General features: G+C 66.3%; 127 protein-coding genes and 1 pseudogene (2 of these 128 only partly in view). 80 read left to right on the forward strand and 48 right to left on the reverse strand.

The window, feature by feature from the left end:
• Positions 1-419 carry the 5' portion of a phage major tail tube protein gene (locus J2X65_RS17265; RefSeq protein ID WP_310203267.1) on the reverse strand. The gene continues 91 nt to the left of window position 1, outside the view, so the window shows 419 of its 510 coding nt (coding positions 1-419); it begins with the start codon at positions 417-419; its stop codon lies beyond the left edge, outside the window.
• A 32-nt stretch (positions 420-451) separates the two neighbouring features.
• Positions 452-2,149, reverse strand: coding sequence for a phage tail sheath subtilisin-like domain-containing protein (locus tag J2X65_RS17270; RefSeq protein WP_310203269.1), 1,698 nt, complete (start codon positions 2,147-2,149; stop codon positions 452-454).
• 209 nt (positions 2,150-2,358) lie between these two features.
• Between J2X65_RS17270 and J2X65_RS17275 the strand changes: the two genes are divergently transcribed.
• On the forward strand, positions 2,359-2,904 hold the full coding sequence (locus tag J2X65_RS17275; protein ID WP_310203271.1) for a CatB-related O-acetyltransferase: 546 nt from the start codon (positions 2,359-2,361) through the stop codon (positions 2,902-2,904).
• On the opposite strand, the gene J2X65_RS17280 is transcribed toward J2X65_RS17275, so the two are convergent.
• The 15 genes from J2X65_RS17280 to J2X65_RS17350 all read right to left on the reverse strand — a co-directional run bounded on the left by J2X65_RS17280 (position 2,892) and on the right by J2X65_RS17350 (position 16,079).
• Entirely contained in the window at positions 2,892-4,382 is a 1,491-nt protein-coding gene (locus J2X65_RS17280; protein ID WP_310203273.1) for a phage tail protein, read from the reverse strand. The genes J2X65_RS17275 and J2X65_RS17280 overlap by 13 nt on opposite strands.
• A gap of 12 nt (positions 4,383-4,394) precedes the next feature.
• Positions 4,395-5,057, reverse strand: coding sequence for a phage tail protein I (locus tag J2X65_RS17285; RefSeq protein WP_310203276.1), 663 nt, complete (start codon positions 5,055-5,057; stop codon positions 4,395-4,397).
• Complete coding sequence (locus J2X65_RS17290; protein ID WP_310203278.1) at positions 5,047-6,102, reverse strand: baseplate J/gp47 family protein; 1,056 nt, start codon at positions 6,100-6,102, stop codon at positions 5,047-5,049. The genes J2X65_RS17285 and J2X65_RS17290 overlap by 11 nt, the downstream gene beginning before the upstream one ends.
• Complete coding sequence (locus J2X65_RS17295; protein WP_310203280.1) at positions 6,099-6,524, reverse strand: baseplate assembly protein; 426 nt, start codon at positions 6,522-6,524, stop codon at positions 6,099-6,101. The genes J2X65_RS17290 and J2X65_RS17295 overlap by 4 nt, the downstream gene beginning before the upstream one ends.
• Positions 6,524-6,733: a hypothetical protein gene (locus J2X65_RS17300; RefSeq protein WP_310203281.1), complete on the reverse strand. Its 210-nt coding sequence runs from the start codon at positions 6,731-6,733 to the stop codon at positions 6,524-6,526. The genes J2X65_RS17295 and J2X65_RS17300 overlap by 1 nt, the downstream gene beginning before the upstream one ends.
• Before the next feature lie 12 nt (positions 6,734-6,745).
• A complete protein-coding gene (locus J2X65_RS17305; protein WP_310203282.1) occupies positions 6,746-7,315 on the reverse strand; it encodes a hypothetical protein in 570 nt (189 codons plus the stop codon).
• Entirely contained in the window at positions 7,312-8,076 is a 765-nt protein-coding gene (locus tag J2X65_RS17310) for a hypothetical protein (protein ID WP_310203283.1), read from the reverse strand. Before J2X65_RS17310 ends, J2X65_RS17305 begins: the two co-directional genes overlap by 4 nt.
• A complete protein-coding gene (locus tag J2X65_RS17315; protein WP_310203284.1) occupies positions 8,073-8,498 on the reverse strand; it encodes a hypothetical protein in 426 nt (141 codons plus the stop codon). The genes J2X65_RS17310 and J2X65_RS17315 overlap by 4 nt, the downstream gene beginning before the upstream one ends.
• Before the next feature lie 2 nt (positions 8,499-8,500).
• The gene (locus J2X65_RS17320; protein WP_310203285.1) at positions 8,501-8,830 is read right to left on the reverse strand and encodes a DUF2190 family protein; all 330 of its coding nucleotides are present in this window, start codon (positions 8,828-8,830) and stop codon (positions 8,501-8,503) included.
• Positions 8,831-8,907: 77 nt separating this feature from the next.
• Positions 8,908-11,112 (reverse strand): prohead protease/major capsid protein fusion protein, encoded by a 2,205-nt coding sequence (locus J2X65_RS17325; RefSeq protein ID WP_310203286.1) that lies wholly within the window; start codon positions 11,110-11,112, stop codon positions 8,908-8,910.
• On the reverse strand, positions 11,096-12,667 hold the full coding sequence (locus tag J2X65_RS17330; RefSeq protein ID WP_310203288.1) for a phage portal protein: 1,572 nt from the start codon (positions 12,665-12,667) through the stop codon (positions 11,096-11,098). Before J2X65_RS17330 ends, J2X65_RS17325 begins: the two co-directional genes overlap by 17 nt.
• A complete protein-coding gene (locus J2X65_RS17335) occupies positions 12,667-12,897 on the reverse strand; it encodes a phage head-tail joining protein (RefSeq protein WP_310203290.1) in 231 nt (76 codons plus the stop codon). The genes J2X65_RS17330 and J2X65_RS17335 overlap by 1 nt, the downstream gene beginning before the upstream one ends.
• Positions 12,897-14,975 carry a terminase gpA endonuclease subunit gene (locus J2X65_RS17340; protein ID WP_310203292.1) on the reverse strand — a complete coding sequence of 693 codons (2,079 nt, stop codon included), beginning with the start codon at positions 14,973-14,975 and terminating at the stop codon, positions 12,897-12,899. Before J2X65_RS17340 ends, J2X65_RS17335 begins: the two co-directional genes overlap by 1 nt.
• Positions 14,860-15,393 (reverse strand): hypothetical protein, encoded by a 534-nt coding sequence (locus tag J2X65_RS17345; protein ID WP_310203294.1) that lies wholly within the window; start codon positions 15,391-15,393, stop codon positions 14,860-14,862. The genes J2X65_RS17340 and J2X65_RS17345 overlap by 116 nt, the downstream gene beginning before the upstream one ends.
• Positions 15,393-16,079: a hypothetical protein gene (locus J2X65_RS17350; RefSeq protein WP_310203295.1), complete on the reverse strand. Its 687-nt coding sequence runs from the start codon at positions 16,077-16,079 to the stop codon at positions 15,393-15,395. Before J2X65_RS17350 ends, J2X65_RS17345 begins: the two co-directional genes overlap by 1 nt.
• A gap of 1,371 nt (positions 16,080-17,450) precedes the next feature.
• Here J2X65_RS17350 and J2X65_RS17355 point away from each other — a divergent pair.
• The 23 genes from J2X65_RS17355 (at position 17,451) to J2X65_RS17465 (ending at position 28,642) form a co-directional block, all read left to right on the forward strand.
• Positions 17,451-18,101 carry a hypothetical protein gene (locus J2X65_RS17355; protein WP_310203297.1) on the forward strand — a complete coding sequence of 217 codons (651 nt, stop codon included), beginning with the start codon at positions 17,451-17,453 and terminating at the stop codon, positions 18,099-18,101.
• A gap of 139 nt (positions 18,102-18,240) precedes the next feature.
• Complete coding sequence (locus J2X65_RS17360) at positions 18,241-18,600, forward strand: hypothetical protein (RefSeq protein ID WP_310203299.1); 360 nt, start codon at positions 18,241-18,243, stop codon at positions 18,598-18,600.
• Positions 18,597-18,821 carry a hypothetical protein gene (locus tag J2X65_RS17365; RefSeq protein WP_310203301.1) on the forward strand — a complete coding sequence of 75 codons (225 nt, stop codon included), beginning with the start codon at positions 18,597-18,599 and terminating at the stop codon, positions 18,819-18,821. Before J2X65_RS17360 ends, J2X65_RS17365 begins: the two co-directional genes overlap by 4 nt.
• A 352-nt stretch (positions 18,822-19,173) precedes the next feature.
• Positions 19,174-19,425: a hypothetical protein gene (locus J2X65_RS17370; RefSeq protein WP_310203302.1), complete on the forward strand. Its 252-nt coding sequence runs from the start codon at positions 19,174-19,176 to the stop codon at positions 19,423-19,425.
• Positions 19,426-19,436: 11 nt separating this feature from the next.
• Positions 19,437-19,667, forward strand: a complete 231-nt coding sequence (locus J2X65_RS17375; protein WP_310203304.1) for a hypothetical protein — start codon at positions 19,437-19,439, stop codon at positions 19,665-19,667.
• 89 nt (positions 19,668-19,756) lie between these two features.
• Entirely contained in the window at positions 19,757-19,948 is a 192-nt protein-coding gene (locus tag J2X65_RS17380; RefSeq protein WP_310203306.1) for a hypothetical protein, read from the forward strand.
• A complete protein-coding gene (locus tag J2X65_RS17385) occupies positions 19,945-20,229 on the forward strand; it encodes a hypothetical protein (RefSeq protein WP_310203308.1) in 285 nt (94 codons plus the stop codon). Before J2X65_RS17380 ends, J2X65_RS17385 begins: the two co-directional genes overlap by 4 nt.
• On the forward strand, positions 20,222-20,476 hold the full coding sequence (locus J2X65_RS17390; RefSeq protein WP_310203310.1) for a hypothetical protein: 255 nt from the start codon (positions 20,222-20,224) through the stop codon (positions 20,474-20,476). Before J2X65_RS17385 ends, J2X65_RS17390 begins: the two co-directional genes overlap by 8 nt.
• Positions 20,469-20,717, forward strand: coding sequence for a hypothetical protein (locus tag J2X65_RS17395; RefSeq protein WP_310203312.1), 249 nt, complete (start codon positions 20,469-20,471; stop codon positions 20,715-20,717). The genes J2X65_RS17390 and J2X65_RS17395 overlap by 8 nt, the downstream gene beginning before the upstream one ends.
• Positions 20,710-20,997, forward strand: coding sequence for a hypothetical protein (locus J2X65_RS17400; RefSeq protein ID WP_310203314.1), 288 nt, complete (start codon positions 20,710-20,712; stop codon positions 20,995-20,997). The genes J2X65_RS17395 and J2X65_RS17400 overlap by 8 nt, the downstream gene beginning before the upstream one ends.
• A complete protein-coding gene (locus J2X65_RS17405; protein WP_310203317.1) occupies positions 20,990-21,226 on the forward strand; it encodes a hypothetical protein in 237 nt (78 codons plus the stop codon). Before J2X65_RS17400 ends, J2X65_RS17405 begins: the two co-directional genes overlap by 8 nt.
• Complete coding sequence (locus J2X65_RS17410; RefSeq protein ID WP_310203320.1) at positions 21,219-21,827, forward strand: hypothetical protein; 609 nt, start codon at positions 21,219-21,221, stop codon at positions 21,825-21,827. The genes J2X65_RS17405 and J2X65_RS17410 overlap by 8 nt, the downstream gene beginning before the upstream one ends.
• Complete coding sequence (locus tag J2X65_RS17415) at positions 21,824-22,228, forward strand: hypothetical protein (protein ID WP_310203323.1); 405 nt, start codon at positions 21,824-21,826, stop codon at positions 22,226-22,228. Before J2X65_RS17410 ends, J2X65_RS17415 begins: the two co-directional genes overlap by 4 nt.
• A 348-nt stretch (positions 22,229-22,576) precedes the next feature.
• Positions 22,577-23,482, forward strand: a complete 906-nt coding sequence (locus J2X65_RS17420) for a hypothetical protein (protein ID WP_310203325.1) — start codon at positions 22,577-22,579, stop codon at positions 23,480-23,482.
• Positions 23,479-23,775 (forward strand): hypothetical protein, encoded by a 297-nt coding sequence (locus J2X65_RS17425; RefSeq protein WP_310203327.1) that lies wholly within the window; start codon positions 23,479-23,481, stop codon positions 23,773-23,775. Before J2X65_RS17420 ends, J2X65_RS17425 begins: the two co-directional genes overlap by 4 nt.
• A gap of 84 nt (positions 23,776-23,859) precedes the next feature.
• Positions 23,860-24,267 carry a hypothetical protein gene (locus J2X65_RS17430; protein WP_310203329.1) on the forward strand — a complete coding sequence of 136 codons (408 nt, stop codon included), beginning with the start codon at positions 23,860-23,862 and terminating at the stop codon, positions 24,265-24,267.
• A 56-nt stretch (positions 24,268-24,323) separates the two neighbouring features.
• Positions 24,324-25,325: an AAA family ATPase gene (locus tag J2X65_RS17435; RefSeq protein ID WP_310203331.1), complete on the forward strand. Its 1,002-nt coding sequence runs from the start codon at positions 24,324-24,326 to the stop codon at positions 25,323-25,325.
• A 3-nt stretch (positions 25,326-25,328) separates the two neighbouring features.
• Positions 25,329-25,718, forward strand: coding sequence for a hypothetical protein (locus J2X65_RS17440; protein ID WP_310203334.1), 390 nt, complete (start codon positions 25,329-25,331; stop codon positions 25,716-25,718).
• Entirely contained in the window at positions 25,711-26,031 is a 321-nt protein-coding gene (locus J2X65_RS17445) for a hypothetical protein (protein WP_310203336.1), read from the forward strand. The genes J2X65_RS17440 and J2X65_RS17445 overlap by 8 nt, the downstream gene beginning before the upstream one ends.
• Positions 26,031-26,405, forward strand: a complete 375-nt coding sequence (locus J2X65_RS17450) for a hypothetical protein (RefSeq protein WP_310203338.1) — start codon at positions 26,031-26,033, stop codon at positions 26,403-26,405. The genes J2X65_RS17445 and J2X65_RS17450 overlap by 1 nt, the downstream gene beginning before the upstream one ends.
• A 2-nt stretch (positions 26,406-26,407) precedes the next feature.
• Positions 26,408-26,752 (forward strand): hypothetical protein, encoded by a 345-nt coding sequence (locus J2X65_RS17455; protein ID WP_310203340.1) that lies wholly within the window; start codon positions 26,408-26,410, stop codon positions 26,750-26,752.
• Between the two features lie 316 nt (positions 26,753-27,068).
• Positions 27,069-27,488 (forward strand): hypothetical protein, encoded by a 420-nt coding sequence (locus J2X65_RS17460; protein WP_310203342.1) that lies wholly within the window; start codon positions 27,069-27,071, stop codon positions 27,486-27,488.
• Positions 27,485-28,642: a DUF2201 family putative metallopeptidase gene (locus J2X65_RS17465; RefSeq protein ID WP_310203344.1), complete on the forward strand. Its 1,158-nt coding sequence runs from the start codon at positions 27,485-27,487 to the stop codon at positions 28,640-28,642. Before J2X65_RS17460 ends, J2X65_RS17465 begins: the two co-directional genes overlap by 4 nt.
• Before the next feature lie 12 nt (positions 28,643-28,654).
• On the opposite strand, the gene J2X65_RS17470 is transcribed toward J2X65_RS17465, so the two are convergent.
• Entirely contained in the window at positions 28,655-29,374 is a 720-nt protein-coding gene (locus tag J2X65_RS17470; protein ID WP_310203346.1) for a hypothetical protein, read from the reverse strand.
• Between the two features lie 125 nt (positions 29,375-29,499).
• Between J2X65_RS17470 and J2X65_RS17475 the strand changes: the two genes are divergently transcribed.
• From J2X65_RS17475 to J2X65_RS17490, 4 genes are all read left to right on the forward strand, one after another.
• Positions 29,500-30,108: a hypothetical protein gene (locus tag J2X65_RS17475; RefSeq protein WP_310203348.1), complete on the forward strand. Its 609-nt coding sequence runs from the start codon at positions 29,500-29,502 to the stop codon at positions 30,106-30,108.
• Between the two features lie 2 nt (positions 30,109-30,110).
• Positions 30,111-30,401 (forward strand): hypothetical protein, encoded by a 291-nt coding sequence (locus tag J2X65_RS17480; RefSeq protein WP_310203350.1) that lies wholly within the window; start codon positions 30,111-30,113, stop codon positions 30,399-30,401.
• Between the two features lie 76 nt (positions 30,402-30,477).
• Entirely contained in the window at positions 30,478-30,891 is a 414-nt protein-coding gene (locus tag J2X65_RS17485) for a hypothetical protein (protein ID WP_310203352.1), read from the forward strand.
• On the forward strand, positions 30,884-31,141 hold the full coding sequence (locus J2X65_RS17490; RefSeq protein ID WP_310203354.1) for a hypothetical protein: 258 nt from the start codon (positions 30,884-30,886) through the stop codon (positions 31,139-31,141). Before J2X65_RS17485 ends, J2X65_RS17490 begins: the two co-directional genes overlap by 8 nt.
• Before the next feature lie 115 nt (positions 31,142-31,256).
• On the opposite strand, the gene J2X65_RS17495 is transcribed toward J2X65_RS17490, so the two are convergent.
• A complete protein-coding gene (locus J2X65_RS17495) occupies positions 31,257-32,450 on the reverse strand; it encodes a hypothetical protein (protein WP_310203356.1) in 1,194 nt (397 codons plus the stop codon).
• Between the two features lie 139 nt (positions 32,451-32,589).
• Positions 32,590-32,799 (reverse strand): hypothetical protein, encoded by a 210-nt coding sequence (locus J2X65_RS17500; protein WP_310203358.1) that lies wholly within the window; start codon positions 32,797-32,799, stop codon positions 32,590-32,592.
• 119 nt (positions 32,800-32,918) lie between these two features.
• Between J2X65_RS17500 and dnaN the strand changes: the two genes are divergently transcribed.
• The 3 genes from dnaN to J2X65_RS17515 all read left to right on the forward strand — a co-directional run bounded on the left by dnaN (position 32,919) and on the right by J2X65_RS17515 (position 36,110).
• Positions 32,919-34,013, forward strand: a complete 1,095-nt coding sequence (gene dnaN / locus J2X65_RS17505; protein WP_310203652.1) for a DNA polymerase III subunit beta — start codon at positions 32,919-32,921, stop codon at positions 34,011-34,013.
• A gap of 64 nt (positions 34,014-34,077) precedes the next feature.
• Complete coding sequence (locus J2X65_RS17510; RefSeq protein ID WP_310203360.1) at positions 34,078-35,637, forward strand: DUF4942 domain-containing protein; 1,560 nt, start codon at positions 34,078-34,080, stop codon at positions 35,635-35,637.
• On the forward strand, positions 35,634-36,110 hold the full coding sequence (locus J2X65_RS17515) for a hypothetical protein (protein ID WP_310203362.1): 477 nt from the start codon (positions 35,634-35,636) through the stop codon (positions 36,108-36,110). The genes J2X65_RS17510 and J2X65_RS17515 overlap by 4 nt, the downstream gene beginning before the upstream one ends.
• Here the strand turns inward: J2X65_RS17515 and J2X65_RS17520 are convergent.
• From J2X65_RS17520 to J2X65_RS17565, 10 genes are all read right to left on the reverse strand, one after another.
• Positions 36,088-36,843: a hypothetical protein gene (locus J2X65_RS17520; protein WP_310203364.1), complete on the reverse strand. Its 756-nt coding sequence runs from the start codon at positions 36,841-36,843 to the stop codon at positions 36,088-36,090. The genes J2X65_RS17515 and J2X65_RS17520 overlap by 23 nt on opposite strands.
• 1 nt (position 36,844) lies before the next feature.
• Entirely contained in the window at positions 36,845-37,108 is a 264-nt protein-coding gene (locus J2X65_RS17525) for a hypothetical protein (protein ID WP_310203366.1), read from the reverse strand.
• A gap of 22 nt (positions 37,109-37,130) precedes the next feature.
• Positions 37,131-37,442 carry a hypothetical protein gene (locus tag J2X65_RS17530; protein WP_310203369.1) on the reverse strand — a complete coding sequence of 104 codons (312 nt, stop codon included), beginning with the start codon at positions 37,440-37,442 and terminating at the stop codon, positions 37,131-37,133.
• A gap of 8 nt (positions 37,443-37,450) precedes the next feature.
• Complete coding sequence (locus tag J2X65_RS17535) at positions 37,451-38,845, reverse strand: DnaB-like helicase C-terminal domain-containing protein (RefSeq protein WP_310203371.1); 1,395 nt, start codon at positions 38,843-38,845, stop codon at positions 37,451-37,453.
• Complete coding sequence (locus J2X65_RS17540) at positions 38,811-39,917, reverse strand: toprim domain-containing protein (RefSeq protein WP_310203373.1); 1,107 nt, start codon at positions 39,915-39,917, stop codon at positions 38,811-38,813. The genes J2X65_RS17535 and J2X65_RS17540 overlap by 35 nt, the downstream gene beginning before the upstream one ends.
• Positions 39,917-40,297, reverse strand: coding sequence for a hypothetical protein (locus tag J2X65_RS17545; RefSeq protein WP_310203376.1), 381 nt, complete (start codon positions 40,295-40,297; stop codon positions 39,917-39,919). Before J2X65_RS17545 ends, J2X65_RS17540 begins: the two co-directional genes overlap by 1 nt.
• 47 nt (positions 40,298-40,344) lie before the next feature.
• On the reverse strand, positions 40,345-41,079 hold the full coding sequence (locus tag J2X65_RS17550; RefSeq protein WP_310203378.1) for an MT-A70 family methyltransferase: 735 nt from the start codon (positions 41,077-41,079) through the stop codon (positions 40,345-40,347).
• 13 nt (positions 41,080-41,092) lie between these two features.
• Positions 41,093-41,344: a hypothetical protein gene (locus J2X65_RS17555; RefSeq protein ID WP_310203379.1), complete on the reverse strand. Its 252-nt coding sequence runs from the start codon at positions 41,342-41,344 to the stop codon at positions 41,093-41,095.
• A gap of 68 nt (positions 41,345-41,412) precedes the next feature.
• Positions 41,413-41,913: a hypothetical protein gene (locus J2X65_RS17560; protein WP_310203381.1), complete on the reverse strand. Its 501-nt coding sequence runs from the start codon at positions 41,911-41,913 to the stop codon at positions 41,413-41,415.
• 19 nt (positions 41,914-41,932) lie between these two features.
• Complete coding sequence (locus tag J2X65_RS17565; protein ID WP_310203383.1) at positions 41,933-42,190, reverse strand: hypothetical protein; 258 nt, start codon at positions 42,188-42,190, stop codon at positions 41,933-41,935.
• Positions 42,191-42,663: 473 nt separating this feature from the next.
• Here J2X65_RS17565 and J2X65_RS17570 point away from each other — a divergent pair, with 473 nt between their 5' ends.
• The 23 genes and pseudogenes from J2X65_RS17570 (at position 42,664) to J2X65_RS17675 (ending at position 57,733) form a co-directional block, all read left to right on the forward strand.
• Positions 42,664-43,281: a LexA family transcriptional regulator gene (locus J2X65_RS17570; RefSeq protein WP_310203385.1), complete on the forward strand. Its 618-nt coding sequence runs from the start codon at positions 42,664-42,666 to the stop codon at positions 43,279-43,281.
• The gene (locus J2X65_RS17575) at positions 43,271-43,612 is read left to right on the forward strand and encodes a hypothetical protein (RefSeq protein ID WP_310203387.1); all 342 of its coding nucleotides are present in this window, start codon (positions 43,271-43,273) and stop codon (positions 43,610-43,612) included. The genes J2X65_RS17570 and J2X65_RS17575 overlap by 11 nt, the downstream gene beginning before the upstream one ends.
• Before the next feature lie 701 nt (positions 43,613-44,313).
• Positions 44,314-45,612: an AAA family ATPase gene (locus J2X65_RS17580; protein WP_310203389.1), complete on the forward strand. Its 1,299-nt coding sequence runs from the start codon at positions 44,314-44,316 to the stop codon at positions 45,610-45,612.
• The gene (locus tag J2X65_RS17585) at positions 45,609-46,706 is read left to right on the forward strand and encodes a hypothetical protein (RefSeq protein WP_310203391.1); all 1,098 of its coding nucleotides are present in this window, start codon (positions 45,609-45,611) and stop codon (positions 46,704-46,706) included. Before J2X65_RS17580 ends, J2X65_RS17585 begins: the two co-directional genes overlap by 4 nt.
• Positions 46,684-47,946, forward strand: a complete 1,263-nt coding sequence (locus J2X65_RS17590) for a recombinase RecT (RefSeq protein WP_310203393.1) — start codon at positions 46,684-46,686, stop codon at positions 47,944-47,946. Before J2X65_RS17585 ends, J2X65_RS17590 begins: the two co-directional genes overlap by 23 nt.
• 10 nt (positions 47,947-47,956) lie before the next feature.
• The gene (locus J2X65_RS17595; protein ID WP_310203395.1) at positions 47,957-48,682 is read left to right on the forward strand and encodes a hypothetical protein; all 726 of its coding nucleotides are present in this window, start codon (positions 47,957-47,959) and stop codon (positions 48,680-48,682) included.
• A 7-nt stretch (positions 48,683-48,689) separates the two neighbouring features.
• Positions 48,690-49,115 carry an HNH endonuclease signature motif containing protein gene (locus tag J2X65_RS17600; protein ID WP_310203397.1) on the forward strand — a complete coding sequence of 142 codons (426 nt, stop codon included), beginning with the start codon at positions 48,690-48,692 and terminating at the stop codon, positions 49,113-49,115.
• Positions 49,112-49,459: a hypothetical protein gene (locus J2X65_RS17605; RefSeq protein WP_310203399.1), complete on the forward strand. Its 348-nt coding sequence runs from the start codon at positions 49,112-49,114 to the stop codon at positions 49,457-49,459. Before J2X65_RS17600 ends, J2X65_RS17605 begins: the two co-directional genes overlap by 4 nt.
• Positions 49,459-49,974 (forward strand): hypothetical protein, encoded by a 516-nt coding sequence (locus J2X65_RS17610; protein WP_310203401.1) that lies wholly within the window; start codon positions 49,459-49,461, stop codon positions 49,972-49,974. Before J2X65_RS17605 ends, J2X65_RS17610 begins: the two co-directional genes overlap by 1 nt.
• Positions 49,971-50,372 (forward strand): hypothetical protein, encoded by a 402-nt coding sequence (locus tag J2X65_RS17615; protein WP_310203403.1) that lies wholly within the window; start codon positions 49,971-49,973, stop codon positions 50,370-50,372. The genes J2X65_RS17610 and J2X65_RS17615 overlap by 4 nt, the downstream gene beginning before the upstream one ends.
• On the forward strand, positions 50,372-50,836 hold the full coding sequence (locus tag J2X65_RS17620) for a hypothetical protein (RefSeq protein WP_310203405.1): 465 nt from the start codon (positions 50,372-50,374) through the stop codon (positions 50,834-50,836). The genes J2X65_RS17615 and J2X65_RS17620 overlap by 1 nt, the downstream gene beginning before the upstream one ends.
• The gene (locus J2X65_RS17625; protein WP_310203407.1) at positions 50,833-52,845 is read left to right on the forward strand and encodes a DNA cytosine methyltransferase; all 2,013 of its coding nucleotides are present in this window, start codon (positions 50,833-50,835) and stop codon (positions 52,843-52,845) included. Before J2X65_RS17620 ends, J2X65_RS17625 begins: the two co-directional genes overlap by 4 nt.
• Entirely contained in the window at positions 52,842-53,792 is a 951-nt protein-coding gene (locus J2X65_RS17630) for an AAA family ATPase (protein WP_310203409.1), read from the forward strand. The genes J2X65_RS17625 and J2X65_RS17630 overlap by 4 nt, the downstream gene beginning before the upstream one ends.
• A 9-nt stretch (positions 53,793-53,801) precedes the next feature.
• Positions 53,802-53,942: an ATP-binding domain-containing protein gene (locus tag J2X65_RS17635; protein ID WP_310203654.1), complete on the forward strand. Its 141-nt coding sequence runs from the start codon at positions 53,802-53,804 to the stop codon at positions 53,940-53,942.
• A 1-nt stretch (position 53,943) separates the two neighbouring features.
• Positions 53,944-54,186: a ribbon-helix-helix domain-containing protein gene (locus J2X65_RS17640; protein WP_310203411.1), complete on the forward strand. Its 243-nt coding sequence runs from the start codon at positions 53,944-53,946 to the stop codon at positions 54,184-54,186.
• Complete coding sequence (locus J2X65_RS17645) at positions 54,179-54,496, forward strand: hypothetical protein (protein ID WP_310203415.1); 318 nt, start codon at positions 54,179-54,181, stop codon at positions 54,494-54,496. The genes J2X65_RS17640 and J2X65_RS17645 overlap by 8 nt, the downstream gene beginning before the upstream one ends.
• Complete coding sequence (locus J2X65_RS17650) at positions 54,489-54,851, forward strand: hypothetical protein (RefSeq protein ID WP_310203418.1); 363 nt, start codon at positions 54,489-54,491, stop codon at positions 54,849-54,851. The genes J2X65_RS17645 and J2X65_RS17650 overlap by 8 nt, the downstream gene beginning before the upstream one ends.
• Positions 54,841-55,200, forward strand: a complete 360-nt coding sequence (locus tag J2X65_RS17655) for a hypothetical protein (RefSeq protein WP_310203421.1) — start codon at positions 54,841-54,843, stop codon at positions 55,198-55,200. Before J2X65_RS17650 ends, J2X65_RS17655 begins: the two co-directional genes overlap by 11 nt.
• Positions 55,193-55,798 carry a J domain-containing protein gene (locus J2X65_RS17660; RefSeq protein ID WP_310203423.1) on the forward strand — a complete coding sequence of 202 codons (606 nt, stop codon included), beginning with the start codon at positions 55,193-55,195 and terminating at the stop codon, positions 55,796-55,798. The genes J2X65_RS17655 and J2X65_RS17660 overlap by 8 nt, the downstream gene beginning before the upstream one ends.
• Positions 55,795-56,157 carry a hypothetical protein gene (locus J2X65_RS17665; RefSeq protein ID WP_310203426.1) on the forward strand — a complete coding sequence of 121 codons (363 nt, stop codon included), beginning with the start codon at positions 55,795-55,797 and terminating at the stop codon, positions 56,155-56,157. The genes J2X65_RS17660 and J2X65_RS17665 overlap by 4 nt, the downstream gene beginning before the upstream one ends.
• A 42-nt stretch (positions 56,158-56,199) precedes the next feature.
• On the forward strand, positions 56,200-56,544 hold the full coding sequence (locus J2X65_RS17670; RefSeq protein ID WP_310203428.1) for an HNH endonuclease: 345 nt from the start codon (positions 56,200-56,202) through the stop codon (positions 56,542-56,544).
• Positions 56,544-56,684 (forward strand): annotated as a pseudogene (locus J2X65_RS27000) (helix-turn-helix transcriptional regulator); the annotation flags it as partial. The gene J2X65_RS17670 and the pseudogene J2X65_RS27000, both read left to right, overlap by 1 nt.
• Before the next feature lie 14 nt (positions 56,685-56,698).
• Positions 56,699-57,733: a site-specific integrase gene (locus J2X65_RS17675; protein ID WP_310203431.1), complete on the forward strand. Its 1,035-nt coding sequence runs from the start codon at positions 56,699-56,701 to the stop codon at positions 57,731-57,733.
• Positions 57,734-58,243: 510 nt separating this feature from the next.
• On the opposite strand, the gene J2X65_RS17680 is transcribed toward J2X65_RS17675, so the two are convergent.
• From J2X65_RS17680 to J2X65_RS17700, 5 genes are all read right to left on the reverse strand, one after another.
• On the reverse strand, positions 58,244-58,618 hold the full coding sequence (locus tag J2X65_RS17680; protein WP_310203435.1) for a hypothetical protein: 375 nt from the start codon (positions 58,616-58,618) through the stop codon (positions 58,244-58,246).
• 18 nt (positions 58,619-58,636) lie between these two features.
• A complete protein-coding gene (locus J2X65_RS17685; RefSeq protein ID WP_310203437.1) occupies positions 58,637-59,326 on the reverse strand; it encodes a lysozyme in 690 nt (229 codons plus the stop codon).
• A 264-nt stretch (positions 59,327-59,590) separates the two neighbouring features.
• Positions 59,591-62,236 (reverse strand): right-handed parallel beta-helix repeat-containing protein, encoded by a 2,646-nt coding sequence (locus J2X65_RS17690; protein WP_310203442.1) that lies wholly within the window; start codon positions 62,234-62,236, stop codon positions 59,591-59,593.
• A 670-nt stretch (positions 62,237-62,906) separates the two neighbouring features.
• Entirely contained in the window at positions 62,907-63,560 is a 654-nt protein-coding gene (locus J2X65_RS17695; RefSeq protein ID WP_310203444.1) for a hypothetical protein, read from the reverse strand.
• 270 nt (positions 63,561-63,830) lie between these two features.
• Positions 63,831-64,295 carry a hypothetical protein gene (locus J2X65_RS17700; protein ID WP_310203446.1) on the reverse strand — a complete coding sequence of 155 codons (465 nt, stop codon included), beginning with the start codon at positions 64,293-64,295 and terminating at the stop codon, positions 63,831-63,833.
• A 107-nt stretch (positions 64,296-64,402) separates the two neighbouring features.
• Between J2X65_RS17700 and J2X65_RS17705 the strand changes: the two genes are divergently transcribed.
• Both J2X65_RS17705 and J2X65_RS17710 read left to right on the forward strand, forming a co-directional pair.
• A complete protein-coding gene (locus J2X65_RS17705) occupies positions 64,403-65,023 on the forward strand; it encodes a helix-turn-helix domain-containing protein (RefSeq protein WP_310203449.1) in 621 nt (206 codons plus the stop codon).
• Between the two features lie 132 nt (positions 65,024-65,155).
• Positions 65,156-65,863, forward strand: coding sequence for an SOS response-associated peptidase family protein (locus J2X65_RS17710; protein WP_310203452.1), 708 nt, complete (start codon positions 65,156-65,158; stop codon positions 65,861-65,863).
• Between the two features lie 70 nt (positions 65,864-65,933).
• Here the strand turns inward: J2X65_RS17710 and J2X65_RS17715 are convergent, their stop codons facing one another.
• The 3 genes from J2X65_RS17715 to J2X65_RS17725 form a co-directional block, all read right to left on the reverse strand.
• Positions 65,934-67,445, reverse strand: coding sequence for a tripartite tricarboxylate transporter permease (locus J2X65_RS17715; RefSeq protein WP_310203455.1), 1,512 nt, complete (start codon positions 67,443-67,445; stop codon positions 65,934-65,936).
• 12 nt (positions 67,446-67,457) lie between these two features.
• Complete coding sequence (locus J2X65_RS17720; RefSeq protein ID WP_310203459.1) at positions 67,458-67,943, reverse strand: tripartite tricarboxylate transporter TctB family protein; 486 nt, start codon at positions 67,941-67,943, stop codon at positions 67,458-67,460.
• Between the two features lie 175 nt (positions 67,944-68,118).
• Positions 68,119-69,087 carry a tripartite tricarboxylate transporter substrate binding protein gene (locus J2X65_RS17725; RefSeq protein ID WP_310203462.1) on the reverse strand — a complete coding sequence of 323 codons (969 nt, stop codon included), beginning with the start codon at positions 69,085-69,087 and terminating at the stop codon, positions 68,119-68,121.
• A gap of 371 nt (positions 69,088-69,458) precedes the next feature.
• Between J2X65_RS17725 and gor the strand changes: the two genes are divergently transcribed.
• The 3 genes from gor to J2X65_RS17740 all read left to right on the forward strand — a co-directional run bounded on the left by gor (position 69,459) and on the right by J2X65_RS17740 (position 74,462).
• Positions 69,459-70,862, forward strand: a complete 1,404-nt coding sequence (gor, locus tag J2X65_RS17730) for a glutathione-disulfide reductase (protein WP_310203465.1) — start codon at positions 69,459-69,461, stop codon at positions 70,860-70,862.
• A 153-nt stretch (positions 70,863-71,015) separates the two neighbouring features.
• Positions 71,016-72,401, forward strand: a complete 1,386-nt coding sequence (locus tag J2X65_RS17735) for a class II 3-deoxy-7-phosphoheptulonate synthase (RefSeq protein WP_310203467.1) — start codon at positions 71,016-71,018, stop codon at positions 72,399-72,401.
• Between the two features lie 450 nt (positions 72,402-72,851).
• A complete protein-coding gene (locus J2X65_RS17740; protein ID WP_310203470.1) occupies positions 72,852-74,462 on the forward strand; it encodes an FAD-dependent monooxygenase in 1,611 nt (536 codons plus the stop codon).
• A 12-nt stretch (positions 74,463-74,474) separates the two neighbouring features.
• Here the strand turns inward: J2X65_RS17740 and J2X65_RS17745 are convergent, their stop codons facing one another.
• Positions 74,475-75,479: a zinc-binding alcohol dehydrogenase family protein gene (locus J2X65_RS17745; protein ID WP_310203473.1), complete on the reverse strand. Its 1,005-nt coding sequence runs from the start codon at positions 75,477-75,479 to the stop codon at positions 74,475-74,477.
• Positions 75,480-75,646: 167 nt separating this feature from the next.
• On the opposite strand from J2X65_RS17745, the gene J2X65_RS17750 reads away from it, so the two are divergent.
• From J2X65_RS17750 to J2X65_RS17770, 5 genes are all read left to right on the forward strand, one after another.
• Positions 75,647-76,009: a helix-turn-helix domain-containing protein gene (locus J2X65_RS17750; protein WP_310203476.1), complete on the forward strand. Its 363-nt coding sequence runs from the start codon at positions 75,647-75,649 to the stop codon at positions 76,007-76,009.
• Between the two features lie 156 nt (positions 76,010-76,165).
• Complete coding sequence (locus J2X65_RS17755) at positions 76,166-77,554, forward strand: glycosyltransferase family 1 protein (protein WP_310203479.1); 1,389 nt, start codon at positions 76,166-76,168, stop codon at positions 77,552-77,554.
• A gap of 113 nt (positions 77,555-77,667) precedes the next feature.
• A complete protein-coding gene (locus J2X65_RS17760; RefSeq protein ID WP_310203482.1) occupies positions 77,668-79,341 on the forward strand; it encodes an NAD+ synthase in 1,674 nt (557 codons plus the stop codon).
• A 183-nt stretch (positions 79,342-79,524) separates the two neighbouring features.
• Positions 79,525-80,298, forward strand: coding sequence for a pentapeptide repeat-containing protein (locus J2X65_RS17765; RefSeq protein WP_310203657.1), 774 nt, complete (start codon positions 79,525-79,527; stop codon positions 80,296-80,298).
• Positions 80,299-80,348: 50 nt separating this feature from the next.
• Positions 80,349-81,710, forward strand: a complete 1,362-nt coding sequence (locus tag J2X65_RS17770) for a glutamate--tRNA ligase (protein ID WP_310203485.1) — start codon at positions 80,349-80,351, stop codon at positions 81,708-81,710.
• A 112-nt stretch (positions 81,711-81,822) separates the two neighbouring features.
• On the opposite strand, the gene J2X65_RS17775 is transcribed toward J2X65_RS17770, so the two are convergent.
• Positions 81,823-82,848, reverse strand: coding sequence for a DUF2865 domain-containing protein (locus J2X65_RS17775; RefSeq protein ID WP_310203488.1), 1,026 nt, complete (start codon positions 82,846-82,848; stop codon positions 81,823-81,825).
• Positions 82,849-83,113: 265 nt separating this feature from the next.
• Here J2X65_RS17775 and J2X65_RS17780 point away from each other — a divergent pair, with 265 nt between their 5' ends.
• Complete coding sequence (locus J2X65_RS17780; protein ID WP_404977745.1) at positions 83,114-83,644, forward strand: CreA family protein; 531 nt, start codon at positions 83,114-83,116, stop codon at positions 83,642-83,644.
• 81 nt (positions 83,645-83,725) lie between these two features.
• Here J2X65_RS17780 and J2X65_RS17785 read toward each other — a convergent pair whose 3' ends face one another.
• Positions 83,726-84,088 carry a hypothetical protein gene (locus J2X65_RS17785; RefSeq protein WP_310203494.1) on the reverse strand — a complete coding sequence of 121 codons (363 nt, stop codon included), beginning with the start codon at positions 84,086-84,088 and terminating at the stop codon, positions 83,726-83,728.
• A 253-nt stretch (positions 84,089-84,341) separates the two neighbouring features.
• Between J2X65_RS17785 and cysS the strand changes: the two genes are divergently transcribed.
• Together cysS and J2X65_RS17795 are read left to right on the forward strand one after the other, a co-directional pair.
• Entirely contained in the window at positions 84,342-85,751 is a 1,410-nt protein-coding gene (gene cysS, locus J2X65_RS17790; RefSeq protein ID WP_310203497.1) for a cysteine--tRNA ligase, read from the forward strand.
• Positions 85,748-86,260 (forward strand): GNAT family N-acetyltransferase, encoded by a 513-nt coding sequence (locus J2X65_RS17795; protein ID WP_310203499.1) that lies wholly within the window; start codon positions 85,748-85,750, stop codon positions 86,258-86,260. Before cysS ends, J2X65_RS17795 begins: the two co-directional genes overlap by 4 nt.
• A gap of 23 nt (positions 86,261-86,283) precedes the next feature.
• Here the strand turns inward: J2X65_RS17795 and J2X65_RS17800 are convergent, their stop codons facing one another.
• Complete coding sequence (locus J2X65_RS17800; protein ID WP_310203503.1) at positions 86,284-86,895, reverse strand: TIGR00730 family Rossman fold protein; 612 nt, start codon at positions 86,893-86,895, stop codon at positions 86,284-86,286.
• A gap of 125 nt (positions 86,896-87,020) precedes the next feature.
• Here J2X65_RS17800 and J2X65_RS17805 point away from each other — a divergent pair, with 125 nt between their 5' ends.
• From J2X65_RS17805 to pssA, 5 genes are all read left to right on the forward strand, one after another.
• The gene (locus J2X65_RS17805; RefSeq protein WP_310203507.1) at positions 87,021-87,527 is read left to right on the forward strand and encodes a peptide deformylase; all 507 of its coding nucleotides are present in this window, start codon (positions 87,021-87,023) and stop codon (positions 87,525-87,527) included.
• Between the two features lie 68 nt (positions 87,528-87,595).
• On the forward strand, positions 87,596-88,057 hold the full coding sequence (locus J2X65_RS17810) for a metalloregulator ArsR/SmtB family transcription factor (protein WP_310203510.1): 462 nt from the start codon (positions 87,596-87,598) through the stop codon (positions 88,055-88,057).
• 16 nt (positions 88,058-88,073) lie between these two features.
• Positions 88,074-89,993 carry an ABC transporter ATP-binding protein/permease gene (locus tag J2X65_RS17815; RefSeq protein WP_310203513.1) on the forward strand — a complete coding sequence of 640 codons (1,920 nt, stop codon included), beginning with the start codon at positions 88,074-88,076 and terminating at the stop codon, positions 89,991-89,993.
• A gap of 160 nt (positions 89,994-90,153) precedes the next feature.
• Entirely contained in the window at positions 90,154-90,849 is a 696-nt protein-coding gene (locus tag J2X65_RS17820) for a phosphatidylserine decarboxylase (RefSeq protein WP_310203516.1), read from the forward strand.
• Positions 90,850-90,905: 56 nt separating this feature from the next.
• Positions 90,906-91,790 carry a CDP-diacylglycerol--serine O-phosphatidyltransferase gene (gene pssA, locus J2X65_RS17825; protein ID WP_310203519.1) on the forward strand — a complete coding sequence of 295 codons (885 nt, stop codon included), beginning with the start codon at positions 90,906-90,908 and terminating at the stop codon, positions 91,788-91,790.
• Positions 91,791-91,850: 60 nt separating this feature from the next.
• On the opposite strand, the gene J2X65_RS17830 is transcribed toward pssA, so the two are convergent.
• Both J2X65_RS17830 and J2X65_RS17835 read right to left on the reverse strand, forming a co-directional pair.
• Complete coding sequence (locus J2X65_RS17830; RefSeq protein ID WP_310203522.1) at positions 91,851-92,114, reverse strand: transferase; 264 nt, start codon at positions 92,112-92,114, stop codon at positions 91,851-91,853.
• Positions 92,115-92,343: 229 nt separating this feature from the next.
• Positions 92,344-92,934 carry an AprI/Inh family metalloprotease inhibitor gene (locus J2X65_RS17835; protein WP_310203525.1) on the reverse strand — a complete coding sequence of 197 codons (591 nt, stop codon included), beginning with the start codon at positions 92,932-92,934 and terminating at the stop codon, positions 92,344-92,346.
• A gap of 263 nt (positions 92,935-93,197) precedes the next feature.
• Here J2X65_RS17835 and J2X65_RS17840 point away from each other — a divergent pair, with 263 nt between their 5' ends.
• Positions 93,198-93,971, forward strand: a complete 774-nt coding sequence (locus J2X65_RS17840; RefSeq protein WP_310203528.1) for an SDR family NAD(P)-dependent oxidoreductase — start codon at positions 93,198-93,200, stop codon at positions 93,969-93,971.
• A gap of 19 nt (positions 93,972-93,990) precedes the next feature.
• On the opposite strand, the gene J2X65_RS17845 is transcribed toward J2X65_RS17840, so the two are convergent.
• On the reverse strand, positions 93,991-94,860 hold the full coding sequence (locus tag J2X65_RS17845; protein ID WP_310203531.1) for a LysR substrate-binding domain-containing protein: 870 nt from the start codon (positions 94,858-94,860) through the stop codon (positions 93,991-93,993).
• Between the two features lie 193 nt (positions 94,861-95,053).
• Between J2X65_RS17845 and J2X65_RS17850 the strand changes: the two genes are divergently transcribed.
• Entirely contained in the window at positions 95,054-96,067 is a 1,014-nt protein-coding gene (locus J2X65_RS17850) for a DMT family transporter (protein ID WP_310203533.1), read from the forward strand.
• A gap of 105 nt (positions 96,068-96,172) precedes the next feature.
• Positions 96,173-96,511 (forward strand): rhodanese-like domain-containing protein, encoded by a 339-nt coding sequence (locus tag J2X65_RS17855; RefSeq protein ID WP_213359948.1) that lies wholly within the window; start codon positions 96,173-96,175, stop codon positions 96,509-96,511.
• A 124-nt stretch (positions 96,512-96,635) separates the two neighbouring features.
• Here J2X65_RS17855 and J2X65_RS17860 read toward each other — a convergent pair whose 3' ends face one another.
• Together J2X65_RS17860 and J2X65_RS17865 are read right to left on the reverse strand one after the other, a co-directional pair.
• The gene (locus J2X65_RS17860) at positions 96,636-98,015 is read right to left on the reverse strand and encodes a transaminase (RefSeq protein ID WP_310203536.1); all 1,380 of its coding nucleotides are present in this window, start codon (positions 98,013-98,015) and stop codon (positions 96,636-96,638) included.
• A 49-nt stretch (positions 98,016-98,064) separates the two neighbouring features.
• Positions 98,065-99,444 carry an aspartate aminotransferase family protein gene (locus J2X65_RS17865; protein ID WP_310203539.1) on the reverse strand — a complete coding sequence of 460 codons (1,380 nt, stop codon included), beginning with the start codon at positions 99,442-99,444 and terminating at the stop codon, positions 98,065-98,067.
• 177 nt (positions 99,445-99,621) lie between these two features.
• Between J2X65_RS17865 and J2X65_RS17870 the strand changes: the two genes are divergently transcribed.
• A complete protein-coding gene (locus tag J2X65_RS17870; RefSeq protein ID WP_310203542.1) occupies positions 99,622-101,046 on the forward strand; it encodes a glutamine synthetase family protein in 1,425 nt (474 codons plus the stop codon).
• A gap of 280 nt (positions 101,047-101,326) precedes the next feature.
• The gene (locus J2X65_RS17875; protein WP_310203545.1) at positions 101,327-102,436 is read left to right on the forward strand and encodes a polyamine ABC transporter substrate-binding protein; all 1,110 of its coding nucleotides are present in this window, start codon (positions 101,327-101,329) and stop codon (positions 102,434-102,436) included.
• Positions 102,437-102,538: 102 nt separating this feature from the next.
• Here the strand turns inward: J2X65_RS17875 and J2X65_RS17880 are convergent, their stop codons facing one another.
• A complete protein-coding gene (locus J2X65_RS17880; protein ID WP_310203549.1) occupies positions 102,539-103,921 on the reverse strand; it encodes a PLP-dependent aminotransferase family protein in 1,383 nt (460 codons plus the stop codon).
• Between the two features lie 360 nt (positions 103,922-104,281).
• Here J2X65_RS17880 and J2X65_RS17885 point away from each other — a divergent pair, with 360 nt between their 5' ends.
• The 3 genes from J2X65_RS17885 to J2X65_RS17895 form a co-directional block, all read left to right on the forward strand.
• On the forward strand, positions 104,282-104,764 hold the full coding sequence (locus J2X65_RS17885; RefSeq protein ID WP_213359964.1) for an MSMEG_0572/Sll0783 family nitrogen starvation response protein: 483 nt from the start codon (positions 104,282-104,284) through the stop codon (positions 104,762-104,764).
• Positions 104,765-104,825: 61 nt separating this feature from the next.
• The gene (locus tag J2X65_RS17890; protein WP_310203553.1) at positions 104,826-105,893 is read left to right on the forward strand and encodes a Nit6803 family nitrilase; all 1,068 of its coding nucleotides are present in this window, start codon (positions 104,826-104,828) and stop codon (positions 105,891-105,893) included.
• Positions 105,796-106,089 carry the beginning of an MSMEG_0568 family radical SAM protein gene (locus J2X65_RS17895; protein ID WP_404977744.1) on the forward strand. Its footprint extends 849 nt past the window's final position, so 294 of the gene's 1,143 nt are visible here — the first part of the coding sequence; its start codon is at positions 105,796-105,798; the stop codon falls past the right edge of the window. The genes J2X65_RS17890 and J2X65_RS17895 overlap by 98 nt, the downstream gene beginning before the upstream one ends.

The following is a 106,089-nucleotide window of genomic DNA, read 5'->3' on the forward strand; positions in this document are numbered from 1 at the left end:
TGAGCGTTGGCCTCGTAGCGGTAATACTTCACGCCGTTGATGACGAACTCGAGCCCCACCTTCTCGCCGCGCGACCAGGTATCCCGGCTGCTGCCGTTGATGTGGCCATCGGCGACGCAGACGTGCGAGACGATGGAACCGTCCGTCTCCTGCAGCACACCGCCGCGGAACGTGATGCGGCGGGTGGTGCCAGGAGCCATGGCCATGCGACCCATGATGTCGGGATTCAGGCCCGACATCTTGACCGTGATACTCAGCGCGCCGATCGCCGCCATCGGCAGCTCGACGGCGAGGTCCATGCCGCCGCCCCGATATTCCTGCGTCGTCGGGATCGGCAGCGGGAGCTCGACCGTCTCGGTGTCGATACCGAAGTCGAGGGTATCGATGTACATGGTGAAGCCCTGCAGAATATGGCGCATCGCGCGTGCCTCCTATGGGATTTGGGTGCAGGTCACGCGGCGGACAGGACCGTGCCGCCAATGCGGGCGATCTCGCGGATCGCGGCGGCAGACAGGGTGTCGTAATAGCCGGTGTTGCGATTGAAGACGAAGGTGATGTGCTCCATCGGCGCCGGCGCCTCGGAGTCGTAGTGGATGTAGAGGTGTCCCGCCGCCCAGGTGGCCGCGGTGTTCAGCGTCGGGTCCAGCCAGACCCGCCCGCCGAGCGTCGCTCCCAGCGCCTGCCACCGGCGCAGGCCGGCACTCACCGTCTCGCCGATGTCGACGAGGTTCTGCAGGCTGAAGGGCTTGTCGATGAACGGTTCGCAGGCGCGTTCGATCGAATCGATGATCGTGTCGTGCGCGCGGCGCACCGGCAGGAACAGCTTCAGGCTGTCCGAGGACGGGACCCGGTTGCCCCACAGCTTCAAGCCGCCACTCGGCGCCCGCACCACGCAGGCGATCGCGTTTCGATTGAGCAGCTGGGACTCGGCGGAAGGATCGCTGATCGAATGCTCGATCGGTCGGCCCGTGCCGATGATGCCTTCGATCACGTGGTTCGATGGCGAGACCCAGAACCCCTCGGTGTAGTCGACACGGGCGATCAGGCCGGCGACGCGCGCCGAGACCGGCTCCGGCACCACCTGCGCATCCTTGAAGACCTTCACCGTCGGGTCGACGATGTAGAGGCGGTCGGTGTCGTAGTCGGCACGGTCGGTAATCGCCGCCGCCGTGGTGGTGGAGGGGCCGTCCTTGATCACCACAGCGCGGAACTTTGCCGCCAGCGGCAGCATTTCGGCGATCACCGGGTTGGCGGCGGTGCCGAGCGTGGCGGTCGCGGTGGCCTGCGTGCCGCCCGCGGCCGGCGCGCCGATCACCACGGTCGGGGCGGCGGCGTAGCCGTAGCCATTCTTGGTGAGCACGATGCCGGTCAGGCGACCAGAGAGCACTGCGGTTGCCACAGCGCCGGTGCCCGCACCGCTGAAGCTGACGGCTGGCGGGTTGATGTAGCCGGACCCGGGGTTGGTGACCGTGATCCCGGTGACTGCGCCTGCCGCCACGGTAGCCGTCGCCGTCGCCTGCACGCCCCCGGTCGGCGGCGCCTCAATCACGACGGTCGGCGCCACCGTGTAGCCCGTGCCGCCGGCGCCCAGCGTGATCTTGATGCCCTTGGTAATCGTCGACACCGCCTCAGCGCCCGCGCCGCCGCCGCCACCGGTGAAGCTGATCGCCGGGGCCTCGGCATAATCGCTGCCGGCCGTGCCCACCGCGATAGAGGCGACGCCGTCGGTGGGGCGCTGCGAGGTGAAGCCGGGCGAGCAGAAGATTTTCGGCGTGAGGCCCTGCTCGTTCGGCGCACGCCGGAAAGCGTGCACGCCGGTATAGGCAGTCGAGCTTCCAAGGATGTTTTGGAAGGTCTGGTTCAGCGTCCCGCCGGCGGCGACGCGGACCACCAGGATGGTCTGAGACACGCGGGTGGCCTGGTCGAAAATGCCTTCGATGGCGTCCAGCAGGGTGCCGGACTCGCCGAGGCCCTCGACGGCACCGTTGGCGCCATAGACCGGCACCACGGTGTTGAGCGGCCAGAGCTCGCTGTTCGCATCGGGCGCCGTGCCGATGAGCGCGATGATGCCGGTATCGATGGTTTCGATCGGGCGCGGCCCAGTGGTGTTCTCGGTCGTCTCGAGACCGTGGAGAACCAGATCCGCCATGGGGGATTCCTCTTATGGCCCGGCTCGGCCTCTGCCGCGGCCAGGTGAAACCAAAAAAGCCGCCATGCGGCGGCCGGGGTTGGATTTTTGGAACTGAGTTCTGATAGGGCTTATGAGGCCACACGATCTGCAGGCGCTTCCAGCCGTCACAGAACCCGAAGATAGCCAGAACGAGCCTTTTCCCGTCACTGCGGAGATGTTGAAGTCACATGTTCACTTTTCCATTTGAGCAGCCCGAAGTTTATGTGGGCAAGAATTGCCACATAAACCCGCCGACTGTTTATTATTGGGGGGCTGGGAACAAGGTTTCCATTGGGAATTATTGTTCTATCGCCTCGGGAACAACGTTCATTCTTGGTGGAGAGCACCCAAAAGCGTCTTTATCGACGAATACTATTTTGCATCAGATTGAAAAGACCCCGCGGTGCAAGGGTGACATCACCATAGGTCATGATGTATGGCTCGGGACCAATGCAATTCTGCTGTCCGGCGTTGATATTGGAACCGGCGCTATAGTGGGAGCCGGAACAGTCGTTTCGAAAAACATCGAGCCGTATTCGGTCGTTGTTGGGAACCCAATGCGGATTATCCGCTATCGATTCTCGCCGCCAACTATTTCGCGCTTGCTGCATTCATCGTGGTGGGACATGGATCCCGACGCACTGAACGAAGTGCTCCGCAGGAGTTCATCTGTCGATGAATTTCTTGATCTTTTCGAGCGTGAACATAATCTTCGCGGAGGTCAGACGTACTGACCTCCGCTCTGAGAGCTACCCGCACCGTTGCCGGGCAGGTAGTTCGGGTCACCGCTCGAAGTATCGATGAGGGCATTCGTCGATACGAAGTACCTGATGCCAGTGGCGGCGCCCGAAAACGTGAAGTTGTTGATGAACATCCGGGAAATGCCAGTTGCCGAGGCGAAGTAGTCAGAGAAGGCCGGAGTTCCAGTGATGGTCACTGTCTTGGTCGAGCTGTCATGTTCGATCATGCCGCCATGTGCCAGAGATATATGGCGGCCAGCAGCGCCCGTGATGCGGTAGTTTCCGTCCACATAGACGGTGCCGTTCACACAGTTGATGTGTCGGTCGATGGAGGTCGAAAAATCGATATTCTCCATGTAGATCGTGCCGCCACCGTTCGCAACGATGCAGGCATTGTCCACGCCAGTGCCGGGATCGACCGCGGTCTTACCGACCTTGAAGCCGTTCACCTTATAGAAGGCGCCGTTCGCGGCCATGAACGACGCATAGGCGCCGGGAGCAACGACGCAGTTGGCGGGTGTGCTCGGGTTTCCCCTGATGATCACAGACCGGGCCATCGAGGCCCCTACGAACGGGCCATAGACGTGCGGGCCGCTCGTATAGGTGCCGTCCGCGACCTGAACCGTTGCGGTGAAGCCGTTCAGATCATAGCGAGAATGGAGCCTTGAAACCATTTCGGTGATGGTCGCAACGGCACTGCCAGGTGAAAGTCCGTCGTTGGCGTCATTTCCGGTCGACGCATTGACATAGAAGGTGGTGTCGGCGGTCAGGAGTGTTCGCCACGCCAGCAGCACATACGAGCCGTTGATGCGCATATAGATGCGCCCATCCGGCAAGCCGATGCCATGACCATCTCGGGGGGGCATGATTGCCCATCCGGCTGTCGTATACTGGGCAATCTTGCCGGCCTGCCCCGACCAGGCCCCGGTTGCGCCGGTCGGGATCAGGTAGGTTGAGCCGATTGGGGGAGAGCTCGGCGGGGAGGCAGTCGTCGTCGACACCACAGGAATCCAGGGCAAGGTCGTGAGCCGCTGGAGCGCGATCATCATTGAGGGGTCCACTACGATGGTCACATTCGCGAGGTCGCTGAACGCCACCTCGAGCCGGACCGTGCCTTCAACCGTCTGGCCTGAGGAGGGGATCGGCTTGTTGATAGGAGGATCGTAGTGCGCGATGGCGATTAGGTTGCCAGCGTCGTCGATCAGGCCTGCTTCCCTGATCGTGTAAGGCCCCTCGGCAGCCTCAAGAAACGCATCGAAGAAGGCCACATTCGAGGTGCCCACCACCGTGCCGCTGGCTGAAATCGTCTTGCGCGCCACCTCATGATAGAGCGCGGTCTCGCCGCCGGAGGGGACCGTTGCACCGTCGCCAATGGCGATATGCGTGATGTTCACCGTTGTGCCGGCGGCCAGGGCTGCGGCTTCTCTCGACCTGCCCATGTTGGTCAGGATCGCAAACGAGGTCTGGGGCATATTGAGCCTCTATCAGGGGGCGCGCGGGTGGGCCGTGGCAGACGTGAATGTGGCCGCCGTTGCCGCCATGCTTGTCGTGGCGCGCAGAACGGTGGCATCGAAGACGAACGGGTGTGCCACGGCGAGGAGTTGCGTGCGGGCATAGCCGCCGACGTAGAGCGGCCCGCGCGCGCCGAGGACCGCCCGCGTGGTGAACACCCGAGTTTTCGGTTTGGCCGACCGCACCGCGGTAATAGCCTGGCCCTGCAAAATGGGATCAAAGATCGGACTGCCGTCGTGGTAGTTGATCTCGACACGGAAGGTTCCGCGTCGCGCATCGTCTTCCCACCACTCGACCACGTTGGTATCGAGAGAAAACGCCGCCAAAGACCGCTTGACGGCGCCTAGGGTGCCTTTCAGCCGATGTACGATGGGGGAGGCGGCGATCACCGCCCGCTTCTGAGATTCCGACCAGCCGTCGGACCAAACGTCCACGGACACGGCTTGAGCAAGCCACGGCAGCAGCACCACCGGACACGTCGCCGGGTTCCAGATGGTCGCGATCACCCTCGGGTCGACCGTGGCCAGCCGTGCGAGTTCTGCAGTCAGGATCGCCTTCTCGAGCGGCGTTGCGTTTGCCGGCAGCATGGCATCGGCGATAGGTGCGACTGCGGCAATCTCAGTCTCAATCGTCATCCCAGGTGCCCTGCGTCTGGACGGCGGTCACCGTGACCGTTCCGACCTGTGCCGCACCCTTCGGGCCAGGCTCGATGTCGGTCGCCGGCTCAGTGATCACCACCGTCACGGTGTCGTCGATGGCGGCGCGTCCGCCGATCACCTCGCGCTGCACGGAAAGGCCGATGCGCCGGCGGGCCGCTGCATAGGTCTCGAGACGAGTCTTTGCCTCCGCCGCGATCGTCGCGGTGTCGGCACCCGGCGCGTAGTAGAGGATGACCGCGATGTCGTAGTCGGTGACGGTCGCCGCCTCGATGCGAACATTGTCGCCAAGCGGCCTGACATCTTCCGGCGTCACCGCCGCGAATACACGGTCCAGCAGCGGCTGGTCAGCATCGCCATAGGAGAGGGTTGGCAGCACCACCACCAGCGCCTCTGGCGCCAGCACCGGGTCACCCTCGTCGCGGCCGGCGAACGGGGTGGAACGCTTGCCGGCGGTATGTGCGTCGGCGTGCAGCGTATCGCTGTAGGTGGCCTCGTCCTCCTCGGAGTACACCACCGCGTCGGCGACGTCGCGCACACCATCGAGTTCCAGGGCGTGGAAGACATAGGCGCCTTCCGGCCCGGCCGTGCTGAACGCCTCATAGGCCAGCTTGATGCGCTCGCGGAAGACGGAGTCGAGCTCCACCCATTTGCCGAGCGTCGCATCCCACTGCGAATTGGGCGGCTGGTCGTCAGGGGCGTTGTCGTAGACAAGCCTCCCGATGCCGGCATTGGTGGCGCCGATATGATCGAGGTCACCGGTGAGCGCTGTGGCGAGCGACAGTGCCCGGATCGACTCGTTGACGCGCTGGCGGAACAGCGCTTCCTGGTAGCCACCGCCTTCGCTGTAGGCGATCACCAGAGGGTCGGTTTCAAGGCCGGTCACATCGTAGACGATGCCGCGCTGTGCCAGCGCCTCGACGAGATAGGCGTCGCGGCTCGACTTTATGTCCTCGAAATTGACCGGGACGACGGCGGGAACATCGCCAAGCTGCGACAAGTCCGGTGCGATGAAACGGCTCATGTGACGGCCTCGACGGTGACGCCCAGCAGCTGCGGCGTGATGGTGTAGGCGATCTCTTGCAGGGACGGGTTGCTGTAATCCCCCAGGTGCCCCCGCTCGAAGAACACTCCGCTTATCAGCAGGATGACGTGCCCCGGGGTGCTCGCATCAATGCTGGTGCGCATCAGGACGAAGCCCGGCTCCCCGTATTGGCGGCCCTCCACCAGGCGGGGTTGAAGCGCCTCGGCCACCGCGACGTAGAAGCTGATGATGGTTTCTTCGTTTTGCGGCTTGTCGATGAGGCCAGGCACGTTCGAACCGAACTTGCGGCGCTGCACGCGCTCACCGATCTCCGTGGTGAGGATCTTGCCAATGCTCTGAACGCAATGCGACCAGCCGGAGAGGATCTGGCCTGTCTTGGCGTCCAGGCCGACCCTCGCCATCAGCGCGTCTTCCGCTCAAGCATCGCCGGGTCGGGCTCAGGCTTGGGCGGGCTTTCGACCGCCCCGACCACCGGGGGGTCTTGTCCCAGCAGGCCGGCCAATTCCGGGTATTTCGCCTCGCGCTCGGTCAGAGGGCCGACCGGGTCGCCCTTCTTGCGCATCGCGCCGGCAATGAAGCCGTCGACCTGGGCATAGTAGTATTTCCGCATCGTCGTCTCCTTTCAGGGGCTCGTCTGGGGCGGACCAGAGATGTCGTCGCCGCCCTGCACCTCGATGTGGCGATGGGTGTCGCCGATGTTCCGGCCGTTGTGGGTCATGGCGCCGCCAGACGCCGCCAGCCCGGCATTGCTGATCTCGAGCATCCCCTCGGTGAACCGATAGGTCGCGCCGCCAACGCCGATTTCGAGGCTGCTGCCGTTGTGCTTGATGGTGACGTTGCCGACCTTGGTGGTCTTCTGGCCGGCAGTATTGTCCGGCTGCGGCACGTCGTTCGTGTAGCCGCCGGGGATGATGAAGGCGCGCCCCATGTCCCCGTTCGGGCTCATCAGCACCACCCGTTGGCCGGCGCTCAGAGGTATCCACTCGACGATGTCGCCGGCCTGCGCCTGCCAAGCGGACTGCTTGCTCTTCACGCCCTGGGCATCGACGATCGCAACGCCGGACTCGAGATCGACGGAGATCACCTTGCCGTCGCGGATCATGTTGTTCTGGCGGACTTGCAGCCGAGCCACCTGCTTGCTCAGCGCCTGAACCTGCGTGATTAGCCGAGCGAGGGCGACCTCATAGTTCATGGCTCACCTCCCGATAGGAGCGTGAAGTCGATCGCCGGCGGCAGCACGATGGTTGGATTCGCCGGCATGCCGAGCGCATCCATGACCTGGCGCGAATAGCCGAAGTTTCGCATCTCCCGCTCGTAGGCGGTGGCGCCAGCGCCCCGGGTGAGGCCCTGACGGATCATCGCCACTCGCGGCCCGTAGTCGGCGTGCTTTTCGAGCTCGGCGAGGAAGGCCTCGACGGGCTTCATGAGCGTGCCCATGAGCGGCTCACGAGACGCTTTCATCTCGGTGGTGATCTGTCGCGCCGCCAGCCGTTGGCCGCCCTCCACCGACGCGCCGCGCCGGCTGATCGTGGTGTTGAGGTTCGGGCAGATCGCGTTAAAGGCATCGCTCGCCAGTGAGCCGGCATTCAGCGCCCAGAGGATCTGGGATTCGAGATCGTCGAGATCCTGCTCAATCTCACTGTCAGTCAGCGGGCAGCCGGCGCGATAGGTGTTCGGCTTCTTCTTGTCTTGCTCCATCTGGACGACAAGCAGTTCCATCGTCACGGATAGCAGGCGGTCCTTGTGCGACATGGACCCCTTGGTCCAGTGGTCCTTGTCGTAGTCGGTGTAGACGACAACGCAGGGGAAGGCCCGGTCGGCTGCCATGTCTTCGATCGGTTCGATCTTGGAATCGAAGATGTTCCTGCCGGCCAGCGTCGGCCAAGGCTCCTTGAGGTAGTTGTTGAGCGCATGGACGACCGCCAGCCGTGCGACCGTGCGGAGCATGCTCATACCTGGCCTCCGATCATTGCCATCTCCAGCACCAAGCGGGAGAGGCCATCGCGCTGCACCGACACCACCTCGAACTTGGGCAGCTCGCAGTTCTTGGTGAACGTGACGATGTCGCCCTGCCGCGGCTCGCGCTGAGTGGCGTTGTCGAAATAGCGGCGGTCGATCGAGAGTTGCGGATCTCGGCCAACTTGGAGCGCGCGGAGATCGTTCGCCTCCCGGTAGGATCGACGCACACCAAGCTGCACACCGTATTCGACCGAGACGAAATCGAAGATGCCGTACCCTGTGATGGTGATCCGGGTCGGGTCAGGCTGCGGCCGGCCGTTCGGCGTCGATTGCGTTGGATCGATCCTGAAGGCGATCGCATTGACCCGATCGACCGCCCGGCTCGTGCTTCTATCCAGGCGGTCGAAAATGCTCATGGTCAGAAGTCGCTGTTCAGGCGCACCCGGCCGGTGGCCGACGGGTTCGCCGCCGCAGCGGTTGCGACGCCGACCTTGGTGTTGCTGGTGGCCGTGGTCGTCATGACGCCGGCGGCCGTCGCATAGATCGTGGCGCCGACGGTCCACGCCTCGGCCGAGGTCTTGTCGAGGTCGTACACGCCACCGGTCTCGAGGTCGAACAACTCGCCCTCGTTCGCAGAGTAGACGGCCACGCCGAAGATGCCGCCGATCTTGTAGAATTTGCCGCCGATGACGCCGCCGGTCGGGGCCGGCAGGGTGAGCGTCTTCCCGGGCTGCACGTAGTTCTTCATGGGATATCTCCCTTGCTGGAAATGGAAACGCCGGCCCGAAGGCCGGCGCGCGCATCAGCTCTGTTCGGGGTCCCCGATCAGAGGCCCGGGTTCTTGTAGGCGAAGCGGTAGTCGGTCAGGCCCGCGCCAAAGTAGTGGTCGAGGCGATACTCGACGCCGTCATAGTCGAAGCCATGACGCTCCATCGTGCGCGGCGTCTCGTAGCCCGCGAGGTAGGCGTACTGCAGGCCGCGACCGAGCGTGGCGGCCGGCGACGCGAACAGGAACCAGGCCTTGGCGGACAGGCCATCGATACGGCTCTCGTAGACCGGCTGCATCGACTTGATCGCCTGGGGCACGATCTGGTCGGTGGTGGTCGGCGAGGTGATACCCTGGATGAGGGTCTGGGCGTCCACCTCGAGATCGGTGCCGGTGAACACGTAGGTCGGGGCGAGCGAGATCTGCTGGCCGTCGATGTCCTTCATGAGACGGAACGCCTTGCGGGCCGCGATCAGGTTGGCCTTGTCCAGCGCGGTGCCGGCCGCGGCGAGGTTGCCGTGGTTGGCATGGAAGAGGGCCGTGTTGTCGCTCTTCAGCTTCTTGTTGCTGATGATGACGCCCCAAGTGATATTGCCCTCAAGGCGGGCCACCACGCGGCCCCAGTTCGCGATGAGGTTGGAGAAGGCTCCGAGCTGATCGTTGATGATGATCTTCTCGGTCAGGCCGATCACCTTGCCGTAGTGGCTGATGGTGAAGCCTTCCTCGCTCTCGCGGACGGTCCCGCGCTTGTACTCGCCCTTCTCGGTGATCTCCTCGAGCTCGGGGCCGTTGCCCATCTCGAGCACTTTCACCTCGCGCAGATCCGGGAGCACGTTCCGGCTTCCGATCAGCTGGAAGGTGTTCTGCTCCTGCTCGAGGGTATAGGCATTCATCATCGTCTGGCGGGTAATGTCGCCGAGGATGATCGGGAAGTCGGTAGACGCATTCAGCGAGCGCCGGACGATGTCGATGGCCGCCCCACGCGGGCTCTCGCCGCGCGCCGCCAGACACTCGCGGGCGAGGTCGACGAGCGTCATGTTGCGGTACTCGTTCGCACCGGCCTCCAGCGTCGGTGCCAGGCCATGGCGATGCATGATGCCGTTGGCCGCGAGCCGGCGCATGGTATCCTGCGCATCGCGCCCGCCGCGCGTCGAGACGTGCGGGAAGGTGGGCGTCTGCGCCTGACGTGCGATCATCACGTCGAACGCCGTGTTGCGGAACGCCTCGATCGTGGTGCCGGTATCGATGGCCGTGCGCACCTGCTGGTCGTCGAGGGCGATACCGGCAGAGCGCGCCAGTTCCTCGATCTCGCGCACGCGCCGACGCTCATTGGCGACCGCCGTGCGGGACTGCTCCTCAACCTGCGCCTGCGTGACCGCAGGCTGCAGAGGGGCGAGGCCGCCAATACCAGTGGCGCTGGCGGCGCGGAGCGCGGCCTCCTCCTGCTCCCGGCGGGTGGCCTCTTCGGCAGAGCGCCGCTGCGCCTCCTCGGTGGCGCGGGCCGCGGCGTCTTCGGCGTCGTAGGCCGCCAGCAGGCGCACGCTCAGCGCCTCGTCGGTCTCGTTCGCGTTGCGGGTGATCCCGGCGCCGAGGGCCAGGGCGTCCAGCTTCTCGCCCTTGTAGGACTTGGCGGCGTCGCGCTTGTTCATGATGGAGTCCTTCTTCGTAGCGGCGGGCGCCGCGCCAATGGGGGTGTCCTGGCGAACCAGGACGGTGTCGTAGTCGTCGCCGCTGGGCTGCGATCGTGAGTAGGCGCCGGCATCCGCGGGCACCGGGACCGCTGACAGCTCCATGGGCTCCCAGTCGGTCGCACGAAGGATCGGCAGCTGGCCGTCGGACCCTTCGGTTTTCTCGTAGCGGTGGATTTTGTAGCCGACCGAGATGGAGACCGGATGCCCGTCCCGGAGATCTTGCAGGATCTCCTCCGCCTTTTGCTTCCGCGAGAACTTGATCGTCGCGTAGCCCTTGCCGCCGTCGATGCGGATACTGCCGGGCACCACCGTGCCAAGGCGCGAATCCATCGACCAGCTTTCGTGCGTGTCGAGCAGTGCCATGGCGCCAAAGCGGTCCATCCGGATCGCCTTATTGTCCACGGCAAGCTCTTCCATGTAGTACCCCTCATCCCAGGAGTACCTCTTCACCCTCGCGCCAGTGGTCCAGCAGACCTCGACGGTACGATCATCGACGTTCAGAGTGTCAGAGCGCACCTCGACGGCACCGAAGCCCTTCGGGATGCGAATTTCCTTCTCATTGGGTGCCGGCATTGCCGTCTCCGTTCTTGCCTCCCGGCTCCATCTGGAACTGGCCGTTGTTGGTGACCTTCCGTGGATCGGAATCGAGGATGACCTTGCTCGAGGTCTGGTCGACGGCGGTGTTCCACTCGTCGATTTCCTGCAGCACCTCCTTGGGATCCCGACCGGTTTTGCCGATGACCTCCTGCGGCGAGCGCTTGCCCATCCGCATCTCGATGAGATCGGCGCGGGCATCGTCGAGGCGCGTGATGCTCTCGACTTCCGGCGGGTTCCACTCCACGCCGATCTTCCAGGCCCGAGGGATTTTCCCTGCGTCCTTTGCGGCGGCGATGAACCACTCCCAGACCTGCTGAAGCACCGGTGGGATCATGAAGTGCCACTGCACGGCGGACACGAAGGTCTGGTACTCGAGGAGACCCAACTTGCCGGACGCGAAGTTCGCCTGGCTGAAGTCCCCCGTCAGCAGCTCGTAAGGCAGCAGCACGCCGGCGGCGATCGTGCGGTGCCGGGTCCTGATGTAGGCCTCGATGCCGGCAGAGATGGCGGGCGTGTTGAACTTCACGTCCTTGCCGCCGCGCAGGATCGCAAACGACCCGGGCTCCATAGTTTCGAATGGGTTGCCCTGGAAGTCCTCGATCGGCGCACCCTTTTCCTTACCGTCGGCAGGGTCGAGGAGGCCGATGTTGGGATCGTCGGCGTTGTCGTCGGCGGGAATGACCAAGCCAACGACGGCGGCCTCGGTCTTCTTGCGAATGTTCTCCGAAAGCTCGTAGTCAGCGAGGTTGTCGATGTCGTTCATCACCGGCGCCATCCAGGGCACGCCGTGCACCTGGTTGGTATCGGGGCGGTAGATGTGGGCGACGTCCGATGCGGGGATGAACTTGCTCGCCAGCGCCGTGCCGGTGCCCCAACCGAGGATGTCCTTCGGGTTCCGGGGGAACATCCAGTAGCCGGCTCGATTGCCGATCAGATCGAATTCGACGCCTTGCCGGATCTCATGGCCCGTGTCGGACGCCGTCGTCTTGCTCCAGTCGCAGTATTCGGAATCGAGGATCTGCAGCTGCAGCGGGACCGGCAATCCATCCGACGGGCGACGGCTGCGCTTGCGGAGGTACGCTTCGCCGTCCGTCACCATCATCCTGGTGAGCATGTACTGGGCGCCATAGAAATCCATGGCGCCGCCAGTTATGCACACCTTCGACCATTCATCGAAGAGCTCGTTGACCTTCTTGGCCTTATCCTTGGTCTTGCCGTCACCTTCGACTTTCGCCCGCGGCCTGATGCCGAAGCCGGTGATGTTGTTCGCGTGCGACGTTACGATCTTTGCCGCGAGCGGATTATTGCGGACAAGATCGCGCGACCGGTCGCGAAGGCGCTGCCCTGCCTTTCCGATCTCAGCATCAGCGCCAGCCGATGAGCCGTGCCAGTATGCCGAGATGCGTCCGCGACCGGCAGCTTCGTATCTACGGGTGCCCTCGAGGAGGGCGATCCGTCGCCTGTTCGCTGCACGCTGTGCTCCGATTTTCGGGCTGAAGTAGCCGATCGCCTTATCCAGAAGGTTCGTCATCAGACGCCCCTCCGGAACGTGGTGAGTACGACCTGGGGCCGCTTCGGCTTGCCGGCGATCGCGGCCTCGAGGTCGGTGATGATCGCCTTCATCTCCTCGATCGACCGGTACGTGACGTCGCGCTCGCGGAACCGGACACGTGTGGCGCCGAGGTAGTAGGCCTCTGTGAGGTCTCGCAGCAGTTCGCGCTTATCGGCCGGCGATAGAACGTCGATGTCGATGCCGGGCATTACCAGAAGCTCTCTTTGCGGCCTCCCCAAAAGCTCGAGGACCGCCGCGCCCCCTGCCGGGGAGGCGAGGCTGGCGGAGTTCCGGATGGAGGCGGGACGTCGGGGGGCGGATCGGCGGCGGCCCGCCTAATCAGCGGCGGCCCGTCGCGCAGCTTGGAGAGGTTGAGCATCACGAGGGCCGCGCCCTGCATGGCCTCGCAGTCGAGGAAGTGGTTCTCTCTTGAGCGTCGAGCCCACTTTACCTTGCCGTTCGGAGCCACCGTGCGCGCTTCAGCGACGATCTGTCGGCAGTAGTCTTCCGTGATGTCCTTCGGAAGATACCAAGATCCCGGCGTGTTGTGCAGCCATCTCACCTTCTGCTGAACCCAAGATTTAAGATAATCTGGGTCCAGAAAGACGAGATCGATGCCTTTCTTTATTTCCTTGCCATTGATCTTGATGTCGATCTTGCTCACGGAGATCGGCTTGCGCATTGGGCGCGACGAGCCCTTGGTGGCGCGTACCAGGTTGGGGAACCGACGTGCGAAAGCATAGACCCGATGTTCGGGAACTATGTACGGCTTGCCGGGGCGGAAGCCTGAATCAACCAGCACCAGCTTGAGCGGCATGCCGCTATAGGCCTTCGGGTCGGTGATGATGTCGGCGAGTTGCGCCCAGACATCCTCGTCCTCTGGCGCGCCCATCAACTCCGCGGCGTCCACCAGCCAGGACGTTCCGAACGCGCCCCATGCACGCACGGTGAAGACGAGACGATCCTTCTGCACGTCGACGGTCATGGTCAACACGCGGCTGCCCGCTGGGACAACCCCCATCTTGTAGCTGTCGATCGCGCAGTTCTGGACCTCCTTCCACTCCGGCACGTCCCCGCCGCCCGGCGCGTAAAGCTCTCCGAACCCCGCGTTCTTCGCGGTCTGGACGTCGCCCGGATTGCCGGATCGAACTGCCTCTACATACTCGGCGGCGCGCTGACCGAACGATACGAACGGCGAGCACAGGCCAGACGCCCAATAGCTGATCGTCCAACTCTCCGGCGGTAGGCCGTGCACGATACCGTCGGAGGTGACGCGCTGCCCCGGCGCCACGTAGACGCCGCGGCGGTTCATCTCCTCCTTGTGCGACTCGAGGATGGGATCGGCGCACCCCTGCGGGCATTGGAGGTATGCGGTCTTGCCCGCCAGGACCGGGGTCGAGGGCCGTTCCTTTCCGTCCTTACCCTTCGGCTTTTCCCACTTCAGGCACTCGAACCGAGGGATGAAATACTCGGCGCAATGCGGGCAGGGCCAAGCCCAGTGATAGCGCGTTCCGCTGAGCCAGAGGCGCCAGATCGTCGATTGAACCTGCGCCTGCAGCTCTTCCTCATCCTCGGGGCAGGACCAGAAGTCGAGGCCGCTCTCTTCGTCCCTCTCCACCTCGGCAACCCCCTCGCTCGGCGTCGACGTGATGACGTGGACGAAGTCCGCATAGGTGTACCCTCGGGCGTCCACCGCCGCGACCGGGTTACCGAGACCCTTCAGCGTGGCCATCATCTCGTCGGCTTCGTCGGTGAGCGCTAAGCCGATCGAATCTGATTTCAGCTCGCCGCTGGATCCGCCATGGGCCATGCGCAGAGAGACGCCGCTTACAATGCGCGCGGTCTTCATCTGCATCCGACTTGGCGCCATCAAGCTAGCGAGGCTCGTGTTCTCGAGCAGGTCGTCCATGCGCGGGGATAGCCGCTTGCGGATGAAGCCTTCCGAAGGGGCGACCCACAAAATCGGCACCGGCGACGTGGCGAGGCGCGTGCCGGCGATGTCGAGCATCGTCTCGGTCTTGCCCATCTGCGCGCCGACCACCACGACGATGCGCCGATGCAGCCGGGAGTGCGCGGCCAGCGCCGGCGCGATCATGTAGGGGGTCTTGTAAGGATCGCGGGGCCCCGGCACGCCAGTCGAGGATTTATGAACGCGGTTCTCGGCCGCCCATTCAGGCGGCGTCTTCTGGGGCTTGGGCTGCCATAGCCGAATTGCCGACTCGTAGAGCTTGCTGGCGTTTTGCCGCGCGATCGGCCAATCGTAGTCGGCCCTTGTCGATGATGCCATTGAGCCGCTGCCTCTCCGCCGGGGTGCTCGAAATCTCGGCCGGCAGACCTTGAAGCCATGTGATGAAATCGGCGATCAGCCCCTGCGTGACGGCATCCGCAAGATCGAGGGGGATGAGCTCGCCTTCCTTCTGCAAACGCTTCATTCGAAAATCGAGCGCGCGTTCTGTGTGCCAGTCATCGACAGACCCGGTGGCGACCTTCTTCTCAGCGCTGGCGCGAAGGAACTCGCAATAGGCGGCCGTCGCCATATCCGGGTCGAACTGACCACGGCCGATTGCTGGGATCGTTCCTTCTTTCACGAGCTGTTGCAGCCACCGCGTCTTGATGCCGAGATGCTTCGCCATGCCCTGAGAACTCAGGCTGATGCCACTCAGATCGTCGCGGCGCACGTCCGCCGGCTTCCGCTTGGTGACCATCAGAACCTCATCAGCTTGGTCAGTCGCTTTTCGACGGATTGCAGCAGGAATACCGGCCCCTCCCTCATGAAGATCTCGAGGGATTCATCCTCGGGAATTTCCTTCATGAGCGACGGACCGAACAGCCGGCGGACCTTGCCGTACTGGACGTTCGTCGACGCGAAGCGGCCATTGGCGCCGCGCGGCTGGTTCTCCTTCAGCCCGTAGGTCCAGAGGATTTTCGGTGCCTGGCTGGTCGTGCCAGCTTCTGGTGGCCGGAACGCATAGAACCCGCTGTCAGTCGCGAACGACCGCTTGAACACACGCGGGTTGTTCCACACGCTCGACCTGACTGTGCCGCGTTCGATGCCGCGGCGGCCCAGGTTCATGCGGTTCGATCGCGCCACGGCACGCAGGCCGCGGTACTCTTCGATGTCCGTTCCACCCTTCACGCCGAAGATGTCGAAGGCGAGCAGTTCCCGGCGCGGGATGCCCCGCGTCCCGGCCACCACGTAGCTCTGGTAGTTGCCCGACCGCAGCGCCATCTGGTGCGCCACGGCCTTCTGCACTCGGGTCTTGATCTTGCGGCCGGCATCCACCACGCCGCGATGCAGCTCAGTGCGCGCTCGCTCACTCGCCAGGATCTCCGCCATCCCGGCGAAGCGGCCAATCAGCTGCAGATCCTTCCCGCTTTTCACGATGCGCATAATGCGGGGCCCTCAACCTATTGGTGCTGTATCCCCGGGGGTCGAGGGCATTTCGCCATTCGGATTGCAACCTGAGATCGGCGACGTCGACCTCATCAAGCGAGGAAAGGCGCCCTGGAATACGAATCCGCAGCGCAAAATCAAAAGCCCCTCAAAGGGGCGGATATCGCGCTGCCGCGCACCCGCGGAGGCCGGCCCCACCCCCCGAAGAACCTAACCCCGGGGGAGGGTTCCAACCCATTGGCAATGCTAGGCTTTATGCCGCGGAGGGCGCAGCGGCCGGAGGAGGGCAGGCGAGGGCAAACCCCTTGAAGCGCAAGGCTTTGGTGCCTGTAGCGTGGTGTGCCGCCGTGGTGCATCCCCCAAGGGTAGGGTGGCACGGGGCATGCTACGTGCGACGCGCACGGCTTTGCCGAATAGGCGCGGGCAGGGCATGGGGCTGGCGCTGTCGTCGCGGGGGGTGCGGGTGGCGTTCGCCGTGCCGGGGATCGCAGATCACTGCGAATCAGTTCCGACAGGCACACTGCGACCGTTCGGCGTCGGATATGACTCGCGGCGGGTGTGACACGCAAATGCAGCGTCGCGCGCTCCCCTGTCTCCTCCGCTTCGCTCTCCCTGTCCCTTCCCTGTCTTCTCCTCCCTTGAGGGTGGCTATGGGGCGGGGTTGCGACGGCGTATCGGCGGCGCAATGCGCACCTGGTGCGCGGGGTAAGGGGCTTGGTCGCCGGAGTGGCGCGAATCAGCCGGGTTTTTCTGCGTCTGTGCCTCGCAACCCGTTGATATTTCGAAGAAAGTTTTGCGCGGAGCGATCTGAAAAACTGGCAAAAACGGGCAAGTTTTCATGAGCTCCGGATTTTCGAAATCCTTATTTTTCAACGACTTACACATTTCATACGAAACGGCTTTGCATATCGTACAAAACGTACGAATATTCACTTGCCGACGCGGTGAGCCGCAGAGGCAGCCGGGCCGAAAGGCACCCGGCGGCTCTTTGAAAATCAGGCATCTGCTCTTGCCTTCCTGCCGGAAGGTGTACCGGGAACGTGGTTGCTTAGGCGACGTGGTTTCTGGCGATTGGACGGCAGGCGGGAGCGACAAGGGACGATGACGCAATAGGGGTGCATCCGTGTCGGCCGTGACGGGCTGGCCAGTGTACGGGCTTTGCAAGGGGGCTGCTTAGAACTGACCTTGCCGTGTGGATAGCGGGAGACCGTGCCAATCTGCACCATAGCCAGCGGGAACGCTGGTTTGAGCGAGCTGCGGCATGCGGCGAGGCTTAGGAACCGGTCAACAAGCGGCCGGCGGGGCGGAGGGTCTAACCGCCGAAACAACCGAGACACAAACCCAATTCGTTGGAAGCCGGTGCGGTATGTGCTGCACCGGCTTTCAGCATTTCAGCGTCAAAGCGATGACGTCGCTTTGGCGGTGCAATGCACCTTCCCCCGCCGCTCATGGCACAAATGGAGACCTCTCATGACCAAGTTCACGATCCTGACCGGCGCCGCTATCGGCAAGGCCATCGCTGGTTTCGGCAAGGCAATCGAGACGTTCAAGGCGCGTGAGCATCAGCTGGCGTTCTCGGCGCTTAACCACGTCGACATGCACAATGATCCCAAATATCTCAATGCCCTCTACGCGGCGACGCCGGCCAACTATCGCGGCGGCCTGCGCCTCTGGGCGACGCATTTCGGCGCCGTGAAGTTCGACGAAAAGGCGGAGTCGGGCCCGTTCGTCTACGCCAAGGGCAAGACGGCGGACATGGAAGGCGCGATGAACACGGCGCCGGCGGACTTCGTGAAGTCGCAGAAGGGCGACGCGGCAGACAAGGCGTTCGACATGGTCGTAGAGCTGGAGCGGCTGCTGAAGCGAGCTGGCGACAAGGGCGCCGGCCTGCGCGAGCTCAACGCGGTCAAGCTGGCGATTTCCAGCCTCAAGGGCGCCGAGATCGTCAGTGCCAAGCCGGCGCCGATCGTGAAGAAGGCCAAGCCGGCGGCCGTGGCCGAGGTGCAGGCCGCCGCCTGACTGTCCTCGCCCTTCGCGGTAATTCAGGGGGGGCGGCGCTAATGCCGCCCCTGTCTGCCGTGTCCCTACGTGAGCGCGCCTTCTACGCGCTGACGCGGCGACATGCCGATCCCGCAATCATGCGACAATGGAGACTTCTATGCGCCGCCCGACGCCCGTATTGCGTCCGCACTATCGCACGCCGTTCATCAGCCGGGAGGGCGCCCGCGCGCTCATTGCTGCCGCGGTGCTTTCGTTCACGGGTGCGGCCATCCCCGTCGCGCTGATCTTGAACGACATGCCGCAGATGCCGCTGGTGCAGCGCATCGCGTCGGCTCGCGCGGATGTGCTCGCCCGTCCGTGTTTCACCGACACGGACTGCCGGCGCCGCATCGCTGCGCACGGCGTGGATCCCGTCTACTATGAGGGGCCCGACGAGTGGCTGGAGTCCGGCTGCCTCGCGAAGCGTGATCGGACCGCGTGCGCCTATCTGGCGGCTTGGCGGCAGATCGAACCGTGAGCCAAGTTCACAATGAGCGCACCAAGCTGACAGCCAATGCGCTCGACCGGGCCTCTACCGCCTGCCTGACGGTCGGGGTACTTGGGCCCGGCGCCGCCGCGCTCTACGGCGTGGGCGGAGCGTCGGCCGGCGGGTGGATCGTCGCCGGCGCCCTGCTTTGGCTGTCCGCCGCTGCGGTGCTACACTCCATGGCACGCCGCACCCTCGGGAGCCTCAGATGACCGGCCTTTGGATCTTCGCCTTCGTGGTGCTGCCCATCGTCGTCGTCGCCATGGGCTATGCCGCCATGCGCCTCAACGAGCGCAACATCGGCCTTCCCGCCGGCGAATAGCCGCAGCACCAGCACCATTCGCACAGGGCCGCCCGCTCTCGGGCGGCCTTTTGCTTTCCCACGCCCGGGCTCTTCTGCGCCGCCGGCTGTAGGCGGGCATGAGACCGTGCGCAGCATAGGAGACTGCCATGCGCCGGGCCTGAAAGCCGGCTCCAGCACCATCGGCGGGAGATCAGCGCGCCCGTCCCGCCCGTGAAACCGGACGCGCACCCCTGCAATCATGCACCCCCACGGAGACCCCCATGTTGCGCTACCTGCGCATGACGTGGATCGTTGTGCGGTTCTCGCTCAACGTCCGCGCCTCCTTCGCCGACTTTGTCGAACTGCACGCCCTCTGCACGTTGGTCGTCGCCAGAGCCCAAACCCCGACCGGGCCCATGCTCCTTGGCCAGGCTCGCGCCAAGGTGCGCCGCATGCGCATCGCTCGCGCGCTTTCCCGTGCCCGGCGGGAAGCGCCCCGCGGCTGGTACACGCCGCCGCCGCACGTCGCCTGACGGAGGCGGTCATGAAGAGTCGCGACCGCCGAAAATGGCTGGAAATGCGCGCCGAGACGCTGGGCGATATCCGGTTCTGGCAGAATCAGCACCACCAGTCCTACGCGCTCGCCGTCTCAAGCATGGCCCTTAAGCGATACGGCCAAGCCGCCACCGCACAGCGCCGCCAAGCCTGCGCGCACACCAAAATGTCGGGCGCCCTCCGGCACCTCGCCGAGATCAACGACGCGCTCGGGCTGTAGCTCCTGCTGCACCTGCGCGCTTTCTCACGACCTGCACTTTCTTCGACGACCAGCACCCCGGCGAACATGCCTCCAGGAGACCAGCCCCCATGAAACCCGCCATCCCCTACGTCTATCGCGTCAGCCGCCGTCAGCGCGCCCGCCGCAACCGGTGGACGCTGTCTGTCATCCCTCCGCATGGCCAGCCCGACATCCTCGCCCGTTACGGCTCCCGCCGGCAGGCGGTCGAGGCCGCCGATATTCTCGCCTCATGCGGCGGGATGGTTGAGGTGCGGTCATGATCAAGAACGCTCTGCACACGCCTCTGCGGCTCTCGGACCGCCGATCGGATGTGGTCACCAATGCATTCGGCGTCGACATCGCGCAGTGCATGTCGGTCGACCATGCTTTGCCGCTGATCCATGCCGCAAACTGCCATGACGACATGCTGGCGGCGCTGATCGGCCTCGTTGGTAACGGGTTCACTGACGAAGAGCTGGCGCGACGTTGGTCGTGGCGCATTGAGGATATCCGCACGGCCCGCGCCGCCATCGCCAAGGCGGAGGGCCGGGCCGATGGCTGAGGCATCCGGCTTCTGCACCTGGCTCGCCGCCCGCCATGGCACCCGCTGGTGCGTGGCGCAGCGCCTCACCGACCGCCTGCGTCGGCAGGGCTATGACCTCGCCCTGTCCCCGAAGAAGTATGCCGCGCTCGAGGCGGAATACGAGCGCCTGACCGGCGAGCAGGCCCGCCAGATCGCCGCCGACTATGAACGCCGCTACGGCGCGCCGCTCGCCGCCATGCTGAACGGGGGCTACACCAATGGCTAAGGGGAAAATCGTCTACCAGAAGTCCGTCGCGGTCGAGCCGAACGAGTCGATCACGGCCTACTGGTTCAAGCACTACCTGAACCCCGGCGTCGGCTTGTGCGGCCTGTGCGGGAACTCCGGCACGATCGACACCACGGCAACGGCGATCAGCGCCGCAGGGGTCCGCGCCGGCGGCCGGTTCCTCTGCATCTGTCCGAACGGGCAGGCTTTGCGCAATGCTGGAGAGCACCTCGATGCCTGACCATCCCAACATCCGCCGCTTCCTCGACCTGTCGACGGCGCACCTCAAGCTGGAGACGCGCGGCCTCTGGTCGACCACGTTCAATCGCCCGGTTCATGTCCACCAGATCGAGTACGGCTTCTTCGTCTGGGCCGGCACCGATGAGGACGATGGCACGGACGACGGCTGGCCGACCGAGGTCGCCGCCTGCCGCAAGCTCGCCCGCTCGCTCGACTGCGACTACCTGCTGTTCGACGCCGATGCGGACACCGTCGAAGGACTGGAGGTGTTCGATGACTAGGTGGCTCTCCCCGACCGGCAGCCTGATCATCGGCACGCTGGAGAACATCCCCGGCATCGCCCGGCTCATCGATATCAGCGACGATGGCCGCATCGAATACCTGGGCGGAACTGACATCCTTTGGGATGGGCAGGCGACCGTCCAGCGCGACGGCAAGTCGGTCTTCGTCGACGAGGGCGGGGACGAGTGGGCCTTCGACCAGCTGGTGAAGGCGCCGGCCGATGGATGACCTCACCTCTCGACTAGCCGCTAAGCTCCGCGAGGTCTTAGAGTTCTTCAACGACGCGCCCCGCTTCAGCCTGCGCAACAACCGCCGGCGGGACTCCTATCAGATCGCCGGTGAGATCGACCTCCTGCTCGAGGAAGCGGACGGTTCGGCCCCGCCACCCGCGCCTAGCATCCCCTCGGACACGGCGCTGAATGTCCGCATGTCGGACGCCAAGAGCTACACGCCGCTGCAGATGGAGGCGGCTCTCTGCGCCTGGGAATGGATGCTCGAGCACCAGTCGCTTGGAGCCGACAACACCGACCTCTGGGAAGCCATGGGCGCCAGCGCCATGCGCAATTGCTCGATACAGGCCGGCTGCATCGCGCTGCTGGTCCACGAGCACATGGAGGCGCAGGGATACGAGTTCATCGGGGCGTACGATTGGGAGTTCGTTCCCTCCATTCTGGAGCGGCTGGACTGGCGGGCACTGGCAAACGACAACCAGTATCACCTCGTGCCCTACAGGCCCGATGTCGCGGCGCTGTTCGTGGTCGTCCTCACCGCGGATATGGCAACTCATCCGCCTAGCCACCGCCTCTTTTTCAAGCGGGGCGCCGCATGATCGGCGACCTGTTCCGCGAGGCTCTCCCGCATCGGCTCGCGCCAGACCATCCCGTCCATCTTGTCGGCCCCTATGCCCGCCAGACTCTACACGGCTTCCGGCTCAAGTTCTGGTTCGCCATGACGGGGCACAAGGATGGCACTCGGAGGTACGAACTGGCTTTCGATGTCGGCGACCCGAAAGGCAGGCACAGGTATCGCGGATCGGGCGAGCCGGGCGACTATCGGGAGCACACCCTGCCGGGTGACCTGTCGCTCTATCCTTCGATGCCGTTCCCGGCGCACGGCCAGCGCATCGAAGACGCGCTGACGTCGATGCTCACCGGAGACGACCTTGCCGACGTCGTTCGGCTCACGCGCTTCGGCATCATGCCGGCGCGCTGCATCATCGAGGAGGGCTGACGTGCCCGACATCGAAGCGATCAAGGCGAGGATCGACTACCTAGGACGAGCGCCGCACGGCCATAAGGCACGTGTGCTCCATTGGACTTTCTTCGCGAAGCCCCCGGGCAAAGCCGTCTGGGAGATCACTTTCGACCTAGACGAACGGAGCTTCTCATCCCGAGGGAGGAGGCGAGATCGCATAAAATCCGCGCGGACGCCCGCCAGCTTTCACGCCATCCTGATGGCGCTCTTACCGCCTGATGAAATCGCCTATGCAACGGCGGCTTCGATTACAGGCCTGACGCCGCGGAAGCGCCCGCGCAAGCCAAGCCCCCCCGCCGAGAATGGCACAACCCGGAGACCAGCGTGAACGTCATGACCCAACACCAGTCCGTATCCACCGTCCTTGCCTCCCGGGCGATGCTCGTATCGCTGTCCATCTCGCAATGGTCCGGCCACAGGCTGGACCGGAAGGTCACCGACGAGGTGAACCAGCAGCACAACGCCGCCGCTGACGCCGGCCGCTACAACAAGCATCTTCTTCCGAAGGCGGCACTCGCCGGCATCGTCAGCGTCGTGAGCGAGACGAAGGCCGGCTTCTATGGCCGGACTCTGCCGTGGATGGACAGCGGCGCCCGGATCATGGCGGCGCACGCCTACCTCCCTCACATGGCCTGGATCCGCAAGCAGTCGAGCAAGTTCGACAAGGCCGTGGACACCTTCATCGGCGCCTATCCGGGATACGTCCGGGACGCCCAGGCCCGGCTGAACGGCATGTTCAAGCCGGAGGATTACCCCGACGCCGATGTGCTGCGCGGCAGGTTCGCCATGCAGGTGAAGGTCCTGCCGGTGCCGACCTCCGATGACTTCCGGGTCGATATGAGCGAGGCGCAGGCAGCGATTATCCGCAAGGAGATCGAGCAGCAGGTGACCGACGCCACCACGTCGGCGGTTCGGGACATCTACGACCGCGTCGCCGAGGTCACGGGCCGCATGGTCGAACGGCTGAACGCCTACCGGCCGGCGGTGAAGGAGGGAGACCGCGCCGAGGGCGTCTTCCGGGACTCCCTGGTCGGCAACATCCGCGACCTGATCGACGTGCTGCCGGGGCTCAACATCACCGGGGATCCCCAGCTGGCCGCGATGGTCGAGAAGCTGCGGCCGCTCGCCGAGCACGACGCACATGTGCTGCGCGACAACCCGAGGATCCGGCGCGATGTCGCAGCCGAGGCGCAGGCGATCCTCGACAGCATCGGGGGCTTCCTGGCGTGAAGGCGCTCCCGGACGACTTGTGCTTCATCGCAGGACGGACGGTCACGGCGCACACGATCACCTGGGAGTTCCGCAGCGAGGCCGAGTTCGCATCGCGTCGGCCTACCCGCTTCTTCCTGGTGATGGACATCGCCAGCAGAACCTTCGACACGACGCAGCGGCCGACCGCCCCGGCGATTAAGAGCGACTATCCGGCCGGAGTCGAAACCCTGCGCTCGCTCCTTCCGACGAAGGAACTGGTGTTGGCGACCGCTCTCTCCATCACCCACCGACAATCGGCTCCCCCCGCTTAGCCAGGGCGCGGCAGGCGAGGGCAGGGGCGGGGCGCCATCACCCCCAAGATGGCGCCCCGTTTCCTATCAACTGGAGGACCAAGCATGCCGCCAACTTCAAGGCCGGCACCGCCGTCGCACACCATCACCTACCTGCTCATCCCGGTGATCGGTGACATCAAGACATTCGAACTCGCACGACCTCGCGATGAAGAAGATTACGGCCGGATGCTCCAAGGCATTCGCCAGCATTTCGATGAACGTTTCGAGCATGTGGCCGTGCTCTACAACGGAGAGCGCCGGGACATGTTCGTCGGAGAGACCTCGGCGATCAACGGCCGCCACATCCGCAACGTGCGGGCCACCGCGATCTACCGGGCCAATGCTCGGGCCCAATGGTTGGCGGGGCTGCACTCCCTCGACCGCGTCCCCGTCGTCGGCTTCAACGCCGAAGCCCTGCCGGCCATCAGCGGCCCGGCGGTCCTATTCCCTGCCACACTCGTCTGGCGCTAAGCCCTGTGCAGGGCCGCTCCGCATCCCCGCCGATCATGGCGCAAATGGAGACCTCCATGCATATCAAGTCCGCCGCCCTCAATCTGGCCGACTATCTCGATGAGGACACGCCCGCCTTCATGATGGGGCCGCCTGGCATCGGCAAGTCGGCCATCGCCCGGCAGATCGCCGTATCGCGCGGCTGGAACCTGATCGACTTCCGCGCCTCGACCCGCGATCCCGTTGCCCTGATGGGGCTGCCCGACCTCTCCGACGCGACCACGAAGTGGAAGGTTCCCGACGAGTTCCCGCAGGTGGAGCGCGATGGCGAGGAGGGCATTCTCTTCCTCGACGAGCTAAACGCCGCGGCGCCGTCCATGATGGCCGCCATGTTCGGCCTGGTGCTGGACCGGCGTGTCGGCGACTACCAGCTGCCGCCGGGCTGGCGCGTGGTGGCGGCGGGCAACCGGCAGGCGGACCGCGCGGCGGCGCAGCGCATGCCGACGGCCCTGGCCAACCGCTTCGCTCACATCGAAGTCAGCGCCGACACCAGCGGCGACCACGACAACGTCCACGTCGAGCACTTCAACACGATCGGTGTCGACCCGATCCTCATCGCCTTCCTGCGCTTCCGGCCGGCGCTCATCCACAGCATGCCGACCAATGATGCGCTGGCCTTCCCCACGCCGCGCTCTTGGGAGCAGGCGGCGAAGTACATCGGCAAGCCGTCATCCCGTCGGCTCAGCCTCATCACCGGCGTGGTTGGGGAGGGCGCGGCGGCCGAGCTCGAAGGCTTCATCCGCGTCTACCAGAACCTCCCGTCGCTCGACCTGGTGCTGTCGAAGCCTGACACCACGCAGCTGCCCGCCGATCCGGCGGCTCGCTTCGCCATCTCGGCCGGCCTCGCCCGGAAGGTGGACGAGAGGACGTTCGCCAACGCCATGGTCTACATGCGCCGGCTGCCGCGCGAGTTCGAGATCATGTTCACCGTCGACGCCGTGCGGCGCGACACCAAGCTCTCGCACACGCCCACCTTCACCGACTGGGCCGTGCGCAACCAAGACGTGACGCTCGGCTGAGCCATGGCGAATGCCCCCATCGTGTGGATAGCCGGACCGGTCGGGTTCCAGATCAGCAACTCCATCGAAGCGGATGCGACCATTACCCGGTTCAGCCATGTGGTCACAGCCGCACGATGGGAGTTCGTCGGCCGCAGCGAAGCGGACGAACTCCGCCGCTGGGCCCTGCGGTTCGAGCTGAGCTCGCGGAAGTTCACGGTCAACAGCCTGAACGTCAGCAAGTGGGAGCAGGCGCACAGACAGCGCCTGTTCGACCTCTACCGGCCGGCCGCCATTCTACGCCGTGACCTTGCGGGCCGAAGCATGCTTGCCGCCATGCGATCGATGCTCACCGATATCGAGATCGCGGAGCTCACCGCGCTGGCCATCCGTGGCGGAGCCGCCGATGGCTAGGATCAAGCGCATCTGGGGGCCGAGCAAGCGCGCCGACAGCCCCGGCATGGCGGTGTGGACGTTCTCGGCTGAGCATGAGGACGGTCGCACCGCCATGTACCGGCTGACCTTCTTCCTCGACAGCCGGCGATTTAAGGTCAACCACCTCGGCGAGGACAAGCAGGCCAAGGCCTATCTGCAGACCATGCATACCTTGATGAAGCCGGACGACGGGATCTTCGAGGGCAAGGTCACCGACATCCTCAAAGCGCGGATCCCTCCGGAGCAATTGGCGGCCGTCACGGCGCGCGCCCTCCTGCATGGGAGAAAGTGATGGCAATCATCCGCAAGGTGCTCGGCCCGTTCAGCCCTGAGGCTGTTCACCCAGGCACGAAGGACGCGGAGCTGCGCTGGTACTTCGTCGGCATCCGTGGCGACCAGACCACCGCGCATTGGGCGCTGATCTTCAAGGCAGAGGATCGGAAGTTCACCGTCTCCACCAGCCAACTCGGCAGCGCGTGGCGCGGGAATTCCATGGCGCGCGCGTCGAGGGAACTCGGCGACGCGTACCCAAGCGTGGTGGTCCATCCCGATGCGTTTCTCGACGGCAGCCCAGTGGAGGAGGGACGTGTCGTCGACATCCTGCGCAAACGCCTGAACCCTGAGGATTTCGCCAAAGCCACGGCGTTGGCGATTGCTAGGAGGTGAGAATGGAGCGTGCCTATGGCGTAAAGAGGAGGGGGGACTTCCGCTGGATGATCGAGCAGCGCGTCGCTAAGGCGCCCATCATGCGGTTCGATCTGAGGTTCTCGATCGCAACCCGCACCTTCGACTGCTCCGTCTGGAAGAGGTATTCAAAGGCCAGCCCATGGATGAATCGCAAACCCGCTACTGAAGCCGAGCTCGCCATGGCGAAGCAGGCCATCGGCGCCGAAGAAATTGCCCGCTGCGTCGCCGCCTCTCTCGCGACTTCAGGATCGATCGCGGACACCAGGCGCGCCGTGAATTCCTGGCTTATCGGGACCTCCGACGGCATTCACCCGAGGCGCGCGTGACAACACGGCAAGAGCGTTGGCTTGTCGCGATCGAAGGCCCCACCGAACGCACGGCCATTCCCGACTGGCATCTCGATAGAGGCGGCGCCATCGAGTGGTGCTGGCGCTTCCACCGGCGCGGCGATAAGACCCGGTCTTATCTTCTTTCGATCAACCTGGGCTCAAGGGAGTGGCAGGCTCTGCATAAGCCTCGCCGCATTGAAGAAGGGTACAGGTTCCCTTCGCTGTCCCGAGCCATCCCGCTCCTCCGCTCCAGACTTTCTCACCAGGACGTCGCCGAACTGACAGCGGCGCTGATCACACGCGGGGCGAAGCCATGAAAGCCGAGACGCTGCGCAAATACTATGGCGCTCCGACGCTCGACCGGAGTCTTCCGATCCCCAGCTTCGTATGGCACCCGAAGAAGAGAGGGTGGCCGAAGACGAGCTACCGCCTCAGCTACAGCCCGAGCGGCAGGATGTGGTTCGGTTCGACCCACATTCGCATCAGTCGCCTCACGAAGAATCCCAGCGCAACCGGGCCGCTCAACCCGCCGGATGTCGAGATCCTAAAAGCCGCGCTCAAGCCCGAGCAGATCGCCATGTGCGCCGCAGCCTCGATCGAGGCGACCAAGCGACCGCAGGGCGATGCGGTCGTGACGGTTTCCCACGTCCAGTACACCCGCGTCATCAACCTCAAGATCTCCGCCGGGGGGCATACCTTCACCTCTCCGCCCACCAACAGAGGCGTACCATGAACACCGACGATAAGATCCTCGCCGCGAAGACGGCGCTCATGTGGGACCACCCGTTCTTCTCGGTGCTGCTGGTCCAGCTGAAGATGATCGATGCGACAGACGACCCGCGCATCAACACCATGGCGACCGATGGGCGGCACCTCTACTACGACCGGAAGTTCGTCGACGGCCTGAAGAAGGACGAGCTCGTCTTCGTGCTGGCCCACGAGGTCATGCACAACGCGATGCTGCACAGTATCCGACGGCAGGAGCGGCACCACATGCTGTTCAACATCGCCTGCGACTACGCGATCAACGGCGAGCTCAAGGCGTGCAACGTGGGTACGATGCCGAAAGCTGGGCTCATCGACGATCGGTTCACAGGCCTCGGCGCCGAGGAAATCTACCGCATCCTGCTGGAGGAGAACCCGGCGGCAGCAGCCGCGGCGTCGCAGCCTGGCGCGGACCCAGGCGGGTGCGGCGGCGTGCTCGATGGCTGCGCACAGCACGACGAGGCGGCCAAGGCCGAGCTGAAGGCCGAGATCATGACGCAGGTGCAGCAGGCGGCGATGGTCGCCAAGGCCACCCAAGCCGGGAAGCTGCCCGCCGGCATCGCGCGGCTCATCGACCAGCTGCTCGCGCCCAAGGTCGACTGGCGCGCCGTGCTGCGCCGCTTCATCGACGAGTCCTCGCACCGCGATTTCAGCTGGGCCAAGCCGAACCGCCGGCTCATCCCGCACGGCATCTATACCCCGAGCACGATCAGCGACGGCGTCAGCCACATCGTGATCGCGGTCGACACGTCAGGGTCCATCGATGACGCGATCCTTCGGGACTTCGCCGCCGAGATCAACGGGGCGTTCGGCGAGGGGGCGGTCGATCGGCTGTCCGTGATCTACGCCGACGCCCAAGTGAACCACATCGAGGAGTTCGAGACCGGCGACGAACTGGTGCTGCACCCCGCCGGCGGCGGCGGCACGGCATTCAGCCACACGTTCAAGACGATCGCTGACCAGTTCCCGGATGCGCGGGCCACGATCTACCTGACCGACATGCACGTCTGCGACTTCGGCGAGGAACCGCCCATGCCGACGCTCTGGGGCGTCTATGGGCGGACCAAAGACTTCGGCTCGCTTACCCCGCCGTTCGGCGAATGCATCAATATCAGCGTCTAGAAAGGGGCGAAGTCACTTTTCCTCCCGCTGAGTGGTGGCAGTGGACACAGCTAAGAAGGCAAAATCCGCCATGATAAGCGCGTTGACGCTCGATTTCATGGTGGAATAGGTCACGATACCATGAATGCAGGCATGTCGGTTGGGGACTGGGTCTCGTGAAATGGCCTCGATGGATTCCTTTGTCTTCAGCTTTTTGTACATGTGATTTGTTAACTTCTCAATGAGCCCGTACGTAAACATACCGCCACCATCTGCGTACTCTGCGATTACTTCGCCGGAGCTCCTTTGCAATTCATGGAGGCTTGAAATCATTTTCCCGGGCTCATCTTTTTTATGCCAAGTGATGCGCCCCAATCGCTCAAGTTCCGGAAATATCAATCGAGGTACAGATCTATAAAATCCTGCCTCATGGCAATTGATAGCCTCTTCGAATGTCGCTTTAGCTTCATCGTCGATATTGTGTTTGGAGACCGAGCTGAGCAAAGTGTGGCGGACCGCGATCCAGTTGTCGCGATAAAATTCTTCGAGTCGCAGGTCTAGTATTGCTGGGTCCAGAAATACGGATTCTTCAAAATCTGGTGTCGTTGCGTGAGGTAGCCATCCGGATAAGATGACCTGATCAGATCTAGCGATAGCTTTATTGAAACCTTCGACGGCTCTAGATATGTTCCGAAGGATGTTCGTGAACGGAGTTATGTCGATGCGAGGGAATAACTGTCGAATCGTGGTCACTTTCCCCTCATCAATCTCAAGAGCATGAGGTGTGATATATAACCGTAGTTATCTCATTCTGACAGAAATTTTTAGATCCGCTCACGACCAACGCCCCGCCGCTAATGGCAATCAAGGAGACCGGCATGCCCATCTTCGACATCTTCGTGACCAAGAGCGGCGTGGAGCGCCATAGCGTGAATGCTGCTTCTTTCGCTGACGCGCTGAAGCTTTTTCATTTCGGCGAAACGACCATCAAAGACGACGTGACGAGTGACATCGCGCAAGTCATTTTCGAGGATCGGGAGACGGGAGCGCGTCTCACCGACGAGCAGATCGAGGCGGGTGCGAGCGAGAACGCCGAACCCGTCGTCCGCTCGTATGGCGTCCGGCTGTGGGGCACCTTCCGCGGCTGCGCCACCACGGAGGTCGAGGCGACCAGTTTCGAAGAGGCGATGGCGAAGGCAGCCGAGCTTGAGCACTTATACTTCGGGTTCTCGCTCGAGGACGGGATCGAGGGCGATCAGACGATGAGCGTGTTCGGCCCGGCGGACGACGCTCCCGACGATGAGGATGCCTGGGGCGGGGACGGCACGGAAATCGACAAGCGCGACGACGGCGAGCCCTTCAGCTGGGACGCGGTGAACATCGTGAAGGATCTGGCCAAGGCCAGCCCCGACGGCAACACCGAGATCATCATGACGCTATCGACGTTCATCGACCGTGCGAAGAATGCCTGCTCGAAGGAATCGTAGACGTGAACCCGGCGCGTCTCCGGCCGCTGATCGCAAAGGTCGAGGTATGCGAGAGCCACACCGACAAGAACGCGATCTACATCGACTTCTGTGACGAGCAGCGCACACGCTGGTACGTCATATTCCTGACCAAGCGGCGGGGCTTCGGCGTCGCGCGGCGCTTGCGCCCGGATGGGCAAGGCGGCTGTGAAATTCCTGCCCGCCTCCGAACCTACCTGATCTCCATCATACCGCCCGACATCATCGCCCGCTGCACGGCCGCCACGCTCGGCCTTAACGCCGCCCGAGACTGACGCGCCACAATCCGCGAACTGCCGCCGACGGCCATCTCTGGCCCGCCGGGAGGCCTTCTATTGCCAGGAGAACCCTATGACCCAACTCCACCTTCAGCCGGAGGCGGACGACATCCCGTGCCGCTGCGAGAATTGCGACGCCACCATGCCGGCGTCGGAGCTCGTTATGGTCACCGACATCGAGGAGCGCATCAGTCCCGGCTGTATAGTGCCGGCCGGCCAGTGCCCGCACTGCCATGGCCTGGCCTACTACGAAGACGCCAGCGCGCCCAGCTGGACGGCGCAGGCGATTGGTTACCGTCTCCTCGCCGAAGCGGGCGTGACGAAGACCGCGCTGCAAAAAGCCGAGAGCGCCCTGGTCGGCGCCTATGGCGAACCGGTGGCGGGCGCCAGCCTGCAGAGCGCTACCGGCGTGGACGCGATCATCGCCGTGCAGTTCGCGCTGTCGGGTGCGCCGGCGGACGAAGTGGCGGTCAATGCCAATGGATGAGCACGACTCCAGGACCAGCGACGCCCTTCGCCGCGCCAAGAACGCGCACGCCCGGCACTTCGGTCGGCTGAATGGCCTCGTCGCCCGGGTCTGCACGGGCACCGACCGGCGCCTGCCCGGCGCCCGTCACTATCCGAAGCGGTTCATCCGCGTGGAAGACCAGGAGAGCGGCGCCATCACCGACTGGGCCTTCCACCGGCCTCGCCTCGAGAAGATCGCTGAGCGGCCGCCGAGCGGCGCGGAGGCGTGACGTGGACCACAGGACACGCATCCCATCCCCGGCGGAGCGCGCAGTGCTGCGCCAGCGGCGCCTGATGCGCCGCCTATCCGGAGGCGCCCGCCTCGGCAGGCGAGGAAAAGAGGCGCTAGTCTTTCTTGCCGGTGATCAACTCGATGAGGTTGGGAGGAATGACGTCCGGTTCGCCACTGCCGGGCGGAGCCCGGAAAAGCGCGTTCAGTGCGAGCGCGCGCTCTTCCCGGCTCACCTTGACCCCGGGTTCACCCACGAGACCGATGAATGTGTCTGCGATGGCCTTTCTTTGGCGTGCGTCATCAAGCATAGCTAGGTTCTGCATCATGAACCGGCTGATGATGCGCAGAAGCCACGCGGCGCCAAGAACTGGCGCCGCTATAAGCGCGGTGACCGCCAGTTGGTTGTTCTGTCCAGCCACATCTATGAGGCCGCGCACGTAATCCCCGCCGAATTCATACAGCAGCAATACCGATCCGACGAGTACAAGAACAAAAAAGAAAATATTAGCCGCGAGCCATTTGCTATGTCCGTCTCCCTTGCTTTTCCATAGGGCAACGACGGGGGAAATCGTAGATAGCTCTTTCTGAGCAGATCTCAGAAGTTCTATCTGCTCTTCAGTCGCCTTTTTTGCCTCGTTCATGTCATGTATCATGCCGGCGGCCTGGTCTTTTATCAATTGCGCCGCTGACTCCGCCGAGCTTTTATATATTTCGATATCAGTATTGGCGTAATTCAACTCTTTCAATATAGATTCTATTTTTGTTGTTGCCGATTCATTTATTCTGTCGTTAATGGATGAAAGTAATTTCTCGGTTTCATCGACTGCAGAGTTGATCTTGTCAACGGCAAGTCTGCTGCTTTCTTCGGCAGAGATAATAAGTTTTTCCGCGTTTTTTCTTATTGCAGTTTCGTATACTTCTGTTGAACTCGCAATATGTTGAACTCTGTCTTTAATGGTAGAGCCGAGGATGAATTGCCAAGTCGAATCCGATATGGCGACCCCTTTGTTATTTAGTTGCTCTTTGATCATTATCATGGATTGATACGGGTACAATTTAACGTAGTCCCCGATTTCCTCCCCGGCTGCTTGTCTCAGCCCAAGCGCTTTTCGAGGCTTAGCAGAGCCTAAGGCGTTTTCAAAAACCCGAGCGGTTTCTGGCCCATAAAGTGATATAAAGTTAGAAAAAACTGCTGCGATAGCTTTATCTTGTTCGCTTAAGCTTAGTGCTCCGACCGAATTTGCTGTAGCGATTACCTGTAAATTGTGGATAAGCCACTCAGAAAAATCCATACCGGACATCGTCATTTTGATTCCCAGGGGCAAATTTGCGGGAGAGTTTCTGTGAAGGTCGATCTTTCCGGCCGAATCTGGGTACGTCGTATTCTCTTCGTACTCATCATCGTGGTAGTGGTGACGGCATGGCAATGGCTGATCGGGTGACGAACTACTCCGGCTGTCCGGTCACCGCGATCCGGGCCGCCCGAGCGTAAAACGCCATCTCGGTATCACCGTCGATCAGCCGGTCGAGCAGCTCCTTCATGTCCCGCTGGTCCGACAAGGACTGGAACGGGCCCGGCTGCCTTTCAATCGCCAGCACGGCGATCGCCAGTGCCTTCTTCACCAAGTGAAGATCTCGCCCCGTAAACTCGACCATCCCGATTCCCCTCTACCCCTCGCGATTATGCGATCACGGAGACCGCCATGAACGCTCACGCCCGTATTGCGTCTGCCGCTACCTTCGCCTCGCTCGATTATCCGGCATTCAAACTCGCCATGGTCAACGCCTGCAAGGTCATCGACCGGCGGAACACCATCCCCGTGCTCGCGATGGTGATGATCAAAGCCACGAAGGGCGGCGCCTCCATCATCGGGACCGACCTCGATCTCTACACCACGACCTTCGTGCCCGGCACGGTGACGTCCGACTTCACGGTGCTGGTCGATGCCCACCGGCTGAAGGCGACGCTGGACAAGGTCAAGGATGCTGCAACCATCAATTTCGCCATCGATGACGCCGCGCTCGTCACGTCGATCGGCAAGCTGAACCTGTCCCTGCACCGCGGCCTGGACGCCAGCGAGTTCCCGCTCGAAGCGGCCTTCCGCACGGCGTTGGGCACTTCGAACTGCTCCTTCGTGCTGCCGGCCGCGACCATCGCCGCTGTCCTCGACAAGGTCTCCTTCGCCGTCTCGACGGAGGAGACCCGCTACTACCTCAACGGCATCTACATGCACGTCGACGAGCACGAGCAGAAGCTCTGCTTCGTCGCCACCGACGGGCACCGCGCCGCGCTCTACAAGGTCGATGTGCCCGCCGGCGCCGGCGCGCTCCCGGACGCCGGCATTATCATCCCGCGCAAGACAGTCGCCGAGCTGCATCGGATGGTCAGCCGCAATGGGCGAGCCCAGGATGCCATGGTGACGGCTGCTGAGAAAGGCGTGTCCTTTCTGGTGGGCGAAGACGAGCTACTCGAGTCGAAGGCGATCGACGGCACCTTCCCCGACTACGGCCGCGTGATCCCAACCAGCAACCGGCACCGTGTCGGCATCCCCTCGGCCCCCCTGATCGATGCCATCAGGCAGGCGAGCTCAATCATGTCGGAGAAGAGCCGGCGCACCAGCCTTTCGTTCTCGCCGGGCCGCCTGGTTGTCAGCTGCTCTTCTCCCGAGTTTGGCACCGCCTCAACGGAAGTGCGCATCACCAGCGACTTCGAACTCTCCATCGGCTTCAACGCCGGGTACCTCATGCAGCTGCTCGGCCAGCTGGATGGCGGCGCCATGCTGGAAATCGACGACCCGTCCGGCCCGGCGGTGATCAAGGATGGCGCAGATCCAGCCATCACCTATGCGCAGATGCCGATGCGCATCTGACAACCTGCCGGGAGGCGGATAGCCGCCTCCCACCCCCGCCGATCATGGCATTCAGGAGATACCCGTGACTGCACTCCTCCCCACCAACACCGTCGAGCAGATCTGCGCCTTTCGCGACGAAGCCATCCGCCGCTACGACGCGGCCTTCGACGTCATCCAGGCCGCCGGCGACGCCGTGAAGGAAGCCGGGATCCTTTGGGAGAAGGCCTCGCCCGGGCGGCATGCCCACTGGTCCGATCAGGCGGAGGAAGTGAAGGCCTTCTTCCATGCCGTGCGTGTACCCGATCGCGAGCAGTTCCGGCGCACGGCGCGTCGGCTCATCGACGTCACCGTGTGGACGCACATTATTGAGCTCTCCGGCATCGAGGCGCTGATGGACGCGCAGGCGAAGCAGGAGCTGCGCGACCAGATGCGCTATGTCCCCGAGCGCACCGACAGGGAAGGCCAGTTGATCAATCAGGACGAGATCGCTCGCATGCTGCCGGAGGTCACGCCCGAGAACGTCTACGCCACGCTCGAGCACTTCCAGAGCCAGGCCGAGATCATCTTCCGCCGCGGAATCGTCAACGTGTTCTCGAAGCTGGACCGGCGTTTCCGCTCGCACGACGGGTTCAAGGTCGGGTCCCGGCTGATTCTGAACTACCTCGTGAGCAGCGACACCGGGCACTTTTCCAACTATGGCGACCGCGCCGACATGCTGGCGGACGTCGAGCGAACCTTCCTCGTGCTGGACGGCAGGCCGGCGCGTGCACGGTATGCCGGCATCGGCGAGCAGATTTCGGCAGAAAGGCGCTTCAACGCCTTCAAGCCGCACCAGTCCGAGCACCAAGGCGACTACTTCAAGGTGAGGATCTTCAAGAACGGGAACGCCCACCTGTGGTTCGCCCGGGATGATCTCGTCGAGAAGGTGAACCGCATCCTCGCCGACCACTATGGCGAGGTGCTGGGCGACGGCCAGACGCAGGAAGCCGACCCGCTGCAGGAGAAGAAGCTGACGCCGGCGCGCCGCTTCGGCTTCTTCCCCAGCCCTGACGAGGTGGCCGAGCGCGTCGTGCGCAATGCCTATGTCCTCCGTCCCGCCAACCAGGAGCGGCTGCGCATCCTCGAGCCGTCGGCCGGCACCGGCAACCTTGCCCGGCGTTGCGTCAAGCGGTTCGATCCCAAGGACTGGGGCCATTACGCCGAGCGCTATCGCGATGAGTATCGCTGGGACAACCTGGTCGACTGTGTCGAGATCCAGCCTGAGCTGGCCAACCAGCTGACCGCCGAGGGCATCTACAATCGGGTCACCTGCGCCGACTTTCTCGCGATCCGCCCCAACGAGCACCGGCTATATGACCGGGTGGTGATGAACCCGCCGTTCGATCGCGAGCGGGACATCGACCACGTCATGCACGCCCTCGACTTCCTGAAGCCGGACGGCTGCCTGATCGCCGTCATGTCGGCCGGCACCGAGTTCCGGGAGACCCGCAAGTCCATCGCGTTCCGCGCGCTGATGGAGAAGATGAAGGCGGTTTGGGATGACCTTCCGGCTGGCTCCTTTGCGGAGGCCGGAACCTACGTTAACACCATGATCCTTCGAGTCTGGAAGGATGGGCGACATCAGTACGGGCTCGATCGATGATCGAGCTTGCCGCATTGGAAGGAAGCAGCATGAGCAACAAGCCGGCGTCCAGGCTGATCGCGAAGGCCTTGCCTCGCGGGTCACAGTTCGCGGCGCAGTTTGCCCTGCCCGGGCTGGTTCCCGATCTGGTGCGCGACCGGGCTGGAGTGTGCCTCTACGACGATGAGCGAGCAGCTGAGATTGCAGCCAAGGAGGCGGTGCTGCGCCTCTATGACAGCCGCACCCGCGATACTCGGAAGGCCGGCGGGTATCAGCGGCTCACCGGCGCCGAGCTCGCCGATCTGATCGAGAAGATGGACACCACGGTGACCTACTTCTCTGAGCTTGCCGGTTTCCCCCAGAGTCGGGTCATGGGGTGGATCGATGGAGAGCAGGACATACCGCACAGTGTGCATGTCCTGGCGAGGCTCTTGGCGGCGAGCGACGAGAACTTCGAGCTCGCCGAGCGCATCACCGAGCAGGCGCAGCGGTAGAGCGCTGCCACCTGCGAACCGACGGCGGCATGACCGGTGCGCCATCGGGCCACCGGCGCTTGAAGCCGGCTCGGTTAAGGTTGCCCAGTTCAACCGCCACGACATCCAGACCAAAGCACAGCGCCGAAATCGTCCGGTCCCGCCGCCCATCTCCATTGTCGTGCTCAGCACGCAGGTCGAACCATTGGTCTCGGACGACGGCCGCCTCGAACATGGGATAAAGCCAGGGCTTCGGCATTGCTGCTCGGATCCGCTCGATGTGCTTGATGCAGTCCAGCTGATAGCCGGACAGATCCGAGGAGGCGCCGCCGCCGTCCACGCGCTCGAGCGAGAACGACTTGTAGCCGCGCCCGCCCGCGCTTGAGTGGAGATCCCTGAAGCGCACCGCCGAGTAGAAGCGGACGCCCGCCATCCCCTCGTCGTCGAGAGGCGTCTCGAGCTCACCCCGGTACACCAGAAGCTCTATCGGGCTGGCGTCCACGTTGAGGATGCCGACCGCGTCGCCCCAGTCGAGGAGCATGTGGTGCTGGCGCACAGGGGTGTCGGCGGGCAGGCGCGCATCGTCCATCGCCATGACGCGCTCGATTGCGTCATACATCTTTCGGCGCATCGCCTCACTTTCCGGCTCGCGCCCGTAGAAGGCGACGAGCGGCAAGACGCCCCGCTTCATGGGCGCCGACGCGCCGGCCTTCACCCGCTTCAGGCGATCGAGAATCCCCTGTCCAGTCGCCATCTCAGCTGCTCCCCTTCCTTCGCTGTGCCCGCCGAAGCGGGATGATCTTCATGGGCACCCGGTCCAGGATCCCGCCGTCCACCGTTTTTCCGTCCTCGCCGAGCCTGACGGCCAGCAACTCGTTAATCGCGGCTTGCCGCTCCGCGTCCGTCATTTCCGACCGCTTGGCGTAAGGCGATCGGTCTACGATGCCGGCGACCTGCTTGCGCCGCTTCAGCAGCACCGCGGCGATGGAGCTCTGCGACATGCCGATCAGCCAGAGCACCCACGCGACGTATGCAGTCCGGTCAGTGTGCTGCGTTGTGCGCTTTCCGGCCGAACCCATGCTTCCCCCGTCGCCTCTTCCGCCGGACCTCCGGCTTGAAAAACTGGTCTGCCGCTGCCTCGGCCTGGGCAATCTCGCCATCCCGGACCAGATTGCCGTTGATGTATTGGATGAGGTGCTTCATCGCCTCGCGGGTGGCTTCTAGCTCTGTGGCGAACACCGCCGGCTTACCTCCCTTGGAGAGGATAGGCTTTGCCGCGGCGTCGCGGACGGTACGAAGGAAGGCGATGAAGCCGCCGGGCACAGGTTTCGCGAAGGCATTACACTCGTTCATTGGGCGCCTCACAGCGTGATCGCGTCGTCGAAAAGGGCGGTCTGGGAAGCCTGATCCCGGAAGACGGTGCTCGCGCCGTCCCACTCGAAGATCCGACGATCACGTGGGGGGCCGAACCTATCCTTCAGCTTGTAGACTTCGATCTTCCCGGCGGTGCTGTTCTTGTTGCTCAACCATTCCTCATAGGCCTTGCCCTGCTTCGTGACCGGCGGGTTGCGGTTGTGCCAGTCGTTGCGGTTGAAGTTTGCGAGCATCAGGTCGGCGTGCTCCTCCAGTGAGCCACCGTAGAAGTCCTCCATCTCGGGCTCGGGGTGCTCCTTCTGCCGCGCAGCTTTGGTGAACTGGCAGAGGCCGATCACCACGCAGCCGAGGTCCTTTGCCAGCGCCTTGAGATCGCGCGCGTTCTCATAGGCGCGCTCCACCGGGTCCATGCGGTTCTTGGTTTGGCGCTCGACTAGCTTGATGTGGTCGACGGCGAGGAGATCCAGGCCGTATTTGCGCTTATGCGCGTAGGCGCGGCTGCGGATCTGCTGGATGGTCATCTTCGCCGGGTGGACGATGGTCATCTTGAGGCTGGCGAAGTCCGCCTTCGCCTTCATCAGCGCCTTGTACTGAGCCTCGGTCAGGCCGTTTGCCATATTGCGGAGCGACACGCCGGTCTGGCCAGACGTCGAACGGGTCACGAGAGATTCCGAGTCCATCTCCAATTCGAAAAGAGATGTCGGGTGGACCGTGCTGGAGAACAGCATTTGCTGCATGGCGATGGCGGTCTTGCCGCTGCCGGGCGCTCCGCCCCAGAGGACGAGAGAGCCGGGCCGGAAGGTGCCGACCATTTCCTCCAGCCCGATCAGGCAGGGGCGCAGCACCACACCGCTGCCCTTCGTCGAGTAGGATTCCGCGATCTTGGCGAACACGCCCGACACCGTGGATTCTTGCTCGATCGCCGCCGAGCGCGAGATATCGGAAAGGCGCTCCGACGCCCGGTCCGCTATCTGGTCCGGGTCATATTTCACATCCTGCGCGGCCTTGACGATGCTCTCACCGAGGGCAATGAGCTTCCGCCGTGTCGCCGACGAGCGCAGTTCAAGCGCATAGTCGCTCAGCGGGATGGAATCCTCTCGAGACGCCACGTGCAGGAGCATCGAGGTATAAGCCTCGGCATCCTTACCGTCGCTCAGACCTCCAATCCGCCCGGCAACGATGGGGACCCGGATTGCCTTTCCGTCAGAGGCAAGCTCGTAGATGATCGCGTATATTTTCTGGTGGTCCTCCGATCCGAACATGTCGATAGAGAGGATGTCGTGGACAGCCCAGTAATTTTCCTCGTTCATAAGGATGGCGCCGAGGACGATTTGCTCGATCTTGACGTTAGAAATATTGGACGAAGCGCTGTTGCCGCTCATCTTTCTTCCTCTGAACCCAGCAATCCAGCCAGTCGTCAGGCTCAGGCGACGGATAGACAGCCGCCTCGATGCCCTCGTTGATGGCTCGCTCCTGCAGGATCTTTGCTGCCTTGATACCCGGCGGATCGGAGAGGCCGCCGGTCTGAATGTTCTCGCGGTAGCGGTCCGCGTCCGCGTAAATCTCGATCCGGCGCACGCCGGCGGGGATCTGAAAGTTGACCATCCCAGAGGTCGACAGGGTCGCCCACACCGGCACCCTGCAACAGGTGAGCAGCATGACTCCGAGACCGGTCTCGATGCCCTCCGTGAGCCGAAGTACAGGCCCTTGCGGAGCCAGCCTAACGGCACCGCCGGCCGCCGGCCCGAGGCCTAGCTTGATCTTCTTCCCGTCGCCGTCGAGGAGGGGGCGACCGTCCGGCCCGATGAATATGCGCCAGATAGCGATAAGCTTCCGATTGGCTGCTTGGACGCCGCCGATCAGAGCAGGGTGCCGTTCCCGGCCGAGCATGACAGCGGGATGGTAGCGAAGGCTCGGCATCCAGCCGGTGCCTTGCGGGAAGTCAGTCAGCTCGATCGAGCGGGTGCGCAAATATTCCTCGGCCGGCGTGCCAGCTATCGGCACCGCTTCGTGCCAGACAGCGCTCGCCGTCTCCGCCTTCCGCTGCCTATCCCGCTCGTCGGCACGCCGACGCTTCTCCGCCTGCCGCTTGGATGCATCCTGCTGCCGCGCCCATTCCCGCTTCTCTTCGGCCGTGAGCTCGCGACGCCCTTCCAGACCGAGGAAGCGGGTCTTTGCAATCTGCACTGCATCGCCGTGGGTCTTGCAGTTGAAGGCGAGTTCGATCAGCGTGATCAGGTTGCCGCCGCCCTTGGCATTGGCGACGTGCTGCCCCTGCCAGTATCCCACAGTGCCCGCCCGGCCGCCGCGGATATGGACGGACACCTTGCCGTGCAGGTCGCCGCGCCAGTAAACGCCCTCGCGCTTTCCATTCGGGATGCACTGCTCGGCAATCGCTTCCGCCATGTCGTTCAGGCGGTTGACGATCTCTTGATACGTGAGGTCACTCGACATCAGAGGAGCGTCTGCTGCTGGACGTAGGACTTGCCCCTGTCGAAGGCGAGCCCGGGCTCGTGCTCGATCCGCAGTGCGTGAAGCATGCACAGCGCCTCGGCCTCGTCTTCGGTGTTGTAGGACCACCCCTCCCGGTCGCAGTAAATTATGGCCTGCTGCTTGAGCCATTTGCTGCGTTGAGCCTGCGGCGCCTTCTCCAGATCCTTTGGCACGCGAGTCTTCCCGTGCGTGCGGGAGCGCCAGGTCGCGATCGCTATGGTCTCGGCGGGCCGCAGCCTCATCTGGAAGCAGACGGCCTTGGCAATCGCCTGCCAGCCGGCGGAGAACGCAATCTGCTCGGGGTCGATAACTTGGTTCGGGCCGTGCGCGACGATGGTCATCAGCTCCATCGTAAGCTGGGGATCCGGCAGGCCCGACAGCAGCCGCCTCAGGTACGCTGCAAATTCCGCATACGCCTCGCCATGGTCTTCCTGCTTAAAGCGCCATGTCCCGTGCCGGAGGCCTGCACCTCCGGCAAGGCAATAAGCAAACCCTGCGGTTCGGCCGGGATCGAGGACAAAGTAGGAGCCGGGCGCGCCATTTCGCATGCCGCTTTCTCCGTGTTGAATTTGGTGGTCTCGTTACCGAATGCGTGCCAGCCCGGCCGCTGCTCGCGCGCGAAAACGTCGGCGCGGCGGGCGTGGGGCATCACGCGGTCGCAAATGGCGTAGAACTCGTCGGGCTTGCGGCTGTGTTCACGCACGACCCCGTCGAATACCGTGCGTGGCACCCAGCTCTGCCTTGGGTTACCGATGGCACCAACTACAACGATCTCGCCGGTGGTGCGGACACGATATCCTGTACCCATCCGCTCCTTGCCCTTGGCCGTGCGCTTCCGCCAGACCAAGAAGGACTTGTACTTGAACCCCCACGCCTTGACGCAGTCGATGGCGAGGGGGAGTTGCGGTGCCGTCGCCCAGAGGTAGAGGAGGCAATTCATCGAAGCGAGCGAACCCACCGGCAGGGCAAGGATCTCGTGGTCCATCATGCAGGGGTATTGCCGCTGCGCCGATTTGGCGTTGCCCTTCTCGCTATACAGCCCGAAGTCCCACGGTGGGTCGACCACAATGAGTTCGTAGTGCAGCGGGAGCAGGGGATCGAAGAACCATGTGCTCGCGCTCACGTTCCCGCCGCCCTTAGCGCTTCGGTGCCGGGACGTCGCGGCCGGGGGTAGCGCCGTTGTCGAGCGTGATTTGCCCGATTACGGCAACCTCCTCGAGCCGCTGCTCATCAAACCAGTGCCCCTCCAGCAGCTTGCCGTCCTTGTCGACGCCCGGCTGGAGAAGCACCTGCGAGCAGCCGGAGATGTAGTGGGAGTGGCCGGTGGCGATACCCTGGAATCGGGTGATGCAGTCGCGATAGGTACGGCCGAACTCGATCTTGCTCACGGAAATTTCCTCATGATGTCGGTTGACGAAAGGCGGCGATCCAGTTGAGGGATCGCCGTTCTGGGTTGTCAGTCTGGCTGCTCTGCCATCGCGCCGGCGAGCTCCTTGTTGACGAGCTTGTTGCCGTCGCGGATGCCATCCTCCCAGCGCTCGAATTCTCTCGTGCTGGGCTGATAGGGATTGGCGATCTGCTTTCGGAGCCGTCCCGCCGCGAAGCCCGCCTGATAGGCTCGCTCGTCCTGCGACGCGGGATCCTCGTCGAGGAGGCTCATTTGCCGGCCGATACGGTGGCCGAACAGCTTCGCGATGCGGATCTTCCGCTCGAAGTCGGCGACCACCTGGCCGACGTCCTTGTCCTCGAGCGTCTTCGCGAATTCGAGGTCCTTCTTCGTCCAGCCCATATCCTTCAGGCGCTTCAGCGCGGCGCCGATATCACCCTTTGTGCTCGCCATGTCGGACTCGAGGCGTTTGATCTCCCCGAAGGTGTCGAGGAACTTCTGGTCCTCCCAGATCTCCTGCTGCGTCTTCTCATTGTGCTCGCTGGTCACGATGCGCTCCTTCTTGGCCATCGTCGTTGGTCTCCTCGGTTCAGTCTTTCTCGATGCCTAGCTGCTGGCGGGCTTCCTCGATCGGCAGGCCTGACCTCAGGAGCTCGGCATACCGAGGCTCCAGGTCGGGCGGGACGTAGAAGCCGCGGCGTGCGCGGTTGAAATCTTGGATGTGGCGCGGCATCCGCGCCCCCGCCGGCGCGCTGGGCTCATTGAGCCCCAGTTTCTTGATGCGCCGGCGCACTACTTCTCGATGGATTCCCAGATCACGAGCGATCGCGCGCTCGGACTTCTTCAAAGAAACCAAAACGCGAAGAGCATCGTCTCGCTCAGAATTCCAAAATGGAACGCCCCCCAAGAAACGCCTCCAAACATGTAGTTTCTATGGAGAGATCGATACGTGACGAGGAGATTATGCCTTCGATTTCGCGTTAGCCCGCCCAAGCCACTCCCAATCGATACCGGGAATTTCTCGTTTCTTGCAGGAGGCAATGAGCGCCTCCCAATAAATGGGAGCAATACTCTCCCTTCTATACATTTGCCTTGCCGCCTCATATCCGCAGCCGACGTCGTTCGCGAACTCCACGAACGTTTTCCAACGACCAATCAGGTCGGGGATGGAGGCCGGGATAGATGAGTTCAGGTCAACGGTTGTCATGTGGTCCTGTGCCGGGTTCCGGTTGGCCAGTTCCCAAACAGTACATTTCGTACGAAGGTTGTTCAAGAGGAAATCGTACGCCTTGGACGAGGAAAATCGTTCATCGTGTACGGATGGAAGAGCCGAAGAACAGATTGCAGAAGGCGAGGGCGGCTGCGGGATTTAAGAGTCCTGCTGAGGCGGCCCGTGCGTTCCCGCGCCTCATCAACCAGAACACCCTCACCAGTAACGAGAACGGCAACCGCCCGATCTCGCGGAAGATGGCGCCGATCTATGCGGACGTCTTCGGCGTGGATGCTGGATGGCTGTTGTACGGGCAGAAAGGGAAGGGCGCCCAAACGTCAGAAGTGGACGTTCCCGTCCTTTCCATGGTGAGTGCCGGCAATCTTCGACACCAGCCAACGGTGGAGGAGCACGACGTACTCCGACGCATCAAGATCGGTGATCTCCCGGAGGGCGAGTGGGTTGCTCTTCAGGTGGATGGCGACTCCATGAACAGGGTCGCGCCTGACGGAGCCATCATTGTGATCAACCGGGCGGATACGCGGCTCATTGACGGTAGGTTCTATGTGTTTTCCCTCGACGAGGGAGAGGCCACCTTCAAGATGTTCAAACGCGATCCTGATCGCCTTCAGCCGTTCTCAACGAACCCGGACCACATGGCGACGCCGGCGGACCGCGAGGATCTCTATGTGTTCGGCCGTGTGAGAAGGGTCATCCATGACATCTGAAAGGATCGTGCTCGCCGGCTTTCTTTCCGCCATCCTGGCTGCTTCGCCAGCAGTCGCAGATTCAATCCCGATCGATAAATTTTCGGTGTTCGGCAAGCCAGATGATAGAGCCGAGGCGGTTGAGGCGGCGACATTCGTCAAATCGTCGGGGAACATCTGCTTCAGCATTTCTGGGGGCATTTCAATGCCAAGCAGGGATGGGGCGGTGGGGTTCCGACTCATGTGCGATAAGTTCCTGCGCACATATGATGTCGTCGACAATGGCGTAAACCGGGTCATCTTCCAGATGGAATCCGGGTCGCCGTTCGTTTTAGGGAACGCCCCTCAATAGAACGTACACCATTCTTCTCATGTCTTGCTCTTGTTCTATCTTTCGCTCTGCTTGATCAGTGGTGAGCCTAGAGCCCGGACATAGGAGGACTAAGCCCCGTGCTCTGAGAGCATCCGGGGTTAGCCCCTATGCCGAGTGACTTGATCAGCGGAGCCGCCTGTCACCCATCCCCGACGGTCGTCTTCCAGCGCCGCCAGTCGTCCGCACTTTTTCGTCGCTCCTGGTAGAGCAACGGCAGGTACCCCTTCGGACTTTCGGAGTGGGGCTTCTATTTACCTGCGCCCGATGGTATAGAACAAACCGCGATCAAACGGAGAGGTCGCCACCGTCTTCAAACCAACCGACCTCTTTTCGAAGCCCCGGGTCTCCAGCCCGGGGTTTTTCGTTTGTACGACCAGCCGCACCCCTCGGCAAGATTTTTCGTACAAAACGTACTTGACCATGTTTCGTACATAACGTACGTTTCGATCGTCAGCCGGGCGAGGCGGCTATGCCGAGCGGCACATCCCAACTGCAGGCGGAAATGGCAGGAGCCATCCGAGCCTTGCACAGCGGCGATGAGCCCTCGGAGAGGTGACGCGATCACATGAAATTCGCCCGGATCGCGTGTCTGGCCCACTGCCACGGGGTGGTTCTTTAGCCACGCCTTCGCGCCAACGATTCCGTCGGGGGATGTGAGGTTCCTCGACAAGGGGAGCCTCATGAAAATCGTCTCGCTTCGCGCCGAGAACATCAAGCGACTGACCGCCGTCGAGATCACGCCACAGGGAAATGTGGTGGAGATCACCGGCAAGAATGGCCAGGGCAAGACGTCCATCCTGGATGCGATCTGGTGGGCGCTCGGCGGCAAGAAGCCGGTGCAGTCGAAGCCGGTGCGGGACGGCGCCGAGAAGGGCGTCATCGAGCTCGACATCGGCGACTACGTGGTCACCAAGACCTTCAAGGTGAAAGAGGGGGGCGACTACACCGAGATCCTGACGGTCAAGAACCGCGACGGCTTCAAGGCATCAAGCCCCCAGGACGTGTTGAACGGCTTCCTCGGCGAGCTCACTTTCGACCCCCTATCGTTCTCCCGCATGAAAGCGGCCGATCAGGTGACCGCGCTGCGCAGCATGGTGCCCGGCTTCGACTTCGCGGCCGCCGACCAGGCCAACAAGGAGGACTTCGCGGCCCGCACCGAGGTGAACCGCAAGGCCAAGGATCTCGTCCCGGTGATCGACGATATCCGCGTTCCCGACGACACGCCGGACGAGCGGATCAGCGTCGAAAGCCTGATGGCCGAACTGAGCGGTGCGCTGGACCACAACAGCAAGATCGACCAGCAACTCGCCAACCAGCGGCGGCTGCAGGATGGCATCGCGTCGTTCAAGGCCACGCGGCTGCGGAACGCCGAGCGCATCGCCAACCTGGAGAGGCAGATCGAGGATCTGAGGAACGAGGATCTTCAGACCACCGAGGCGCAGGCGGAAGCGGAACGCCTGCTCGGGACACTGGTCATCGACGACCCGATCGACATCGTGCCGATCCGGCAGCGCATCAGCGAATCCGAGACCACCAACCGCAACGTCGACCAGAAGGACCGGCTCGCGTCGCTGGTGAAGCAGCGGAAGGGCCTGCTCGATGAGAGCGAAGCCCTCACCAGGGCGATGGAGGCTCGAAAGGAGGCCGCGGCGAAGGCGGTGCGCGAGGCGAAGCTTCCGGTCGCCGGGCTGGAGCTCGCCGAGGACGCGGTGCTCCTCAATGGCCAGCCCTTCGACCAGGCCAGCGATGCCGAGCAACTGCGGGTGTCGGTGGCCGTCGCCGGCGCGATGAACCCGAAGCTCCGAGTCGTGCGGGTGCGCGATGGCTCGCTCCTCGACGAGGACTCCATGGCGGCGCTTGCCCGCTATGCGGAGGAGAATGACCTGCAGATATGGGTCGAGACTGTCCAGTCGGGCCGCGACAGCGCGATCGTCATCGAGGACGGCATGGTTGCTCAGGTTCGCGAGGCTGCGGAATGAGCGAGCTGCTCCCTTTGGGCCTTCACCTCGGCCTTGCGGAGGAGGCCTACCACGCCGATCCGGCTCTCGGCTCCACCTCGATCAAGGGGCTGGCGACCAAGCCGTGCAAGTGGCAGTACGACCGCCTACGGCCGCGCAAGGACGTGGAGCCGGAGCATCTGGTCTGGGGGCGGGCATGGCATTGCCGCGTCCTGGAGGGCAAGGCTGCGTTCGAACAGCGCTACGCCAAGCCGCCGCGCCCGGAAGATTATCCCGACGCCCTTAATACGACCGACCAGATCAAGGATTTCCTGCGCATGCATGGCCAGAAGCTGACCGGCAACAAGCCGGAGCTGATGGCGCGCGCAAAGGAGATGGACGACTGCCCGGCGTTCTTCGACGAAATCTTCGCGCGGTGGTCGGCTGAGCATCCCGACCATGTGCAGCTGACTGATCGGCAGGTGCAGGAGATCGAGGACGCAGTCGCCAACATGGAGCGGGATCCGACCCTCTCCTCGGTCATGACCGCGGGCTCGCTGCTCGATGGCGCCGCCGAGATGTCGGTCATTTGGGTTGATGAGCGCGGCATCCGCCGGAAGTGCCGTTACGACTACGGCATTGGGCCAACGCCTCAGCGCCCAAAGTCTCTCATTGTCGATCTCAAGTCATTCACCTCCTACAAGGGCGGCTCCGACGAAGAGGCGGCGATCCGCAAGGTCTACGACGAGTTCTATGACTTGCAGACCGGCGGGTACATGGACGGCTACGTGGCCGGCCGCGCCTTCCTGAGTGAAGGGCAGGTATTTGGCATCCCGCCAGCGCCTGGCTATCTCGAGTCGTTCTTCAACGCGCCCGGCGTCGACTGGGTGTGGATCTTCATGCGGCGGGACAATGGGATGATCCCGATCACGCTGTCGATCGATACCGAGGACGTGATGTTCGTCGAGGCGCGCAAGACCGTCACCGCGGCGCTCGACACCTACCTCGCCTACGTCGCCCGGTTCGGTGTCGACCAACTCTGGACGCCGCCGCCGAAGGCTCCCCTCCGGCTGAACCACACCGTCATGCCCACCTACAACCGAGGGATCCTCCATGAGCAGCCGAACCACCGCTAAGGCAGTGGCGCTCGCCACCGATCCGGCGGCCATCCTCGATGAGGTGAGGGGAGATATCGCCCCGCTGCTCGCGGAGAACGGTCAGAGCTACGACCGCCTTCGGTCGACGCTGATGATCGCGATCCAGCAGGAGCCGAAGATCCTGGAATGCACGGCCGACAGCCTGCGTCGCGAGATCATGAAGTGTGCCGCCGACGGTCTGGTGCCCGACTCCAAGGAAGCGGTGCTGCTCCCGTACTGGGATAGCAAGGCTGGCGTCATGCTGGCGAACTACCAACCCATGGTTCACGGCGTTATCAAGCGCCTGCGCGAACTTGGCGGCGTGTTCTCGATCGTCTGCAAGCTGGTCTACGAGAAGGACGAGTTCATCCTCGACGAGGCTGATCCCGACTCCCTCTCGCATAAGTCCGACCCGTTCTCCAAGGATCGTGGACCGGTGGTTGGCGGCTATGTGGTGTTTCGCGACGACCAGAAGCGGGTGATGCACCTCGAGACCATGTCGGTCGACGAGTTCGAGAAGGTGCGCAAGGCGTCGAAGGCACCCAATAGCCCGGCCTGGACGAACTGGGGCGACGAGATGCGGCGCAAAGCCGTGCTCCGCCGCGGTTCGAAATACATCTCGGTCGACAACGACAAGATCCGCGCGCTGCTCCAGCGCCAGGACGACATGTTCGATTTCAGCCAGCCGCGCGTGGCCGAGCGTGTCGATCCGTTCTCCGGGCGGATCATTGAAGGGGAGACCCGCCCTGCCGTCCAGAGTGCCGCCACCGCGGCCATCGAGAACAAGCCGGCCATCGCTATGCCGCAGGACCGGCAGCCGGCTCCAGCGTCGAATGTCAACAGCGGCGATGCCGCGCCGCGTGAGACAGGGCGTGTCGAGAGTGACACGGGCAGGAACGAAGGGCCGAAGCCGGCACCGCTGGACCTGCCTGACATGACCGTCGACGCGGCCGACCGCGAGAAGGCCATTGAGGGCGTCACCAAGCTGCTCGCCATTGGCCTGGAAGCTGGCATCACGCCGAAAGAGCGCAGCGACATGCTGAAGGATGCCGCGCCGCTCTGGAAGGGGGCGACCCCCGAATATCTGCACCCGCTGCTGAAGGCCTGTGTCGACATCACCCTGTGGGCGGTCAAGGCCGATGCCGAGGGCCGTCCCTGGACGGCGGATCACGCCATGTTCGTCCACAAGGTTCGGGCCCTGCTCGACGTTCCTAAGCTTGCCATCGGCAAGTATCCGTGAGGCCGCTGCCATGAAAATTCGCGTCGTGGACTTCGAGACGACCGGCATGGTCGGCAAGGACGAGCCGGTCGGCATCGTCGAGGCGGGATGGACGGATGTCCTTCTCGGCGGCTCCATGCCCCACATCACCCGCCCCAGCTTCCTGATGGTGAATCCCGGCATCCCGGTGATGCCGGAGGCGCGAGCCGCCCACCACCTCACCGACGACGAGATAGCCGGCGGCGTGTCGCCGGAGGACGCGCACGCGTTTCTCTACACGGGCATGGAGTTGGGCGACGTGTTCGCCGCGCACCATGCGAAGTTCGACCGCGCGCTGTTTTCTGGCGATCCGTTCCCGTGGATCTGCACCATGGTTTGCGCCAAGCACCTGTGGCCGGACATGCCTTCGTACGGCAACCAGGCGCTTCGCTATCGGCTCGGGATCGACAAAGGATTCGTCTGGCCGGAACTGGCGATGCCGCCACACCGAGCAGGGCCGGACACCTATGTCACTGCTCACATTCTCGGCCGGATGCTGTCGACGACACCTGCCGCGCGGCTGGTGGAGCTCACAACAACGCCGGTGCTGCTCAAGACGGTGCCGTTCGGCAAATACGAGGGGCAGCTCTGGTCCGACATGGACCGCGGCTATCTCGAGTGGGTGGTCGATCCGAAGCGCGAATTTAAGCAGGAGGTCGTCGACACGGCCAACCACTGGCTGCGTCGGCTGAGCCAGTACCGCGATCCGTTCGCGTGAGGCAGCTATGGCCGATATCCCGCCGCGCCCCTCGCTAACCCCCAAGCAGAAGCTGACCATCATGGCTCGCTACTGCCGATGCCCGGGCCTTCCCGAGCGCGGCGTGAAGTGCGGCAAGCACCTGCCGGCGATGTCGGACTGCGAGTTTGACCACATCCATGCTCGCGCCTTGGGCGGCTCTGACGACCTCGAGAACATGCGTCCCCTCTGCCCGTCCTGCCACAAGGTGAAAACCAATGGGCTGGGCGGGGAGAAGCGGATCGCCTCCGCCGGCAGCGACAAGCACGCGATCGCCAAGGCACGCCGCATTTCCAAGAACGAAGAGGCATTTCGGCAGCGCCTCCTGGCCAAGCAGGCGGGAGACGAGCCGGCTCCGCGCAAGAGCCGCTGGCCAAGCCGTCCTTTCCCTAAGCGGAAGAAGGAACCGTCATGAACGCACAGGACAGGAATCCTGCTGCTCTCTCGCCGAAGGAGGTGGAACAGCTGCAGGGGCGCATCACACAGCTTGAGGGGCAGGTCAGGGGCCTCGTCCGCGCGAACTTGGCGCTCTTCACTGAGAATGACAGCCTCAAGCGGCACCGAACCGATCTGCAGATCGCCAATAACGCCTATCTCGAGCGAGCGCGCCTCGCCGAGCGCAGCAGCGTCAAGATTACGATCGGCGCGACCCGGGCGGAGAAGATGATGCTCGCCATCCTTGGGTTCGTGCTCGGCCTTATCGCCGGCATCTTGCTGGCCATGGGCCACCTGGCCGCCACTGGCACGGGGGAGCTCTAATGCCCTATCTGTCGGACCGTCAGCGTGTCGAAATCTCCCTGCCGCCCCAGGTGATGCTGGGCGTCGTCATCGCCGGCGTCGACCGCGAGGACGCGGACTACCGGCGCGCACTGGATCTCCTGAAGGTCGCCGCGCGCGAGCCCATCGACGACCTTCCTGAAGACCGGGCCCACAAGATCCTCGAGCGCGTTCGCCGCGTTCATAAGGAAGTGCTCGGCCCGTATTCCGGCGAGGGGCAAGACGTCGCGAAGTTCGGACTCGTCGCCTTCTACTGGATCAAGGCGATGGTCGAGACCGGCTATTTCGTCTTCGCCGAGGGTTCGGCGATCGACGAGGCCATGACCCTTTTCATCGGCGCGATCGAACACCGCGCCCAAGTGCCCGCCATCGATGCGTCAGCACAGAAGCAGGCCCGGAAACTGATCCGGTCGCTGCAGGCGCTTGGCTACTACCGCGGCTTGGATCTGCTGGCTGTCGGCGGCGCGCCCACCAACAATCAGGACCGCGCAGCATGATGACCAATGACGAAAAGGAGGCCGTCGGCGCCTTCTTCGAGCGCGTGAAGGTCGAGACCGACCGCCGCCTCGCCGCCAGCAAGCAGAGGGGCGTCCCGCCGCAGATGGCGAAAGTCGCGGCGGCGCAGAATGCGCTGCGCGGCTGCATGGAAGTCGTCTTCGACCACTGCCTCCCCTACGACCAGCTGTTCGTCATGGAGATGGCGATACGGCTGGCCTCCTACGCAATCAGCTCCGCGCCCATCGAGGCGCACAAGAAGATGTGCGAGCTCGTGGCGGAAGCTCTGCCCGGCGCTCTGGAACGGCGGGTCCGCGAGGGCATCGCCATGCACACGCAGTGGGGTACCGGTCCCGGAGACGCCTCCCCCAACATTCCGAGCAAGGGGGACATCCAGTGATGCCGCACCCCTGCGCCTCTGGGCATAAATGGAAGTTCCTCGGCGGCAAGAACTGCGGCTGCCATCCCGATGCGTCGTGCTCGCTGCCGGTCCACGAATGCGAGGTCTGTGGCGATTGCGACTACGGTGACACGGCGGCCGCGCACAAGATCATCCGGGAGTGCCCCGAAGCCGCCGAGTGCAAGGCGAAGGGCTACGCCGGGTTGCCGGCGCTGCATCTCACCAAGGCCGAGTTCGACGATCTCGACGAGTACAGCGCCTCGCTGCCAACCGGCAATACGCCCGGCAAGCGGTGGAAGCGGCACGATGGCGCCTTCGACCCCGGGTTCATCGCCGCCGGCGGCAAGCCGACCTGGCTGATCGGCGAGTACAAGGCGCTCTTCGGTCGCGACGATTGCATCATGGTGGTTTGGCACATCCCGGTGCCGCGTCTCGACGCGCCCCTGTCTGGAGGGGCGGCATGAAGACTGGCGCCAATTTCCTCGACGAGCTCGTCATCGACAGCTTCGCATGCGGCGGAGGGACATCCGAGGGCATCGAGATCGCGCTTGGCCGCGGCCCTGATATCGCGGTGAACCATGACGAGTACGCGCTCGCCATGCACCGGGCAAACCATCCCGGCACCAAGCACATGATTCAGGATGTCGCGACCGTCGATGCCGTCGGCATGTGCGCCGGGCGGCCGATCGGCATGCTCTGGATGTCGCCGGACTGCACCGACCATAGTAAGGCGAAGGGAGCGGCGCCGAACCGCGTCGGCGTGAACACGCGCGGCATCGGCTGGGCCATCGTCGGCTGGGTAAAGGCCCTGCCGAAATGGCAGCGCCCGCGGGTCGTCTTCCTCGAGAACGTCGGAGAATATGTCGACTGGTCGCCCCTGCTGGAGAACGGCAAGCGTGACCCGAACCGCAAGGGAGCGACCTTCAAGGCCTTCGTCGCGGCGTGGCGTTCCCTCGGCTATACCAAAATCGAGTGGCGCATGCGCCGTGCCTGGAAGGACGGCGCCGGCACGATCCGCGACCGCCTCTACATGGTCATGCGCTGCGACGACGAGGAGATCGTCTGGCCGGAACCGACGCATGGCAACCCGGACGACCCCACCGATGCCGCGCGCATCGCCGCAGGCGAGCTCCAGCCGTGGGTGCGCGTCGCCGACTGCCTGGACTTCTCCCTGCCGTGTCCGTCGATCTTCGACACCGCCGCCGAGATCAAGGCGAAGCACGGGCTGCGGGCCAAGCGGCCGCTTGTCTTCAACACCATGGCCCGGGTCGCCAAAGGCACCAAGCGCCACGTCATCGATGCGGCGCGCGCCGGCAAAGCATTTGTCGTCAAGGTGAACCACACCGGCCGGGACGAGGCCCGCGATCGCCCTGCCGACGCTCCCCTGTCCGCCACGACCAGCAAGCGAGACGACGCGCTCGTCACGCCATTCATCACGAAGTTCCGCAGCGGTTCGGTTGGGCACGCGGCGACGGAGCCGACGCACACGATCACCGCGCACAGCAGCGAGACGCACGGCGGCGGCGCCGCGCCTCTCGGCCTTGTTGCCCCCATCATTGCCTATGCCCAGCATGGCGGGGCTACGCGCTCGGCCGAGGTACCGGTCCATACGCTTACCGCATCGCCGAAGGACCAGAACAGCCTGATCGCCGTACACGTCACGCGGCAGTTCGGCAAATCGACTGGTCGCGACGCCTCTGACCCGGGCGGCACGGATATGGCCGGCGGCGGCGGCAAGTCAGGTGTGGTTGCCGCCTTCCTCGCGCAGCACAATGGCGGCCCACGCCCCGGCTCGCCCGCACATGGTGCTGATGAACCGGTCTCGACGATCGCCACGGCCGGCGCGCAGCAGCAGCTCGTCGCCGCCGCCATGATGACCCTGCGCGGCAGCGACCGGCGCGATGCTGGCGCCGACGAGCCGGCGCGCACCTTCTCCGCGAAGGGGCAACACAGCGCGCTGCTCTCCCTGCCGCTGATGACGGTCTACTACGGCATGGACGACGACGGCGCGCCGGCTGACCAGCCGAGCCGCACCGAGACGGCCAAGCCCCGTTTCGGGCTCGTCGACGTGCTTGCCAGCGCTCCGCCCTTCACGGCCGAAAACGAGGCGCGTGCCCGCCAGGTTGCGGAGTTCCTGCGCGCGCACGGCTGCTGGAATGGCGGCGAGTTCGTCACCATCGAAATCAACGGCGTGACCTATGTCCTGGTCGACATCGGCATGCGCATGCTGACGACGCGCGAACGGTTCACCGCAAACGGATTCCCGCCGGACTACATCATCGACCACGGCATTGACGAGAACGGGAACCGTATCGATTTCTCGCTCGAGCAGCAGGGCTACATGTGCGGCAACGCGGTATGCCCGCCGGTCGCCGCGGCGCTGGTGCGAGCGAACTATCGGCCTCGCCAAGTGCGGGCTCCCCGGCGACGCTCCTGCGATTCCGTGCCCCTCTTCCAGGAGGCCGCGGAATGACGCAGTGGTCCCCCCAGCAGAACGAGGCCCTGTCCAAGGCCGGTGCGTGGCTGCGCCTGAAGTATGCGCCAACCTTTTATCTCGCTGGCTATGCCGGCACCGGCAAGACGACCCTCGCCAAGTTCCTGGCGGGGCACGCCAAGGGGAAGGTGGCCTTCGCCGCCTATACCGGCAAGGCGGCGGCGGTCATGCGCTCGAAGGGGTGCAAAGGCGCATCGACGATTCACGGGCTCATTTACAACACGGACACCGATCCCAACACCGGCGCGCTGACCACGAAGCTGGTCCCGCCGGGCTCACTGGACGACTATTGTTTGATCGTCGTCGACGAGGTGTCGATGGTCGACGAGGTCGTGGGCAAGGATCTCCTCTCTTTCGGCATCCCTGTCCTCGTGCTCGGCGATCCCGAACAGTTGCCGCCTGTGAACGGCGCCGGCTACTTCACCAACCGCGACCCGGACTACCTGCTGACCGAGATACACCGGCAGGCGGCCGAGAGCCCGATCGTCCGGCTCGCCACCGAGATCCGCGAGGGTAGATTCACGCCGCGCCCGATCAAGGAGCCGGGCCTCGTCGTATGCGACCGCCATAGCCTCGTCCCCGGGGATGTCACGAAGGCCAATGTGGTGATCGTCGGGAAGAACGAGACCCGACAGAAGTTCAATAGGCGGCTGCGCCAGCTCGCCGGGCGGTCTAGTCGGATCCCGCACGCCGGCGAGACGCTGATCTGCCTACGCAACGACCACGAGACCGGCATCTTCAACGGCGAGATCTTCTCGGTGGTAACCGCCAAGCTGGGAAGCGCCGCGGTCTCACTGCGGTTGCAGAGCCCGGACGGCGATGGCCGGCTGATCGACGTCAACGTGTTGCAGGACTTTTTCGACGACGACGTCGCGGCGGCCAAGCTCTCTTATCGTGACCTATACGGCACCCAGCAATTGACCTAGGGCTACGCGATCACCTGCCACAAGTCGCAGGGCTCCCAATGGGGCAACGTCTGCGTGTTCAACGACAGCCACATCTTCCGCGAGGACGCCAGCCGCTGGCTTTACACGGCGGTCACCCGCGCCTCGCAACATCTAACCTTGGTGATCTAACATGAAGATTCAGAAACTCTCCATCGTCATCGGTGGGCATAAGACCAGCATTTCGCTGGAGCCGGAGTTCTACGAGGCCATCAAGGACGTCGCCCGCCGGCGGGATATGACCGTCAGCGCCTTGGTGGCCGAGATCGATGCCGACCGCGGCGAGGCGACGAACCTCTCCTCGCACATCAGGCTGCACGTGCTGGCGGACCTTCAACGCCGTGCGGCTCTGGCGGGAGATCGGGCCGATGTCTGACGTGTGCAAGGACACGATCAAGATCGACGATGGTGGCCCGGCGTTCCCGGTGATGCCTCCCCTGGACACGAGCGGATTCGTCGGTTCGGCCAGTGGCTATCCCTATCCGAGCGCTGGCCTGTCCAAGCGGGAGTGGTTCGCCGGCTTGGCTCTGATTCAGCACGCCAACCTGATCACGCTCACGAAGGACAACCCATTCGTCCGCGCACAAATGAACGTCATTGCAGAGATTTGCTACGCTCAGGCCGATGCGATGATCGCCGCCGGCAGTCAGGCGGGTGATCGTCCGGACGGGGGCGCCGATGCGTGACGCGCTCGCGAAGTTCATGGCGGCCGGCCGCCGGCTCACCGAGATCGAAGAGATGGCGAAGGCGGCCGAGTACCTGCCGACCAGCTACGCGAACGCGATCGAGCGGGTCGCGGTTAGCGGCGAAGGCTACTACAGCCGCGCCACACCCGAGGACATCGAGCGCGTCAAGGCTGCGCAGAAGGCGCTTGCCGCCGAGGAGCGCCGGCGCGGCGAGATCGACCGCGACGACAAGCTCCGCGCCCTCGGGCTCGAACTCGACGCGATCCGGGTGACGCTCCCCGGCTTGGCCGCCGCTGCGTCGATCGAGCTTGGTGCGATCGCCCGCCGGATGATGGGAGGCGGCAATGGCCGATAAGCAGGCATGGAAGGTCGGCGAGTACGCGATGTCGCGCGGGATGCCGATCCGAGTGAACGAGATAGACGGCAAGGCTGTGACGCTGGAATTGGTCGCGGATTATCGCGAGGGGGTCGGCATTACCTGCGGCGGCTATTGCAGCGGCGGCGGGCAGCTTGGAGACCTCAAGCCGATCACCGATCCCGAGATGATCCTGCGGTGTCGAGCCTATGAAGCCTATCGGCGGATCAAAGAGGCGAAGAGCACCATCGTCGAACAGGAGAAGGTTCTCGCCGCCCAGACGGCCGGCCTGCGCGCCCTGCAGGACGCACATAAGGCCGCCGCCGAGGAGGGCGCCGCCAATGGCTGAGGCTTTCCCCCTCTCGTGGCCGGAAGGCTGGGAGCGCACGCCGGCGGCGCAGCGGAAGGCGTCGAAGTTCCGCACGCGCTACGCCGAGGCTTACGACAACCTGATGCGCGAGCTCGGGCTCCTCGGCGCCTCCTCGATCGTCGTCTCGACGAATGCGCCGCTGCGCCGCGACGGTCGCCCCTATACCGACTTCATGGAGGACGACGTCGCCGAACCCGGCGTCGCCGTCTACTTCCTCCTCAAGGGCCAGCCGCGCGTCATGGCTCGCGACGGGCACCCGAGGCCGGTCGAGAACCTGCACGCGATCGGGCACGTCATCGCGCACCTTCGGGGGATCGAGCGCCACGGCGGCTCGGCGATGATGATGAAGAGCTTCGACGGGTTCTCGGCGCTGCCGGCGCCGGGCGCCAAGCGGTCGTGGATGGACGTCCTCGACTTCAAGCCGAACGACCGATCGCAGATCACCGCCGAGATCATCAAGTCGCGCTTCGCCCGGCTCGCGACGATCCGTCACCCCGACAAGCCCGGCGGCTCGCACGACGCGATGTCGGAGCTCAACCGCGCCCGCGACGAGGCGTTGAAGGAAATTGGATCATGAAGCTGGATCGAAACCTCAACGCCGAGGGCGATGGGAAATACGCGCTGATCAGGAAGCGCCGCATTCGCGAGATCCGGGCGCAAGCGGCCGGCGGCGACCAGTCTGCCATCGCCGATGCGGAACTCATGGATTCTGCGCTTGCCGTGCTCGAGGAGCTCGGAGTGCTTGATGACTCGGTCGTTGGGACCGAGGGGGAATTCTTCGTGTTCAGGCTTCGCGACGTGTTCGCGGAGCCAGCGCTACGCGCCTATGCCCAAGCCGTTCGTGCCACGGGCGATGGCGACGAGTACGCGGCCGAGATCGACGAGATGGCCGACCGCTCCGGCCCCCACAACCCGCACTGCAAATACCCGGATTGAGGCGCTGCCATGAAGCCGCGCCGCTTACGATCTGAAGAGTCCATGTTCCTGAAGATGTTCCGCAGCGATGCGGCCATCGAGCAGGGGCGCCGCTGCGCATACTGCACCGAGCCGATGCTTAAGGTGGAGTTCACCGCTGACCATGTGATGCCGCGTTCGCGCGGCGGCACGACAAAGCGCGAGAACATCAAGGCCTGCTGCGGCGCCTGCAACCGGGCCAAGGGCAGCATGTCGGTGAAAGCATTCATGTCCGTTATCAGTTACCCGCCTAAGGGGGCGTCGCTCGCGATCCTGCGGGCCCACATGCGCCGGCGGATCTGGAGGCGGGCGCATCTGGCGTGTCAGCGCATCGAACGCGCGGCGGGCATAACCAGGGAGAGCAGGTGATGGGACAAGTATTCACCCCTGAGGAGGTCGCCGAGCGGTGGAAGTGCTCGCCTTCGTTCGTGCGGCGGCTGGCGGCCAATGGCAAGATGCCGGGCAGCTTCCGTCTCGGCGGCAAGCTCCTGCGGATTCCTCTTGAGACCATCGAGGCAATCGAATGTCAGAACCAGAGTACCGTTTCCAGCGCTTCCGAGGCGGCTGGGCCATTGCAGAATACCGAGACGGCGAGCGCGTCTCGCGTCACCAGCTTGAGAGCGGAGATGCGGTTGCGGCGGCTGAGGAGTTCCGCTCCATCGTAGCGGCTCGCGAGCGCGCGTCCTCGCCCGACATCGCCACGCTCTGGGCGAAGTATCGCAAGGACCGCGAGGGGCGCGTCATCGCCGGCAACATGGAGTTCTCAGGACGGGCCATCCTGCCGTTCTTCGGCAAGATGAAGCCTGCAGGGATCACCACTACTCTGTGCCGCGACTACGTCGCCCGCCGGCGGCAGATGGGGCGGCAGGACGGAACGATCTGGACCGAGCTCGGACATCTGCGCACGATGTTGAGATGGGCGGAGAAGGAGAAGCTGATCGACGAGGCACCGAGCATCGAGCGACCGCGTCAGCCGCCGCCAAAGACCCGGCACCTGACACGCTCCCAGTTCGAGACGTTGCTCGATGCCGCCGAGATGCCGCATATCCGGCTGTTCATGATCCTCGCGATCGGCACGGCGGCGCGCGAGCAGGCGATTCTCGGTCTCACGTGGGACCGGGTGAAGTTCGAGCGCGGCCGCATCGAGCTGCACGACCCGGAGATGGACCAGCCTGTGAAGGGGAGGGCCGTGGTGCCGATGACTGCCAGCGCCCGGGCAGCTTTGCAGAGCGCTCAGGCCGGCGCGCGCTCCCCGTTCGTGATCGAATGGGCGGGGCAGCGGGTCAAGAAGGTGCGGAAGGGGCTCGACAAGACCGCCGAGCGGGCCTGCAAGATCGACCCCAGCATCGGATCGATCAGTCCCCACCTGTTCCGGCACAGCGCCGCGGTGTGGATGGCGGAGGCCGGGAGGCCGATGGCGGAGATCGCCCAGTACCTCGGGCACGCCGATAGCCGCATCACCGAGCGGGTCTACGCCAGGTTCAGCCCTGACTATCTGCGGGAGGCAGCCGACGCCCTCGAAGTCGGAAAAGTGAGGAGTGTCCCCAGGTTCGCCTGAACCTGCGAAGGGCATTTCCCAGCCGCCCTGGCGCGGAGGGCGCGGAACTTACACGGAACCGTCGCGGACGAAACGTGAAAGTCACCGGGAGCACATTTTTCACACGGGAGGGGTCACAGGTTCAATCCCTGTATCGCCCACCATCGATCTTCCCCCTTATGTCTCGAAGCGGTCGGCGGCGCAGGCGCGCCGAGGCATGACGCGCGGCCACAGCGAGCGGTGGCGCTATCGTCGTTCGGCGCGAGGCTCAATCGCTTCGCGCTCGCGCGCGATGGGACGAGCCGAGCGGCTTGTCGGCGGATCGACGCGACATCGTCCCGCCGAAGGGCGTGCTCTGCGCCCTATCCGGCAATGTCGACCGCTTCAGTTCCCCGAGCCCCTATCTCGGCACGCATGAGGGCATGGCGGTGGCCATGCGACCGGCAGCGACGGAACTCGGCGCCGCCGCGGCTCGCCATCGCGGGCGGGCGGCTGATCGGGCGCCGGACGCGCCGGCGGCTTTCACCGCGTTCAAGGACGCCTTTTCGTCCGTCCGCCACCGGAGAGCACGGCGGCGGCGCCGAGAATGGCGGTGAGCTGGGAGGAGAGCGAATCGACGCTCGGCGGCGTGCCGTCGGCGATGTCGAGCCCCAGCGAGTAGGCGCCGCCGATCAGCGCGACCAGGGCGCCCAGCGTCACGCGCGACTGGTACCAGGGCCGCGCGCCGCCGGCGTGATCCGGGCGGGCGAGGGCGTCCCGCATTGCCGGCTGCCGGCGCAGTTCGGCCACCACTTGTGTCGCGATCTCCTCCGCCGCTTCGGGAGGTGCCGGATTATCCGGCGAGCGGATCACGGTGAGGACGGCGCCGCGCACGGCATGGGTGAGAGTGTCTTCCGGAGTGATCATGGGCAACTCCCTGCGGACTCAACGGATGGGGAACAGATCGCCGGCAAAGGCCGCGGCCGGCGCGGTCGCCGGCCGGGGCGGGGCGGCGGCCGGGTGAAGGGTGGCGGAGGGGGAGGGCGGCGCCTGCGAGGGCGGGTGGACGGGCGTACCCGTTCCCGCGCCCAGCGCCACGGCCATCGCAGCGCGTATGTCGATGCGCCGGGCGCTCGACCGCTCCGGCGTGGCGCCGGCGGTGAGGCGGGTGAACTCGGTCACGCCGCCGTCAAATGACCATGCGGCATCGAAGAACAGCGCGCATTCCTGCCGCCGGCGGGGGAGGATCGCCGCCGGCCGGCTCCAGTCCATGAACGCCCGGCGGGCGCCGGCGGTATCGCCGGCCCGCCACAGGCGCACCCAGCCGGCACGCGCGATCGCGCCGGTGTTGTAGTGGAAGGACAGCGCGGCCGCGAACTGCGCCTGGGTCAGCACCCGGCCGCGAAAGGCGTCGCGCACGGCGGGGGCGTATCGGCGTTCCAGCAGCCAGACATAGACCGCCAGGCAGTGCTCCAGCGCCTGCGGCCGGCCGATATAGCGGGTGACATCGTGGCCGGAGGCGCTGGTGACGCCGATCGACCACGTCCAGACCCCCTCGCTGTCCCTGTAGGCCTGACGCACCAGCCCCTCATGCGAGGCGAGCTCGAGCGCGACATCGGTGTCGATGCGGTTCATGTCGGTGCTCCGTGTGGGAGAGAAGGGCCGCCCGCAGACGGCCCGGAGATCCGGGATTGCCGGCGCCTCATGCGCGGCGCTCCCCGCGCCGGCGGTCGCGCGGGAAGCGATTGGCGGGAGCGAGGCCCCGTCCGCCTTCGGCCGGTTCCGGCGTCTCACCGGAACCCCTGTGCGGGTGCCTGCGGCCGCGATGGGTCAGGTCGGGCCGCAGAAACAAAAAAGCCGCCCAGCGGGCGGCGGACGGGGCGGGCAGAGGGGCGCCGGTCAGGCGTTGCTGGTGAACGAGATCAGGTAGAGCAGGCCACCGCTCATGATGAAGGTCGCCCGGTCCTCGGCGGAGTCGAGCGTCAGGTTGCCGGTCATCCGCAGATTGCCGGTGTTCTCGGTCAGCGTCAGCGTGAACGCGCTGCTGTCCTTGGAAAGCACCAGCAGTTGCCCGTCGCGCAGACCGCTGATGGTGGCGACGTTGGCGTTGGCGGTGAGGGTGACCGCGGCGCGCACCACGGCGGCCCGGCTGGTGGACACCGCGACGCTGCTGCCGGATACGGTGACCGGGAAGGACTGGTCGCCGAAATTATTGCCGAACACCACCAGTTTGAGGGTGCCGGCATCGGTCTTGGCGGTCGGCACCGTGCCGCGCTCGCGGTTGTCGACCAGTTCGAGGTCGCCGGCCGTCGACCAGCCGCCGGTGGCGGTGGCGTTCAGGCTCAGATGCGCCGTGCCGATATTCTCGAACTCATTGTCGAGCACGCGGATGTTCTTGACCTGCTCGCCGGCGGCGCCGGTGTGCAGCACGGCGACATTGCCGTTCTTGAGCCGGTTGCCGCGGATCACCCAGTTGGAGCCGTCGGTCTTCGCCGGGATGTTGCCGGCGATGATCGGATTGGTGGTGGTCAGGCCGGTGATGTCGCAGCCGGAGATTTCGACATTGCTCTGGTGCCGGCCGAAGAACGTCACCGGCTGGCCGCCGACGATGGTGCAGCCGCGCACGATCAGCCTGTCGAAGGACTGGTGGGCGACGAGGCCGGGAGCCGTATCGCTCTGCCCGCGGAAGCTGCAATTGACCAGCTCCACGGTGCCGACCGACGGGTCCTCGCTATAGGCCGAGGGATCGTCATAGTCGGTGATGCCGGTGCCGACGCCGCTGTCGAGATCGACCGCCACCCAGCGGACATTCTTGCCGCGGATCTGGCCGCCGGACATTGCCCGGCCGATATGGCCGATCAGCTCGACATTGTAGGACTGGTGGCCGCCGGGCTGGGTGCGGCAGTCGATCGAATAGCCGCCGGTGATCACCACGTTCTGCGAGACGACGCCCTCGCTGAACGACGAGGCGTCATCCGCCCAGCCGGTCACCGATGACGCGCCGAGATCGATCGCCCGCCGGCAATACTCGCCGATCGGCGAGACGATGGAGGCGCGGCTGCAACCGCCGATGCTACGGCCATAGAACCACCGGCTCGTCGGGTTGGTGTTGGTCGGGTCGCCGAGCTTGCGGCCGACGGTCTTCGGCGTATCGAGGGAGAGCGAGGCGCAGAGCGCATAGGCGATCGAGCCGCCGGGGAAGTTTTCGACGCCGGTATGCTCATCGCGGACATGGGCAAAGAAGCGAATGGCGAGGAAACTGGTGCCCTCATTGGCGTCCAGCTCGCCATGACCCGGCCCGACCCCGCGCAGGCCGGCGAGCACGAAATGCCCGGCCATGACGATCTTGCGCACATTCACCGTGCCGCCGGAGATCGGGTAGCCATGCGACAGCGGCGTGCCGGTCGCCATCACGTCGGGCGAGCTGTTGGGGTTGCGGATCTGCACCAGCTCGCCCTTGTACTGCACGCCGAAGCCCGATGCGCCGGTGATGCCGTTGAAATAGTCCCAGGTCGAGGTCACCGCGACCCAGTCGCCGACGAGGAAGCCGTCATTGTTGACGACGCTGAGCGACGAGCCGTTCTGGGTGGCGTCGGCCTTGAGAGTGGTCTTGGTGACGCCGTCATAGCCGGGCCCGTTCACCGCCAGCCAGGGCAGCGTCGTCTCGTAGCTGGAGCCGGAAAGGTCGACAACGCCGATCCCGAGGCCGTCGATCTCGAGGTCTGCGTTCTGCGGGATGCTGATGCGGAGGCCTGGAAGCACGCACACATAGCGGCCCGGCATTTCGACCCGCAGCCGGGTCAGCAGCGGCGCGGCCGGATCCATCAGCGTGTTGATCCGCTTCACCAGCCGGGTCATGGCGTTGTCGTCGTTCGTCTCGGTGCCGCCGGTGTCGTAGCGGCCGCGGAACATGTCGGGGCGCAGCACCCCGTCCAGCGGGACCGGGAGATAGGTCGCGCCCATGATCGGCTGCTGGCCCTGCTCGAGGAATTCCTTCAACGAGACATCGTCGAGACGGCCGTCGAAATTGGAGGAGCCGACGATGCGGATCTGGTTCTCGCCCGGCTGGGCGGTGAAGACGATGTTGCCGTCGCCGCTGCCGCCGGTGCCGACGATGCGCGCGGTGCCGCCATGCGGCGAGCCGGCGATGTTGGGGTTGCTCACCACATAGGCGGTCCAGCCGCCGCTACTGCGCCCGGAAATGTCGAAGCGCAGGCGATAGGGCTTAAAGGCGTCGAGCGCGAGCGCCTTGGAGGACAGCGTCTTCACGCCGGAATTCGGACCGAGATGGTCGGGCGTGACGCTGGGCGGGGTGGCCTGCCAGGTCCAGACGGAAAGATACCAGTCGACTGAGGGATCGGTGGTGAAATCGCCATTGACGAGGATTTCGGGGCCATCGATCGGCATCGCCGAGCCCTGGAGCTCGAACAGCGTTTCGCCGCCATCGCCAAAGGCGAAGCGGCCGCCGATGCGCACCCGGTTGGGCAGCGGGCTGGTGGGCGCGGCGGCGCGGGCGTCGGCAAGCGTGGGGAAAGAGGCGTCCATTTTTGGTCTCCAAACAAAAAAGGCCGCCTCGCGGCGGCCTGTTGCGTTGATGGGTCAGAGAAGGAAGGAACCAGCGGCGGGAGGCCGGCCTCGCGGTGCGGCCGTCTCCAAGGCGATGGGTAGGAGCGTCCGGTGGGAACCGGGGGAACTCGCGTGCTCGCGAAAATGGCGCGGGTTCGATCACCCCCAGGCACCCGTGCGTCTGCGGTCGGACAGCGGGCCGGCCGGGGAGATGTCACCGTTGCGGGGCTGCTTTTAATTTGCCGGCGAATATAAAGGGACTACGCCGAGCGGGGGCTGTTCTTCCGGAGCGGGGGAGCCGTGTGGGTTTCGGGCTTGCGCGGCAGGTGCCGCGCGTGGATTGCTGAGGGCGATCACCCCGGCTCGGCCGACCGGTCGAGGAGAGGAACGGTGCGCCGGTCGCTGAGGCAAGGGCCTTGTGAGGCGGCGAAGACGAACGGCTGGAAGCCGACGGGCGGTTGCGGCCGTCAGCCGTTCACCCGCCCTTGGTGAGGGCGTGATGTCGATGGAGACGGTGCGGTCTCCAAGCTATCGCCGCCGCGGCAAGTGAGGTTCTACAAACAAAAAACCCGGCGAGCCAAAAGCGCGCCGGGACAAAAATTCTCACTCTCTCATTTCGCCCTTAGGATATGTCGAGGGCCTCATGATGTCAACTGCCGTCGTCGTCGAAAAGCCGGCTATCTGAATCCGCATCGTAGGTCGCCCGCCCGACGCGCGGCCGGGCAGGGCGCGTTCCTGTCGCGGCTGCGGTCGGCTCCGCCGCCGCCAGCTTCCACAGCTTCGCCAGCGCCGACAGGCCCGTCCTCAGCGCCGCGACATCGGCATCGGCTTCGACATCATGGACCACGACACGGCCAACCACCGAGGCGACCTGCTGCCCGTCCGGCAGCGCCTGCAGCACCGCCCTTGCCGCAGCATATTGCCGGTCCAGGCGGCGGCGGCGAGCTTCCCCGCCCTCCGTGGCGACCCGGCAATCGGCGAAGGCGTCGCCGCCGCCCAGCCGGCCCAGGGCGGATTCCACACCGCGGGGGGCAGAGATCGCCCGCCGATAGGCGGCGACCAGTTGGCGGTAGTTCTGCCCGGCGGTGAATTCGGGTGCGGTGATGGCATTCGAGAGCAGCAGGCGGCCGAGTTCGCTCTCGGCGAGCTGGCTGCGGCGAAGGCCCTTGGGCAGTCGGGCGCGATGCGGCTGGGCGAGCGCCACCGCCATGGTCTCCTGTTCGGCGGCGCTTTGGGCGGCCTTGGAGCGCGACAGGCGGCCGGAGGCCGTGCGCGGGCGATTGCTTTGCTTGCGGCGTGCCATCGGCGTTCTCCGAGAATGTCCAGGCGCGCCGGAGCCCGGCGGCGCGGGAGCATGAGCAGGGGATTTCGGTGTTGCGGCCGGCGCCGGGCGCGGTCCTGTGCTGCCCGGTCATGACGGGCAGCGCGGCCCGGCAGTTGACGAGCGATGTCGCGGATGGCCGGGATGCCGGCATGTACCGGGCGGCGCGGATCATTTACGCGCGGCGGTGCCTTCCGCTTTCCCGGCTTGGCGGGGCGCGGCGCGCATCCGCGAAAGCAGGGCGAGGGGATCTCAGCTGTCGCTTTCCGCTGCCGATCCGGTGCGGGCATAGGCGTGCCAGGCCGCGGGCCGGATCACCCGGCGGGCATGCGGCTCGCACCAGGACCGGCCGCGACGCATGACCGGGGCACCACAGCATAGCGCCGCGCCATGCTTCGTCTCGCCCTCGATCCAGGCGCATTGGAAATCGGTACGGGCGAGCAGGGATACCGGCGGATGGAGCGGTGGGTGGCCGGCCTCGTTAGGCCCGACCGGCGCCAGCGATGCCGGCGTCGGCGCTGCGGGCTTGGCGGCTCGTACCGGTCGGGGTTCGCCTTGGCCGGGCTCGCGCTGCCGGCCGCCGCCATCACTTTCTTCCGGCGGCGCTGCCCAGTCGGTCCCCTCGGGGAGCGGTGATTCGAGGAATTGGGCCTCGGAATCGAGCCAGTGGTCGTGTCTGGCCAGCCAAGTATCGAGGAAGGGGGTGAAACGCGCCATGTCGCTTGCCATCTCGTTTCGAGTGATGCAAAACGTATCGTAGCAGTCGATGCGATTTGTATCAATGCATGTGATACGATTTGCATCGAGAGTCGGGAGGGCTGGTGATGGACATGGCGGAAAGGCTGCGCTGCGCGCGCGAGGCGGCGGGCTACAAGAGCGCGGCGGAGGCGGCGCGGGCCTTCGGTTGGAACGAGGTCACCTACCGTGCGCATGAGAACGGCGTGCGCGGGCTCAAGCGCGAGGCGGTCGACAAATATGCCCGCGCGCTGCGTGTCTCGCCGGTGTGGCTATGGTCGGGCGAGGGGACGCCGGACAAGCGGAACACCGTGCTGGTGCTCGGCTATGTCGGCGCCGGCGCCGAGGTGTTCACCATCGATGATCACAGCAAGGGCGACGGTTTGGAGGAGGTCGAGCTCGATTTCCCGGTGCCTTATGGCAGCATCGCGCTGGTGGTGCGCGGCGACAGCCAGTACCCGATCTTCGAGGATGGCGACCTGATCGGCTACCATGAGCGCAGCGAGGACCCGACCTTCCTCGTCGGCCGCATGTGCATCGTTCGCCTGCTCGACGGCCGGACCTTCCTGAAGCGCCTGCGCAAGGGCGCCGGGCCGGGCCTGTTCACGCTGACGAGCGCCAATGCCCCGGATATCGAGGATGTGCCGGTGGAATGGGCGGCGCGCTACACATTCCATATCCCGTCCTATGCCTGGCGGAAAGAGCGCTGATACGATTGGTGTCGAGTTGATCGGACTTCACAAAATGAATTGCCGCGGGGCCGATGGCTCCGGTCGGATCGCCGGGACCGGTGCGGTGGCCGGTCGGATTGATCGGCGGCGGCGCCGCGCTAGTCTGGTCCCATGTGCAATCTCTACAGCCTGAAGACCAACGCCCAGGCGATCGCCGACCTTGTCGGAACGCTGGACGAGCGCGCCGGCAACATGCCGCCGCAGCCGGCGATCTTCCCGGACCAGCCGGCGCCGATCGTTCGCCGGGCGGCGGGCGGCGGGCGCGAACTGGTCCGCGCCCGCTGGGGCATGCCGCCGCCGCCGCATTATGGCGGGCCGCCGGTGACCAATATCCGCAACCTCGGCTCGACGCATTGGCGCGGCTGGCTCGGCCCGGCGCATCGCTGCCTGGTGCCGTTCACCTCGTTCTCGGAATATGCGCCGGAGCCCGATCCGGCGACCCGGCGGCGCGACATCGTGTGGTTCGCCCTTGGCGAGCAACGGCCGCTCGGCTTCTTCGCCGGCCTGTGGACGCCATGGCACGGCCTGCGCGGCACTCGCGCCGAGCCGGTGGCGGGGCCGCACGAACTGTTCGGCTTCCTCACCTGCCCGCCCAATGCGGTGGTGGCGCCGATCCATCCCAAGGCGATGCCGGTGATCCTCACCACCGCCGAGGAGCACGACGTCTGGCTGCGGGCGCCGTGGGAAGAGGCCAAGGCTCTGCAGCGGCCTCTGGCGGATGACCGGCTGTCGATCGTCGCGCGCGGCGCGGCGAAGGAAGACCCGCCGGAGACCGAGCCGACGCCGCGGCCGCCGCCGCGGCAGATGTCGCTGTTCTGAGCCGCCGGCCTGCGGCGAAACGGAATGCCCGGCGCGGCGGCCGGGCATTCGCTTTGGATGGGCGGTGTCGTCAGTCCTCGTCGCCGCCGACCGGCGCCTTGCGGCCGGTGATGAGGTAGAACAGCAGCGGCCCGAACAGGGCGAGCGCGGCGAGCGCATAGAGCGTGGCGGCGATCGGGCTCTGGAACAGCACCAGCGGATCGCCGACGCTGATGGCGAGCGCCCGGCGCAGCTGCTGCTCGGCGAGCGGGCCGAGGATGAGGCCGACCACCACCGGCGCGATGGGGTAGTCGTAGCGGCGCAGCACATAGCCGAGCAGGCCGAAGATCAGGAGCATGCCGAGCTCGACCAGCGACGGGTTGGCGCCGAGCGTGCCCAGGGTCGCGAAGACGAGGATGCCGCCATAGAGCCAGGGCCGCGGGATTGCCAGCAGCCTTACCCACATGCCGACCAGCGGCAAATTGAGGATCAGCAGCATGATGTTGGCGATGAACAGCGAGGCGATCAGGCCCCAGACCAGGTCCGGATTGGTGGCGAACAGCAGCGGGCCGGGATTGAGGCCATATTGCTGGAAGCCGGCCAGCATGATCGCCGCCGTCGCCGAGGTCGGCAGGCCGAGGGTGAGGAGGGGCACCAGCACGCCGGCCGCCGCCGCGTTATTGGCCGCCTCCGGCCCGGCGACGCCCTCGATAGCGCCGTTGCCGAACTCGTCCGGTTTCTTGCAGAGCCGCTTCTCCAGCGCATAGGAGAGGAAGGTCGGAATTTCCGCCCCACCCGCCGGCATGGCGCCGATGGGGAAGCCGAGGAAGGTGCCGCGGATCCACGGCCACCAGGAGCGCTTCCAGTCCTCCCTGTTCATGAACACCGAGCCCTTCACCGGCTCGATCACCTCTTCCGCCCGCGATCCCGCCGCCGCTACCGAAAGGGTCTCGCCGATGGCGAACAGCGCCACCGCCAGCGTCGTCACCTCGACGCCGTCGAGCAGGTCCGGCACGCCGAAGGAGACGCGCGCCTGCCCGCTCTGCAGGTCGATGCCGACGAGACCGAGCGACAGGCCGATGAAGAGCGAGGTAAGCCCGCGCGTCACCGAGGAGCCGAAGGCCGCCGACACCGTGGTGAAGGCGAGGATCATCAGCGCGAAATAATCCTCCGGTCCGAAGGAGATGGCGATGTCGACCACGGTAGGGGCAATGAGCGCGAGGCCCACGGTGGCGATGGTGCCGGCGACAAAGGAGCCGATGGCGGCGGTGGCGAGCGCCGGTCCGCCGCGCCCGGCGCGAGCCATCTTGTTGCCTTCCAGCGCCGTGACGATGGACGAGCTCTCACCCGGCGTGTTGAGCAGGATCGAGGCGGTGGAGCCGCCATACATGCCGCCATAATAGATGCCGGCGAACATGATCAGCGAGCCGGCCGGGTCGAGCTTGAAGGTGATCGGCAGCAGCAGCGCCACGGTGAGCGCCGGCCCGATACCCGGCAGCACGCCGACCGCGGTGCCGAGCATGACGCCGAAGAAGGCGAAGACGAGGTTCATCGGTTGCAGCGCAACCAGGAGCCCCTGGCTGAGAGCGGCGAATGTATCCATGGGACGCGATCCTCAGATCAGCCGCTCGAGCGGGCCGGCGGGCAGCGAAAGCTGCAGGCCCTTGGCGAAGATGAGATAGATGACGAAGCAGATCGCGGTGCCGGCGAGGAAATGCGCCCAGACCGGGCCGCGGCCGAAGCCCTTGGCTGTGGCGGCGAACAGCCAGCCGGTGGCGATGGAGAAGCCGAGGAAGGGCAGCAGCACGATCTGCCCGACCAGCCCGGCCAGCACCCAGAAGATCGGCTTCGGCTCGTCGCGCGGGCGCTCCTCTTCCACCCCCTTCATCGCCTCGACGGCGTTGGCGATGGCGAGCAGGCCGAGGCCGATGGCGATCAGGGTGGGGAAGGCGGCCGGCCCGACCGACGAATAGGAAGGGATCTGCGCCAGCCGCCAGGCATCCCAGCCGATGATTGCGGCGAGCACGGCGAGCGCCAGGGCGATGACGAAGCGGGCCTTGTCCGGCTTCGAGCCGGAAGTGAGCGGGGTCGGGTCGGACATGGGGTGCCTCTGAGGATGCCTCGGATGGAACGCGGCCGGATCGGGCGTCGGGCGGCGGGATCCGCCGGGAGCCCTTGACGTTACGGACGGTGGCGTCGCTCTTTAAGGAAACGCCCGGACGCTGGCGCGCCCGGGCGGGAACATCGGAAGAGAGGGGCGGCGCGGGCCGCCGGCCTCACTGCGCGAGGCCGATCTCCTTCAGCACCGTGGTGGTGTTGGCGATGTCGATGGCCAGCTGCTTGTCGAAGGCCTCGCCGGCGAGGTAGGTGTCGGCCCAGCCCTTCTGCTTCAGCATGTCGGTCCAGGCCTTGGACTTCGCCATCTTCTCGATGACGCCGGAGAGCTCCTTCTTCTGCTCCGGCGTGATGCCGGGGGCCGCGGCAACCATGCGCCAGTTCTGGATCTCGACGTCGACGCCGGACTCCTTGAAGGTCGGCACGTCCGGCGCGTCGGGCAGGCGCTGGGCGCTCGACACGCCGAGGATGCGCAGCTTGCCGGCCTTGGCCTGGGCGTCGAACTCGGACAGGCTGGAGATGCCAACCGAGACCTTACCGCCGAGGATGGAGGCGAGCGATTCGCCGCCGCCGGAGAAGGCGATGTAGTTGAGCTTCTTCGGATCGCCGCCGACCGCCTTCAGGATCAGACCGGCGGCGATGTGGTCGGTGCCGCCCGCCGAGCCGCCCGCCCACGACACCTTGGCCGGGTCGGCCTTCAGCGCCGCGACCAGATCGGCCATCGACTTCAGCGGCGAACTCGCCGGTACCGCGATCGCCTCGAACTCGCCGGTCAGCCGGGCGAGCGGGGTGACCTGCGACAGCGTCACCGGCGACTTGTTGGTGATGATGGCGCCCACCATCACATAGCCGCCGACGATCAGCGCATGGGGATCGGCCTTGCTGGCGTTGACGAACTGCGCCAGGCCGATGGTGCCGCCGGCGCCGGGCACGTTCTGCACCTGCACGTTGGAGACCAGCTTGTCGGTCTGCAGCACGTGCTGCATCGAGCGCGCGGTCTGGTCCCAGCCGCCGCCCGGCGCCGCCGGCGCCATGATCTTGAGTTCCGTCACCTCGGCATGCGCGCCGACGAACGGAATGCAGCTGGCGAGCGCGGCGGCGACGACAGCCCCGCGGAGCATCTTGGTCATGGGGTTCCTCCAGTGGACGACGGCTTTGTTGAACGGGATCGCGCCGTTGCGTATCGCGTGCAAGCTAGAGCGGAGCTCGAAACCTGTCGAGTTCCACGAAAGAACGATCAAGCTTCTGATGTCGCATCGCAAAAACGACGGCTGCGTTGCGGCAGGCCGCCGGCGCCGGCCTTGCCGCCGGCCGTTTCCTCTACGGCCCGGGCCGGGCGGGCGAGGCCGCCGCGGGGATGGCAGGCGCCGCCGTCCCGTCTCCGGCGGATGGCTGCGCTGCGGCCGGCGCCGCAAGGCTTGACGTGGCGCCGGCGCGGGGCGACATGGCAGCCAGGGTGCGGCACGGTGCGGCGCCAGCGCCATTCGTCGGGAGCCTCGCCATGACCAGCTACGATGTCGATCTGTTCGTGATCGGGGCGGGGTCCGGCGGCACGCGGGCGGCGCGCATCGCGGCCGGCTACGGCGCCAGGGTGCAGGTGGCGGAGGAGTACCGCGTCGGCGGCACCTGCGTCATCCGCGGCTGCGTGCCGAAGAAGCTCTTCGTCTATGCCGCCCGCTTCGCGCATGAGTTCGAGGATTCGGCCGGTTTCGGCTGGAGCCTGCAGGGGGCCAGCTTCGACTGGCCGACACTGGTCGCCAACAAGGACAAGGAAATCGCGCGGCTGGAGGGGGCCTATCGCGCCAATCTCGGACGCGCCGGCGTCGAGATCCTGCCGCAGCGCGCCACCGTCGAGGGGCCGAACGCGGTGCGCCTCGCCGACGGGACCCGCGTGAGGGCGAAATACATCCTCATCGCCACCGGCGGCCATCCCAATCTCGGCCTGGCCATACCCGGCCGCGAACTCGCCATCACCTCCAACGAGGCGTTCCACCTGCCGCGCCTGCCGCGGAGCATCGTCATCCAGGGCGCCGGCTACATCGCGCTGGAGTTCGCCTGCCTGTTCGCCGGCCTCGGCGCCAAGGTGACGGTGGTGCATCGCGGGTCGCGCCTGCTGCGCGAGTTCGACGACGAGATTTGCGAGCACGTCGCCGCCGAAATGCGGGCGAGCGGCATCGCCATCGAACTCGACGTCACCATCGCCGCCATCGCGCCCGATGCGGAGGGGCGGCGGGTGCGCCTGTCCGACGGGCGCGAGATCCTCGCCGAGGAGGTGATGCTCGCCATCGGCCGCCAGCCCAACACCGTCGGCCTCGGGCTGGAGACCGCCGGCGTGGCGCTTGCCGCCAACGGCGCGATCAAGGTCGATGCCGGTTCGCGCACCAATGTGCCGTCGATCTATGCGGTGGGCGACGTCACCGACCGGCTGCAACTGACCCCCATCGCCATTCGCGAGGGCCACGCCTTCGCCGACACCGTGTTCGGCGCCAAGCCGTGGACGGTGGACCATTCGCTGGTCGCCACCGCGGTGTTCACCGAGCCGGAGATCGGCACGGTCGGCCTCACCGAGGCACAGGCGCGGGCGCAGGGCTACCGGCTGGATATCTACAAGACCGATTTCCGGCCGATGAAGGCGACGCTGTCCGGCCGCGCCACCCGCACCTTCATGAAGCTGGTGGTCGATCAGCGCACCGACCGGGTGCTCGGCGTGCATCTGATCGGCGAGGCGTCGGCGGAGATGATCCAGATCGTCGGCATCGTGCTGGCCATGGGCGGCACCAAGGCGGATTTCGATCGCACCATCGCCCTGCATCCCAGCGCGGCGGAGGAACTGGTGACGATGCGCAGCAAGCACGCTTCCAGCGACCTGCCCGAGCAGTCGGCGGAATCAACGCCGGCGATCTGAGGCCACACCCGCCCGACGCCGCAATGCCTGGGTGCAATGAGGCGAGGGCACGCCCGCTCTGGCGCTTTGCTCGGCCTTGGGTGTATAAGGCCGGCCTTTTCCGCGCGGGAAGGAGACAACAAGCCGCGCGACGTTGCCGATGAGGAGGCAGACATGTCTGAACGCTGGACGCCGGAAAGCTGGAGGGCCAAGCCCATTCAGCAGGTGCCGGACTATCCGAACGCCGAGGCCCTGGCCTCGGTGGAGCGTCAGCTTGCCTCGTTTCCTCCCCTCGTTTTTGCAGGTGAGGCCCGGCGCCTGAAGCGCGAGCTCGCCAAGGTCGCCAAGGGCGAGGCGTTCCTGCTCCAGGGCGGCGACTGCGCCGAGAGCTTCGCCGAGCATTCGGCCGACAACATCCGCGATTTCTTCCGCGTCTTCCTGCAGATGGCGGTGGTGCTGACCTATGCCGGCGCTTCCCCTGTGGTGAAGGTGGGGCGCATCGCCGGCCAGTTCGCCAAGCCGCGCTCGGCGCCGACCGAGATCATCGGCGGGGTGGAGCTGCCGTCCTATCGCGGCGACATCGTCAACGACATCGAGTTCACGCCGGAGGCGCGCATCCCCGATCCGCGCCGGCAACTCGAGGCCTATCGCCAGTCGGCGGCGACGCTGAACCTGTTGCGCGCCTTCGCGACCGGGGGCTACGCCAACCTCGCCAACGCGCATCAGTGGATGCTCGGCTTCATCAAGGATTCGCCGCAGTCCGGCCGCTACCAGGCGCTCGCCGACCGCATCACCGAGGCGCTCGACTTCATGCGCGCCATCGGCATCGATCCGGAAACCAACCCGGACATGCGTTCGACCGATTTCTTCACCTCGCACGAGGCGCTGCTGCTCGGCTATGAGCAGGCGATGACGCGGGTGGATTCCACCTCCGGCGACTGGTACGCCACCTCCGGCCACATGATCTGGATCGGCGACCGCACCCGCCAGCCGGACCATGCGCATCTGGAATATGCCCGCGGCGTAAAGAACCCGCTCGGCCTGAAATGCGGCCCGTCGCTGAAGCCGGACGATCTGATCCGCCTCATCGACCAGCTCAACCCGCAGGACGAGCCGGGCCGGCTGACGCTGATCGCCCGCTTCGGCGCCGACAAGGTGGGCGACCACCTGCCGGGGCTGGTGCGCGCGGTGCAGCGCGAGGGCCGCACCGTGGTGTGGTCGTGCGACCCGATGCACGGCAACACCATCAAGGCGGCGTCGGGCTACAAGACCCGGCCCTTCGACCAGATCCTCTCCGAGGTGAAGGACTTCTTCGCCGTGCATGCGGCGGAAGGCACCTATGCCGGCGGCGTGCATCTGGAGATGACCGGCAAGAACGTCACCGAATGCACCGGCGGCGCGCGGGCGATCTCGGACGCGGATCTGAAGGACCGCTACCACACCTATTGCGACCCGCGGCTCAATGCCGAGCAGGCCATCGAGATGGCGTTCCTCGTCGCCGAACTGCTGAAGCAGGAGCGTTCGGGCCGCGAGCGCCCGGCCTTCGTCGCGGCGGAGTGAACGGAATCTGGAAAGGGCTGCACGTGTTGAACGGCAGCCCTTTTCGCTCTTCCTGCGGACCACCCTCGTCCTGAGGTGCGAGCGACGGCGAGCCTGGAAGGAGGCTCGGTGAGGTGCGACCGCGCCCGGACGACCATCCTTCGAGGCCGGCCTGCGGCCGGGCATCTCGGGCTGAGGCGGCTCCCGGCGGTTCGCGGAACGGGTTGCCGTGCGGGACGCGGGCGGCAACCCGTCATCCCGGCCGAAGTGAAACGTCGATCCCGCATCGCTGCCCATGTATACGCGCTCTCCGACCGGCCTGCGGCCGTCCGGGATGGCGATGTAGTCCGGGCGCGCTGTAGTCAGGGTGCGCTCCGGGCGCCGCTCCGCGGCGAAGCCCTCCAATGCATCGCGCGCCACTCGCCTTCTGCCGTTTCCTGCCTTAACCATGGCAAAACGCGGGAGGATCCCATGCAGGACGCGCCGCAGCGGGTGCTCATCATCGGTGCCGGCCCGGTCGGGCTGACGCTCGCGGCCGTGCTGGCGCGCCGCGGCGTGCGGGTGCGGCTGATCGACAAGCGCGCCGAGCCTTCGCCCTATTGCCGCGCCATCGGCATCACCCCGCGCACGCTGGAGGTGATGGACGATCTCGGTCTCGCCGGCGATCTAGTCGATGCCGGGGTGTGGCTCGACGGGTTGCGCACCCTCGTGCACGGCTATCCGGCGCGCGACACTGAGAATGATTTCTCCGATCTGCCCTATGCCCAGCTTGGCGTGCCGCAATACGACACCGAGCGTCTCCTCGCCGACCATCTCGCCGCGCGTGGCGTCGCCGTCGAGCGTGGGGTGGAATTCGCCGGGCTGGCGCAGGACGCCGAGGGTGTCGATGTCGCATTCGCCGACGGGGCGTCGGCGCGTTTCGCTTATGTCGTCGGCTGCGACGGCGCCCATAGCGCGGTGCGCCGGGGGCTCGGGATCGCCTTCGAGGGCGAGGCGTGGCCGATGGAGTTCATGCTCGGCGACGTGCGGATCGACTGGGACCTGCCGCGCGGGCGGGCGCTGTTCGCCGTCAGGCCGATCCCGGAGGCGCCGCCGGACCTGTTCGTCGCCATCCCGCTGCCCGAACGCGGGCGCTACCGCGTATCGATGATCGCGCCGGAGCGGCTGTGGTCGCCGGGGCAGGGCGCCGGGATCGTCGAGCACGGGATACTTGCGGACCGGCCGGGAGCGACGCTCGCCGATCTGCAGGAAGTGGCCGACCGGCTGCTGCCGGAAACGGCCGAACTGTCCGACCTGCGCTGGTCCTCGCTGTTCCGCATCTCCATGCGGCTCGCCGCGCGCTATGGCGAGGGGCGGGTGTTCATCGCCGGCGATGCCTGCCATGTCCACCCGCCGACCGGCGGACAAGGCATGAATACCGGCATCCAGGACGCCTATAATCTCGGCTGGAAGCTGGCGGCGGTGGTGCGCGGCGAGGCGGCGCCCGGCCTGCTCGCCAGCTACGGGGCGGAGCGGCGGCCGGTGGCGGAGGCGGTGATCGCCCGCACCGTCGAGCAGTCGATGAGCTTCGGCAAGCCGAGGGCGCCGGAAGACCGGCTGGCCGACACCCAGATGCTGGTGAATTACCGCGGCGGACCGCTCAGCGCCGGTGCCGCCCCCGGCGCGGCGCCGGACCTGGTGAGGCCGGGCGACCGGCTGCCGGAGGTGCAGGGCCTGCGCCGCCATGGCCTCGGCTTTGCGCGGCGGCTGGCCGATCTGGTGCGCGGGCCGGATTTCGTCCTGCTCGTTCCGGTGCGGCGCGGCGAGGTCGCGGCCCTGGAGGCGCTGGCGGCGCGGCTGCGCGCCGGGACGCGGACGCCGCTGCGGGTGGTGGCGGTGGCGCCCGCCGACACGCCGGTGGAGCCGCCGGCGGGCGTGGCCCTGCTGCACGATGCCGCCGGCCGGTTCGCCGCCGCCTTCGGCGATGCGCCGGGCGCGCTGATCGTGCGGCCGGACAAATATATCGGCTGGATGGGCGCGGCGGGCGATGCCGAGGGCATGCTGGACTACCTCACGCGGGTGGTCGGGGTGCCGGCGGGGTGAGGAGCGCGCCCCTCACCAGCCCTCCAGCACGATCTTGCCGATGGCGCGGCCGCTCTCCAGCGCGGCATGGGCGCGCTTCAGGTTCTCCGGGGTGATCGGGCCGTAATTGGCGCCCAGCGTCGTCTTCACCCGCCCGGCATCGACGAGGCGCGCCACCTCCTCGAGCAGATGGTGCTGGGCGATCATGTCCGGCGTCTCGAACAGCGGCCGCGCGAACATGAACTCCCAGTGCAGCGAGGCGCTCTTCTGCTTCAGCAGCCGCACGTCGATCAGGTCGGGATCGTCGATCAGCGCCACCTGTCCCTGCGGCTTCAGCGCCTTGACGATCTCCTCCCAGTGCCGGTCGGAGGCGGTGAGGCTGAAGACGTGATCCGCCCCGTCGAAGCCGGCCGCCTTCAGCTCCTCCGACAGCGGCTTCGAATGGTCGATCACCGCCGTCGCGCCGAGCCCTTCCAGCCATTCGCGGCTTTCCGGCCGCGAGGCGGTGCCGACGACGGCCAGCCCGGTGAGCTCCCGCGCGAACTGCACCGCCAGCGAGCCGACGCCGCCCGCCGCGCCGACGATCATGAGCGTGCCGGTACTGTCGCGGGTGAGGCGCAGCCGGTCGAACAGCGCTTCCCAGGCGGTGATGGCGGTGAGCGGCAAAGCCGCGGCCTCGGCGAAGCCGAGCGAGGAGGGCGCGTGCCCGACGATCCGTTCGTCGACGAGGTGGAACGCGGCATTGGTGCCGGGGCGGGTGAGCGCGCCGGCATAGAACACCCGGTCGCCCGGCCGGAACAGCGTCACCTCGGCGCCGACCGCCTCGACGATGCCGGCGGCGTCCCAGCCGAGGATGACCGGCGCCTCCGGCGTGCCGGCGCGCCGCAGGCGCACCTTGGTATCGACCGGGTTCACCGCGATGGCCTTCACCGCGACCTTGAGGTCACGCGGGCCGGGGGTGGGCTCCGGCGCATCGAAGGCGAAGAGCGCGCGCTCCTCGGTGATGGGCAGCGAATCGATATAGCCGATGGCCTTCATGATGACGTCTCCTGCGCGCTCGCGCCGTGTTCGGATCGGCCCCGAATGTCGGCAGGCCGCCGCCAAGACGCAAGAACGCACGAAACTGTCGGCTGGTATCGAAAATGTAAGCCCCTTCCGCCGCTTGCGCGTGCGACCTACATTCGCGGCGGAACGGAGGCGAGGCCATGGCCAAGCGGCACACCAACTATACCCGCGGCACCGGCTGTCCGGTGGAGGCGGCGCTGGAGATCATCGGCGGCAAATGGAAGGGCGGCGTGGTCTACCACCTGCTGTCCGGCGAGCTGCGCTTCATGGAATTGCAGCGGCGCATGCCGACCGTCTCGCAGCGCATCCTGTCCAAGGCGCTGCGCGAACTGGAGGCCGACGGCGTGATCCTGCGCACCGTCTACCCCACCGTGCCGCCGCAGGTCGGCTACCGGCTGACCGCTGACGGCGAATCCCTGCGCGCGGCGGTGCTCAGCCTGCGGGAATGGGGCGCGCGGCGGGTGGCGCCGCCGCAGGCCGCGCTTGCGACGGCCGCCGAATGAGCCGCGCCGGCCGCAACGCCGCGCGGACGCTGCGGAATCTGGCCGACCGCCGGCGGCCGGGGACCACTGTGCGGCCGTCGATCGTTTCGCTCGGCGGCAAAGGGCTTTAAAAGCTTCGCGACATCGTTCCGCATGACGCGGGACGCGGATGACGCCATGGCCGACGAGACCCAGCCTCACGAGACCTCCCTCCACGATCCGGCCGACCGCGCGGCGTCCCGTGGCCTGCGCCCGGGCCATGCGGCGGCGGCCGGACGCATCCTCCTCGATCTGACCGATGTGGTGATCCTGATTTCCGCCGGGGGTGGGATCGGCGGCATCATCCGGGTGGTGGTCCGCCTCGCCCGCCACGCCACGGCGCCCGATGCGCAGATCCCGGTGACGCTCGCCTTCTATCACCCCGTCCGCAAGACCTATCTCGCCATCGACCCCAAGCTGTTCGCCGACGACAGCTGGACGCGCCCGGTCGATCTGCGGGTCGCGCTGGGGTTGATCGGCGTGCCCGTGCCTTTCATCGGCACCCGGCATTTCGACGAGCCGGTTCGCCGCTTCTGGCACATCGCCCGCCGGCGGCTGAAGAACTGGCGGGCCGCCCGCGCCGAGCGCGCCCCGGCCGGCGGGCCGGCTTCCGGCTGGGCGCTGCGGCCGCTCGATCTGGCACCGGGCGAAAAGCTGCGCGCGGCAGTGCTCGGCATGGCCTGGATGGTGCCGAAGCATATTGAGCGCCTGCGGGCGCTGGGTGCCGATGTCGAGATCGTCACGCTGATCCACGATCTCATCCCGCTCACCGCCGGCAACGAGGAGCTGCCGAACCCGGCCTTCGTGCACTGGTTCCGCCATCTGGTGCGGCAGACCACGCGCTTCCTCGCCGTCTCCCGCTATACGGCGGACGAGGTCACGCGCGAAGTGGCGGCGATGGGCGGGCATGTCGCGCGCATCGACGTGGTGCCGCTCGCCCATGAATTCGCGTTCGACGGCACGCCGGATCGCTCGGTGGTGCCGGAAGGCGAGTTCGTCGTTACCGTCGGCTCGCTCGGCCACAAGCGCAAAAACCTCGACCTGCTGCTGGAGGTGTGGGGCCTGCTGGCGGAACGGCTCGGGCCGGAGGCGCTGCCGGCCCTGGTCATCGCCGGCGCCCATGGCCGGCAGGCCGCGCGGCGCGAGGCGGCGATCGCCCGCCATCCGGGACTGAAGGACAAGGTGGTGCTGGTCGATCGGCCCAACGATGCCAAGCTCGCCGCGCTCTATGCGGCCTGCCTGTTCACCGTCTATCCCAGCCGCTACGAGGGCTGGGGCCTGCCGGTGGGCGAGGCGGCGTGGTTCGGCAAGCTCTCCGTGTGCTCGAACGTCACCTCGATCCCCGAGGTCATGGGGCCGGCGGCGGACTATTTCGACCCGGCCGACGCGGAGGCCATGGCGAAGGCGCTGGAGCAGCCGATCCGCGACCGCGCCTACCTCAGGGCACGCGAGGCGGAGCTCGCGGCGATGCATCTGCGCAGCTGGGCCGATGTCGCCCGCACCCTCGTGGCCCGGCTGGCGCAATGAACCGCGCTGGCGCAATGAACCGTGCTGGCGCAATGAACCACATGCCGCATTGCGCAACACCGATTGCCGAGCCCCCGGCGAGCCATTAAATCAGGCCTATGTCCAGCGCTCAGATGCCCAACGAACCCCCCGACCAGCTTCTCTTCGCCTTCGCCCAGCTCAATCCGATCGTCGGCGATGTCGCCGGCAATCTGGAGAAGGCGCGCGCCGCCCGCGCCCTTGCCGCCGGGCAGGGCGCCGAGCTGATTCTGTTCACCGAACTGTTCATCTCCGGCTACCCGCCGGAGGATCTGGTGCTGAAGCCCGCCTTCCAGGCCGCCTGCCGCACGGCGGTGGAGACGCTGGCGGCCGAGACCGCCGATGGCGGCCCGGCGGTGCTGATCGGCACGCCCTGGCGCGAGGGCGGCAGGCTGCACAACGCGGTGGCGCTGCTGGAGGATGGGCGGGTATCCACCCTGCGCTTCAAGGTCGACCTGCCCAATTACGGCACCTTCGACGAGCGGCGGGTCTTCGCGCCCGGCCCGATGCCGGGGCCGATCCCGTTCAAGGGCGTGCGGCTCGGCGTGCCGATCTGCGAGGACATCTGGTCGGCAGATGTGGTCGAATGCCTCTCCGAGACCGGCTCGGAGATGCTGCTGGTGCCGAACGGCTCGCCCTATCGCCGCACCGTCTATGACGAGCGCACCAATATCGCGGTGGCCCGGGTGGTCGAGAGCGGACTGCCGCTCGCCTATATCAACCAGGTGGGCGGGCAGGACGAACTGGTGTTCGACGGCGGCTCCTTCGTGCTCAATGCCGACCGCTCGCTCGCCGTGCAGTTCCCCAATTTCCAGGAGCGGGTGCGCCTTACCCGCTGGGAACGCTGGGCCGATGGCTGGCGCTGCGAGGAGGGCGCGCGCGCGCCGCTCATCACTGGCGAGGAAGCCAACTACGCCGCCTGCGTCACCGGCCTGCGCGACTATGTCGAGAAGAACCGCTTCCCCGGCGTGGTGCTCGGCCTCTCCGGCGGCGTCGATTCGGCGCTGGTGGCGGCGATGGCGGTGGATGCGCTGGGGCCGGAACGGGTGCATTGCGTGATGCTGCCCTATCGTTACACCTCGAACGAATCGCTGTCGGATGCCGCCGGCGTCGCCGAGGCGCTGGGCTGCCGCTATGACATCGTGCCGATTTCCGAGGCGGTGGAGGGGCTCGAAGCCAGCCTGGCGCCGCTATTCGCCGGCACCGAACGCGGCGTGACCGAGGAGAACCTGCAATCCCGCGCCCGCGGCACCATCCTGATGTCGATCTCCAACAAGTTCGGCTCGATGGTGGTGACCACCGGCAACAAGTCGGAAATGTCCACCGGCTACGCCACGCTCTATGGCGACATGAATGGCGGCTACAACCCGCTGAAGGACCTCTACAAGACCGAGGTGTTCCGCCTCTGCCACCTGCGCAACCGCTGGAAGCCGGCGGAAGCGCTGGGACCCTCCGGCCGGGTGATGCCGGACAACATCATCGTCAAGCCGCCGACCGCCGAGCTGCGCGAGAACCAGAAGGACCAGGACAGCCTGCCGCCCTATGAGGTGCTGGACGCCATTCTCGAATGCCTGGTCGAGAAGGAGATGCCGGTGGCCGAGATCGCCGCGCTGGGCTTCGAGCCGGCACTGGTGGCACGGGTGGAGCGGATGCTGAACATCGCCGAATACAAGCGCCGGCAGGCGGCGCCGGGGGTGAAGATCACCTCCCGCAATTTCGGCCGCGACCGCCGCTACCCGATCACCAACCGGTTCCGCGAGACGGCGTAGCGCCTTATGCCGGCCATGCCGGCGCTGAGTCTCCGCCGGACATTGCCGCAGTCGTGATGCACCGATCGGGCGGGCTGGTGCTATCACCTGTTCTGCCTGTGGTTTGTAGGGGCTGCGGCCGGAAGCTGCGGCCCGAACCGAGCGGGGGGCGCTGTGAAGGCGGCGAGGGTGACCGGGTTTGCTATGTTGCTGGCCGGATGCCTCGCCCTTGCGCCGGCCACGGCGCAGGACATGCTGCGCCATCTCGATCTGAACTCGCCGCAAATGACGATGGCGGAGCTGAGCCGCGCCGATGTCGAGGCGCTGATCGCCGCGGGGGGGCCGGGGCAGCCGGTCGATCTGGCGGGGCGCCGGCTGAACGGCCTCGATCTGTCCGGCCTCGACCTGAGCGGGGCGAATTTCCGGACCGCGCTGCTCAACCGCGTCAATCTCTCCGGCGCCCGGCTCGACGGCGCGGTGCTCGATCAGGCCTGGATGCTGAAGGCCGACCTCTCCGGCGCCAGCCTGAAGAAGGCCCGGCTGTTCGGAACGCAGATGCAGGACGGCCGGCTGGTCGGCGCCGACCTTTCCGGCGCCCGCATCGCCGGCGATTTCTCCCGCGCCGATCTGGGCGGGGCCAATCTCTCCGGTGCCGATTTCAGCGCCGACATGCGCAACCAGTCCATGGGCCTCATGCGCGGCGTGCTGAATTCGGCCAATCTGGAGGGCGCCGATCTTGCCGGTGCCAATCTGTCCCGTGCCCAGCTCCGCCATGCCAATCTGCGGGGCGCCAATCTGACGGATGCCGCGCTCGTCGGCATGGAGGCCGCCGGCGCCGACCTCACCGGCGCCAATGTCGCGGGCGCCGACTTCAAGGGCGCCGATGTCGATTCGGCACGGCTGATCGGCCTTGTCGGTGTCGCGGCGGCGAAGAACCTGGACGCGGCCAAGAATCTCGGGCTTTCGATACGGCAGTGACGCGCCGGCGCGGTTGTAAGCTGGCTCCGCCTCGGCGATAAGGCGGCACCATGAGCAACGCGCCCGTCCATCGCCCCGTTCTCCGCTTCGCCCCGTCGCCGACCGGCCTGCTGCATGTCGGCAACGCCCGCACCGCGCTCTACAACGCGCTGCTCGCCCGGCGCGAGGGCGGCACCTTCATCCTGCGCTACGACGACACCGACACCGCCCGCTCCACGCGCGCCTTCGCCGAGGCGATCGCGCAGGATCTGGCGTGGCTGGGCATCACCCCGGACCGTGTCGAGCGGCAGTCGGAGCGGCTGGCGCTCTACGATGCCGCCGCATCGCGGCTGAAGGCGCTCGGCCGCCTCTATCCCGCCTATGAGACCGAGGAGGAACTGGAGGCCCGCCGCCTGTCGCGCCGCCGGCGCGGCCTGCCGCCGGTCTATGACCGCGCGGCGCTAAAGCTCGCCGCCGAGGACCGCGCGCGCCTGGAGGCCGAGGGCCGGCGGCCGCATTGGCGCTTTCGGCTGGAGGGGCACCCGGTGGCGTGGGACGATCTCGTGCGCGGGCGCCAGAGCATCGATACCGCCGGCCTGTCGGACCCGGTGCTGGTGCGCGCCGACGGCTCCTATCTCTACACCTTCACCTCGGTGGTCGACGATATCGACATGGCCGTCACCCGGGTCATCCGCGGCGAGGACCACGTCACCAATACCGCGGTGCAGATCGAGATCATCGAAGCCCTTGGCGGGGCGGTGCCGGCTTTCGGCCACCACAATCTGCTCACTTTGCCGAGCGGGGAGGGCCTGTCGAAGCGGCTCGGCCATTTGTCGCTGCGGGCGCTGCGCGAGGAAGGCCAGGAGGCGCTCGCCGTGGCGGCGCTCGCCCTGTTCACCGGCACCTCGCTGGCGGTGGAGCCGGCGGCCGATCTCGATGCGCTGGCGGCGCGCATCGATCTCGCGGCGATTTCCCGCGCGCCGGCGCGCTTCGATCCGGCCGATCTGGCCGCGCTGACCGCCGGCACGCTGCATGTGCTGCCTTATCCGGCGGTGGAGGCGCGGCTCGCCGCGCTCGGCATCGGCGGCGGCGAGGCGTTCTGGCTGGCGGTGCGCGGCAATCTGGCGACCCTGGCGGATGCGGCGCTGTGGTGGCGAGTGGTCGAGGGGCCGGTGGCGCCGCGGGTCGCGCCCGAAGATGCGGACTTCCTCGCCCAGGCGGCCGCCCTGCTGCCGCCGCCGCCCTGGACCGGCGAGGTCTATGCCGATTGGCTGGCGGCGCTGAAGCCAGTGTCCGGCCGCAAGGGCCGGGCGCTGTTCCACCCGCTGCGCGCGGCGCTGACCGGCGCCGAAAGCGGGCCGGAGCTCAAGGCGCTGCTGCCGCTGATCGGGCGGGAGCGGGCGCATGCGCGCCTCAACGGCGCGGCGGCCTGAACGCAATCTCGCCCCGGCGCCGACGATCTGCGCCGGCGGCATGCGTGAGGGGCGCTCCCGGACCCGGCGCTATTGCGCCGGCGGCATCCGTGGGGCGCTCCCAGACCCGGCGCTATTGCGCCGGCGGCTGGGCGGGACGCGGCGTCGCCGGCGCGGCGCCGGGCTGGGTCGCCGGGCGCGGCTGCGACATCTCGCGCGAGGTGTCCTCGGTCACCACGATGTCGCCCTTGCGCAGCGTCGGGTCGGTATCGCTGCTGAGCGCCTGCGCCCAGCTCTTGCCGGCCGGGCGGCAGGAGCAGGCGGCGGAATACTGCTTCTTGTAGAGCAGCGCGTTGGGCAGCGACATGTAGGTCTGGCCGCTGACGCTGACCGCGCTCTCGATATCCTCGCCGGGGTTGCGGTAGACGAACAGCCGCGCCTCGGTGCCGGGGCACTGGCGCTGGCACATCGCCTCGTCGGAAGCGAATTTCGCGGCGGTGGCGGCATAGGAAATCGGGAAGAAGAAGCCATCGCAGGTGCGCACGCAGACGGTGCGGTAGTTGGAGGACTTCGGCAGCTCCATCTCCAGCGGCTGCGCGTCGATCGAGGGGGCCTCGTCCTCCTCCGACTGGCGCGGCACCCCGAACAGCTGCTCGAAGAAGTTGCGGGGCCGGCGCTCCGTGGCGGCGGCCCCGCGCGACTGACCGAGCGCGGCCTGGTATTGCGGGCCGCAATTGTTCTGCGCCAGGGCATAGATCAGCTGGCGGCGCTGTTCGTCATTGCCGCTGCGCTGGCCACGGGCCTCGATCATGGTACGGTCGAGCGCCGAGCGGGCCTGGGAGAGCCGGCGGTTCAGCCCCTCGCATTGCGGCGGCAGCTGCGGCTGGAAGATGAGGAAGCCGCGCTTGTCGCAGCCGAGCTGGCGGACCTGGCCGGACAGGTTGGCGATGTCCTGCTGCTGCTGCGCGATGACCGGGCCGAGATCGCGCTGGCTTCCATCGCCGCGGTTGAGCTGGGCGAGCTGCCCTTCCAGCCGGACGCAGGCGCCGGGATCGGATTGCGCCGCGGCGATGTCCGCGCCGAGCGCGAGCACGGCAAGCGCGGCGAAGCATGAGCGCAGGGCGGAGGCGCGGGAGCGGCGGGCACTGGCGGTCGTCATCGGTGGGTTCTGTCCTGCGCGTTCGGGCGGCGCGCGATGCCGCGCGCCAATCCATGGTTCCGCGCAACAAGCACGGCGAGATTGGCCAAAGTTTGAACCCGCATCCGGCCGGCAAGGCAAGAGGCAAGGAAACACCCGACGGATCGGGCCTGCCGAACCGGCTGGCGCCGGCATTGCCCGCCGCCGGGGCGGACGGCGCGTTGCGTGCGCCGCACCACACCCCATATCACGCTGGCCCCGGCTTTGGAGACACAAGTCCATGAACATGCGCCGCCTTCCTGCCCTCATCCTCGCCGTTGCGCTTGGCCTCGCGGCGGCGGTGGCACCGGGCCTCGACGGCACGGCACGCGCCGACGGGCCGGATCTGATCTTCAGGAAATCGACGGTGTGGAAATTCCTCACCCCCGACGACAAGCTCGCCACCTATGCCATCGACGATCCGATGGTCGAGGGCGTCGCCTGCTATTACACGGTGCCCGAGAAGGGCGGGGTTTCCGGCATGCTCGGCGTGGCCGAGGAGGTGTCGGACATTTCCATCGCCTGCCGCCAGGTCGGGCCGATCGCCTTCAAGGGCAAGTTCGAGCAGGGCGACGTGGTGTATCGCGAGAGCCGCTCGCTGATCTTCAAGAAGATGCAGATCGTGCGCGGCTGCGACGCCAAGCGCAATGTGCTGGTCTATCTGGTCTATTCCGACAAGCTGATCGACGGCAGCCCGAAGAACTCGACCGCCAGCGTCCCCGTCATGCCCTGGGGAGCGCAGACCGAGGCACCGCGCTGCGGCGACTTCGTGCGATAGTGGCGCAAAAGCAATAGCGGCGTGGAAAACGCAAAAGGGCCGGTCCAGCCGGCCCTTTTTCACCGGACGCCGCTTGGGCGATCAGCGGCAGGTGATGGCGACGGTATCCCGGCAGGAGCCGCCGGTGCAGGTGGTCTGCGCCGTCTTGGCGGCGACCGAGATGCGCAGCGCATCGCTGGTCACCTTGCCGAAGCTCACCGCGCGCTCGAAATCGTGCACGCGGCACCAGGCATCGGCAATGGCCTGGCCGCAGGTGCCGCCGGTGGCGACGCAGGTGTCGACGCCATAACCATCGGACATGTCGACGACAAAGATCTTGTCCACGGTCTCGGCCAGGGCGGCGGCCGGCGCGACGGCCGGGCCGATAGCGAAGAGCGCGGCGGCGAAAAGGGCGGGACGGAACATCGATGCGAGGGAGATGGCGGGGGAGATGACGGAGGACATGGCGGGGCACTTTTGCGGGGAGCTCGTCGGCAGCGAGCAGACAACGCAGCTGACGACAAAAAGTTTAAGCCCACGCTAAAGTTCGCAAGCGAACCGCACGCCGGCCTCGGCGGCGGTGGATAGCTTCCCGGTCTCGGGCGCGTCAACCGGGTTCGCCCGATCAGCGGTACGGCCTTGACGTGGCCGTGCAAACGGAACAAGAGGCGCGGCCTCCGTGCAACAGTGGACGGGGGCCCTGAGGGAAGGCGAACATATGTCGGCAGTTTCGGGAGCGGACAATTCGGGCACGGTGCTGCCCGAGCTCAAGCTCTACAACACGCTCACGCGTCAGCGGGAGAACTTCGCGCCGCTCGATCCGAAGCTGGTGCGGATGTATGTGTGCGGCCCGACCGTCTATGACCTCGCCCATATCGGCAATGCGCGCCCGGTGATCGTGTTCGATCTGGTGTACCGGCTGCTGCGCCATCTCTACGGGCCGGCGCACGTCAAATACGTGCGCAACATCACCGACGTCGACGACAAGATCAATGCGCGCGCGGCGCAGGACCATCCCGGGCTCGACCTCAACGAGGCGATCGCCAAGGTGACCTTCGCCACCGAGGCGCAGTTCCACGACGATCTCGAGGCGCTGGGCGTGCTCCACCCCGATGTCGAGCCCCGCGCCACCGAGCACATCGCCGAGATGCGCGAGCTGATCGAGCGCCTTGTCGCCTCCGGCCATGCCTATGTCGCCGAGGACCACGTGCTGTTTTCGGTGCCGGGCATGCCCGATTACGGCCAGCTCTCGCACCGGCCGCTGGAGGACATGATCGCCGGCGCCCGCGTCGACGTGGCGCCCTACAAGCGCGATGCCATGGATTTCGTGCTGTGGAAGCCCTCCAAGCCCGGCGAGCCGGGCTGGCCGTCTCCCGCCGGCATCGCCGCGCCCGGCCGTCCGGGCTGGCATATCGAGTGCTCGGCGATGAGCTGGAAGCATCTCGGCGAGACCTTCGACATCCATGGCGGCGGCATCGACCTCGTCTTCCCGCACCATGAGAACGAAGTGGCGCAGTCGCGCTGCGCCTTCCACACCGGCATCATGGCCAAGGTGTGGATGCATAACGGCTTCCTGCAGGTGGAAGGTGAGAAGATGTCGAAGTCGCTCGGCAATTTCGTCACCATCCGCGACCTTTTGGCCGATTGGCCGGGGGACGTGCTGCGCCTCAACATGCTCAAGACCCACTACCGTCAGCCGATCGACTGGACGGTGAAGGGGCTGGAGGAGAGCGCCAAGACCTTGGAGCAGTGGTTCGACGCCGCCGCCATCGAAGCCTATCCGCGCCCGGCACCGGCGGTGCTGGAGGCGCTGTGCGACGACCTCAACACCCCGAAGGCCATCGCCGAGATGCACGCGCTGAAGGACCATGCCGGCAAGAAGGCGCTGGCCGGCACGCTCGCCTTCCTCGGCTTCGAGGCGGCGCGCGTCGAGGCGTGGAGCGCCGCGCACGCGCCGGTGCTGGCGATTTCCGAAATCGAGATCGAGGCGCGGATCGCCGAGCGCATCGCCGCGCGGCGCAACCGCGATTTCGCCGCCTCCGACCGCATACGCGACGAGTTGCTCGCCCAGGGCGTGGCGCTGAAGGACAACAAGGACGGCACCACCAGCTGGGAGGCGAAGCGTTGAGCGACAGCAGCACGCGCCCGCCCGCCGCCAGTCTGCGCCCGTTTCTGCCCTCCGATACGCCGGCGCTCGCGGCCATCCTCTCGGCGGCGATCTTCGAGCTGACCAGCGAGGATTACGATCCCGACCAGCAGGAGGGCTGGGCCGCCGTGGTCGCCGACGAGGAAACGCTGGGCAAAAGGCTCGCCGGGGCCCTGACCCTGGTGGCCGAGCGCGACGGCGAGGTGGTGGGCTTCATTGCCCTGGCCGACAACAAGCACATCGACCTGCTCTATGTGCATCCGGAGGTCGCGGGGGAGGGCGTCGCGGCGGTGCTGTGCGACGCGATCGAGCGGCTGGCGCTGGCCCGCGGGGCGACGAGCCTGACCTGCGACGCCAGCGACACCGCGCTGGGCTTCTTCCAGAAGCGCGGCTACGTCGCCCGCCAGCGCAATTCGGTGCTGCGCGGCGCGGTCTGGCTCGGCGATACCACGGTCGAGAAGAAGCTGACGGGTGGGGCCGCCGGCGGCTGAGCGGCCGGCGCGCGCCCCGCGTCTCACATCCGGTCGAGCACCTGCTCCATCGCCTCGCCGTGCAGCTCGGTCTCCGGCACATTGGCCAGCGCGGCGGCGAGCTTCGGCATCACCGCGCGCACATTGTGGGCGACCAGCATCCGGATCGGCCGGGCGACATTGACGAAGCCGGTGCCCTGCATGTGCTCGAACAGCCGCAGCAGCGGATCCCAGAAGCCGGCGATATTGAGCACCATCACCGGCTTGCGGTGGCGGTTCAGCTGAACCCAGGTGAGCTGCTCGACCAGCTCTTCCAGCGTGCCGATGCCGCCGGGCAAGGCGAGGAAGGCGTCGGCACGCTCGAACATCAGCCGCTTGCGCTCGTGCATGTCGCGGGTGACGATCAGCTCGTGGGCGTATTCGAATGCCTGCTCCTTGCCGATCAGGAAATCCGGGATGATGCCGGTGACATGCCCGCCCGCCTCGGCGCAGGCGCGGGCGGTGGCGCCCATCAGCCCGACACCGCCGCCGCCATAGATGAGGCGGATGTTTTCCTGCGCCAGCAGCCGTCCCAGCTCCATGGCGGATTCGAGATAGATGGAGTCGTCCCCGCTGGCCGCCCCGCAATAAACGCATAAACTCTTGATCTTGGTCATGCCTCCATGATGCAGCGCAATGCGGGGCCGTCAAGCGGCGGCGCCGCCGCGGCGCGGGGTGAGACGGTGCGGAATCACCGCATCGATGGCATGGAGGCGCAAAGCAGCGAATTTCAGGTGGCGTGATGACGGCTCGACCTCTCGTAATGTTTCCCGATCGTCGCCTGAGCACGGCCGCCATGCCGGTGACGGCATTCGACGACGAACTGCGGCGACTTGCGCTCGATCTGGTCGACACGTTGCGGGCGGCGCCGGGCATCGGCATCACCGCCGGCCATGTCGGAGTGCCGCTGCGGGTGGTGGTGCTGGAACTGCCGGATGACCCGGAGCCCAGCCTCTACATCAATCCGGAACTGGTCTGGGTGTCCGAGGAGACCCAGCGTCACGCCGAGGGCAGCGTCTCCATGCCCGGCGCCACCGAGGAAATCGAGCGCCCGGCGAAGATAAGGCTGCGCTTTCAGGATCTCGACGGCACCTTCCATGAAGAGGAGGCCCAGGGCCTGCGCGCCGTCTGCCATCAGCACGAGATCGACCAGCTCGACGGCATCTTCTGGCTGCAGCGGCTGTCGCGGCTGAAGCGCGAGCGGGTGGTCAAGCGCTATGAAAAGCTGGGGCGCGCCGCGCCGAGGTGAGGGCCGGGCCTCGCGGCGCACGCGAGTGTCTTCCCAATGCCGCAATCATCGTCTATCGACGATGAACGATGACGGAAAATATCCCCAGCCCTGACGAGCTTCTGGCCGCCCGCCTGCGCGCGCTCGGCCATCCGGCACGGCTCGCGATCCTGCGTGCCCTGGCGGCGCGCGACACCTGCCTGTGCGGCGAGATCGTGCGGGGGCTGTCGCTGGCCCAGTCCACCGTCTCCCAGCATCTGAAGGTGCTGAAGGAGGCCGGGTTCATTGCCGGCACGGTCGAAGGGCCGCGCTCCTGCTATTGTCTCGACCGCGGCAATCTCGCCGCCTTTGCCGCCGAATTCTCCGGGCTGCTGGCGCAAGTGGCGGCTGCGGCCGCCCTGCCGATGGCGCCCGCCGCGACGGACACCCTCGAAAGCTGCAACCCTCCCATGCCGCGTCCGGCCGGGTCTCCCGCCGCCGAACGCTTGGAATCGGCGGCCGAACTCCCTATTTCCACAGCGTCCGCCGGCGAAATGCCGACCGGCTCCTGATCACCCGGAACATCCCATGTCCGCACCCGAGGCCGGCACGGCCCAGTCGCGCCGCACGACCAAGCCCGACGAACCGCCGCGCGGCAGCCTGCTGGTCGCGCTCAAGGGGCTGACGCCCTATCTGTGGCCGGCCGAGCGGCTCGATCTGCGCGCCCGCGTGCTGTGGGGCCTCCTGCTGCTGGTCGCCGCCAAGCTGACGACCATGGCGACGCCCTTCCTGTTCAAATGGGCGACGGACGCGGTGGCGGAAGGCGAGGGTGCCCATATCGGTACCGATGCCGTCAGCCTGATCATCGCCGCCCCGGTGGTGCTGACGCTCGGCTACGGCCTGTCGCGCATCGCCATGGCGGCGCTCACCCAGTGGCGCGACGGCCTGTTCGCCAAGGTGGCGATGCACGCGGTGCGCCGCCTCGCGCTGGAAACCTTCGAGCATATGCACGCGCTGTCGCTGCGCTTCCATCTGGAGCGCAAGACCGGCGGGCTGACGCGGGTGCTGGAGCGCTCCCGCGAGGGCATCGAGACCATCGTGCGCATGCTGGTGCTGCACCTCGCGCCGACCATCCTCGAATTCGCGCTGGTGGTGGTCATCCTCGTCTGGCAGTTCGACTGGCGCTATGCGGCCGCCGCCGTGGCGATGATCGGCGCCTACACGCTGTTCACCTTCGTGATGACCGAGTACCGGATGAACATCCGCCGCTCGATGAACGAGAGCGACACCGATGCCAACGCCAAGGCGGTGGACAGCCTGCTCAACTACGAGACGGTGAAGTATTTCGGCGCCGAGAAATGGGAGGCCGAGCGCTATGACCGCTCCATGGCCCGCTATGAGCGCGCCTCCATCCACACCCACACCTCGCTGGCCTGGCTGAACGCCGGGCAGGCGGTGATCTTCACCCTCGGCCTGACGGCGGTGATGGTGCTGTGCGTCTTCGATATCCGCGCCGGGCGGCAGTCGGTCGGCTCCTTCGTCATGGTCAACGCCATGATGGTCCAGCTCTACCAGCCGCTGAACTTCCTCGGCATGATCTATCGCGAGATCAAGCAGTCGCTGATCGACATCGAGGCGATGTTCGCCATCCTCGCCCGCAACCCGGAGGTGAAGGACGCGCCCGGCGCCCGGCCGCTGGTGCTGAAGGGTGCCGCCATCCGCTTCGAGGATGTGCGCTTCTCCTACGATCCCGAGCGCGAGATCCTCAAGGGCGTGTCCTTCGAGGTGCCGGCGGGGCAGACGGTGGCGATCGTCGGCCCGTCGGGCGCCGGCAAGTCGACCATCTCGCGGCTGCTCTACCGCTTTTACGACGTCGCCTCCGGCCGCATCACCATCGACGGCCAGGACGTCCGCACGGTGACGCAGGAGAGCCTGCGCGCCGCCATCGGCATGGTGCCGCAAGACACGGTGCTGTTCAACGACACGCTCGCCTATAACATCCGCTACGGCCGGCCGGGCGCGCCCGACGCCGAGGTCGAGCGCGCCGCCGAGTTGGCGCAGATCGACGGCTTCGTGAAGCGCACGCCCAAGGGTTACGCCACCGAGGTCGGCGAGCGCGGGCTGAAGCTCTCCGGCGGCGAGAAGCAGCGCGTCGCCATCGCCCGCACCATCCTCAAGGATCCGGCGATCCTCCTGCTCGACGAGGCGACCTCGGCACTCGACAGCCACACCGAGCGCGAGATCCAGGATGCGCTGGAGCGCATCTCGCGCGGGCGCACCACGCTGGTGGTGGCGCACCGGCTTTCCACCGTGGTGTCTGCCGACGAGATCATCGTGCTGGAGCATGGCCGCATCGCCGAGCGCGGCACCCATGCCGCGCTGATGGCGCGGGGCGGGTTGTACCATTCGATGTGGCAGCGTCAGCGCGAGGTCGACGAGGCCAAGGCGACGCTGTCGCGCGGCGAGGACGACCTCGACAGCCCGGCGGACACCGACGCCGCCGCCTGACGAAGGGGAAGGTTTCCGGCGGGTGGGGCGGCTGCGCCGGCTCATGCTGCGCGTCATTGCCCCATCCGCGCCGGGTGGCCCCGCGTGCCGGCGGCCGGCGGCGATTTGACGTGCCCCCCGCGCGGCACTACCTGTGCCTCAGCTTTGTGCGGGAGACGTCATGTCGGTCATCGATTCCATCCGCGGCGGCCTCGTGCCGATCCACCGCGAGGGTTATCCCTTCATCCTGATAGGGATCGCCGTCGCGCTGCTGTTGCTGTGGCTGCTGCCGCCGCTCGGCTGGATCGCGGTGCTGATCACCGTGTGGATCTGTTATTTCTTCCGCGATCCCGAGCGGGTCACCCCGTTGCGCGAGGGGCTGGTGGTCTCCCCTGCCGATGGGCGGGTCTGCCTTGTCGGGCCGGCGGTGCCGCCGCCGGAGCTCGGCCTCGGCGTGGAACCCATGTCGCGCATCTGCATTTTCATGAACGTGTTCGATGTGCATGTGAACCGGTCGCCCCTGGCCGGCCGCATCGAGCGCATCGCCTACAAGCCGGGCAAATTCCTGTCCGCCGATCTCGACAAGGCGAGCGAGGACAATGAGCGCAACGGCCTCGTGCTCGACACCGCGCTGGGCCGCATCGGCGTGGTGCAGATCGCCGGGATGGTGGCGCGACGCATCGTCGGCTTCAAGCAGGAAGGCGACCTGCTGGCGCCCGGCCAGCGCTTCGGGCTGATCCGCTTTGGCTCGCGGGTGGACGTGTATCTGCCGGCCGGCATCGCCCCGCTGGTTGCCGAGGGGCAGCGCGCCGTGGCCGGCGAGACCGTGCTGGCCGATGCCGCGGCGGCCGGCGGCCTGACCTTTCGGGTGGATTGAGCGCAGGACCAGCCCGGGCCGATCCGGTGCCTGCCAGATGTGAGCGAGACGGAGCGATGTCGAACTTCTTCGTGCCCTTCGAGCCCGATTCCGATGCCCCCGAGCCGCCGCGCCGGCGTTTCCAGGCGGTGCCGGCGCGCATCCTCATCCCGAACCTGGTGACGCTGCTGGCGCTGTGCGCCGGCCTCACCGGCATCCGCATGGCGATCGAGGGGCGCATGGAGCTGGCGCTGGGCGCCATCGTGCTGGCCGCCGTGCTCGACGGCATGGACGGCCGCCTTGCCCGCATGCTGAAGGGCACCTCGCGCTTCGGCGCCGAGCTCGACAGCCTGTCCGACTTTGTCTGCTTCGGCGTGGCGCCAGGGCTGGTGCTCTATATGTGGGGGCTGGAATCACTCGGCTCGATCGGCTGGATCGCCGCGCTTGCCTTCGCCATCTGCGCGGCGCTGCGGCTCGCCCGCTTCAACGTCATGCTGGAAGACCCCAACCGCCCGGCCTTCGCCGCCGATTTCTTCACCGGCGTGCCGGCGCCGCTCGGGGCCATCTGCGTGCTGCTGCCGGTCTATATCGAGCTGATCGGCCTGCCGCGCCTCGTCGCCTCGCCGGCGGTCGCGGCATTCTACACGCTGGTGATCGCGCTGCTGATGGTATCGAAGCTGCCGGCTTATTCCGGCAAGAAGCTTGGCAGCCGCATCCCGCGCGATGCGGTACTGCCGCTCTTCGTCTGCATCGTGCTGTTCGTGGCGGTGCTGGTCACCTGGCCGTGGACGGTGCTGTCGGTGCTGTCGGTCGCCTATCTGGCGGCGCTGCCCTTCTCGGCGCTGCGCTTCGCCCGCCTGTCCCGCGAGCACGAGGCCCGGCTCAAGGCCGCGAAGGCCGCCGGTTTTCCGCCGGCTCATGCCGGCGAGACGGCCGAGGGACGTCCGGAACAGCTCAATTGAAGACGGCGCCCCGATCGTCTCGGGGCGCCCGGCGGGCCGATGGCCGGCAGAAAAAGGCGGTCAGCGCGCGCGGTCGGCCATGGCGGCGACGCGTGCGGCAAGCGGGGCCGCCGGAAACGCCTGGCGCAGGATCTTCAGTGCTTCGGCATCGCTGCGCGGGCGCGCCATGTCGAGATGGCTGCGCATCAGCGCGGCGACGGAAGGGATTTCGGGCATCCGGCGCGGCAAGGCGGGGGCTGTCGCCCGCTCCTCGATCGACAGCGCCCGCAAGGGCTCGTCGTCCCGTGTCGCGCCCGTCGGCACCGTTCCCTCATTCCCCAGCATGACCGCCTCCGATCGGAACCGCGAATCAATCAGCTTTTCTCATGCCCAGCATGAGCCAGCGTCGCCGATAACGCACGAACTAATAGCTGGTTCCCAGCTTCGTGAATACGACGTGTTATTACCAACACCTCGACAGTGGACGAAGACTGGCGGAAGCGGCTGAGGATTTATTTCGAATACTGTCTTATTTGTTTCACAAATGCCCGGAAGAACGCAGGCATGCCGGCCGTCAGGTGCGGCTGAGCGACACCTTGGCGCCATCGCCGGTGGCGACGCCGTCATAATGGCCGTTGCCGGCGGGCTGCAGCCGGGCGGTGACCTTGCCGAGATGATTCTGCAGCACGATCTCGCTGCCCCAGACATCCCAGCCTTTGGTCATGAAGATGTCGTTCGGGCAGCCGACATCGGCATTGGCGGCGAAGCCGGACATGCCGCGCTCGGTGGAAAGCGTCAGCTTGCAGCTCTTGGCGCCATTGTCCCAGCTGAAGCTCCAGTTGCCGGCGAGCTGGGTGCGCGTCGCCCCCGGCTCGGCATAGGCGACGCCGCCGGGAGCGGAGGCGGCGGGCTGGGTCAGCGGCACCGATGTCGCGGCGCTGGCGGTTTGGCGCGGGGTCACCGCATCGCCGGCGGTGGCGGCGCTGGCGCCGGTCGGGGCAGGCGAGGGCACCGGCGCGCTTTCCACGGCGCCGGTCGGGGCGGGGGTGATCGTGTTGGCGTCGACCGCCGCGGTCTTGTGTTCGCCAAATCCGTCCAGCGCGGTGCTGCATCCTGCAAGCAGGATCGCGGCGGCTGAGACGGCGGCGACGGCGGTGAACTTCATGGACTTCAAACTCCTGCTACGCCCGCGCCGGCCATGCTCCGGAACACATGACCCTTTTTCGGCCATGTGTCCGCTCGTGCAAGTGTTTTCTTGTCGCCGAGGATCATGGCGTCAGCGTGGCCCCGCTGCGGCAGCCGGTAGTCGGAGAGGCGACTTGGCGGAATGGAGAACGAAGTCTTAATGCCGCGCATGCCTGATGCCGCCGGGCGGTGGACGCGGCGCCGGCACCGCGCTATGTGCGGTGCAGCAAGAGGAGGCGCCCCATGTCCGGCTACCAGATGCTCGATCCTTCGACCCTCGTTGTTCTGATCACCGGCGCCACCTCCGGCATCGGCGCGGCCACGGCGCGGCGTTTTGTCCTCGCCGGCGCCAAGGTGATCGCCACCGGCCGCCGCGCCGACCGTCTCATCGCCCTGCGCGACGAGCTCGGTCCGAACCTCCTGCCGCTGGAAGTGGACGTGCGCGACAATGAGGCGTTCGTCGCCGCCATTGCCGGCCTGCCGCCGGCCTTTGCCGGCATCAACATCGTCTTCGCCAATGCCGGCCTCGCCCTCGGCCTCGACCCCGCCCACAAGGCGAGCCTGAAGGACTGGGAGGACATGGTCGACACCAACATCAAGGGCCTGCTCTACACCGTGCGCGCCGTGCTGCCGGGCATGGTGGAGCGCGGCGCCGGCCATGTGGTGTTCACCGGCTCCGTCGCCGGCGACTACGCCTATCCGGGCGGCAATGCCTATGGCGGCACCAAGGCGTTCGTGAAGCAGTTCGCGCTGAACCTGCAGGCCGATCTGCTCGGCACGCCGGTGCGCGTCACCAATATCGAGCCGGGCATGGTGGAGACCGAGTTCTCGCTGGTCCGCTTCCACGGCGACGCCGGCAAGTCCGAATCCGTTTATGACGGCATCGAGGCGCTCACCGCCGAGGACATCGCCGAGCAGATCTTCTTCTGCTGTACCGTGCCGCGGCACGTGAACATCAACAGCCTGCAAGTGTTCCCGGTGGCGCAGGGCTTCGCCGGCTTCAAGGTGGCGCGCTGAATTCAGGCGCGGCCTCGCCTCACGCCGCCGCCACCGCACTCGGCGCCGCCAGCGCGGAGCGCAGCGTGTCGGCGAGCCGGCGCGCCGCCGTCGAGGCGTTCGGCGACAGCAGCATGCCGATCTCCAGATCCGGCAGCGGCGGCAGGCCTTCGCCGGCGCCGAGGCGGCGCCATTCCGGCGGTGCCGCGCATTCGGCCATTGCGGTAAGGCACAGCCCGGTCTCCACCGCCGAATAGATGCCGCCCTGCGAGGACGAGGTGCAGGCGACCCGCCAGCGCAGCCCGGCTTCGTCGAGCGCGGCGGCGATATGCGGGCGGGCGCGGCAGCCGGTGGGAAACAGCGCCAGCGGCAGCGGATCCTGCCGCTCCGGACGATGGCCGCGGGCGGCCAGCCAGAGCAGCTTCTCGCGCTTCAGCAATTCGCCGGTTGGCCGGCTGAGGTCGCGGGTGAACAAGGCGACGTCGATCTGCCCGCGCTCCACTTCCGGCTCAAGCGTCTTGGAGAGGTCGCAACGGATGGAGATCTCCACCCGCGGATAGGCGGCGGCGAAGCGGGCGATCACCGGCGTGAAATAAGCGTCGACATAATCGTCCGGCATGCCGAGCCGCACGCTGCCCTCAGGGGTGCCGCCCTTGAGGTCGGCAAGCGCCTCGCTCTCGAAGGCGAGCATGCGGCGCGCATGCGCCACCAGCCGCTCGCCGGTCTCGGTCAGGGCGATGCCGCGGCGCGAGCGCTCCAGCAGCCGCACGCCGAGATTTTCTTCCAGCTGCGCGATGCGCGCCGAGACCGCCGACTGGGTGCGCCCGACCCGCTCCGCCGCTGCCGTGAAGCCGCCATTGTCGACCACGGCGATGAGCATGCCGAGCGATTCGGTATCGAGATGACGCATGGTGAGATCCGGGCGTTCAGGTTCGGCCATACTATCAAATTTGCTCATCCATTCACAAATTAAATTCGTTTTCACGATCCTGATGCATCGTGCTAGGGCAAAATCAGATCAACGGATGCCCATATGTCGAGCAGATTGCTCGCAGCCGGGGCACCGGCCGATCCACTCCACCTGGAACCTTCCGAGCCGGCTCATGTCTCCGCCTCCTCCCATCTCCGCCGCCCTGTCGCCGACAGGTGTGGACGATACTGCGTTGCTGTCCCCGATAGCGGTCGCGGCGGACGAGGCGCGACTGCGCCGGCAGGCATTCGGGGCGGTGCTGCTGGCGGCGGCGATCATCGGCTTCTCGCCGATTCTGGTGCGCCTGTCCGATGTCGGGCCGGCGGCGATCGGGTTCTGGCGGCTGTTCTTCTCGCTTGGGCCTACCGCGCTGTGGGCGCTGGCCGAGCGGCGGGAGGCGCGGCTGCATGCGCGGATCCGGGCGCAGACCGCGCCGCGTCTCACCTGGCGGCAGATGCTGCTGGTGGCGGCGGCCGGAATCGCCTTCGGCGCCGACCTCATCCTGTTCCATGCCGGCCTCGCCCGCACCAGCACCGCCAATGGCGTGCTGATCGGCAATCTCTACGTCATCTTCGTCTTCGCGCTCGGCTGGATGTGCCTCGGCGAGCGGCCGACGCGCGGCCTGCTGCTGGCGCTCGGCTTCGCCCTGGCGGGCGCCGCGCTCATCGTCGGATCGAGCCTTGGCGGCAGCGGCCGGCCGGGCAGCGTCGTCGGCGACCTGTTCTGCGTCGGCGGCGCGCTGGCCTATGCCTTCTACATGCTATTCGTGCGCATTCTGCGCCGTCCGAGCCCGGGTCGGCCGGCGCTCGGCGGTGGCATGACGGCGCTGCTCTCCAGCGCGGTGGGCATGGTGATGTGCCTCGTCTGGGCGCTGGCGGCCGGCGAGCGCATCATGCCGGCGGGCATGGACGGGCTGCTCGCGGTGGCGGCGCTGGGTGCCATCGTGCATGCCGGCGGGCAGGGGCTCACCACCTTCGCCCTCGGCCGGCTGCCGGCCGGGGTGATTTCCATGGTGATGCTGCTGCAGATTCTGGTCGGCACCGCCCTGGCGGCGCTGCTGTTCCGGGAAATCCCGCCGATGCTGGTGCTGGTCGGCGGCGGGCTTCTGGTGGCCGGCGTGGTGGCGGCGCGTCCGCGTAGCGCCTGACGCCGCGCGGCTCCGTTCTCGGGACGCAGGCTTGTTGCGGGACGCGGGGCTTGCGTCGCCGCCCCGGCGGGATTAGGTCCAAGGCAGTTGCAAGGAGTGCGCGCGATGCAGCCCAATCCGTTCGGTGGCGTGATCGAACATTTGTCGGTCGACGAGGTGAAGGCCGGTCTCGAGAACGGCACCATCCTTCTCGTCGATGTGCGCGAGCCGAACGAACTTGCCGCCGAGCGCATTCCCGGCGCCGTCGAGTTCCCGCTCTCTACCTTCGACGCCGCGGCGCTGCCCGATCCCGGCGACAAGACGCTGGTGTTCTCTTGCCGCTCCGGCCAGCGCTCGCAAAAGGCGGCCGCCGCCGCGCAGGCGGCCGGTCACGATCTGCACCGCCACATGGCGGGCGGCATCCTCGCCTGGAAGGAAGCCGGCTTTCCCACCGAGCAGGGCTGAGCCGCACAAGGAACGCGTCACGGCTTCTCTTGTTTCGCTTCAGGATCGCGCTTCAAGGCACTGACATTGAAGCGATTCTTCTGCCAGTCAGCGCAGGGGAGGTTGCTCCTCGGGAGGCTGCCGCCTACCCGGCCAGCCGCCCCAGCACCTCGCCCATAGCCCGGCCCATGCGCTCGACCTGATCCGCCGCCGTCGACGGGCTGGCCAGCATCATGTCGTGGAACGGCGAGATCAGCGTGCCGCGCACCAGCATGGCGAGGTGGATCGTCGCCTCCAAGGCGCCGAAATGCGCCGCCTTCGCCTCGGCGCCGTTGCGCAGGGGGCGCGGCGCCCGCACCACCTCGACGCGGGCGCCGCAGCGGGCGACATGCCAGGGCAGGGCCGCCCTGGCGATCACCGTGTCGAGCGTTGCCTGCATGGCGTCGGCGGTGGCGTTCATGTGGGCGTAGGCGGCTTCCGTCGCGACCTCCTCCAGCGTCGCGCGCAAGGCCGCGAGCTGCAGCGGGCTGCCCGACAGCGTGGTGCCGATGCCGGAATGGCCGGGCGGCACGCTGGCCCGCGCCGCGTTCAGCCGCGCGACCACTTCCTCGCTCATGCCCCACACCGCCGCCGGTACGCCGCCGGCGATCGCCTTGCCGACCACGAACAGGTCCGGCTCCAGCCCGAAGGCGCGGCTATAGCCGCCCGGTCCGGTGGAGAGCGTGTGGGTCTCGTCGATCAGCAGCAGGGTGCCATGGCGGCGGGCGAGTTCGCGCAGGCCCTCATGGAAGCCCGGCTGCGGCAGCACCATGGCGCAATTGGTCATCGCCGGCTCGGTGATGACGCAGGCGACCGTGCCGTCCTTGAGCGCTGCCTCCACCGCGTCGAGGTCGTTGAACGGCGCCACCCGCGTCAGCTCGCTGAGGTCGCGCGGCTCGCCGACGAGGCCGGCCTTGTTGGCGGGCCGGCCGGCGCGGTCGAGCTCGACGAAGGTTTCGTCGACCGCGCCGTGATAGGCGCCATCGAACACCAGAATGCGCGGCCGCCCCGTCGCCGCGCGGGCGGCGCGGATGGCGAAGCGGTTGGCATCGCTGGCGGTGGTGGCGATCTGCCACTTGCCGAGGCCGAAGCGCGCCGCCAGCAGGTCGCCGACAACAGCCGCATCCGGGCTGGGCAGCATGGTGGCGAGACCGCACGCGGCCTGCTCGATCAGCGCCCGGCGCACCGGCGCCGGCCCATGGCCGAACAGCGCCGCGGTGTCGCCGAGGCAGAAATCGTCATAGGTGTTGCCGTCGATATCGACGAGGCGCGCGCCGGTCGCTTCCGCCACCACCAGCGGCACCGGCGTCGACCAGTCGCTCATCCAGTGCATCGGCACGCCTTCGAACAGGTGCGCCGCCGCGCCGGCCGCCGCCCGTGTCTTCGGGCGGGTGCCGAGATAGAGCGCCTCGGCTTCGGCGCGCAACGCGGTGACGCGCGCCGGATCGATGCCGCCCTGCTCGGAAGCAACGAAAGGCGCGTTCATCGGCATAGCCTCCCCAAGGTCAGTCGGCATTGAAGCACGGCTGGGCCGATCAGCCCACCCAGCCCCAGCGCTTCAGCTCCGCCCAGCTGTCGTCGAGCGTCTTCTTGGCGCGGGAAACCAGTTCGTCGGCCTCGCCATGCGAGAGCACCAGCGGCGGCGCGATGATCAGCCGGTCGCGCACCGCGCGCATCACCAGGCCGTTCTTGAACGAGAAGTCGCGCGCCAGCGTGCCGACCTTGCCGACCTCGGGGAACTTGCGGCGCCCCGCCTTGTCCGGCGTCAGCTCCAGCGCGCCGACCATGCCGAGCATCGGCGCCTCGCCGACCAGCGGGTGCTCGGCGAGCGTGCTCCACCTGGCCTTGAGATAGGGGCCGATATCGTCGGCCACCCGCTCCACCAGCTTCTCGCGCTGCATGATGGCGAGGTTGGCGAGCGCGGCGGCGCAGGCGGCCGGATGGCCGGAATAGGTGTAGCCATGGTTGAAGTCGCCGCCTTCCAGCAGCACCTCGACCACGCGGTCGGCCACCATCACCCCGCCGAGCGGCATGTAGCCGGAGGTGATGCCCTTGGCCATGACGAGGAGGTCCGGCTTGGTGCCGAAGGTCTCGCAGCCGAACCACGAGCCGGTGCGCCCGAAGCCGCAGATCACCTCGTCGGAGACGAACAGTATGTCGCGCTCGCGGCAGATGCGGGCGATTTCCGGCCAGTAGGTGGCGGGCGGCACGATCACCCCGCCGGCGCCCTGGATAGGCTCGGCGATGAAGGCGGCGATGCGGTCCTCGCCGAGCGCGTCGATGGTGGCTTCCAGCGCCTGGGCGGTGCGCAGGCCGAACTCGTCGGGCGTCTCGCCCTGACGCGCCTCGCCCCACCAATAGGGCTGGGCGATGTGGACGACGCCGGGCAGCGCCACGTTCTGGGTGTGCATCGGCGCCATGCCGCCGAGATTGGCGGCCCCCACGGTGGAGCCGTGATAGGCGTTGCGCCGGGAGATGATGACCTTCTTCTCCGGCTTCTCCTTGATGTCCCAATAGCGGCGGACGAGGCGGATCACCGTGTCGTTGGATTCCGAGCCGGAGCCGGTGAAGAACACCCGGTTGAACTGTGGCGGCGTCAGCTCGGCCAGCTTGGCGGCGAGCTCGATGGCCGGCGTGTGGGTGGTCTTGAAGAAGGTGTTGTAATAGGGCAGCTCGCGCAGCTGCTTCGAGACCGCGTCGGCAATCTCCTCGCGGCCATAGCCGACATTGACGCACCACAGGCCGGACATGCCGTCGAGATAGCGGTTGCCGTCGGAATCGGTCAGCCACACACCGTCCGCCTTGACGATGACGCGCGAACCTTCGGCGTTGAGCGCCTTGGTGTCGCTGAAGGGGTGCAGGTGGTGCGCGGCGTCGAGGGCGCGCAGCTCAGCGGTGGTCTTCGGCAGGGTCATGGTCGGCGGGCTCCTAACTGACCGCACAATGTGATCACATTTTGCGTGCGTCAAGCCCGCCGGCATGGCACAAAGGCTTCAACGCCGCTGGCGGGGAACGGCGTGGCGCCTCGCGCGTCTTGACCAACCCGCCGGCGGCATGACCACAATCAGACAGGGCATCACCCGGAAGCCATCATGCCGTCCACTGAAGCCGCGCCGGTCGCGGATCTTGAAACCATCCCGACGATTGCCGCCTCGCCCGGTGCCGACGAGTTCGGCGCCTATGTCGCCCGCGAGGGGCTGCCCGATATCGTCGAAGTGCTGCTGCCCGATACTCATGGCGTGCTGCGCGGCAAATGGATCCCCGGCAGCGCCGGGGGCAAGATCTGGACCGACGGCGTCGCCATCCCGCTTTCGATCTTCGGGCTGGACATCTGGGGGCGGGAGGTCATGGAGACCGGCCTGCACATGGAGACCGGAGACCGCGACGGCATCTGCCGGCCGGTGCCGGGCACGCTGACGCCGGTGCCGTGGTCGCCGCGCCCGGCAGCGCAGGTGATGATCACCATGCACGAGCCGCTTCACGCGGCGGATGGGCGCGGCGGCGAGCGGCCATGGGAGCTCGACCCGCGCCACAAGCTGGCGCGCCAGGTCGAGCGGCTGGCGGCGCTGGGGCTGTCGCCCTGCGTCGCCTTCGAGATCGAATTCTACCTGATGAAGCAGCAGCCCGGAGCGGACGGGGCGCCGGAGCCGGTGTTCCCCGCGAAGGGTCTGGCGCGGCAGAACATGTACGCCATGTCCGATCTCGACGCCTATGCCGGCCTGCTGCACGAGGTGCGGGAAGCCGCGCGCATCCAGGGCCTGCCGGCCGATACGGTGATCTCCGAGGCCGCTCCGGGCCAGTACGAGGTGAACCTCTATCACCGCATCGACGCCATGGCGGCGGCGGATGATGCCATTCTGCTGCGCCGCCTCATCGACGGCGTCGCCCGCAAGCACGGGCTGCGGGCCAGCTTCATGGCCAAGCCGCTGCTGGATTTCGCCGGCTCGGGCATGCATGTGCATGTCAGCCTGATGGACCGTGCCGGCACCAACGCGTTCGGCAGGGGCGAGGAGGGCGAGGCGCTGCTGCGTCACGCCGCCGCCGGCCTGCTGTCCACCATGGCCGATACTGCGCTGTTCTACGTGCCGGGCTTCAACGGCTATCGCCGGCTGGTGCCGGGCAGCTATGCGCCGACCGGCATTTCCTGGGGCTATGACAACCGCTCGGTGGCGGTGCGGGTGCCGAACGGCCCGCCCAAGGCGCGGCGGCTGGAGCACCGCATCGCCGGGGCGGACGCGCATCCCCACCTCGTGCTCGCCGGCATTCTCGGCGGCATGCTGGAAGGCATCGAGCGCAGGCTGGAACCGCCGGCGCCGCTGGTCGGCGATGCCTACAGCACCGAGACGCCGCTGCTCAGCCCGGAGATGGGCGAGGCGATCCGCCGCTTCGCCGCGTCGGAGTTCGTCGGCCGCGCCTATGGCGCCGAATATCAGCGGGTGTTCGCGATCATGAAGCAGGCCGAGCTTTCGGCTTTCCAGCGCAGCATCAACCCGCTGGAATACGAGACCTATCTTTGAGCGACGCGACCGGGCCTGGCGCCGTCTCTCCGATCGGGTCGGGTCACCCGCTCGCAACGGAATCGCGTCAGCTTCCGGGGTGCCGGCGGCGGCCTGGAGCGCTGTGGCCGATCATGAGGATCGACCGCAGGTTTTCTGACGCTTACGTTATGGGCACGATGACGACTTGAGCAGGCCGGGGCGAGCCACTAGCCTTGGCCTGATCGCAAACGGACCGTCACCGGTCCGCTGTTCCAAAGCGCCTTGTTCAACGCTTACCTTCCCGAAGGAGAACACCAAAATGGCCCGCCTACTCGCGACCGTCGCGGCAGGTTTCCTGGCCGCCCTGGCGATCAGCCCCGCCAGCGCGCAGGAAAAGGTCGTCAACGTCTACAACTGGTCCGACTATATCGATGAGTCGGTGCTGGAGGAGTTCACCAAGGAGACGGGCATCAAGGTCCGCTACGACGTGTTCGACAGCAACGAGGTGCTGGAGACCAAGCTCCTCGGCGGCAAGACCGGCTATGATGTGGTGGTGCCCACCGGTTCCTTCCTGCAGCGGCAGATCCAGGCCGGCGTGTTCCTGCCGCTGGACAAGGCCAAGCTGCCGAACATCAAGGACCAGTGGCCGATGATCGCCGAGCGCTTGGCGGTCTACGACCCCGGCAACCAGTACGCGGTCAACTACATGTGGGGCACCACCGGCATCGGCATGAACGTCGACAAGGTGAAGCAGCGCCTCGGCGACATCCCGCTGAACTCGTGGGACATCGTCTTCAAGCCGGAGATCCTCTCCAAGCTGAAGGATTGCGGCGTCTACATGCTGGACGGGCCGGAGGAGATCATCCCCACCGCGCTGCGCTATCTCGGCAAGGACCCGAACTCCAAGGATCCGAAGGACATCGAGGAAGCCGGCAAGCTGCTCGGCAAGATCCGTCCCTTCATCAAGAAGTTCGATTCGTCGGGCTATATCAACGCGCTGGCCGGCGGCGACATCTGCCTCGCCACCGGCTGGTCGGGCGATGTCTTCCAGGCCAAGACCCGTGCCGAGGAAGCCGCCGAGAAGACCGGCAAGCCGCCGGTGAACATCGAGTACGTCATCCCCAAGGAGGGCGCGCTGATGTGGTTCGACAACTTCGCCATCCCGAAGGACGCGCCGCATCCGGAGGAGGCACTGGCCTTCATCAACTTCATGATGAAGCCGGAAGTGGCGGCCAAGAACGCCGACTACATCTCCTATGCCAGCGGTAGCGAGGGCGCCCAGAAGTTCATGAGCAAGGACATTCTGGAAAACCCCGCGATCTACCCGGACAAGACGACGCAGGAAAAGCTGTTCACCGTCACCACCTATCCGCAGAAGGTGCAGCGCGTGGTCACCAAGACCTGGAACGACTTCAAGCGCGGCCGCTGAACCGGTCAGACCTCCGCGACGGGATAGAAAGGCCGGGCGCATGCCCGGCCTTTTCCTTGGTCGCCGGCGGTGACGGGCGCCGATGGCCCGGCTGGCCGGCGATCAGTAGTAGCTCGCCGCCATCTCCGGCGAGACCTCGAGCGTATGTCCCATGAATTCCAGCCCGCGCTCCAGCTGGGCGCGGCTCACCGGCCCGCCGAGGCCGACGCGCACCGCCTCGGGCGGCGTGCCGCCGACGGTGAAGGCGTCGCTCGCCACCACGCCGATGCCGGTGCTGCGCACATGCGCGGCGAAGGCCGGGCAGCTCCAGCCATTGCGCAGCGGCAGCCAGATGTTGAAGCTGAGCGGATCCGACAGATAGGTGCCCGGCTCGAAGAAGCGAGCGGCGATCTTCTGTCGCGCCGCCGTCTCCGCGCGGATGAAGCGCAATATGGTGTCGGCGGTGCCGTCGTCGATCCAGCGCGTCGCCACCGCCGCCATCAGCGGCGAGGCCATCACTGCCACCGCCCGCATCGCGGCGTTGAACGACCAGCCGGCGCGGGCGTCCGGCACCACCACATAGGCGAGCCGCAGCCCGGCGCCGATGCATTTGGCGAGGCCGGCGATGTGCCAGCAGATGTCGGGCGCGATCGCCGCCAGCGGCGGCGGGCCATAGGCGGCGATGAAGCCATAGGCGTCGTCCTCGACGATCGGCAGGCCGTGGCGGCGGGCGATGGCGCAGATCGCCGTGCGCCGGCGTTCCGGCGTGGTGATGGTCAGCGGATTCTGCAGCGTCGGGTTGAGATAGAGCGCCTTGGGCCGGTGGCGCAGGATCGCCTCTTCCAGCGCCTCGGGCACGATGCCGTCGGCGTCCATCTCGACGCCGGCGAGGGTGAGCTCCAGCTGCGCGGTGATCGCCCGGATCCCGGGATAGGTGATCGCCTCCGCCAGCACGGTGTCGCCGGCCTTGGCCAGCAGCGAGAAGATGCCGACCAGCGCCGGATGCGCGCCGGGCGTGATGAAGATGCGCTCCTGCGCCGGTACCAGAGCCCGCCGGCCGAGCCAGGCGGAGGCGGCGTCCTTGTCGAGCGGCGAGCCGCCGAAGCCCTGGTAGCGCAGCAGCGGCATCAGGTCGCGCGCCACCGCGGCGTAGCCGTCCTGCATGCGGGCGATCAGCTCGGGATCGTCCGGCTCGGGCGGCATGTTCATCGAGAAGTCGGCGGCGCGCAGCCGCTGCGGGGCAGGGGCTTTCGCCTCGGCGACCGCCTTGCGCACGAAGCTGCCGCGCCCGACGGTGGATTCGATCAGCCCCCGCTTGCCGGCCTCGACATAGCCGCGCGCCACGGTGGTGAAGTCGACGCCGAGCGTCGCGGCCAGCCGGCGCTGCGGCGGCAGCTGGTCGCCCGGCACCAGGATGCCGGCGGCGATGTCCGCGGCGATCGCCTCGGCGATGGCGAGATAGCGCGGCCCTTCGCGCCCCTCGATCTGCGGCACCCAGTCCTTCATCGGCCCTCTTCTGTTTCTCTCCCTCTCCCCGGCGGAGAGAGGGAGCAAGGAGGCACACGCGTCAGCCGCCGCCCTTCGTAACCCTCGGCCGGCTGCCTATCGCCTTCCGCCATCCCTGTCACCTGCCACCGCCCCGATTGACCTCACATTGTTGCATCCGGCGCTGCGGCACATTTCGGCAGGGTGGCGCACCGCGCGCCAATGGTGGCGACTGGAATTGATCGTATCTCAGGAGTTATTGACTGTATAGAACATACAATAATACCAATATTGATTGCAAAGTTGATTGCTTCATTGTTGGCACGTCCATTGCTCTCCTGTTGCATGCCCTTCCGGGCGAACCGCAACAAGGAGCGACCCATGCCCGCCGTGACCCATCCCGCCCACAAGGCCGGTGACTTCTTCGTCGACTATGAGGAGAAGCTGTTCGAGGACGTCAAAGCCGAACCCGGCGAAAAGGCGCTCGTCACCTTCCACACCGTCGCCTTCGAGGGCTCGATCGGCCTCGTCAACCTGCTTCAGGCCACCCGTCTCCAGCGCAAGGGCTACGAGACCTCGGTGCTGCTCTACGGTCCCGGCGTGCTGCTCGGCGTGCAGCGCGGCTTTCCGAAGATCGGCGACGAAGCCTTCCCCGGCCATCAGAATTTCAACAACCAGATCAAGAAGTTCATCGCCGAGGGCGGCAAGGTCTATGCCTGCCGCTTCGCGCTGCAGGCGTTGTACGGCCATGGCGAGCCCTCGCTGATCGAAGGCATCACGCCGATCAGCCCGCTCGACGTGCTCGACGTGGTGCTGCTCCACAAGCGCGCCAACGCCGTCATCCTCGACACCTGGACGCTCTGAGCCGGGATGGCCACCGGGCGCAGGCGGGCTTGCCCGCCGGCCCCTTCCACAAGGAGCGACGATGACCGACAGCCAGACCATACGCGCCGCGGCGGTGCAGATCGCGCCGGACCTGACCTCCCGCGCAGGCACCATGGAGAAGGTGCTGAACGCCGTCGCGGAAGCGGCGGGCAAGGGAGTGAAGCTCCTGGTGTTCCCGGAGACCTTCGTTCCCTGGTACCCGTATTTCTCCTTCGTGCTGCCGCCGGTGCTCTCCGGCCGCGAGCATCTGCGGCTCTACGACCAGGCGGTGGCGGTGCCCTCCGCCGAGACCGAGGCGGTGGCCGCCGCCGCCCGCCGCCATTCCATGGTGATCGTGCTCGGCATCAACGAGCGCGACCATGGCTCGCTCTACAACACCCAGCTGGTGTTCGACGCCGACGGCACGCTCAAGCTCAAGCGCCGCAAGCTCACCCCCACCTTCCATGAGCGGATGATCTGGGGGCAGGGCGACGGCGCCGGGTTGAAAGTGGTGGACACCGCCGCCGGCCGGGTCGGGGCGCTGGCCTGCTGGGAGCACTACAACCCGCTCGCCCGCTACGCGCTGATGGCGCAGCACGAGGAGATCCACGTCGCGCAGTTCCCCGGCTCGCTGGTAGGCCCGATCTTCGCCGAGCAGATCGAGGTGACGATCCGCCACCACGCGCTGGAATCGGGCTGCTTCGTGGTCAATTCCACCGGCTGGCTCACCGAGGAGCAGATCGCCTCGGTCACTCCCGAGCCAGGCCTGCAGAACGCGCTGCGCGGCGGCTGCATGACCGCCATCGTCGGGCCGGAGGGCCGGCATGTGGTGCCGCCGCTGACGCAGGGCGAGGGCCTCCTCGTCGCCGATCTCGATCTCGGCCTGATCACCAAGCGCAAGCGGATGATGGATTCGGTCGGCCACTACGCGCGGCCGGAGCTCCTGCATCTCGTGCTCGATCCCCGCCCCGCCCAGCCGCTGCACCTCGATGGCGCCTTCCCCTCGCAACCCGAAGCCGGGAGCCTCTCCGATGGACGATCCGAGCTCTTTGCCCAGCGTGACTTCGACGAATCTTCCGACCGAGCTGCTGATCAGCGAGCTGCAATCCTTCGGCGCGCGGCTGTCTGACCCGCGGGCGGGAGTGGAGAGCCGGCGCGGCGGGGCGGGCCCCTCCGATCACAAGGCGCTGACGCTCGACGGCATGACGGTGATGGTGCCGGTCCACACCGCGCCGGCCTTCGACAGCCCCTATGTGGTCGAGAAGCCGGACGCTGCCGGCCGCAGCCAGATCATCCGCGACGGCCGCAAGGTCGGCGAGGTGAGC

It is taken from the genome of Ancylobacter sp. 3268 (assembly GCF_031456575.1).
Lineage (GTDB): Bacteria > Pseudomonadota > Alphaproteobacteria > Rhizobiales > Xanthobacteraceae > Ancylobacter.

What these genes read in the sequence shown, in the direction of transcription:
- J2X65_RS17270 (WP_310203269.1), bottom strand. Translation starts at nt 2,149, where the DNA reads ATGGCGGATCTGGTTCTCCACGGTCTCGAGACGACCGAGAACACCACT.
- J2X65_RS17275 (WP_310203271.1), top strand. Translation starts at nt 2,359, where the DNA reads ATGTTCACTTTTCCATTTGAGCAGCCCGAAGTTTATGTGGGCAAGAAT.
- J2X65_RS17280 (WP_310203273.1), bottom strand. Translation starts at nt 4,382, where the DNA reads ATGCCCCAGACCTCGTTTGCGATCCTGACCAACATGGGCAGGTCGAGA.
- J2X65_RS17285 (WP_310203276.1), bottom strand. Translation starts at nt 5,057, where the DNA reads ATGACGATTGAGACTGAGATTGCCGCAGTCGCACCTATCGCCGATGCC.
- J2X65_RS17290 (WP_310203278.1), bottom strand. Translation starts at nt 6,102, where the DNA reads ATGAGCCGTTTCATCGCACCGGACTTGTCGCAGCTTGGCGATGTTCCC.
- J2X65_RS17295 (WP_310203280.1), bottom strand. Translation starts at nt 6,524, where the DNA reads ATGGCGAGGGTCGGCCTGGACGCCAAGACAGGCCAGATCCTCTCCGGC.
- J2X65_RS17300 (WP_310203281.1), bottom strand. Translation starts at nt 6,733, where the DNA reads ATGCGGAAATACTACTATGCCCAGGTCGACGGCTTCATTGCCGGCGCG.
- J2X65_RS17305 (WP_310203282.1), bottom strand. Translation starts at nt 7,315, where the DNA reads ATGAACTATGAGGTCGCCCTCGCTCGGCTAATCACGCAGGTTCAGGCG.
- J2X65_RS17310 (WP_310203283.1), bottom strand. Translation starts at nt 8,076, where the DNA reads ATGAGCATGCTCCGCACGGTCGCACGGCTGGCGGTCGTCCATGCGCTC.
- J2X65_RS17315 (WP_310203284.1), bottom strand. Translation starts at nt 8,498, where the DNA reads ATGAGCATTTTCGACCGCCTGGATAGAAGCACGAGCCGGGCGGTCGAT.
- J2X65_RS17320 (WP_310203285.1), bottom strand. Translation starts at nt 8,830, where the DNA reads ATGAAGAACTACGTGCAGCCCGGGAAGACGCTCACCCTGCCGGCCCCG.
- J2X65_RS17325 (WP_310203286.1), bottom strand. Translation starts at nt 11,112, where the DNA reads ATGCCGGCACCCAATGAGAAGGAAATTCGCATCCCGAAGGGCTTCGGT.
- J2X65_RS17330 (WP_310203288.1), bottom strand. Translation starts at nt 12,667, where the DNA reads ATGACGAACCTTCTGGATAAGGCGATCGGCTACTTCAGCCCGAAAATC.
- J2X65_RS17335 (WP_310203290.1), bottom strand. Translation starts at nt 12,897, where the DNA reads ATGCCCGGCATCGACATCGACGTTCTATCGCCGGCCGATAAGCGCGAA.
- J2X65_RS17340 (WP_310203292.1), bottom strand. Translation starts at nt 14,975, where the DNA reads ATGGCATCATCGACAAGGGCCGACTACGATTGGCCGATCGCGCGGCAA.
- J2X65_RS17345 (WP_310203294.1), bottom strand. Translation starts at nt 15,393, where the DNA reads ATGGTCACCAAGCGGAAGCCGGCGGACGTGCGCCGCGACGATCTGAGT.
- J2X65_RS17350 (WP_310203295.1), bottom strand. Translation starts at nt 16,079, where the DNA reads ATGCGCATCGTGAAAAGCGGGAAGGATCTGCAGCTGATTGGCCGCTTC.
- J2X65_RS17360 (WP_310203299.1), top strand. Translation starts at nt 18,241, where the DNA reads ATGCGCCGCCCGACGCCCGTATTGCGTCCGCACTATCGCACGCCGTTC.
- J2X65_RS17370 (WP_310203302.1), top strand. Translation starts at nt 19,174, where the DNA reads ATGTTGCGCTACCTGCGCATGACGTGGATCGTTGTGCGGTTCTCGCTC.
- J2X65_RS17375 (WP_310203304.1), top strand. Translation starts at nt 19,437, where the DNA reads ATGAAGAGTCGCGACCGCCGAAAATGGCTGGAAATGCGCGCCGAGACG.
- J2X65_RS17380 (WP_310203306.1), top strand. Translation starts at nt 19,757, where the DNA reads ATGAAACCCGCCATCCCCTACGTCTATCGCGTCAGCCGCCGTCAGCGC.
- J2X65_RS17385 (WP_310203308.1), top strand. Translation starts at nt 19,945, where the DNA reads ATGATCAAGAACGCTCTGCACACGCCTCTGCGGCTCTCGGACCGCCGA.
- J2X65_RS17390 (WP_310203310.1), top strand. Translation starts at nt 20,222, where the DNA reads ATGGCTGAGGCATCCGGCTTCTGCACCTGGCTCGCCGCCCGCCATGGC.
- J2X65_RS17395 (WP_310203312.1), top strand. Translation starts at nt 20,469, where the DNA reads ATGGCTAAGGGGAAAATCGTCTACCAGAAGTCCGTCGCGGTCGAGCCG.
- J2X65_RS17400 (WP_310203314.1), top strand. Translation starts at nt 20,710, where the DNA reads ATGCCTGACCATCCCAACATCCGCCGCTTCCTCGACCTGTCGACGGCG.
- J2X65_RS17405 (WP_310203317.1), top strand. Translation starts at nt 20,990, where the DNA reads ATGACTAGGTGGCTCTCCCCGACCGGCAGCCTGATCATCGGCACGCTG.
- J2X65_RS17410 (WP_310203320.1), top strand. Translation starts at nt 21,219, where the DNA reads ATGGATGACCTCACCTCTCGACTAGCCGCTAAGCTCCGCGAGGTCTTA.
- J2X65_RS17415 (WP_310203323.1), top strand. Translation starts at nt 21,824, where the DNA reads ATGATCGGCGACCTGTTCCGCGAGGCTCTCCCGCATCGGCTCGCGCCA.
- J2X65_RS17430 (WP_310203329.1), top strand. Translation starts at nt 23,860, where the DNA reads ATGCCGCCAACTTCAAGGCCGGCACCGCCGTCGCACACCATCACCTAC.
- J2X65_RS17435 (WP_310203331.1), top strand. Translation starts at nt 24,324, where the DNA reads ATGCATATCAAGTCCGCCGCCCTCAATCTGGCCGACTATCTCGATGAG.
- J2X65_RS17440 (WP_310203334.1), top strand. Translation starts at nt 25,329, where the DNA reads ATGGCGAATGCCCCCATCGTGTGGATAGCCGGACCGGTCGGGTTCCAG.
- J2X65_RS17445 (WP_310203336.1), top strand. Translation starts at nt 25,711, where the DNA reads ATGGCTAGGATCAAGCGCATCTGGGGGCCGAGCAAGCGCGCCGACAGC.
- J2X65_RS17450 (WP_310203338.1), top strand. Translation starts at nt 26,031, where the DNA reads ATGGCAATCATCCGCAAGGTGCTCGGCCCGTTCAGCCCTGAGGCTGTT.
- J2X65_RS17455 (WP_310203340.1), top strand. Translation starts at nt 26,408, where the DNA reads ATGGAGCGTGCCTATGGCGTAAAGAGGAGGGGGGACTTCCGCTGGATG.
- J2X65_RS17460 (WP_310203342.1), top strand. Translation starts at nt 27,069, where the DNA reads ATGAAAGCCGAGACGCTGCGCAAATACTATGGCGCTCCGACGCTCGAC.
- J2X65_RS17465 (WP_310203344.1), top strand. Translation starts at nt 27,485, where the DNA reads ATGAACACCGACGATAAGATCCTCGCCGCGAAGACGGCGCTCATGTGG.
- J2X65_RS17475 (WP_310203348.1), top strand. Translation starts at nt 29,500, where the DNA reads ATGCCCATCTTCGACATCTTCGTGACCAAGAGCGGCGTGGAGCGCCAT.
- J2X65_RS17485 (WP_310203352.1), top strand. Translation starts at nt 30,478, where the DNA reads ATGACCCAACTCCACCTTCAGCCGGAGGCGGACGACATCCCGTGCCGC.
- J2X65_RS17490 (WP_310203354.1), top strand. Translation starts at nt 30,884, where the DNA reads ATGGATGAGCACGACTCCAGGACCAGCGACGCCCTTCGCCGCGCCAAG.
- J2X65_RS17495 (WP_310203356.1), bottom strand. Translation starts at nt 32,450, where the DNA reads ATGACGATGTCCGGTATGGATTTTTCTGAGTGGCTTATCCACAATTTA.
- J2X65_RS17500 (WP_310203358.1), bottom strand. Translation starts at nt 32,799, where the DNA reads ATGGTCGAGTTTACGGGGCGAGATCTTCACTTGGTGAAGAAGGCACTG.
- dnaN (WP_310203652.1), top strand. Translation starts at nt 32,919, where the DNA reads ATGGTCAACGCCTGCAAGGTCATCGACCGGCGGAACACCATCCCCGTG.
- J2X65_RS17515 (WP_310203362.1), top strand. Translation starts at nt 35,634, where the DNA reads ATGATCGAGCTTGCCGCATTGGAAGGAAGCAGCATGAGCAACAAGCCG.
- J2X65_RS17520 (WP_310203364.1), bottom strand. Translation starts at nt 36,843, where the DNA reads ATGGCGACTGGACAGGGGATTCTCGATCGCCTGAAGCGGGTGAAGGCC.
- J2X65_RS17530 (WP_310203369.1), bottom strand. Translation starts at nt 37,442, where the DNA reads ATGAACGAGTGTAATGCCTTCGCGAAACCTGTGCCCGGCGGCTTCATC.
- J2X65_RS17535 (WP_310203371.1), bottom strand. Translation starts at nt 38,845, where the DNA reads ATGAGCGGCAACAGCGCTTCGTCCAATATTTCTAACGTCAAGATCGAG.
- J2X65_RS17540 (WP_310203373.1), bottom strand. Translation starts at nt 39,917, where the DNA reads ATGTCGAGTGACCTCACGTATCAAGAGATCGTCAACCGCCTGAACGAC.
- J2X65_RS17545 (WP_310203376.1), bottom strand. Translation starts at nt 40,297, where the DNA reads ATGACCATCGTCGCGCACGGCCCGAACCAAGTTATCGACCCCGAGCAG.
- J2X65_RS17560 (WP_310203381.1), bottom strand. Translation starts at nt 41,913, where the DNA reads ATGGCCAAGAAGGAGCGCATCGTGACCAGCGAGCACAATGAGAAGACG.
- J2X65_RS17570 (WP_310203385.1), top strand. Translation starts at nt 42,664, where the DNA reads ATGGAAGAGCCGAAGAACAGATTGCAGAAGGCGAGGGCGGCTGCGGGA.
- J2X65_RS17575 (WP_310203387.1), top strand. Translation starts at nt 43,271, where the DNA reads ATGACATCTGAAAGGATCGTGCTCGCCGGCTTTCTTTCCGCCATCCTG.
- J2X65_RS17580 (WP_310203389.1), top strand. Translation starts at nt 44,314, where the DNA reads ATGAAAATCGTCTCGCTTCGCGCCGAGAACATCAAGCGACTGACCGCC.
- J2X65_RS17585 (WP_310203391.1), top strand. Translation starts at nt 45,609, where the DNA reads ATGAGCGAGCTGCTCCCTTTGGGCCTTCACCTCGGCCTTGCGGAGGAG.
- J2X65_RS17590 (WP_310203393.1), top strand. Translation starts at nt 46,684, where the DNA reads ATGAGCAGCCGAACCACCGCTAAGGCAGTGGCGCTCGCCACCGATCCG.
- J2X65_RS17595 (WP_310203395.1), top strand. Translation starts at nt 47,957, where the DNA reads ATGAAAATTCGCGTCGTGGACTTCGAGACGACCGGCATGGTCGGCAAG.
- J2X65_RS17600 (WP_310203397.1), top strand. Translation starts at nt 48,690, where the DNA reads ATGGCCGATATCCCGCCGCGCCCCTCGCTAACCCCCAAGCAGAAGCTG.
- J2X65_RS17605 (WP_310203399.1), top strand. Translation starts at nt 49,112, where the DNA reads ATGAACGCACAGGACAGGAATCCTGCTGCTCTCTCGCCGAAGGAGGTG.
- J2X65_RS17610 (WP_310203401.1), top strand. Translation starts at nt 49,459, where the DNA reads ATGCCCTATCTGTCGGACCGTCAGCGTGTCGAAATCTCCCTGCCGCCC.
- J2X65_RS17615 (WP_310203403.1), top strand. Translation starts at nt 49,971, where the DNA reads ATGATGACCAATGACGAAAAGGAGGCCGTCGGCGCCTTCTTCGAGCGC.
- J2X65_RS17620 (WP_310203405.1), top strand. Translation starts at nt 50,372, where the DNA reads ATGCCGCACCCCTGCGCCTCTGGGCATAAATGGAAGTTCCTCGGCGGC.
- J2X65_RS17625 (WP_310203407.1), top strand. Translation starts at nt 50,833, where the DNA reads ATGAAGACTGGCGCCAATTTCCTCGACGAGCTCGTCATCGACAGCTTC.
- J2X65_RS17630 (WP_310203409.1), top strand. Translation starts at nt 52,842, where the DNA reads ATGACGCAGTGGTCCCCCCAGCAGAACGAGGCCCTGTCCAAGGCCGGT.
- J2X65_RS17640 (WP_310203411.1), top strand. Translation starts at nt 53,944, where the DNA reads ATGAAGATTCAGAAACTCTCCATCGTCATCGGTGGGCATAAGACCAGC.
- J2X65_RS17645 (WP_310203415.1), top strand. Translation starts at nt 54,179, where the DNA reads ATGTCTGACGTGTGCAAGGACACGATCAAGATCGACGATGGTGGCCCG.
- J2X65_RS17650 (WP_310203418.1), top strand. Translation starts at nt 54,489, where the DNA reads ATGCGTGACGCGCTCGCGAAGTTCATGGCGGCCGGCCGCCGGCTCACC.
- J2X65_RS17655 (WP_310203421.1), top strand. Translation starts at nt 54,841, where the DNA reads ATGGCCGATAAGCAGGCATGGAAGGTCGGCGAGTACGCGATGTCGCGC.
- J2X65_RS17660 (WP_310203423.1), top strand. Translation starts at nt 55,193, where the DNA reads ATGGCTGAGGCTTTCCCCCTCTCGTGGCCGGAAGGCTGGGAGCGCACG.
- J2X65_RS17665 (WP_310203426.1), top strand. Translation starts at nt 55,795, where the DNA reads ATGAAGCTGGATCGAAACCTCAACGCCGAGGGCGATGGGAAATACGCG.
- J2X65_RS17670 (WP_310203428.1), top strand. Translation starts at nt 56,200, where the DNA reads ATGTTCCTGAAGATGTTCCGCAGCGATGCGGCCATCGAGCAGGGGCGC.
- J2X65_RS17675 (WP_310203431.1), top strand. Translation starts at nt 56,699, where the DNA reads ATGTCAGAACCAGAGTACCGTTTCCAGCGCTTCCGAGGCGGCTGGGCC.
- J2X65_RS17680 (WP_310203435.1), bottom strand. Translation starts at nt 58,618, where the DNA reads ATGATCACTCCGGAAGACACTCTCACCCATGCCGTGCGCGGCGCCGTC.
- J2X65_RS17685 (WP_310203437.1), bottom strand. Translation starts at nt 59,326, where the DNA reads ATGAACCGCATCGACACCGATGTCGCGCTCGAGCTCGCCTCGCATGAG.
- J2X65_RS17690 (WP_310203442.1), bottom strand. Translation starts at nt 62,236, where the DNA reads ATGGACGCCTCTTTCCCCACGCTTGCCGACGCCCGCGCCGCCGCGCCC.
- J2X65_RS17695 (WP_310203444.1), bottom strand. Translation starts at nt 63,560, where the DNA reads ATGGCACGCCGCAAGCAAAGCAATCGCCCGCGCACGGCCTCCGGCCGC.
- J2X65_RS17700 (WP_310203446.1), bottom strand. Translation starts at nt 64,295, where the DNA reads ATGGCGCGTTTCACCCCCTTCCTCGATACTTGGCTGGCCAGACACGAC.
- J2X65_RS17705 (WP_310203449.1), top strand. Translation starts at nt 64,403, where the DNA reads ATGGACATGGCGGAAAGGCTGCGCTGCGCGCGCGAGGCGGCGGGCTAC.
- J2X65_RS17710 (WP_310203452.1), top strand. Translation starts at nt 65,156, where the DNA reads ATGTGCAATCTCTACAGCCTGAAGACCAACGCCCAGGCGATCGCCGAC.
- J2X65_RS17715 (WP_310203455.1), bottom strand. Translation starts at nt 67,445, where the DNA reads ATGGATACATTCGCCGCTCTCAGCCAGGGGCTCCTGGTTGCGCTGCAA.
- J2X65_RS17720 (WP_310203459.1), bottom strand. Translation starts at nt 67,943, where the DNA reads ATGTCCGACCCGACCCCGCTCACTTCCGGCTCGAAGCCGGACAAGGCC.
- J2X65_RS17725 (WP_310203462.1), bottom strand. Translation starts at nt 69,087, where the DNA reads ATGACCAAGATGCTCCGCGGGGCTGTCGTCGCCGCCGCGCTCGCCAGC.
- gor (WP_310203465.1), top strand. Translation starts at nt 69,459, where the DNA reads ATGACCAGCTACGATGTCGATCTGTTCGTGATCGGGGCGGGGTCCGGC.
- J2X65_RS17735 (WP_310203467.1), top strand. Translation starts at nt 71,016, where the DNA reads ATGTCTGAACGCTGGACGCCGGAAAGCTGGAGGGCCAAGCCCATTCAG.
- J2X65_RS17740 (WP_310203470.1), top strand. Translation starts at nt 72,852, where the DNA reads ATGCAGGACGCGCCGCAGCGGGTGCTCATCATCGGTGCCGGCCCGGTC.
- J2X65_RS17745 (WP_310203473.1), bottom strand. Translation starts at nt 75,479, where the DNA reads ATGAAGGCCATCGGCTATATCGATTCGCTGCCCATCACCGAGGAGCGC.
- J2X65_RS17750 (WP_310203476.1), top strand. Translation starts at nt 75,647, where the DNA reads ATGGCCAAGCGGCACACCAACTATACCCGCGGCACCGGCTGTCCGGTG.
- J2X65_RS17755 (WP_310203479.1), top strand. Translation starts at nt 76,166, where the DNA reads ATGGCCGACGAGACCCAGCCTCACGAGACCTCCCTCCACGATCCGGCC.
- J2X65_RS17760 (WP_310203482.1), top strand. Translation starts at nt 77,668, where the DNA reads ATGCCCAACGAACCCCCCGACCAGCTTCTCTTCGCCTTCGCCCAGCTC.
- J2X65_RS17765 (WP_310203657.1), top strand. Translation starts at nt 79,525, where the DNA reads ATGTTGCTGGCCGGATGCCTCGCCCTTGCGCCGGCCACGGCGCAGGAC.
- J2X65_RS17770 (WP_310203485.1), top strand. Translation starts at nt 80,349, where the DNA reads ATGAGCAACGCGCCCGTCCATCGCCCCGTTCTCCGCTTCGCCCCGTCG.
- J2X65_RS17775 (WP_310203488.1), bottom strand. Translation starts at nt 82,848, where the DNA reads ATGACGACCGCCAGTGCCCGCCGCTCCCGCGCCTCCGCCCTGCGCTCA.
- J2X65_RS17780 (WP_404977745.1), top strand. Translation starts at nt 83,114, where the DNA reads ATGCGCCGCCTTCCTGCCCTCATCCTCGCCGTTGCGCTTGGCCTCGCG.
- J2X65_RS17785 (WP_310203494.1), bottom strand. Translation starts at nt 84,088, where the DNA reads ATGTCCTCCGTCATCTCCCCCGCCATCTCCCTCGCATCGATGTTCCGT.
- cysS (WP_310203497.1), top strand. Translation starts at nt 84,342, where the DNA reads ATGTCGGCAGTTTCGGGAGCGGACAATTCGGGCACGGTGCTGCCCGAG.
- J2X65_RS17800 (WP_310203503.1), bottom strand. Translation starts at nt 86,895, where the DNA reads ATGACCAAGATCAAGAGTTTATGCGTTTATTGCGGGGCGGCCAGCGGG.
- J2X65_RS17805 (WP_310203507.1), top strand. Translation starts at nt 87,021, where the DNA reads ATGACGGCTCGACCTCTCGTAATGTTTCCCGATCGTCGCCTGAGCACG.
- J2X65_RS17810 (WP_310203510.1), top strand. Translation starts at nt 87,596, where the DNA reads ATGACGGAAAATATCCCCAGCCCTGACGAGCTTCTGGCCGCCCGCCTG.
- J2X65_RS17815 (WP_310203513.1), top strand. Translation starts at nt 88,074, where the DNA reads ATGTCCGCACCCGAGGCCGGCACGGCCCAGTCGCGCCGCACGACCAAG.
- J2X65_RS17820 (WP_310203516.1), top strand. Translation starts at nt 90,154, where the DNA reads ATGTCGGTCATCGATTCCATCCGCGGCGGCCTCGTGCCGATCCACCGC.
- pssA (WP_310203519.1), top strand. Translation starts at nt 90,906, where the DNA reads ATGTCGAACTTCTTCGTGCCCTTCGAGCCCGATTCCGATGCCCCCGAG.
- J2X65_RS17830 (WP_310203522.1), bottom strand. Translation starts at nt 92,114, where the DNA reads ATGCTGGGGAATGAGGGAACGGTGCCGACGGGCGCGACACGGGACGAC.
- J2X65_RS17835 (WP_310203525.1), bottom strand. Translation starts at nt 92,934, where the DNA reads ATGAAGTTCACCGCCGTCGCCGCCGTCTCAGCCGCCGCGATCCTGCTT.
- J2X65_RS17840 (WP_310203528.1), top strand. Translation starts at nt 93,198, where the DNA reads ATGTCCGGCTACCAGATGCTCGATCCTTCGACCCTCGTTGTTCTGATC.
- J2X65_RS17845 (WP_310203531.1), bottom strand. Translation starts at nt 94,860, where the DNA reads ATGCGTCATCTCGATACCGAATCGCTCGGCATGCTCATCGCCGTGGTC.
- J2X65_RS17850 (WP_310203533.1), top strand. Translation starts at nt 95,054, where the DNA reads ATGTCTCCGCCTCCTCCCATCTCCGCCGCCCTGTCGCCGACAGGTGTG.
- J2X65_RS17855 (WP_213359948.1), top strand. Translation starts at nt 96,173, where the DNA reads ATGCAGCCCAATCCGTTCGGTGGCGTGATCGAACATTTGTCGGTCGAC.
- J2X65_RS17860 (WP_310203536.1), bottom strand. Translation starts at nt 98,015, where the DNA reads ATGAACGCGCCTTTCGTTGCTTCCGAGCAGGGCGGCATCGATCCGGCG.
- J2X65_RS17865 (WP_310203539.1), bottom strand. Translation starts at nt 99,444, where the DNA reads ATGACCCTGCCGAAGACCACCGCTGAGCTGCGCGCCCTCGACGCCGCG.
- J2X65_RS17870 (WP_310203542.1), top strand. Translation starts at nt 99,622, where the DNA reads ATGCCGTCCACTGAAGCCGCGCCGGTCGCGGATCTTGAAACCATCCCG.
- J2X65_RS17875 (WP_310203545.1), top strand. Translation starts at nt 101,327, where the DNA reads ATGGCCCGCCTACTCGCGACCGTCGCGGCAGGTTTCCTGGCCGCCCTG.
- J2X65_RS17880 (WP_310203549.1), bottom strand. Translation starts at nt 103,921, where the DNA reads ATGAAGGACTGGGTGCCGCAGATCGAGGGGCGCGAAGGGCCGCGCTAT.
- J2X65_RS17885 (WP_213359964.1), top strand. Translation starts at nt 104,282, where the DNA reads ATGCCCGCCGTGACCCATCCCGCCCACAAGGCCGGTGACTTCTTCGTC.
- J2X65_RS17890 (WP_310203553.1), top strand. Translation starts at nt 104,826, where the DNA reads ATGACCGACAGCCAGACCATACGCGCCGCGGCGGTGCAGATCGCGCCG.